Genomic DNA, 107,982 nt, shown 5'->3' with positions numbered 1-107,982 from the left:
GGCCATTCTTCGCCAGCTTCACGACATTCGGCCGCACGTCCTTGCAATGCACATGGCAGATGCGGGCGATATGCTTGTTCAGCACCGCCAGCGCGTCGCCGCCGGCAAAGGTGATGTGGCCCGTGTCGAACAGCAAGCCCACTTCCGGCCCCGTCAAGGCCATCAATTGATCCACGTCGGCCGGCGTTTCCACGTAAGCGCCCATGTGGTGGTGATACGCCAGGCGCACGCCGTGCGCCAGCAAATGCGCGGCAAAGGCCGTCAACTTGTCCGCGTATGCCTGCCATTGCTGCTGCGTCTGGAAGCGCGGGCGCTTATATAAAGGGCGCGCTTCGCCCTGGATGGCGTCCGCCACTTCGCCATACACCATGACGGTGGCGCCGCTGTCGGCCAGCAGGCGCAGATGCGATTGGACTGCTGCAATCTCTTCCTCGACCGACCTGTGCACCAGGCGGCCCGAATACCAGCCGGAGACGCAGGCGAGATGATATTTGCCCAGCACGGCATTCAGGGCTGCGGCATCCTTGGGAAACTTGTTGCCCAGCTCAAAGCCCGCATAGCCGATCTCCGCGCCTTCCTGGAGCGCCGTCGCCAAAGGCGTCTCGCCGCCCAGGCTGGGCAAATCGTCGTTCATCCACGAGATCGGGTTGATGCCGATCTTCACATTCCATGTTGGTGCGTTCATTGTTGTTGTCCTTGGCGGTCAAGTTCATAACGGGCGCGGGCAAGCTGCACGCCGGGCTGGGTGGAGACCTCGGGCACGGCCACTTCCCACCAGCAGCCGCCCTCTTCTGTCGTGCGCGTGGCGTCCGTGTTGATGCAAATCAGATAGGTGCGCGAAGCGTCCCGGGCGCGCAGCATGGCTTGTTCGAGTTCGGCGATGCTGGCCACGTGCTCGGACAGCGCGCCCAGCGATTGCGCATGCAGGGCGAAATCGATGCGCGGGGCGCTGTCGGGCAGCATGTTGTTGAACGACGCGTTGCCGCACGCCTGCTGCAGGCGGTTGATGCAGCCGTAACCCCGGTTGTCCAGCACGACGATGATGAGTTTTTTCTCCAGCATGACGGAAGTGGCGATTTCCGAATTCATCATCAGGTAGCTGCCGTCGCCCACCATGACGATGACTTCCGATTCCGGTTTCGCCATCTTGACGCCCAGGCCGCCCGCGATTTCATAGCCCATGCACGAGTAGCCGTATTCCATGTGGTAGCCGCCCGGCGTGGAGGTACGCCACAGTTTATGCAGTTCGGCCGGCAAGGTGCCCGCCGCGCAGACGACGATGTCGCGGCTGGTGGACGCCGGCGAGGAACGCTGCACGGCGCCGATGACTTCGCCGTCATACGGCAGGCCGGCGACGTCCCGTTTGCCGGTAATCGTGGCCACCGTCGCGCGCCACGCGTGCCCTGCCTGCTGCGCGCGGTCCAGCCACTGGCCGGCGCTGTTCCAGCTGCCCAGGTGCCGCGACAGCCCCTGCAAGCCCAGTGCCGCATCCGCCTGCAGGCCCAGGCCACGGCGTTTCAGGGCATCGAAATGGTTGACGTTCAGGCTGACCAGTTGCGCCTGCGCAAACAGGGAATTCGAGCCCGTCGTGAAATCCTGCAAGCGCGTGCCCACGGCCAGCACCACGTCGGCCTCGGCCGCCAGACTGTTCGCGGCAGGCGAACCGGTGACGCCGATGGCGCCCAGCTGCAGCGGGTGGTCCCACGGCAAGCTGCTCTTGCCCGCCTGCGTTTCCGCCACGGGGATGCCGTGGCGCTCGGCAAAGGCCTGCAAGGCGGCGCTGGCCTGGCCGTACAGCACGCCGCCGCCGGCGACGATCAGCGGCTGTTTCGCATGTTTCAGCAAGGCGGCCGCTTCTTCCAGTTCCTGTTCGACAGCGGGCAAGGCGCGGAAACGCACGGTGCGCGGCGTAAAGAATTCTTCCGGATAGTCATATGCCATCGTCTGCACGTCTTGCGGCAGGGACAAGGTGACGGGACCGCAGGCGGCCGCGTCCGTCAAGGCGGCGATCGCCCGTGGCAAGGCCGTCAGCAACTGCTCCGGATACACGATGCGATCAAAGTAACGCGACAGCGGCTTGAAGGCATCGTTGACGGAGACGCTGCCGTCGGACGCATCTTCCAGCTGCTGCAGCACCGGGTCCGGCGCGCGCGAGACGAACACGTCGCCGGGCAGGAGCAGCACGGGCAGGCGATTGACGTGGGCCAGGGCGGCGGCGGTGAGCAAATTGGTGGCGCCGGGACCGATGGAGCTGGTGACGGCCAGCATGCGCCGGCGCATGTGCGCTTTCGCATAGGCAATGGCCGCATGCGCCATCGCCTGTTCGTTGTGGGCGCGGAACGTGGGAAACTGCTCGCGGTACTGGTACAGCGCCTCGCCCAGGCCCGCCACGTTACCGTGGCCAAAGATGGCAAAGGCGCCGCCGAACAAAGGGACGCCCTCTTCCGTGCGCAAGGCGGCCAGATAGCGGACCAAGGCCTGCGCCATGGTCAGGCGGATGGTGTTGTGCGGGGAAGTCTTCATGCCGCACGCTCCAGGCGGTGGCGCGTGCGCTGCCACAAAACAATCAACTGTTCGAAGTTGGCGCGCACGGCGGCGATCAGGCCCGCGTCGTCGAGTTCGCCCGCCAGCCAGCGCCGGCTCGGTTCCTGGAAGATGGTGCGTCCCACCATGAAGCCGCGGCAGGTGCTGCTGGCACTGGCTTGCTCGAAACTGGCGGCCAGCGCCTCGATGGGGGCGTTCAAGCCCAGCAATACTACGCCACGGCAATACGGATCGCGCTCCTGCACCAGCGCATCGATGGCTTGCCATTGCTGGGCCGACATGCTTTCCAGCTTCCACCATTCCGGGTAGATGCCCAGGTTGTACAGGCGCTTGACGGCGCGCAAGACCGTGTCGTCATGCTGCGGCAGCGCCTTGGCGGGGATGATTTCCAATAGCAGTTCGTGGCCCGTGATCTGCGCGGCCTCGTACAAACCCTTGATCTGCGCTTCCTGTTCCAGGCGGTTTTCCACGGCGTCGTCCGGATGCAGCTGCACCAGGCATTTGATCACGTGTTCCTGCGGCCACTGCGTCAGCCGCGCCGCCAGCGAGCGGCCCCAGTCGAACTGCAGCGGGTTCGACCCCGGCAACTCCACGGGACGGCCGATCCACCAGCCCCGTCCGGTCGCATCGTTGAGGGCATCGACGCCATAGCGGTCATCGATCAGCACACCCGTGCCGCCTTGCAAACCGCGTGCCGCTTCCGTCTGGCCCACGGCTTGCACGAACAGCTGCTTGAGGCGTGCAATTTTTATCTCGTCGGCGCCGCCCTGTTGCGCCAGTTCAAAGAATTGCGTGCGGTGGTCAAAGGCAAACACGCACAGTTCATCCCACTGCTTGCGCGCCACCGTCGTGCGGTGCAGGCGCGCCAGGGTGGCATCCTGGTCCGGTTGCGTGAGCCTGGCCGCGTTGGCCAGGAAATAGTCGAGCTCGACGGGCGACGGCATGGCCGGCGCGCAAGCGTGGCGCGACACGACCAGCGCGCCGCAGGCATTCGCATAGCGGCAGCAGGCTTCGTAGCCTTCGCCGCGCAGCCAGCCTTTTAAAAAGCCGGAAATGAAGGCGTCGCCCGCGCCCAGCACATTGAGCACCTCGACGCGTACGCCACGATAGTTATAGGCATCGTCCAGGCTCTGCGGCACCACGCTGTCGATCACGGCGCAGCCCAGCGGCCCCCGCTTGACGACAAGCGTGGCCGTGCTCACCGCCCGCACGGCGCGCAGGCTGGCCATGATGTCGGCGCCGCCGCCGGCGATCATGAATTCCTCTTCCGTGCCGACCACCAGGTCGAACTGCGGCAGGATGCCTTGCAGATGGCTGGTCACGCCGTCGTTCGAGACGAAACGCGTTTCGCCGTCCGCCTTGCCCGACAAGCCCCACAGCACGGGCCGGTAATCGATGTCGAGCACGGTGCGCACATTGTTGGCACGCGCCAGCTGCAAGGCCTGCGTGCTGACGGCGTGCATGGCGCTGGTCGAGAAATGCGTGCCGGTGATCAAGAGCGCCTTGCTCGACGCGATAAAGGCGGCGTCGACGGTGGACGCTTCGATGGCCATGTCGGCGCAATTGTCGCGGTAAAAAATCAGGGGAAAGGTGTTTTTATCCTTGATGCCCAGCATGACCAGGGCCGTCAAACGGTCGCGGTCGATGCCCACGTGGCTGACGTCGCAGCCCTCCTTCGACAAGGTGTCCGTCAAAAAACGGCCCATGTGGTCGTCGCCCACCTTGGACAGCATGGCCGATTTGAGGCCCAGGCGGGCCGTGCCGAAGGCGATGTTGGCGGACGAGCCGCCCAGGTACTTGGCAAAGCTGCTGACGTCTTCCAGCGGGCTGCCGATCTGCTGTGCGTACAGGTCCACCGCCAGGCGGCCCAGGCAGATCACGTCCAGCGCCCGGCCTGGCGCAAATTCAGTTGTATTCTTCATGGCACTCTTTCCTTATGACAGTTGCACGATGCGCTGCTCGCGCCACGACACGGTGGCCGCTTCCGCCAGTTCCAGCGCCTTCAAGCCATCGTGCACGGTGGTGCGCAAGGGCGCACCATGGGCAAAGGCGTCGAAAAAATGCGCCATCTCGCGGGCATAGGCGGCGCGGTAGCGTTCCAGGAAAAAATCTTCCGGCTTGTCCACGCTGACATTCACGGGACCATACGCAGTTACCTCCGTCGGCTTGTGGTTGCCCGCCTGTAGCATGCCCTTGCTGCCCAGCACTTCAAAGCGCTGGTCGTAGCCGTAGGCGGCGCGGCGCGACGCGTTGATCTGGCACACGCGGCCCTTGGCCGTGCGGATGGTGACGACTGCCGTGTCCAGGTCGCCCGCCTCGCCGATGGCCGGATCGACCAGGCAGCTGCCCGTCGCATGCACGCTGACGGCTTCATCGTCGAGTATCCAGCGGAAGATGTCGAAGTCATGGATCAGCATATCCTTGAAGATGCCGCCCGACACCTTGATGTAGCTGACGGGCGGCGGGCCCGGGTCGCGGCTGGTGACGACCAGCAATTCCGGCGTGCCGATCTCGCCCGCGTCGATACGCTGCCGGACGGCGGCAAACGTGGGGTCGTAGCGGCGCTGGAAGCCGATCATGCACAGCACGCCCGCCTGCTGCACGGCGGCGGCGGCATCGCGCGCCCGTGCCAGGGTCAGGTCGACGGGCTTTTCGCAAAAAATGGCCTTGCCGGCGGCCGCCGCGCGCACGATCAGGTCGGCATGCGTATCCGTGCTCGACGCGATCAGCACGGCCTTGACGTCGGGGTCGGCCAGCGCGGCATCCACGCTGGCGACACTGGCGCCATGCAGGGCGGCCACCTCCGCCGCCGCGCCCGCATGCACGTCGACCACGTATTTCAGGCGCACGCCGGGCTGGCGCACCAGATTGCCGGCGTGGATACGGCCGATGCGGCCGGCGCCGAACAATGCCACTTGAATCATTTCCATCTCCTTGAAGGTCGGTACAGCGCTTGACCGAATTTGCACACGTGTGCAAATCCGGTCAAATAAAAGTTAAAACAAATGAATGACGCCCAGCATCACACCGCTGAGCTTGGCGCCCTGCTTGACGCTGGCAAAACCATTGCCGCCAAACGTGTAGTTGGCACGCTTGTCGTTGTTCGTTTGCGTGTAATACGCATACACGGTGCTGCGCTTGGACATGTAATACTCGTAGCCCAATGTCGCCTGCTTGGCGCCGCTGTCGTCGCCGCGCACCAGCGAGGTGGTCTTGATGGTGACGCTGGCGCCGTCCGGCGCGCTGCCCGAGACGTCGCCGGCGATGCCGAAGCGGCCGATGAAGGAACCGCCGCCCGCCTTGTAGGCAGCCGTGATGGTGAAATAGTCGCGCTGCAAGTCGCCGCTGGCCACGTCATACACCATGCGGTTCCACGCCACGCCCACGTCGCCGCCGCCAAAGTTGTAATTGCCCACGGCACGGTACATTTTTTCGCTGAAGCCGGGACGCAAGTCCTTGTGCTTTTCATAGCCGACGGCGCCCTTGATGGGGCCGTTCACATACTGCACGATGCCCGAATAGATGCGGTCGCCATTCGATGCCTCGTTTTCGCTGGCGCGGTAGATCGTTGCGCTGAAGCCTTGCAGCACGGGCGTGCGGTAGCTGACGGCATTCGCGCTGCGGCGATTGAAACCCTCGCCGCCCAGCTGTGAAATGTTGGCGTCATCCTGGATGCCTTCGCCGACGAAGCGGTTGGTGTAGCCGTTGATCTGGCGGATCGGCGTGGCGAAGCGGCCCAGCGCGATGCGGCCATACGCGGGGTTTTCCAGGCCGACAAAGGTATCCTTGCTGTTGATGGCGCCCGTGCCGTCGTCCAGCTTGGCATTGCCTTCGATCTGGAAAAAGGCCGTGTTGCCGTTGCCCAGGTCTTCTCTGCCCCGAAAACCGATCTTCGAGGAATTGTCCGACACGCGCGACAGCGACTCGCCATGCGGCCACGCGGCCGAGGTGGAACTTTCGATATGGTCGAGGCCCGCATGGATGCGGCCGTACACGACCACGCTCGATTCGGCCAGGACGCAGCCCGGCACGGCCAGCAGCAAGGCCGCGGCAATCTTGTTCAGCTTGCCGGCGTGCTGTACGTTTTTCATCTTGTTTTTCATCCCGTCTCCTGCTTGTTTTTATGGTGGTGGATTACTCATGATGCTCAACAACGTGTTGCCACTGCGCGCCCCGGCGCAGGCCGCCCTGCCCTCCTTTCGACGAAGATGCGCGCTCAGCAGCGCGGCAAGGCCAGCGCCGCCAGTTGCGGATACAGGCGGGGTCCGCCTACCAGGATGGGATTGCCCTTTTCCAGGCCGTTATTGGCCAGGAAATCATTGCAGCGGCCGCCCGCCTCGTTGACCAGCACGATGCCCGCCAGGCAATCCCAGGAATTGATGTGCGGCTCGAAGTAGCCGATCAGGCGCCCGGCCGCCACATAGGCGATCATCAAGGCGCCGGAACCGTTGCGGATGAACATGCCGCCCTCTTCCAGCACGTCGAGCAGGAAGGGCAAAAAAGTACCGGTGCCGACGCGGTGCGAAAAACCCACGCCCAGCACGCCGCCCTGCAGGCTGGCCACGTCGTTGACGTGCAAGCGCGTCTGTCCCTGGCGCGACAGCACATGCGCGCCCTGCCCCAGGCAGGCATGGAACAGCTCGTCGGCATTCGGGTCGTACACGGCGCCGATGGCGGGCTGGCCATCGACCAGCACGCCGATCGACACGCACCAGGCCAGCATGCCGTTGACGAAACAGGCCGTACCGTCGATGGGGTCGATGACCCACACGCAGCGCGCATCGGACGCCCCGCCGCCGCGCTCCTCGCCCACCACGGCATCGCCGGGGAAGCGCGCAGCGATCTGCGCGCGCACATGGTCTTCCACCATGCGGTCGGCGATGCTGACCATGTCCTGCAAGCCTTTTTCCTCGATCACCAATTCCGTGCGGCGGTGAAACATGCCCAGCGCAATCTCCCCCGCCTGGCGGATGATCTGTTGCGCGTAGGCATAGCGCTCCAGGGTGGCCGCGTCGGCCAGTACCGCTGCCGGTGTCATATCTGTCATGCTTGTCCTCCAATGATGGCTGCGCCATGTTCGTGTACGGTCATGGCGACCGATGTGCCTTGCGTGAAAACCTGGCTCAAGTCGTGCGAGACGGCAAACAGTTCGCCCACGGGCGTCTCGAGCGTGTATTGCATTTCGCGTCCCAGGTAGGTGGCGCGCGCCACGCGCACCACCATGGCGCTGTCGGCCTGTGCCGGCGACAGCAGGATGGCTTCCGGGCGCACGGCGAAACTCGCTTCGCCGCTGCGCGGGCTGCGGCATGGCAGGCGCAGGCGCAGCTTGCCCATGGCACAGACGGCCTTGCCGTCGGCCACCGATTCGATCACGCCATCGACGATGTTGGCGTTGCAGATGAAGTCGGCGACGAACTTGTCGGCCGGCGACTCGAACAGCTCGTGCGGCGTGCCCTTTTGCGCGATCACTTGCCGGTTCATCACGATGATCTGGTCGGAAATGGCCAGCGCCTCTTCCTGGTCATGCGTGACATACACGGCCGTGAGACCCAGCTTGACCTGGATGTCGCGGATTTCATCGCGCACGCGGCGGCGCAGTTTCGTGTCCAGGTTCGACAGCGGCTCGTCGAGCAGCAGCACCTTGGGCTGCAGCACCAGCGAGCGGGCCACGGCCACCCGCTGTTGCTGGCCGCCCGACAATTCGTTGGGGAAGCGCGCGGCAAAGTCGGCCAGGCCGACCAGGCGCAGGCTTTCCTGCGCCCGTTCGATGGCGCGCGGCCGGGTTTCGCCAGAGACGACGAGGCCGTAGCACACGTTGTCGAGCACCGTCATGTGCGGAAACAGGGCATACGACTGGAACACCATGCTGACGTCGCGCTCGGCGGCGGACGTCAGGGTGACGTCCTCGCCGGCCAGCAGGATGCGCCCGGCGCTGACGCGCTCCAGCCCGGCGATCAGGCGCAGGGTCGAGGTCTTGCCACAGCCGCTGGGCCCCAGCAGGGTGACCATGGTGCGCGGCGCGATCGTGAACGAGACATTGTTCACGGCCAGCGCCTTGCCGTAGCGCTTGGTAACTTGCTCGAATTCCAGCGCATTCAGTACGCTCGGCGCCGCAGTGGCGAGGGTGGAGAATTGGTTCATGCGTAGCTCTTTTCCAGGTGGGGAACGGCGGCCGGCAAGGTGCTTTCGGCGCTGACGCGGCGAAGGCGGCGCTTGCCGACCAGCAGGTGGATCAATTGAATGCACAGCAGGATGACGACGATCAAGACCGTGGCGTAGGCGATGGCCGTGCCATAGTTGCCGTTCGACACCAGGCCGATGATGTAGGACGTGGCCATGTCGTAATCGGCGCTGACGAGGAAGACGACAGCCGAGATCGACGTGATCGAGCGCACGAAGCCATACACGAGGGCCGAGGCGATGGCCGGACGCAGCAGGGGCAGGATGACCTTGCGCATGGTGGTCCAGCTGCTGGCGCCCAGGGTGATCGACGCTTCATCCAGGCTGCCGTCGAGCTGGCGCATGGCGGCGATGCCGGTGCGCAATCCCATCGGCATGTTGCGGAAGACAAAGCACAGGATCAAAATCGTCGCCGTGCCCGTCAACTCAATGGGCGCCGAGTTGAAGGCGAGGATGTAGCTGATGCCGATGACGGTGCCGGGAATGGCAAAGCTGAGCATGGTGCCGAATTCGAACGCGCCTTTCAGGGCGAATTGCTGGCGCACCAGCAGCCACGCTGAAAGGATGCCGACGAAGGCCGTCAGCGGCGCGGCGATGGCCGAGATCGTCAGGGTCGTGAACAGCGATGGCCAGGCCTGGCCCGTCCAGTGCCAGCCGCCACTGTCCATGGTGATGCCGAAGGCGTCGATGTAGTGGCGCAGGGTGAAGGCATTGTCCTGGCCCCAGTTGTTCACGAAGCCGCCCGCCACCACCGTGCCATATACGAGGGCCGTGAAGGCGAACCATGGCAGGGCGATGCTCCACAAGGTGGTTTTCAGGCGCGGATTGAGCGCGGCGTGGCCGCCGTGGTCGGCCTTGCCCGTCACCGTCACATACGATTTCTTGCCGAGCCACAGGTTCTGGATGAAGAAGGCGCCCACGGCAAAGGTCAGCAGCACGATGGCCAGGGTGGCAGCGCGGCCCTGGTCGTTCGAGGCGCCCACCACGGAAAAGAAGATTTCCGTCGACAGCACGTGGAAATTGCCACCTAACACCATCGGATTGCCGAAGTCGGCCATGCTTTCGATAAAACACAGCAAGAAGGCGTTGGCGATGCCGGGGCGCATCAGGGGCAGCGAGACCTTGACGAAGGTTTGCCAGCTGCTGGCGCCCAGGGTCCCGGATGCCTCTTCCAGCGATGGGCTGACCCCTTCGACCACGCCGATCAGGGTCATGAAGGCGATCGGCGCAAAGGCCAGCATCTGCGACAGCCACACGCCCGTCATGCCATACAGCCAGCGGCTTTGCTCGATACCGAACAGGTCGCCGACCAGGCCCGTGACGGCGCCGTTGCGGCCAAACAGCAGGATCAGCGCCAGGCCCAGCACGAAGGGCGGCGTGACGATGGGCAAGATGGTGATGGCGCGCATGGGGCGCACCCAGCGGCCGTTGGTGCGCGTGACCAGCAGGGCGAACACGAGGCCCAGGAAGGTGGCCGAGACGCCCGTCAGCAAGGCCAGCGCCAGGGTATTCCAGGCCACGCCGCAGCGGCCGGGGCCGGCTACGCAGTTAAGGCTCCAGATGCCGGGGTCCGCCAGGCGCCGCGCCAGGGCGGCGGCGCCCGTGCCGCCATCGTCCATGGGCTGGCCGGCGCTCACGAGGATCAATGCGACGGGGAACAGCACGAACAGGGAAATCAGGCAGATGATGAGGCCGATGGCGCCGGCCACGAAGGCGTCGCCGCGGCACACGCCGCAGGCAGCCGCCCCGGAGGTGAGCAGGAAAAGCAGGCACAGCGCCAGCAGCAGCGCGCCAAAGCCCAGGCCGGTGCTGGCGGCCAGCGGCCCCCAGCCCAGCCATGCCAGCCACAGCATGCCCGCGCCGCCGATGGCGATCTGCCCCAGGCCCAGGGTCTTGCGCGGCACGTTGCCGGCCACCAGCGCGGCGCTGGCCGCCAGCAGGGCGAAGAACACGCCCAGCGGCCAGGCGCCGAACGTCACCAGCTGCAGCAGGGCCGGGGCGCCATGCTGGCCGAAGAACTGGCCGTCGCGCAGCCACTCGCCGGCGAACAGGCCCGCTTCCTGCTGATGCCAGGGCAACAGGCACAACGCTGCCAGGGCGGCCAGCAGCCAGCCGTAGAATATCTTTTTCATGAGTTTCATCCAACGATGAACGTCTGAAATTCTGTTGCGCGGCGCGCCTTGATTTCCAAACGTTTTGAACAATGTATATAGGTTGAACGCCTGCCAAAACTGTAGCGGGCGGCAGTGAGTCGTGGCCGGAACGCGCAGTCAGTTTTGGCGCGCGTTAATTGCCGGCAGAATAAATCTGCGTGGTCCAGCGCTGCAGCAGGCGCTTGCGCGTGTCCGACGCGCCGTACTTGGCGAAGTCGTAGTTGATGGTCTTGATGTTTTCCAGGCGCGGCGAGGCGGCGGGAATGGTGGCGGCCACATTGGACGGGATCTGGAAGGCCAGCGCTTTCACGGCCTCGCTCTGCACGTCGGGACGCAGGGCGAATTCATAGAATTTCCTTGCCTGCTCCATGTTCTTCGCGCCCTTGACGATGCTCATCGAGCCGATCTCGTAGCCCGTGCCTTCGCAGGGCGGCAAGACTTTCACGGGGAAACCGGCCACGGTGAGTTTCATCAGGTCATGCATGAAACCGATGGCCACGCCCGCTTCGCCGCGGCCCACGTCTTCGCCGGGCGCCACGCCCGCATTCGGATACTTGCTGACGTTCTGTCCCATCTTGGCGAGGAAATCGAAGGCTTCCTCTTCCCCCATCAGCTGCACCACGGTGGCCAGCGCGTTGTAGGCGGCGCCCGAGGAATTCGGGTTGGCCATCTCGATCTCGCCCTTGTAGGCGGGCTTGACCAGGTCTTTCCAGCATTGCGGCGGCGGCAGGTTTTTCTTCTTCAGCACGGTTTCGTTGTAGGCCAGGCCCAGGATGCCGATATAGATGCCGACGGTGCGGTACTTCGCCGTTTCGGCTTGCTTGACGGCCCACGGCTGCAGCCGGGCCAGGGTCGGCGACTTGTATTCTTCCGTGTAGCCCTCGGCGGCCGCTTGCAGGTGCGGGTCGCCCGTGCCGCCCCACCAGACATCCGATTTCGGGTTCGATGCTTCGGCGCGGATCTTCGCATACGCCTCGCCGGCGCTCTTGCGTATCATCGATACCTTGATCTTCGTTTCCGCTTCGAAGCGGGTCTTCATCAGCTGGCACCATTCCATGTCGGCCGAACACAGCACGGACAAACGCTCCTCGGCGGCCATGGCCGTCATCGGCAGGGCCAGGCCCATCGCCATCACAACATTGCGCATCTTCATCGTCTCACTCCAAGTTTGTTGTATTGGGGTACTTCAGACGGCACCGCTATCTTGCGGTGTCACTGTCCGTGGATGTGCTTTTTTGCCGCTTGCACTACATTGCACACGTGTGCACACCTTAACACCAGCCGATTTTGACTGTCAACAAGAATCTCGGCGGGGAGGCGGCGTGGTGTTTTACCGACAAAAAAAGCCGCCAGCTGGGCAGCTGGCGGCTCGCGGGGCGGTCGGCGTCAGGCGGGCTGACTGCGGGACCTTACTGCCAGGCTTCCTTGCCCGCCCGTGGCTTGCCCACCAGCAGCAATGCGCCCAGGGTCAGCACGGCGGCCAGCGACAGGTAGTAGCCCACGTATTGCAGGCCATAGTTGGTGGCCAGCCAGGTGGCGATGTACGGCGCCAGCGAGGCGCCCAGGATGCCGGCCAGGTTGAACGTCAGCGAGGCGCCCGTGTAGCGCACTTCGGGTGGGAACAGCTCGGACAGCAGGGTGCCCAGCGGTCCGTAAGTCATGCCCATCAGGCCCAGGCCGACGGCCATGAAGATCGTCACTTCCCACGTCACGCCCGAGCCGAACATGGGCGCGAGCACCAGGCCGAAGATGGCGATGGCGACGGAAACCCAGATCATGGTGGCGCGGCGGCCGCGGCGGTCGGCCAGCACGGCCGAAAACGGGATGGTCAGGGCGAAGAACAGCACGGCAAACAGCTGCACGATGAGGAATTCCTTGCGCGTGAAGCCCAGCTTGGTCGTGCCCCAGCTCAGCGCGAACACCGTCATCAGGTAGAACAGCACGAAGGTGGCCAGGGCGATGATGGTGCCCAGGAACAGCATGCGGCCATGCTGGCGGAACACGGTCGCCACCGGCAGTTTCACCACTTCGTTCTTGTCGATGACTTTCTGGAAGTCCGGCGTTTCCGTGATCTTCAGGCGCACGTACAGGCCGACGATGACCAGCAGCGCGCTGGCGAGGAACGGGATGCGCCAGCCGTAGCTGAAGAACTGTTCATCCGTCATGGTTTCACTGAGCAGCAGGAAGATGCCGCCCGACAGGAAGAAGCCGATCGGCGCGCCCAGCTGCGGGAACATGCCGTACCAGGCGCGCTTGCCCGGTGGCGCGTTCTCGGTTGCCAGCAGCACCGCGCCGCCCCACTCGCCGCCCAGGCCCAGGCCCTGGCCGAAACGGCACAGCGCCAGCAGCAGCGGCGCCAGGGTGCCGATGGCGGCATACGTCGGCAGCAAGCCGATGATGACGGTGGAGATCCCCATGGTCAGCAAGGCGGCCACCAGCGTGGCCTTGCGGCCGATGCGGTCGCCGAAGTGGCCGAACACGGCCGAGCCGATGGGGCGGGCGAAGAAGGCGATGGCAAACGTGGCCAGCGACTGCAGCACGGCGGCCGACGGGTCGCCGGCGGGGAAGAACAGTTTCGGAAACACCAGCACGGCGGCGGTGGCGTAGATATAAAAGTCAAAGAACTCGATCGTGGTGCCGATCAGGCTGGCGAACAGCACCGTGCCGGGGGAATTTTTCTTGGGGGGGGTGCTCATTTACTGCGCTCCTTGGGGAGGGTGTCTAAAGGCCATTCTCTGGATGTTTTTTCAGGCAGCAGCACAGCACGTTGTATAAAGTAACCGCCAGCAAATTATTGTTATTTCTGACTTCCATAAGCGGCGCGCTGCTGCGTTGGCAGCCGCTCGCAGTGCTCGCACTGCATCGCGACAGCCGCCTTGCATCACATCCGCTTCTGTTCCTCATAAATTTACAATAATTTCCCGACGATTACTTAGGCGCATTGTTCACCTATCATATCCGTGCACGGTGAAATTTGCGGCAAATTTGCTATTAAATTCACAAACAAATTCCATGCTGCAACACCCCGTTATTAACGGCAGGCAACGGCAGACAACGGTGAACAAACGCGCGCTAACGCGCCGTGATCAGTGCTGATCAGAGAAACAACGGTCGTGCGCCATCCGGTTACCCGGGGCACGGCAGGAAAGGCGTCAGGGGATGGGCGACGTGTATCAGGCCCGGCGTATCGCCAGGCATTCCGTACCAGACCCGCGCGTCGGCATCGCGGCATCGGTCATTTGTGGTGAATCCTTGCCTGCGGCCCCTCCGGGTGGAGCGGGCCGGCGATGATCGCGCCTGCATCACGAAGGATGCGGTTGATCTTGCTGTAAGCGGCCCATGATACGCGTAGTGCTGCGGTGCGGCAAGAAATTGTGGACAACTGCCGGGGTCAGACCCCGCGGGTCCGACCCCAGGTGATGCGGCAATCGGCGCAAATGTCTTTGAAATGCAAACCCCAACAGCAAGGACCGGGGTCTGCCCCTCAGAGTCCGACCCCGGTATTTGCCGTTGGGTTAATCAGATTGAACGCCTGCGCAATCTCGGCGCTGTCGAGCGGGCGCACGAGGCGCGCCACTTCCTGGCCATCTTTTAAAAAAATCAGGGTCGGCCATAATTTCACCTTGAACGAGCGGCCCAGGGGACGGCCGGGGCCGTCTTCCACGCGCAGGTGCGGCACGGCGCCATGCCGTGCAAACGCGGCCGCCAGCGGCGCCTGGGTGGCGCGGCAATGGCCGCACCAGCCCGTGCCGAATTCCAGCAGGGCCGGGCCCGTCAAGGCATCGATCTCGGCGCGCGTGGGTTGCGCCACAGAATACGTGTCGTTCATCATGAGCATCTCCTTGCTTCCACATAAAAAAACCCGCAAGGCGATTCTGCGCCAGGCGGGCTTGTCGTGCTGTGCGGCAGGCCGCTTTAGACGACCTTGACGCGCAGGGTTTCCAGGCCGGTAATGGCGCCCACCAGCGCGTCGCCGCGCTGCACGGCCGCCACGCCGGCCGGCGTGCCAGTGTAGATCAGGTCGCCAGGCTGCAAGCTAAAGTAGGTGGACAGGTCGGCGATGGTTTCCGCCACGTTCCAGATCAGCATGTCGATCGTGCTGCTCTGGCGCACGGCGCCATTCACGTGCAGGGTGATGGCAGCCCGGCCCATGTCGCCCGCCTGCGCCGCCGGCGTGATGGGGCCGATCGGCGCCGAATGCTCGAACGCCTTGCCCGTGTCCCACGGGCGGCCCAGCTTTTTCGCTTCGCCCTGCAGGTCGCGGCGCGTCATGTCCAGGCCCACGGCATAGCCCCACACGTGGCTCAACGCGTCATCGACGCCGATATCGCTGCCGCCCTTGCCGATGGCCACCACCAGCTCCATCTCGTGCTGGAAATCCTGCGTGCGCGCGGGATACAGCAATGCGCCCGTCGTGCCGGCAGGCACGGGCAGGATGGCGTCGGCAGGCTTCATGAAGAAGAATGGCGCCTCGCGGCCCGTGTGGCCCATTTCCTTGGCGTGGTCGACATAGTTGCGGCCCACGCAATAGATGCGGTGGACGGGAAAGCTGGCGTCGCTGCCGGCGACGGGGACACTGGCTTGCAAGGGTGCGGGAATAACATACGACATGAAAACTCCTGATCGGCACGGTAAAAGGATGGCACTATAAAAAAGGCGGCACCGCAGTGCCGCCCCAATTCTACGGCAACTTTACTTCAGCAGTCCCGAGCGGCTCGGGTCCGGCATGCGGATGGCGACGATGAAGGACACCAGGCACATGATGGTCACGTACCAGTAGAAATACTCTTCCACATGCCAGGCCTTGAACTGCAGCGCCACGTATTCGGCCGAGCCGCCGAAGATGGCGTTGGCCAGCGCGTAGGACAGGCCCACGCCCAGCGCGCGCACTTCGACGGGGAACATTTCCGCCTTGATCAAGCCGCTGATCGACGTATAAAAACTGATCACGGCCAGGGCCACGATGATCAGGCCGAAGGCCGCGTACGGGCTGCTGACGTCTTTCAGCGCATGCATGATGGGCAGCACGCACAGGGTGCCCAGGCCGCCGAAGAACAGCATCGAGGTACGGCGGCCGATGCGGTCGGACAGGGCGCCGAACACAGGCTGCAGGAACATGTAGACGAGCAAGGCGCAGGTCATGACGGCGCTGGCCGTCTTGGTATCCATGCCGGCCGTGTTGACCAGGTATTTCTGCATGTAGGTGGTGAAGGTGTAGAACACCAGCGAGCCGCCCGCCGTGAAACCGAGCACCGTGATGAAGGCGCGCTTGTGCTTGAGCAAGCCGCGCAGGCTGCCCGCGTCCTTGTCCTTGCGCTCGCTGGCAGTCGTCGTTTCCGTCAGCGATTTACGCAGGTTCAGCGACACCAGGGCCGCCAGCGCGCCACAGACGAAGGGAATGCGCCAGCCCCAGGCGCGCAACTCTTCCAGGGTCAGCAGCTGCTGCAGGATCACCAGCACCAGCAGGGCCAGCAGCTGGCCGCCGATCAGGGTGACGTACTGGAACGAAGCAAAGAAGCCGCGCTTGCCCGATTCCGACACTTCGCTCATATAGGTGGCGCTGGTGCCGTATTCGCCGCCCACGGACAGGCCCTGGAACAGGCGCGCGACGAGCAGCAGGAACGGGGCGAAGGCGCCGATGGTGTCATACGTCGGCATGATGGCGATCATCAGCGAGCCGCCGCACATCATCAGCACGGAAATCATCATCGACTGGCGGCGGCCGTACTTGTCGGCGATGCGGCCGAACAGCCAGCCGCCCACGGGACGCATGAGGAAGCCGGCGGCAAAGATGCCGGCCGTTTGCAACAGCTGGGTCGTGGTATTGCCGGATGGGAAGAAGGCGTGCGAAAAATACAGCGCGCAGAAAGAATAAATGTAGAAGTCGAACCACTCGACCAGATTCCCGGAAGACGCGCCTACGATGGCCTTGATGCGCTGCTGGGAAGTGAGTTGGGAGACGTCGTGCGGGGTATCGTGCATGGTCATATCACTCTTCTTGAAATCAAAAAACGGCCCGCAGGCCGGTACCAGGCCAGCCGCTGCGGTGCAGCGGCCAACCTGGTTTTGCATCATACGCGCTTGATCGAGAGCAAAAAGCCATGCGGCATACGGGTTAATACGTAGCGCCTGCAACTTTTTTTATGGCCATCGCCTCCCTGCCTTATGGTTTCTTGAATTTTGCGCAAGGGTCCGGCCGCGGCTGCGCCGGCATGGTTTGCGTCAGGTCGAATTCGCCCGGATACGTGCTGCCGCCCTGTTCGATGTAGCCGATGCTGCGCACGATCAGTTGCGGATCGGCCAGTTTCAGCCAGCGCGGCACGCCGATATCCTTGCGCACGTGATCATTACCCGCCAGCAAGACCACATCGCGCGGCGCCTGGTCGCGGATCAGCTTGGCCATCCAGATATCGCGCGCCAACTGGGCGTTGACGACACCGCCAAGCATCATGTCCGGCAGCATGTTGCAACGGGCGGCCTGGATTTCCTTCTTTTGCTTTTCCACAATATCGCCCGGCACGGGCGCGGCCAGGTAAGTACTCACCATGGCTGGCGGCATCGACCATTTGATGCCGTCGCGCGCGATGCGCGAGGCGTCCGCGGGTGACAGGCTGGCGGCGATCAGGGGCAACTGGTAGCTGATGGCCAGGTCCAGCACGGGCCGGTACAAGCTCCAGTCCCAGCGCGGCTGTTGCATTACGCGGATGATGCAGTCGGGATCGGCGCATTCGCGCGCGGCGCGCGTCAGCAAATCCTGGTTGTCACGGTCGAATTGCTCCATGACAATCACGGGACGCCAGCCGGCAGCCACGCGGCGCTGCAATTCCGCCAGGCGCAGGCGGTGGCCTTGCGCATTGTCATGCACTTCGCCCAGCAGCAGAACTTGTGGATTGGGCAAGGTGTCGGCCACGGGCGCGGGTGGCGGTGGCGCTTCTTTCTTCAGCAGGCTGCCGCAGGCGGCCAGCGCCAGCACGCTGCACAGCATGGCGGCGCGCACGCTGCTGCGTTGAATTACGTTCTTCATGGTCAGGGAGCATCCTCAGTGGCGATGCGCCAGATTGTACCGTCTCAGGCCTTGAGGCGCGCCTTGCGGCGCTCCAGCACTTCAAACACGGCCATGCCGGCCAGCATGGCGCCGGCGAAGATCCACGCCTTGGGCTGCCACGCCAGCAGCGATACGAGCGCGGGGCCGGGACAGAAGCCGGCGATGCCCCAGCCCGTGCCGAAGGCCAGGCTGCCCAGCAGCAGGCGCCGGTCGATGCGGCGCGCCGTTGGCAGTTGCAGGGGGCCGCCCAGGATGGCGTGCTGGCGGCGGCCCGCCAGCCAGAAAGCGGGCATGGCGACGGCGATCGCGCCGCCCATCACCAGCGCCAGCGACGGGTCCCAGGCGCCGGCCAGGTCGAGGAAAGCCAGCACCTTGGCCGGATTGCTCATGCCGGAAATGAGCAGGCCCAAGCCAAAGACGAGACCGCTCAACAAGGAAAGGATCAGCCTGCTCATGCGTGGCGCAGCAGATAGACGTTGAGGAAACCGGCCGCCATGAAGGCGATGGTGGCCGCCAGCGAGCGGTGCGACCAGCGCGACAGGCCGCACACGCCGTGGCCGCTGGTGCAGCCGGCGCCATAGCGCACGCCCGCGCCGACCAGCAAGCCGGCGGCGAGCAGGGCCGGCGTGCCGGCGTCGATCCGCACGCCGGGCAAGGCCTGCCACACCTGGTACAGCAGGGGCGCGCCGAGCAGGCCGGCCAGGAAGGCGATGCGCCAGCCCAGATCACCCCGGCGCGGACGCAGCACGCCGCCGAGGATGCCGCTGATGCCGGCGATGCGGCCATTGAACAGGATCAATAGCGCGGCGGCCAGGCCGATCAGCATGCCGCCGGCCAGCGCCGGCCACGGCGTGAAGTGCTGCCAGTCGATATGCATCGCCGTCTCAGTCCGCTTCGTCGTTGAATGGGGGGCGTGGCGCGCAAAATTGCGCATACAACACTTGCAGCACGGCCAGCACGGGCGCGCTGGCCACCCGGTAATAAATCTGCTTGCCATCGCGGCGCGTGGCCACCAGCATCTCTTCGCGCAGCACACCGAGCTGTTGCGACAGGGTGGGCTGGCCGATGCCCACTTTTTGCTCCAGGTCGCTGACGCAATGTTCGCCCTGCGACAGTTGGCACAGCAGCATCAAGCGGTCGGCATTGCCCATGGCTTTCAGCAGCGAACTGGCTTTGTAGGCCGATCCGCGCATGGCGTCGAGGTTGTAATCAGTCTGCTGCATTGTTGGCGTTTCCATCGTGCCCTCCCACAGGCGGTAGCGTTATTGACGTTGTCGCTGGCAACGTAGATCGTGCGATAAACAATATACTAATCAATATATTGTTTTCCTGCTGGCGATTCGCACAAAAAAACAACAGTGTTTTTTTGCTCGATAGCGTGCTCATGTAATGTCTGCGGCAGTGATCATGCTGACGCTATCAGAATGATAAATATTCGTAATAAAGAGGAAATTAACGTAGCAAAATTGTCACGATCTGTGCTGTAATGAGAAGTCATCAGAAGAACCAGAATGCGCCCCCGTACAGGCGCATGTTCCGTCCAGGCGCAATCCGGTCTCGGCTGCGCCGCGCGGTGAACACAGGGAGAGCAAGATGGGAATACTTCAGCCGCTTTGCGTGGCCATGCTGGCGTTGTCGGCCAGTGCCTGGAGCGTGGCGGCAGTCAGCGACACCACGGCCGGCAAGCAGCAGGAAGCGGGCGAACGGGTAACGATCGATGAAAACATCAACTTGAATAACAATCCCGGCTGGGAAACGCCGGACTTGCCGTATGCGCGCCTGCTGGCCAGCAGCACCACCATCGCGGCGCCGCACTGGAGCAGCAGCGGCGCGCGCCACAGTGCCCTGGCGCCCCCCAAGCCCGTCACGGCGGCACCCGCGCAGCAAGTCAACATCCCCGCACCCGTGCCGGAAGCGAGCATGGTGTCGATGTTATTGGTGGGACTGGGTTTGCTGGCCTTCAGCGTGCACGGTGAAAAACAGGAAAAATTCGACGGTTGACGCCACTTTCGCGGCGCCATGGCGCCAGCGTCAAAAATTCCGCCTGGTGCGGAATTTTTTTTGCTCCCGCTACGACTTGTCCAGCAGGCGGCAGACTCTCTCGATATTTCCCACAGGAATACCCGATTTCAAGGCCCGTGCGATGCAGCCCGCCTTGTCGGGTCCCGACGCGGAGATCAGCACGAAGGCCGTCAGTACCACGCTGAGGGCGACGAGCACGATCAGGACACCCTTGACGATATCCCAGTTCATGGCGCCTCAGAAATGTCGTACGTGAAATCATAATAATGCTTGCCGCCCTCGATGCGGATGGCCAGGCTGCCGGTGAGGCCTTGCAACTGCTGCGTGCCCGTATCAGGCACCACCGTGACCGACAAGGTGGGCGTGCCGCGCGTCATGATGCCGCTGTGCTGCAAATAAAAGCTGCCGTGGCGGCCGTCCAGACTGCCTTCGACCCGCTCCAGGGCCACGTAGCCGGCAGAACCGGCCACGGCGGCGCGCACGCTGAGCATCTCGCCCTGCGCACTGGCGTCGAGGGCGCCGTGGTAGCGCTTGTTCAGCGACAAGCGGCCCAGCCCCGACTGCGCGGCCGTGTCGGACAGGGTCTGTGGCGTCATCGTGACTTCGAATTCCCCGGTAATGTGTGGCATGTCTTCTCCCAGTGTCCTACGCCGTGGCGGCGTTCTCCGTCCCGCCCAGCAGGACGTGCAGTTTTTGCATGGTGGCCCAGTTGCGCGACGTGACGCCATCGCCGAGCAGCACGCCAAGCGTCGCCACCACCTTGCTGGCCAGTACGCCATCGGGACACCAGGCATACGCGGCCCATTGCCCCAGCGCCAGCGCTTCCGGCTGCCATGGCTGCTGCAGCAGCGGCGCCAGGCGCTGCATGTCGGCCGGATTGTTCAGTACCAGCGCCAGCAAGCGGGCCGCATCGGCCGCGGGCGCCAGCGTATTTTGAATGATCAGCTCGTCAAACTGGGTGGCCGACAGCACCGTCACGCGGGCCGCCACGCCCAGCTTCAGCACCAGCGCTTCCTCAATGCGGGCGGCCGCCTCGGCCGGCGCCACCGTACCCCCGTCATACACCACATTGCCACTGTTGAGCACGGTGCGCGCGTCCGCGAAGCCCAGGTCGCCCAGCAGCTTGCGCAGGTCGGCCATGGCCACCCGCTTGGCGCGACCGACATTGATACCCCGCAAGAATGCCACTTGCTGACTGTTTTGCCCATGTGCCATGCGTTTCTCCTCGCCTATGCCAGGCTGCTGGTGCTTTCAGGCAACGGCGTCACCTTGGGCAGGCGCAGCAGGAACGTTGCGCCCTGCCCCAGCGTGCTGCTGACCGAGATGGTGCCGCCAAACTGCTTGGCAATCAAGTTGAACACGATATTCAAGCCCAGTCCCGTGCCGCCCTGCCCGCGCCGCGTGGTGACGAACGGGTCGAACACGCGGTCGAGCATGTCCGGCGCGATGCCCCGGCCATTGTCGCGCACCTGCATCTCGATCCAGTCCTGCTCGCTGCGCACGACTATATGGATGTTGCCGGCCGTGTCCGCATCAAAAGCATGCTCGACACAGTTCAGCACCAGATTGGTGAGCACTTGCGCCAGCGCGCCCGGATAGCTGTCGAGCACGATGTCTGGCGGGCAATCGATGTCGATGACGATGCGCGTCTTTTTCAAGGTCGGCTGCAGGCTGGAGATCACCTCGCCGATATAGTCGCGCAATTCGAATAAACGGCGCGCCTCGCTGACCTGGTCGACGGCGATCTGCTTGAAACTGTGGATCAGATGCGCGGCGCGGTAGGCATTGTTCATGATCAGGCGCGCGCTTTCGCCGGCCGTCTCCAGATAGCGCACGATATCGGTCTTCTTCACGCCGCCGCCGGCCACGGCCGCGCTGATGCTGTCGGTGGCTTCCTTCAGCACCGAGGCGCTGGTCAGCGCGATGCCGACGGGGGTATTGATTTCGTGCGCCACGCCGGCCACCAGGCTGCCCAGCGAGGCCAGCCTTTCCGACTGCAGCAACGATTCCTGCGCGCGGCGTAGCTCATCCATGGCTTGCGCCGTCTCCTGCTGCGAGCGGCGCGCCATCTCTTCGGCCTCGCGGCTGCCCTCGATGATGGACTTGAGCTTGCGCTGCACGGCATTGAAACCGCGGATCACGTCGCCCAGTTCGTCGCGCCGGTTTTCCGGCAGCTCCTCGACTTCATCGCTGCCGCGCGTGGCCAGGTCGAACAAGCCGTCGCGCAACTGCTTCAAGGGGCCAAAGACGATGCGCAGGCTCAAGGCCAGCGCCCCCACGAGAATGATGTCGAGCAGCAACACTTCCACCACCTTGCGCCGCACTTCGCTGCGCAGTGCCGCGTCGATCTGCTCGCGGCTGAAATTGACGATGACCTTGCCCACGATCACGGGTTTGCCACCGGTAGCGGCCGCCACGGCATCGCGGAACACCAGCGGCGCCTCGACGGGCGTGCCGCCGATGGCCACGTCCGTCGTCAGCGGCACCAGGGCGCCCGTGGCGTCGCGCATCTCGCCGGCGAACAGGCCCACGGACGCGTCATAGACGCGGATGCCGACCAGTTCCGGCGGCAGCATTTCCGCGGCGACGATGCTGTCGACCTTGGACTTGTCCAGGTCCCACAGGGCGGAAGGCAAGCTGGTCTGCAAGCGCGTCAGCACGCCGCTGCGCAGGCGCGCGCTGCCTGACTCGAGTTCCTTGCTCAGGGTATATTGGGTGTAGCTGCCGGAAATGCCCAGCACCAGCGTAACGATGACGACAAAAAGCAGAGTCAGCCGGACTTGGATACTCACCATCAATCAACGCTCCCCATGCCAGGCTTGCCGCCGGCCCGCGGCGCGGGCGCATGTGCGTCAGCAAAATCACCGCCTGCAGCAAATGTACGGTATGACATGCTTATTGGCAAGATTTACAGCAGCCCTGCTGGCAACAGGGGCATTGATCCAGGTTGAGACATTGCGTCATGGCAATGGTAATATCCCGCAATCATCAAAGGAGTCGTCATGGCGGTCACGCATCAACATCTACCCCTGGAACAAGTTCGTCCTGGCATGGTCTTGTCGGATGTCTTGCTCGATGCGCATGGACAAGTGCTGCTGCCGCAAGGCGCGGTGCTGACAGAAAACATGCTGGCCCTGATGCCGCGCCACGGCATCGACATGCTGCCGATCCAGGCGCCGCCGCCGTCGCCGGAAGAAGTGGCCGCGCAACAGGCCGCCGACCGCGAGCGGCTCGCTTACCTGTTCCGCAAGCATGACCCGGACAATCCTGACGAGGCTGCGACAACCTTGCTGCGCAGTTATGTCACGACCTATCGCCTGGGCAAGGGAGACGCGGCATGAGCGCCCTGCTGACCCTCGACGACATCGTCGCCCACCTCGACGACCTGCCCTCGCTGCCGGCCGTGGTGATGGAACTGCTCAACAGCATCGACCAGGAAGACGTGGATATTTCCGTGCTGGCGAAAAAAGTCTCGTACGACCAGGCCCTGACGGCCAAGACCCTGCGCCTGGCGAACTCGTCGCAGTACGGCTTGCAGGTGAAAGCCACCACCATCCAGCAAGCGATCACTTACCTGGGCTTCCAGACCACGCGCAGCCTGATCACCTCGGCCGCCATCACGGGCGCGTTTCCGGAAGGCCGCTGCGCCGGTTTCGACGACAAGGCCTTCTGGCGCCATTCCGTGGCGACGGCCGCCTGCGCCAAGGTGCTGGCGCGGCAGATCCGCTTCAACCAGGATTACGCCTTTACGGCCGGCCTGCTGCACAACATAGGCCGGCTGGTGCTGGTCAGCAGCTTTCCCGCGCAATACGCGCAAGCCATCGCCCACCAGGCCGCACACGACTGCAGCCTGCTTGAGGCCGAGCAAGCCGTGCTGGGCGTGGACCATGTGCAGGCGGGCGTGGCACTGGCCGAGCACTGGAATTTCTCCGACACGACGCGCCTGGCGCTGGGCAATTATCTGCAGCCGGAAACACCGGGCGCCGGTTTCCTGGCGTCACTGATCCACGTGGCCAATGCCATCGTCTGCGCGCTCGACCTGGCGCAGGCGGGCGACGACATGGTGCCGCGCGTTTCGCCAGTGGCCTGGGATGCGCTGGGCCTGGGCGAAGAAATCTATCTGCAGCTGTTCCGCGAAACAGAACTGCGCTACGACGAAATCACCACCGCGCTGCTGGGCTAAGCCGTGCTGCCGAGTGCGGCTGTAAACGCAAACGGCCCTCGCGGTGAAGCGAAAGCCGTTAGGGGTACTGCCTTGTTTCCGTCCTCCCCGGTCGACGCCAGCCTGTTACCGCCAGCAGCTACGCAAGCGGTACAGTCAGCGCGCGACCACCACATCAGTGCGCGTAATTCGATTCTTGCGCATCGCCGCGGTCTTCCGCTTTTGGACGGCCCTGGGCGTCGGACAAACGATACTTGGTGCGGCGGTCGCCCATCAGGTCGCGCAGGTCGCGGATGCTCATGCCCGTTACTTCGTGCATGCGGATCAGCAGGGAAGCGCCGACCGGCAAGCGGTGGTGGCGAATCTTGCTGATGACTGGTGGCGCCACTTCAAGCAGGCGCGACAGGGCTGCATCGTTTTTCAGCTGCATCTTACTCAGCAGAATATCGAGCAGGTGGTTAGGGTTGTAACTCTCTTGCGATGCTAATGCATGATGTGCCATGATTTTTCCTCGTCTGGTGAATGTTGAAAATAATGCCGATACGAACTTAAGGCTGGCTTAGAGTGTTTAAAAGTATTTCAAAAACCGTCAGCCTCCCCTCCTCCTATCGCCGCCTGCACAAGACCAGCACAGCCACGTCCAGCCAAGGTGCGCAGCTTGCCGCGTGAGTAAAAGCACGTGCAATCCGCTGAAATGAATTGCATATAAGGCAATATACTAGTCCAAACAGGCAGCATCCGCGCCTGGCGCAACCTTCCCGATTGTTAAATATCAATCAAGGTGCTGGTTGGCTTGGCAACGATGCCATTTCAACACATTAGGATGCCAGCGGGCGCACACAAGGCTTTGCAGCAACTTGTTACAAATCAATGGTGCAGTAAGGCAATAAATGCTTTTCAGCATCACCGAAAACAGCGGCCCGCCGGGGTCAAAACCTTGTCGGCAAGGTAAGCACGGCATTGGCCCCTCCCGGCGATTTACGCTAAACTACGGCCAGCACTTGCAGCGCGCCTGCCATTGGGCAGCCCCGGGGCGCCAGGACGCTCATCGACGCGCTCATGCACGGTACCCCGCCCTGCGCCGCAGCACCCTGCCCAGCCATCTTATTTGCCGCCACATTTACCGATAAGCGCCAGAATCCATGCAGAAAAAAGTATTCATTAAAACCTTCGGCTGCCAGATGAACGAGTACGACTCGGACAAGATGGCCGATGTGCTGGGCGCCTCCGATGGCCTGGTGCGCACCGATACGCCGGAAGACGCCGACGTCATCCTGCTCAATACCTGCTCCGTGCGCGAAAAGGCGCAGGAAAAAGTGTTTTCCGACCTGGGCCGCCTGCGCGAGCTGAAGCTGGCCAAGCCGCACCTCCTGATCGGCGTGGGCGGCTGCGTGGCGTCGCAGGAAGGCGACGCCATCGTCAAGCGCGCGCCGTATGTCGACATGGTCTTCGGCCCGCAAACCCTGCACCGCCTGCCGCAGATGATCGAGCTGCGCCGCGCCAGCGGCGACGCGCAAGTGGACATCAGCTTCCCGGAAATCGAAAAATTCGACCATCTGCCGCCGGCCAAGGTGGACGGCGCCTCGGCCTTCGTCTCCATCATGGAAGGCTGCAGCAAATACTGCAGCTACTGCGTGGTGCCCTACACGCGCGGCGAGGAAGTCTCGCGCCGCTTCGAGGACGTGCTGACGGAAGTGGCGGGCCTGGCCGCCCAGGGCGTCAAGGAAATCACCCTGCTGGGGCAAAACGTGAACGCCTACCGTGGCGCGATGGAAGGCGGCGACATCGCCGACTTCGCCCTGCTGCTCGAATACGTGGCCGACATTCCCGGCATCGAGCGCATGCGCTTCGTCACCAGCCACCCGAAGGAATTCACGCAGCGCCTGATCGACGCCTACGCGAAGATCCCGCAGCTGGTCGACCATCTGTATCTGCCGGCGCAGCACGGTTCCGACAAGGTGCTCGGCGCCATGAAGCGCGGCTACACGGGACTGGAATACAAGTCCATCATCCGCCGCATCCGCGCCGTGCGTCCGAACATGGCCATTTCCTCGGACTTCATCGTGGGATTTCCCGGCGAGACGCAGGCCGATTTCGACGCCATGATGAAGCTGATCGCGGACGTCGGCTTCGACAACAGCTACAGCTTCATCTTCAGCAAGCGCCCCGGCACGCCGGCCGCGAGCCTGGAAGACGACACGCCGCACGAAGTCAAGCTGGCCCGCCTGCAGCAGCTGCAGGCGGCCATCGACGCCAACACGCGCAAGTACAGCCTGGCCATGGTGGGCACGGTGCAAACCATCCTCGTCGAAGGCCGCTCGAAAAAAGACATGATTGACCGCGAACTGCAAGGCCGCACCGAGAACAACCGCGTGGTCAACTTCGACGCCGGCCCGGATGCGCTGCAGCTGGTCGGCCAGCTGGTCGACGTGCGCATCACCGAGAGCCATTCCTACACCCTGCGCGGCGAATTGGTCGCCAGCGCCCCCGCATTGAAAAGAGCCAGTTGAAAACCAAAGCCCCGATACAGCCGCACTATTTCATCCCCGAGCCGCTGGACAACACGCGCCTGGCGCACCTGTGCGGCCCGCTCGATGAAAACCTGCGCCAGATTTCCGCCGCCCTCGACGTGACGATCTTCCGCCGCGGCGAGAAATTCATCGTCGGCGGCAGCAATGCCGAACGCGCCGTGGAAATCCTCGAGCAGTTCTACGCCATCGCCAACAAGGTGGTGCCGCTGGAAGAAGTCCAGCTGGCCCTGGTGGAGCAGCGCGCGGGCCTGTCCGCCGCCTCGGAACACCACGCCAACGCGCCCGTCAGCACCTTCGTCGAACCGGACATCGCCAGCCCCGTGCTGAAGACGCGCCGCTCCGACCTGCGTGGCCGCACGCCGCACCAGATCGCGTACTTGCGCGACATCCTGGAGCACGACATCAGCTTCGGCGTGGGGCCGGCCGGCACGGGCAAGACGTATCTCGCCGTCGCCTGCGCCGTCGATGCGCTCGAGCGCGATGCCGTCAAGCGCATCATCCTCACGCGCCCCGCCGTCGAAGCGGGCGAGCGCCTGGGCTTTTTGCCGGGCGACCTGGCGCAAAAGGTCGACCCCTACCTGCGCCCCCTGTACGACGCGCTGTACGACTTGCTGGGCTTTGACCGCACGCAGAAGCTGTTCGAAAAACAGGTGATCGAGATCGCCCCGCTGGCCTACATGCGCGGGCGCACCCTGAACCACGCCTTCGTCATCCTCGACGAAGCGCAGAACACCACCGTCGAACAGATGAAGATGTTTTTGACGCGCATCGGCTTTGGCAGCAAGGCCGTGGTGACGGGCGACGTCACGCAGGTCGACCTGCACAAGAGCCAGACGAGTGGCCTGATCGACGCCGTGCACGTGCTGAAGGACGTGCGCGGCATCGGCTTCACGCAATTTAACAGCACCGACGTGGTGCGCCATCCGCTCGTCGCGCGCATCGTCGACGCCTATGAAACGGCGCAGGCGGCCAATGCCGACGCCGCCCAGTTACTCCCCTTGTTGAAGCCAGCAGCCGCCAAAAATGTCCGAAAAAAATAAACTCTCGCTGTCCGTGCAATATCCGGACGCCCGCCTGGAAACCCTGATCACGCGTCCGAAAGTGCGCCGCTGGGTCAAGGCGGCCCTGTTCGCCCCCGCCGAATTCACCATCCGCTTCGTCGACGCGCAGGAAGGCCGCAGCCTGAACCGCGACTACCGTGAAAAGGACTACGCCACCAACGTGCTGACCTTCGCCTACAACGAAGGCGAAGAACTCGGCGACGACGAGCCGACGCGCGCCGACATCATCCTGTGCACGGACGTGCTGGAAAAGGAAGCGGCGGAACAAAAGAAGAGCGTGGAAGAGCACACGGCCCACCTGATCGTCCACGGCGTGCTGCATGCGCAGGGCTACGACCACATGGATGACGAGGAAGCCGCCGAGATGGAGGGCCTGGAGACGGAGATCCTGGCAAAACTCGGCATTACCGACCCGTACAAGGAGTAAGCAGATGGGAACCTGGGCACTGGATGCCTTCGGCAACGACTACGCCATGGATTGGGCGCAGGATTTGCACGAATATAAAACCCTGGAACTGGTCGAAACGACGCTCGACAACGTCATCGACAGCACGGAAGCGGAACTGGAAGCGCCGTTCGCCGCCGAGGCGCTGGCCGCGCTGGAAGTGATGGCCCGCCTGCTGGGCAAGCCGGGCGAGGACGACCCGGCCACGGCGGAAGTGGACGAGTGGGTGGCCGCATGCAAGAAGAAAGTCACGCCGCCGCTGCTGGACAAGGCGCGCCTGGCCTTCGAGCGTATTCTGGCGGAATCGTCGGAACTGCGCCAGCTGTGGCAGGACAGCGAACATTTCGCCGACTGGCAGGCCGAGGTGGCCAGCTTGCGCCACCGCGTGCTGGGCCAGGACAGCTGAAACATCGCGCAACGGGACACTTCAGCGTATTAAATTTACATCAAAAGCGGGGAAATCCGGTGCGTGCCCACTTTTGGTGTATCCTATAACCCTTCGCAACAACGGCTCACGCCTCCTATGCCCGAGCACCCTAGTGGCGTCAGAACTGACGTCAAGCCCCACCGGTCACTGTTTGAACGCCTGACCGCACTCATTTCCCCCGAGCCAGAGAACCGTGCAGAATTGCTCGATGTTCTACACGATGCGCATGAACGCAAGCTGATCGACGCCGACGCCCTGTCGATGATCGAAGGCGTGTTCCAGGTATCGGATCTCTGCGCGCGCGACATCATGATTCCCCGTTCGCAGATGGATGTCATCGACATCAGCAAGCCGATCGAGGAATGGATGCCGGAAGTCCTGTCCACCGCCCACTCGCGCTTCCCCGCGATCGAAGGCGAACGCGACAAGGTTATCGGCATCCTGCTGGCGAAAGACTTGCTGCGTTATTACGCTGAAGAAACTTTCGACGTCCGCGACATGCTGCGCCCCGCCATCTTCATCCCCGAATCGAAACGCCTGAATGTGCTGCTGCGCGATTTCCGCGCCAACCACAATCACATGGCCATCGTCGTCGATGAATACAGCGGCGTCGCCGGCCTGATCACCATCGAAGACGTGCTGGAACAGATCGTCGGCGATATCGAGGACGAATACGACTTCGACGAAGCCGAGGACAACATCCTGTCGCTGAAGGAGGGCCAGTTCGGTCCCCGCTGGAGGGTCAAGGCGCTGACCGAGATCGAACAATTCAACGAGGAAGTGGGCAGCCACCTGGTGGACGACGACGTCGACACCATCGGCGGCCTGGTCTCCAAGTACCTGGGCCGCATGGCGCACAAGGGCGATATTTTCGACCTGGGCAATTTGCGCTTCGAGGTGCTGCGCGCCGATGCGCGCCAGGTGCACGTGCTGCTCGTCGAGCGCCTGCCCAACGTGCCGGAACTGGAACTCTGACATGCGCGTGCTGTAGATGCGTTTCAGACGCGCCGACCCCAACGCCCCCGCCAAACCGCCCCGCAGCACGTGGGCGCGCATGCTGACTGCCGCCATCGCCGGCGCCGTCGCGGTGCTGGCGTTCGCCCCTTTCGGCTACTGGCCCCTGCAAATCCTCAGCCTGGGCGTGCTGTTCTACCAGGTGCTGCGTTCGTCCAGCGTCAAGGGCGGCGCGCTGATCGGCTGGGCCTATGGCTTCGGCTGGTGCGCGGCCGGCACGCACTGGCTGTACATCTCCATGCACCGCTATGGCGACATGGCCGCGCCGATCGCGGCCCTCGCCGTGGCCCTGCTGGCCCTCCTGATGGCCATCTACGTGGCCCTGGCCATGGGCGCGGCCGCCTGGCTGCGCCAGCGCTGGGTGCTGTCGCTGCCGGCCATGACCCTGCTGGTCCTGCCGTCCCTGTGGACCCTGTTCGAATGGACGCGCGGCTGGCTGTTTACGGGTTTCCCGTGGCTGGCCACGGGCTACGCCCACAATGCCAGCCCGCTGGCCGGCTATGCGCCCGTCGTCGGCGCGTATGGCCTGGGCTGGCTGGCGGCGCTGTCCGCCGGCGCCCTGCTGCTGCTCACGCACCGCACGCGCTGGCTGGCGCTGGGCGGCGTGATCGCCCTGTACGCGGCCGGCATCGGCTTGCAGTACGTGGCCTGGACGCACCCGGTCGGGCGCCCGATCACGGTGCGCCTGCTGCAGGGGAATGTGCCGCAGCAGCAGAAATTCGATCCCGGCTTCGTGCTGGGCGCCCTGCAGATGTACCAGAGCGCCATCACCAGCGCGCCGGCCGACCTGATCGCCACGCCGGAAACGGCCGTCACCGTGCTGCCGCACCAGCTGCCGCCCGGCTATCTGGATAGCCTGGCCACGTATGCGCGGCAGACGGGCAGCACCATCCTCGTCGGCATGCCCGTGCTCGACGAGCAGCAGCGCTTCTACAATGCGGCGCTGGGCATCACGCCCAACGGTGCGCCAGGTCCGTACTACCAGTACCGCAAGCAGCACCTGGTGCCGTTCGGCGAATTCGTGCCGCCCGGCCTGCACTGGTTCGTTGCCATGATGGCCATCCCGCTGGGCGACATGGGCCGCGGCGCGGCCGTGCAGGCGCCGCTCCAGGTGCGCGACCAGCTGGTGCTGCCGAATATCTGCTACGAAGACCTGTTTGGCGAGGAAATCGCCGGCCAGCTGGCCAGCGCCCACCGCCATGGCAAGCAGTCTGCCTCGGTGCTGCTGAATATCTCCAACCTGGCCTGGTTTGGCGACTCGATCGCCATCCCGCAGCATCTGCAGATTTCGCAGATGCGCAGCCTGGAAACGGGCCGCCCCATGCTGCGCTCGACGAATACGGGCGCCACCGCCGTCATCGACGGCAAGGGCGTGGTGCAAAGTCTGCTGCCGCCGGAACAGCAAGCCACCCTGGCGGCCAAGGTGCAAGGCATGGGCGGCATGACGCCATACATTCTGTACGGCAACAAACTGGTGCTGGCCTTGGCCGCGCTGGCCCTGCTGACGGCCTTCCTGCTGTCGCGCGCCGCCCGCCGTGGCGCCGCCGCGCAGCAATAAGCGGCCGATATTGCCCGAAGAGTCACAGTGGGCCCGTAAAAACCGCTAAAATTAGCAAAACCCCGGCCCGGACGCGCTTGTTGGCAGCGTGCGGGCTTCAAGCAAACCTTAACAAAGCGCAGCCTGTCCGCGCGGCGAACTCATACGATGCTCACATTTCAACAAATTATCCTGACCTTGCAAACCTATTGGGACAAGCAAGGTTGCGCCCTGCTCCAGCCTTACGACATGGAAGTCGGCGCCGGCACCTTCCACACCGGCACCTTCCTGCGCGCGATCGGCCCGGAGCCCTGGCGCGCCGCGTATGTGCAGCCCTCGCGCCGCCCGAAGGATGGCCGCTATGGCGAAAACCCGAACCGCATGCAGCACTACTACCAGTATCAGGTGGTGCTCAAGCCGGCGCCGGAAAACATCCTCGACCTGTATCTGGGTTCGCTGGCCGCGCTGGGCCTGGACTTGAAGCAGAATGACGTGCGCTTCGTCGAGGACGACTGGGAAAGCCCGACTCTGGGCGCCTGGGGCCTGGGCTGGGAAGTCTGGCTGAACGGCATGGAAGTGACGCAATTTACCTACTTCCAGCAAGTGGGCGGCCTCGATTGCAAGCCCGTGCTGGGCGAGATCACCTACGGCATCGAACGCCTGGCCATGTACCTGCAAGGCGTGGAAAACGTGTATGACCTGGTCTGGACGGAGTGGGAAGAGAACGGTGTCACGAAAAAGCTGACCTACGGCGACGTCTTCCACCAGAACGAGGTGGAGCAATCGACCTACAACTTCGAGCACGCGAATACGGACCTGCTGTTCGAACAGTTCAGCAACTACGAAGCGGAAGCCAAGCGCCTGATCGAGCTGCAGCTGACCCTGCCCGCCTACGAGAAAATCATGAAGGCCTCGCACAGCTTCAACATGCTGGACGCGCGCGGCGCCATCTCGGTGACGGAACGCGCCGCCTACATCGGCCGCGTGCGCACCCTGTCGCGCCTGGTGGCGCAAGCGTATTACGACTCGCGCGAGCGCCTCGGTTTCCCGATGCTGCCCGCCGCCGACCAATCCGCCGCCGCCTAATTCGAGCCTCCATACCGCCGTACCAGACAAGAACACCATGAACCAAACACTGCTCATCGAACTGCTGACCGAAGAACTGCCGCCGAAAGCGCTGGCCAAACTGGGCGCCGCCTTCACCGCCGGCATCGTCAACGGCCTGAAATCGCGCGACTTCCTGGAAGCCGACAGCGTCGCCACCAGCTACGCCTCGCCGCGCCGCCTGGCCGTCTCCATCACCAATGTGCGCGAAGTCTCGCCCGACAAATCCATCCGCGAAAAAGTCCTGCCCGTCTCCGTGGCACTGGACGCGAACGGCAACGGCACGCCGCCGCTGGCCAAGAAACTGGCCGCGCTGGGCTTCCCCGACCTGACGGTGGCGGACCTGGAACGCGCCGCCGACGGCAAGGCCGACAGCTTCTTCTACACCTACACGGCGCCGGGCAGCCAGCTCGCCACGGGCGCGCAGGCTGCCCTGAGCGAATCGGCCGCCAAGCTGCCGATTCCAAAACTGATGAGCTATCAGCGCCCGGACGGCACCACCGTGCAATTCGTGCGCCCGGCGCACAGCCTGATCGCCCTGCACGGCATCAATATCCTGCCACTGACCCTGCTGGGGCTGACGGCCGGCCGCAGCACCCTGGGCCACCGCTTCCTCACCGACGGCACGCCGGTCACCATCGCGCACGCGGAAAACTATGCGCCGTCGCTGATCCTCAACGCCAGCGTCATCGCCAGCAACGAAGAACGCAAGGAACGCATCCGCGCCCAGCTGCTGGACAAGGCCGGCGCCGACCAGGTCTTGATGCCCGAAGCGCTGCTCGACGAAGTCACCGCGCTGGTCGAATGGCCGGTCGTGTATGAATGCCACTTCGAGGAAGAATTCCTGGCCGTGCCGCAGGAATGCCTGATCCTCACCATGCAGACGAACCAGAAATACTTCGCGCTGACGGACAGCGAAGGCAAGCTGCGCTCGCGCTTCCTGATCGTCTCGAACATCGAGACGGACACGCCCGAGCACATCATCGGCGGCAATGAGCGCGTCGTGCGCCCGCGCCTGTCCGACGCCAAGTTCTTCTTCGAGCAGGACAAGAAGAAAACGCTGGCATCGCGCCTGCCACTGCTGGCCAACGTCGTCTACCACAACAAGCTGGGCACGCAAGCGGCCCGTACGGAGCGCGTCAAGTCGCTGGCCGGCGCCATCGCCGCCAAGCTGCAATATGACGTCGCGCTGGCTGAACGGGGCGCCCTGCTGGCCAAGGCCGACCTGCTGACCGACATGGTGGGCGAATTCCCCGAGCTGCAAGGCATCATGGGCACGTATTACGCGCGCCATGACGGCGAGCCGGAAGAAGTGGCGCTGGCCGCCTCGGAGCACTACCAGCCGCGCTTTGCCGGCGACAGCCTGCCGTCCACCGCCACCGGCACCGCCGTGGCCCTCGCCGACAAGCTCGAAACCCTGGTCGGCATCTGGTCCATCGGCCTGGCGCCGACGGGCGACAAGGACCCGTTCGCGCTGCGCCGCCACGCCCTGGGCGTGCTGCGCATGCTGCTGGAAAAGCGCCTGCCCCTGTCGATCCAGGGCTTGTTGGCCGATGCCGCCGCGCAGTTCGCAGCCATTCCCGGCTTCAAGGACCCGGTGGCCGACGTGACCATCTTCATGCTCGACCGCCTGCGCGGCATCCTGCGCGAGCGCGGCTTCTCGCCGAATGAAATCGAAGCCGTCGTGGCGCAAAATCCCGACCGCCTGGACGACATCGTGCAGCGCCTGGAAGCCGTGCAGGCCTTTGCCGCCCTGCCGGAAAGCGCCTCGCTGGCTAGCGCCAACAAGCGCATCACGAACATCCTGAAAAAGAACGAGGAAGCCGTGAGCCAGGTGGCAGCCGGCGGCGTGAACGTGGCGCTGCTGCAGGACGAAGCGGAGAAAAAACTCGCCGCCGCCGTCTCGCGCGTGCAGCCGGAAGTCGATGCGGCCTTTGCCAAGGGCGACTTCACCGGCACCCTGCAAACCCTGGCGCAGCTGCGCGACGATGTCGACGGCTTCTTCAACGACGTGATGGTGATGGCCGAGGATGTCGCCCTGCGCAACAACCGCCTTGCCCTGCTGTCCTCGCTGCACGGCATGATGAACCGCGTGGCCGACATTTCCAAGCTGGCGGCATAATGGGGATTCCGGCGCTGAAACTGATTATTCTCGACCGCGACGGCGTCATTAATCATGACTCGCCGGACTTCATCAAGTCGCCGGCCGAATGGCTGCCGATACCCGGCTCGCTCGAAGCGATCGCCCGCCTGAACCAGGCCGGCTACCGCGTCGTCGTCGCCTCGAACCAGTCGGGCATCGCGCGCGAGTACTTCGACATGACGGTGTTGAACGCCATCCACCAGAAGATGCATACCTTGGCGCAGCAAGTGGGCGCCGATATCGATGCCATCTTCTTTTGCCCGCACGCGGGCGCGGATAACTGCGACTGCCGCAAGCCCAAGCCCGGCATGTTCCATGAAATCTCGCAGCGCTACAACACCAGCCTGAAAGGCGTGCCGACGGTCGGCGATTCCCTGCGCGACCTGCAGGCAGGCTTCATCAGCGGCTGCGTGCCCTACCTGGTCTTGACGGGCAAGGGCGAAAAAACCAACGAGACGGGTGGCCTGCCCCCCGGCACCCAGGTCTTTCCCGACCTGGCCGCCGTGGTCAGCCATCTGCTCAAGGCGCCCGCCGCAGCGGCGCCCAGCGTGGCATTGAGTATTTAATCTTCGGAGAACCGCATTGCGTAATATTTCCCTGTTCCTGCGATCCCTGCTGTTCATGATCATCATGGTCGTGGCCACCATCGTCTGGGCCTGCGTGTGCTTTTTTGCCGCGCCATTGAGCTACAACAAGCGCTATTGGGTCACCTCGCGCTGGAACGTGTTTATCCTGTGGTGTGCCAAGGTCATTTGCGGCATCCGCTATGAAGTCAAGGGCGCCGAGAACTTCCCCGATGCGCCGGCCATCGTGCTGTCGAAGCACCAGTCGGCATGGGAAACCATCTTCTTGCTGCCAAGCTTGCCCCGTCCGCTGGTGTATGTGTTCAAGAAGGAGATCCTGTACATCCCGTTCTTCGGCTGGGCCATGGCGCTGCTGCGCATGATCCCGATCGACCGCAAGCAGGGCAAGCATGCGTTCAAGAGCGTGGTGGCGCATGGCAAGCGCCGCCTGGCCGATGGCCAGTGGATTATCATGTTCCCCGAAGGCACGCGCATTCCGGTGGGCCAGACGGGCAAGTACAAGAGCGGCGGCACGCGCCTGGCCATCGCCACGGGCGCCGTGGTGGTGCCGATCGCGCATAATTCAGGCGAGTGCTGGCCCAAGCAGTCATTCCTCAAACGCCCGGGACTGATCACCGTCTCGATCGGCAAACCGATTTCGCCGGAAGGGCAAACCCCGGACAGCATGATGCAACAGGTGGAAAATTGGATAGAATCAGAAATGCGCGTCATTTCGCCTCACGCCTACAACGCTGGCTAGACGGCATCAGCGCGGTCATCCAGGAGCCGACCCTGCGCCAGCAGATGAAGACCATCAAGGTCGGCGACCAGCAACTGGATTTGTTCGCGCATGACGTCTCGACCAGCACGCCCCCGGCGGTGCGCCCCACGGCACCGCCAGCGCCGCCCGTGGAGGCGCAGCCTGCAGTACCTTTGGCGCCGCCGGCGCCTGTCATTCCTCCCGCACGTCCCATTCTTCCCTCCCCGCCACGCACGGCCGACGGCCCGCCGCTGCGCCAGCTGCAGCTGGGCAGCCACCTGGTCGAATTCGCCCTGCGCCGGTCCACGCGCCGCTCCATCGGCTTCATGATCGACGACAATGGCTTGCGCGTCACGGCGCCCAAGCGCGTCACCCTGGCCGAAATCGACAATGCCATCCGCGCCAAGCAAGGCTGGATCGTCTCGAAGCTGCTGGAACGGGGCGAGCGCAAGGTGCAGCGCCAGCAGCGCCCGCCCGTGGCCTGGATCGACGGCGCCACGCTGCCGTATCTTGGCGGCGAGATCACCTTGCGGCTGCACCAGGCGCCGCGCCACCGCGCCAGCTTCCAGCGCGAGACGAATGAATTGCACGTCTGGGTCACGCCCGCAGGCACGGAACAGCAGTTGAAGGAAAAAGTGAAAACCTGGTTCCAGCACGAGGCGCGCCAGCTGTTCGAGGCGCGGCTGGACCTTTACGCTGACAAGCTGGGCGTGCGCTACGATTCGCTGTCGCTATCGTCGGCCGGCACGCGCTGGGGCAGCTGCACCATCGAGCGCAAGATCCGCCTGAACTGGCGCCTGATCCACTTCGCCCTGCCGCTGGTCGACTACGTGGTGGCGCATGAACTGTCGCACCTGCTGGAAATGAACCACAGCCCCCGCTTCTGGGCCACCGTGGAATCGATCTATCCAGATTACGATGGCGCCAAGCAGGCGCTGAGGAAGCGCTCGCAGGAGCTGCCGGTCCTGTTCGCGTAAACAACATTGTTGGCGTCGCCTGTCGGATTACGCGCAAGCGCTAATCCGACCTACCTCGATCACGGCAGTAGGTCGGATTCGGCCGCAGGCCGTAATCCGACAGCATTGTTGGCCGTGCATCCATCACGGCAACAAAGGCTTGATGGCCGCTAGCGTGCGCGGCGTGGCGCCACGGTGCTGCGCCGCGAAGGCCAGCGCTTTTTCTCCCATGGCCGCCAGGCGCGCGCGGTCCTGCAGCAAGGCTGACGCCTGCGCCATCAGCGCATCGGCGTCCGCCACCAGCGCGGCGCCGCCGGCGGCGATCGCCTGTTCCGTGACCAGCGCAAAATTGAAGGTGTGCGGACCGATCAGCACGGGTTTTCCCAGCGCCGCCGGCTCGATCAGGTTTTGCCCGCCCAACGGCAGCAGGCTGCCGCCGACGAAGGCGCAATCGCAGGCCGCGTAGTATGCAAACATCTCGCCCATTGAATCGCCCAGCAGCACCTGCGTGCCCGCAGCAACGGGGGCGTCCTGCGCCAGGCCGGACCTGCGCTGCACGGCCAGGCCGCGCGACGAGATCAGTTGTTCCACGTCGTCGAAGCGCTGCGGATGGCGCGGCACGATCAGCAGCAGCGCGTCAGGTGGCCGGCTGGCGCGCAGCCAGGCGTCGAGGATCAACGGCTCTTCCCCCTCGCGCGTGCTGGCGCACAGCAGCACGGGCCGTGATCCTATCGCCGCGCGCAGCCAGGCGCCCGTCGCCAGTGCCGCGGCGGGCACGACGACGTCGAACTTGATGCTGCCCGTGACGACCACTTCCTGCACGCCCAGCTGGCGCACGCGCTGCGCATCGTCCGGCGTCTGCGCCGCCACCAGGGTGATGCCGCGTGCCGCATCGGCGATCAGGCTGCCCAGCCGCTGCGCCTTGGTCAGCGACCGCTGCGACAAGCGCGCATTGGCCAGCACCACGGGCACTTTGTAGCGATTGCATTGGTGGATCAGGTTCGGCCACACTTCCGTCTCCATCAGGATGCAGATGCGCGGGGCGAAATGGCGGATGAAGCGGGCAGGCATGGCGCCCGTGTCGTACGGCAGGTAGCTTTGCACCAGGCGCGCGCCGTGCCTGGCGAACAGCGCCTTGCCCGTCGCGCGTCCCGTCGGCGTCATGTGCGTGAGGACGATGCGGCAGTCGGGCCATTCGGCCAGCAGCGCATCGATCAGCGGTTCGGCCGCGCGCGTCTCGCCGACGGAGACGGCGTGCAGCCATAGCGTCGGCATCAGGGACCCGGACTGCCGGCCATAAAAGCCCAGGCGCTCGCCCCAGTGCTGGCGGTAGCCGGGTTCCTTGCGTCCGCGCAGCCACAGCCGCGCCAGCACCAGGGGCAAGGCCAGCCACCAGGCGTAGGTATATAGAAGTCGCATGATAGTTTAAGGTTGTGAAGTCAGGCAGGAGGATAATCGGCCAGCAGACGCCGTGCCGCGGCCAGCACTTCGGGCACGCCGGGCGGCGCGCCCTTGTCACCCAGGTTGATGATTTTTGGCGACCAGTTGCCTTCCGTTTTCCACAGCGGCGAATCGGCATAGATTTCCACCGTCGGCCGCACGAAGGCGGCGGCGATATGCGTCAGGCCCGTGTCGACGCCGATCACCAGCGCCGCATGGCGCGCCAGCAGCGTGGCGTCGCTCATCGACAATTTTGGCAGCACGCGCGCGTTGGGCAGGCCGGCCGCCAATTGTTCGGCTTCCGCCTTTTCCTTGGGCGAACCCCAGGGCAGCAGAATCGGCATCGGCGCCAGCGCCTGGCCCAGCGCGATCCAGTTTGCCGGCGCCCATTTCTTGGCGTCGCGCGCGGTGCCATGGAAATACACGCAATACGGCGCCTCCCCCATCCAGTCCGGGCGCGGCTCGCTGCTCGATACTTCCGGCAAGCCAAAATCGGCCGGCGTATCGACCGTGTAGCCCAGCGCGGCCGCAGCCACCAGGCGGCCACGCGCTACCGCATGCGTGCGCGGGTCGAGGGGAATGCTTTTGGTATGGAACAGGCGCGAAATGCCTTCGTAGCCCGAGCCTTCGCTGCCATTCGCCAGGCCGACCTTCTGCCCGCCCGGCGCCAGGCGCGCGGCGCCCATGATGACGCCGGTCTTCAGCAAGCCCTGGGTATCGAATACGTAATCGTAGCGCGTCTGGCGCAGGCTGCGGAAGAAGGCGGCGATTTCCGCACGCGTCTCCTTCTTGCCCAGGCTCTTGCGCCAGCGCCGCAGCGCAAACGGGAAGATGGTATTGACGCGCGGATTCAGGCGCACCAGGCTGGTGTAGCCCTCCTCGACCACCCAGTCGATGCTGGCGTTCGGATAATGGCGGGCGATGTCCGCCACCATGGGCAGGTTATGCAGCACGTCGCCCAGCGACGACACCCGCACCAGCAGGATTTTCAGAGGCGCCTGTGCGCCTGCTTGACCGGCCATGCTGTCAGAACGGCAGGACGGCATCCGGCTTGGCGGCCAGGATCACGCTCTTGAACTGGCCCTGGATGCGCGCCAGGGCTTCCGGCGTTTCCGCTTCGAAGCGCATGACGATCACCGGCGTGGTGTTCGACGAGCGGGCCAGGCCAAAGCCGTCCGCATACTCCACGCGCAGGCCGTCGATGGTGATGATCTGTTCATTGCCCGGGAAAACGGCGTCGCGGCGCAGCATGTCCATCAGCGCGACGTTTTCGCCTTCCTTCAGTTCCAGGTGCAGTTCGGGCGTGCTGTCGGACTGCGGCAGGGAATTGAGCAGCGCCGACGGATCGGCTTCCCGCGTGAGGATTTCCAGCAGGCGCGCACCCGAATACAGGCCGTCGTCGAAACCGTACCAGCGGTCCTTGAAGAAGATATGGCCGCTCATTTCGCCGCCCAGCGGGGCGCCCGTTTCGCGCAGCTTGGCTTTTACCAGCGAGTGGCCGGTCTTGTACATCAGCGGCACGCCGCCATGCTTGGTGATATAAGGCGCCAGATGGCGCGTGCATTTCACGTCGTACAGGATTTGCGCGCCAGGATGGCGGGTCAGCACGTCGGCGGCAAACAGCATCATCTGGCGGTCAGGATAGATGATCTGGCCGTCCTTGGTGACCACGCCCAGGCGGTCGCCGTCGCCATCGAAGGCGATGCCGATTTCGGCATCCGTCTCGGCCAGGCAGCGGATCAGGTCCTGCAGGTTTTCCGGATGCGCGGGATCGGGATGGTGATTGGGGAAGTTGCCATCGACTTCGCAGAACAATTCAATCACTTCGCAGCCCATGCCGCGGAACAGGTCGCCCGCGAACGCGCCGGCCACGCCATTGCCGCAATCGACGGCGATCTTGATCGGGCGCGCCAGCTTGACGTCGTCCAGGATGCGTTCCAGGTAGGCGGCGCGGATATCGTGCGTGGCATAGCTACCCGGCTGGTCGCTGTCGCTGCCGTCGTGGGCGACGATGCTGTGGTACAGCGCCTGGATCGCTTCGCCGTGAATCGCTTCGCCGGCCAGCACCATCTTGAAACCATTGTAGTCGGGCGGATTGTGGCTGCCCGTGACCATGATGCCGGAGCGCGTATCGAGCACGTTGGTGCCGAAGTACACCATCGGCGTGGCGACGACGCCCAGGTCGATCACGTCGACGCCGGCCGCCTGCAGGCCCAGGGCCAGCGCCGCCGTCAATTCAGGTCCCGAGAGGCGGCCATCGCGCCCGATCACGACACTTTTTTCTCCCTTGGCCAGGGCGGCCTGGCCAAATGCCTGTCCAATCTTGCGCGCCACGCTGGCATCGAGGGTTTTGGCGATGATGCCGCGGATATCGTAGGCTTTGAAGATCGTTTTGGACAGTGGGAGCATGGTTATCGACAATTATCTGCAAGTAAAAGGGTAGGATTTTGGCGCGCGCAGCGTGGGAAAATCTTGCCACGGCGCCAAAAGTATACCGAATTATACGCGCAGCAGATCGATGGACTTGCCCGATACCACCCAGTTCTTGACCCACAGCGGCTGACGGCCACGGCCGGTCCATTGTTCTGCGGCGTTGTCGGGATTGCGGAAACGCACGGCAACCTTGCCCGTGCGCGGATGCAAGCCATCGAGAATCAGCTGTTTCAGGGGAATGCCGGCTTGCTGTGCAATGGCCATGATCTGTTCGCGCGCCTTGCTCAAATCCTGGCGCTCGCGCTGGCTGATTTCTTGCTGAACCTTTTCCTGCAGATCGCGCAGTTCAAGCATTGTCATTGTCGATACATTCATGCTTCGCCTTCCGGATAGTAAATGCGGGTTGCTAAAGCCCGTGAATATACACCATTTAAGTCATTTCTTCTTTTTCATAATCATCCAGCGCGGAGATTTGAATCGGATAATGCGGAAATATAACCAGACATAGGCCGCCATGAATAACAGCGAACACAAAATCAATAACCAGCTATGACGCCAGAACAAGGTCGCCGGAATCACTGCCGTCAGTGAAAACAGCCATAAATAGGGTGACGTCATGGAATTACGGCGCATCAATGCCCGCGCCTCCTTGCGGCCCACCGTCCATTGCACGATGCGGCGGAAAATCAGGCTATGGAGGTGAATGCCATCGGGCATAACCGGCGATTTTCCTTGAATAAAGGCACGCCGGTAGGCGGAAAAAATCGTTTCGAATGCAGGATAAATGAGCAACAAAATCGCATACCAGGTCGATATCTGGGGATTGCGCATCACCAGCAGCAACGTCAATTCACCCAGCATGAAGCCGATAAAATAGGCGCCGCCATCGCCAAGAAAAATCAGGCCGACGGGATAATTCCAGATCAGGAAGCCCGTAATCGCGCCCGCCACCAGCAAGGCGGCGACAAGAATGAAGGAATCGTTGACTTGCAGGGCCACGTACGCCAGCGACAACAACATGCAAATGGACACCACGCTGGCCAGGCCATTGAAGCCATCGATAATATTGATGGCGTTGGCAATGCCGGCCACGGCCAGCACCGTAATAGGCAGGCTCAGCCATATAAAGGGAATCGCCCAGCTGGAAAAGACCCAGTCAACGCGGTCGATGCGTGCATCGATCAGAAAATAAGCGAGCAATGCTCCCGCCATGGTCAGCAGCAAGCGCCCCATGGGACTGACTTTGCCGGTAAAATCCTCCGCAATGCCGCCAATAAAGGCAATGCCTGAACACAGCAGCAGCGACAGCATCCAATAGGTCATGGGCGGCAGGCGCCAGATCGAGACAAAGGCGCCCAATACCACCGCCAGGAAAATCGACAGACCGCCAATACGCGCCACCGAATGCGAATGGACTTTTTGCACGCCATGGAAATCCGAGTCAAGCGCGGAGCTATGCAATCTGACCTGTTTTATAATTAACAGCGTCAATAACGCGGAGGCGACAAAGCTCACGATAAAAGAAAACATTTTTTATTATCAATAATAAAATCGGGCTTGCCACAAAAAAGCCATCGACATGGTAAAAATACGAGAAAATAGCAAACAACGGCAGCGCAATGGCATTGTACCAAAACGCCAATAAATGCCAATTTTTAGAGCAACGCGTGGACGGTGCGACGCTGCCGGCATGGCGTCTGCATTTGGCATGCCCCATGCCTGCCGATTCTGCCGTCCAAAAAAATAACCGCAAAACAACATTTATTTTTGGAAAACGCTTGCTACCTACGTGACGGCGTGCCGATGGTAGCAAGCCTGGCCACGATTGCTAACGGCTTTTACCATTTGATACATCGTCAATAGCCGGATGCATAAGATGGCCGGATAAGGGTACGGCTGGCGCCGTGTGCCGCCTCCGTGGTATACATGGCGACACGCCATATCTTCGCGCAACAACAAGAGCCGTCCATGAAAACCTACTTTATCGGTGACCTGCAAGGCTGCCATGCACAAACCGTCGAGCTGATCGAACGCATCCAGGCGGCGGCCAATGGCCCGTACCGGCTGCTGTTTGCGGGCGACCTGATCAATCGTGGCCCCTCTTCGCTGGCCACCCTGCGCCATGTTTACGCACTGGCGCGGCAAGGCCTGGCCGACAGCGTGCTGGGCAACCATGACTTGCACTTGCTGGCCGTGGCCAATGGCATCCGTCCGCAGCACGCTTCCGATACCCTCGCTGAAATCCTCGACGCGCCCGACCGTGAAGAATTGATCGCCTGGCTGCGTGGCCGCCCCCTCGCCCTGCAGCACCAGGGCCATTTGCTCGTGCATGCGGGCTTGCTGCCGCAGTGGAGCGCGCAGCAGGCGCTGGCCCTGGGCGGCGAAGTGGCCGCCATGCTGCGCAGCGATGGCTGGGTGGCATTCCTGCGCACGATGTATGGCAACGAACCGGCCGCCTGGCGCGATGACCTGCAGGGCGCCGACCGGCTGCGCTGCATCATCAACGCCATGACGCGGCTGCGCTTTTGCACGCCCGATGGCGTGATGGACTTCAAGATGAAGGAAAGCGGCAGCGCGCCGCCCGGCTCCGGCCTGCTGCCGTGGTTCGACGTGCCGGGCCGGCAAAGCGCCGGCGACACCGTCGTCTTCGGCCACTGGTCGGCGCTGGGACTGCAGTTGCGCCCCCATTTGATCGGCCTCGATAGCGGCTGCGTCTGGGGCGGCCAGCTATCGGCCGTGTGCCTGGAAGACCGCTCGCTGCTGCAGGTGGAGTGTCCCGCGTTCCAGCAGCACAGCGGCAAGAAGTAGGCGCCATCGTGCGCATATGCTTAGTCGAAATCCGTCGTTGGCCCTGGCGCGCGCGGCCCGTATGATGCAGCTTTTGCCTCTTCGATCCCATGCATCCTGACACCGACAGGCTGGCGCGCTGGCTGCTGGGCAGCCTGCAGCTCGACACGGCCGTACTGCACGTGGGCCAGTACTGCGGCCGCTGGCGCGCCTCCACGGCGGGCCGGGAACTGGGCAGCTTTCACCTGGTGCTCGACGGCCATTGCTATTTGCATCTCGACGGCGCGGCGCCCATCGCCCTCGGTCCGCGCGACGGCGTCTTCCTGCTGCGCGACCTGCCGCATTTCCTCAGTCCCCACAGCGATCCCCTGCAAGCGGCGAGCGCGCAAGCCATGCTGCCGCTGCAGGCGGCCACGGACAGCCCGGCGACGGCGCTGGCCTGCGGCTTCTTTCAATTTCGCGGCGCCCTCGCTGCACTGATCGTCGATTCCTTCCCGCCGTACCTGCTCATACGCGGCGACGCCCCAGCATTCGGCGCCGCCACGGCGCTGTTCGACCTGATCCTGGCGGAAGCCGGCGGTGATCCGGAACAGCCCTCGCCCCTGATCGCGCGCCTGGTCGAACTGCTGTTCTTTTACCTGATCCGCCATGTGGCGCAAGGCGAGCAGGTGGCGGCCGGCCTGCTGTCGCTGCTGCACCAGCCGGCATTTTCGCCGCTGCTCGAACGCATGCTCGATGCGCCCGCCGACGACTGGTCGATCGAGAACATGGCCAAGGCCGCGTGCATGTCGCGCGCCAGTTTCTGCAAGCATTTCGCCAGCGCCAGCGGCCACTCGCCGGCCCAGTTCCTGCTGCTGCTGCGCATGAAGATCGCCGCGCGGCGCCTGCACGATGGCGCCTCCGTCGAGCGCGCGGCCGAACTGGTGGGCTACCGCTCGCACGCCGCCTTTACGCGCGCCTTCAAGCGCGTCACGGGGGAGCAGCCGGGCGCGTATCGCCGCGACCAGCGCCTGCGCCAGCTGGCCAGCTGAAGTCACGCATCACACAATCGCAGACGAACGAGCACAAAAGGGCGACGCTCACGTCTGTTGCGTGCACGATCTGGCCGATATAATGCATGAGTGACTTACTAACTTAGCAAGGTACCCCATGTCCCGTCTGACTCTGCATACTCTCGATACCGCGCCGGCCGACAGCCGCCCCTTCGTGGAAAAAGCCATCGCCAACAATGGCTATCTGCCCAACCTGATCGGCGTGCTGGCCAACGCCCCGCTGGCCCTGGAAACCTACCTGACCGTATCCGGCATCAATGCACGCGCCAGCCTGAGCCTGATGGAGCGCGAAGTGGTGCAGATCACGGCCGCGCGCATCCATGGCTGCGATTTCTGCATCGCCGGCCACAGCGCCATCTCGCTGAAAAAAGCCGGCCAGACGCCGGAGACGGTGCGCGCCCTGCAGCATGGCCAGCCGACGGGCGATGCCAGGCTGGACGCATTCGCCGCCTTCGCCACGGCCGTCATCGCCACGCGTGGCGCCGTCCCGGACGCCGACTATCAAGCCTTCCTGGGCGCCGGCTACAACCAGCAGCAGGCGCTGGAAGTGGTGCTGGGCATCAGCCTGGCCACCCTGTGCAATTTCTCCAACAGCCTGGCCGGCACGCCCGTCAATCCGCAATTGACACCCTACCTGCCCGGCGCCGTCTGACATGGGCCATCTCAATCACTGGCTGCACATGCATGCCGACCAGCTGGACCAGTCGTCGCAGCTGGCTGAAACCGTCCTGCCGGCCCTCGCGGGCGACCACCTGCTGCGCATCGGCGTGCCGCAGGAACACGGCGGCGCGGGCGGCGACGTGCGCGATGCCATCCACGCCATCGCGCGGGTGGCGGAAGAATCCGTGACGGCGGCCTTTGTCTTCTGGGGCCAGCGCTGCTTCATCGAATTCCTGCTGCAAAGCGGGAACCGCGCCCTGGCCGAGCGCCGCTTGCCGGGCCTGCTGGCAGGCACGCAGGCAGGCGCCAGCGGCCTGTCGAACGCCATGAAATTCTTGTCCGGCATCGAGCAGCTGCAAATTACGGGCGCGCGCCGCGCCGACGGGCTGCTGGTCGATGGCGGCCTGGCGTGGGTGACCAACTTGCGCAAGGCGGGCTTTGTCGCGGCGGCCGCCGTGGCGCCGGACGACGGCGCACCGCCCGTCATCGTCGCCTTCGACAGCAGCGCGGCGGGCGTGCAGCGCAGCGAGGACCTGGACCTCGTCGCCCTGCGTGGCAGCAACACGGCCTCCGTCAAGCTGGCGCAGGTGCACATTCCCGCCGCGGACATCATCAGCGACAACGCGCCGGCCTGGCTGCCGCAGGTGCGCCCTTCCTTCCTCGGCATGCAGTGCGGTCTGTCGATCGGCCTGGCGCGCGCCAGCCTGGCGCAGGCGGCGCAGATTTCCGCCGGCTCGCGCAACCAGCTGTCGCCGCGCATCGAAGCGCTGCAAGCGACCCTGGAAGCGGCAGTCGCGACCCTGCTGGACGGCGTGCACGATGGCCGCTTCAAGACGCAGGCGCCGGCCATGTTCCGCCTGCGCATACAGCTGGCGGACGTGCTGCAGCAGGCGCTGATGCTGGAACTGCAAGCCATGGGCGGGCGCGCCTACCTGAACGCGGAGCAGCAGGGCTTTGCCCGCCGCTGGCGCGAATCGTCGTTCATCCCCATCGTCACCCCCAGCCTGACGCAATTGCAGGCCGCCTTGCAGCTGTTCGACAGCCAGCAGGCGGCGAAGGCGGCGGGAGCGCAAGCATGAGCGTTGCTGATTGGGCCTTGCAGGCGCAGGACCTGAGCTATGCCTACCCGGGCAGCGCGCCCGTCTTCCAGCACGTCTCGCTGGGCGTGCGCAAGCGCGAAATCGTCTGCCTGCTGGGCGGCAGCGGCTGCGGCAAATCGAGCCTGCTGCGCGTGCTGGCCGGCCTGCAGCCGCCATCCGCGGGCGCCATTCAATTCCTCGACGCCCCCATGCGCGAGCCGGACCCGCGCAGCGCCCTCGTCTTCCAGCAGGCCAGCCTGCTGCCCTGGCTGAACGTCACGGGCAATGCCGGCTTTGGCCTGGACTTCCAGCATCAGCCCAAGCTGACGCGCGCGGCGCACCAGACGCGCGTGGCGCAAGCCATCGACGCGGTCGGCCTGAAGGGGCGTGAAAAGCTGTATCCGTCCGCGCTGTCGGGCGGCATGGCGCAGCGCGTGGCGCTGGCCCGCGCGCTGGCCCGCGAGCCGGAACTGCTGTTCGCCGATGAGCCGTTTTCCGCCCTCGACGCCATCACGCGCGCCGAGATGCAGTCGCTGCTGGTGGACGTGGTGCACCGCTGGCACACGGCCGTGCTGCTCGTCACCCACGACATCGACGAAGCCATCCTGGTGGCCGACCGCATCTTGCTGATGGGAGGCAAGCCGGGCAACATCGTGCGCGAATGGAGCGTCGCCATTGCCCAGCCGCGCATCGGCCACAGCGCCGACGTCATCGCCCTCAAGATGGACATCCTCGACGCCCTGCAAGCGCTGCAAAAGAAGGATCACGCGCCCGCCTTCGCCCAACTTTAATCGACCGGAACACTCCCATGACATTCCCAGATCAAAACAAACCCCTGCACATCTGCGCCTCGTCCGAATGCGACTGCGGCCTGACGCGGCGCGACTTCCTGCGCATGTCGGCGCTGGCCACGGCCAGCGTCGCCTCGCCCCTGCTGTTCGCCGGCGACGCCATGGCGCAGCAAGGCCCGAAAGGCGACGACCAGCCCGTGAAAATCGGCTACCTGCCCATCACCGACGCCACCCCGCTGCTGGTCGCGCACGCGCGCAAGCTGTTCGAGGCGGAAGGCTTGCAGGCGGAAACGCCGCGCTTGTTCCGCAGCTGGGCGCAGATCATCGAAGCCTTCGTCGCCGGCCAGGTCAACGTCATCCATTTGCTGTCGCCGGCCACCCTGTGGGTGCGCTACGGCGCCAAGTTCCCCGCCAAGGTCGTCGCCTGGAACCACGTCAACGGTTCCGCGCTGACGGTGGCCAACGAGATCAGCAAGGTGTCCGACCTGGGCGGGCGCACGGTCGCCATCCCGTTCTGGTACTCGATCCACAACATCCTGCTGCAGCAGATCCTGTCCGCCAATGGCCTGACGCCGGTCACGCGCGCGCGCAACGCGGCCGTCAAGCCGAATGAGGTCAACCTGGTGGTGCTGGCGCCGGCAGAAATGGTCTCGGCCCTGGCCAGCAAGTCGATCGCCGGCTACATCGTGGCCGAACCCTTCAATGCGGCGGCGGAAAACGCCGGCATCGGCAAGATCCTGCGCTTCTCGGGCGACGTGTGGAAGAACCATGCCTGCTGCGTCACCTTCCTCTCCGAGCGCGACATCAACACGCGTCCGGAATGGGCGCAGAAGGTCACCAACGCCATCGTCAAGGCGCAGCTGTGGACGCGCTCGAACCAGGTCGACACGGCCAAGCTGCTGTCGAACGTGGGCGAGCACCGCTACACGCCGCATCCGCTGCAAGTGCTGACCAAGGTGCTGGCCACCACCGACTACGCCAGCTACGAGAAGCAGGGCCTGATCGTGCACAAGAACTGGCAGCAGCGCCGCATCGACTTCCAGCCGTACCCGTTTGCCTCGTACACGGAAGAACTGGTGCGCGCCATCGGCCGCACCAAGGTGGAAGGCGATACGCGCTTCCTGGCCAACCTCGATCCGAAGTTTGCCGCGCGCGACCTGGTCGATGACCGCTTCGTGCGCAAGGCCATCACGGCAGTCGGCGGCCCTGCCGCCTTCGGCCTGCCGGCCAACCTGCTGCGCAGCGAAACCGTGGCGGTCTGACGATGGCGAGCAAGCTGTTCACGAAGTTCGGCCTGCCCCTGGTGGGGCTGGCCTGTGCCTTGCTGTTGTGGTCCGTGGGCGTGACGGCGCTGGAGAAATCCACGCCCATCGCCACCGCCTTCGCGCCGCTGCCCACGGCGCTGGCGTTCAGAGAGATGCTGGGCGGTTCGGATATCTGGCTGCACGTGGTACTGAGCCTGCAAAGGGTGGCCGTGGGCCTGGGGCTGGCCATCGTCATCGGCGTGCCGCTGGGCGTGCTGGTGGCCATGTCGAAAAGCTTTTCCGGCGCCGCCATGCCGCTGTTCCAGCTGCTGCGCATGATTTCGCCGCTGTCGTGGATGCCGATCGCCGTGATGGTGCTCGGTGTCGGCGACGCCCCCGTATACTTCCTGCTGGCGTTTGCGGCCGTCTGGCCAATTTTGCTCAATACGGCGGCCGGCGTGGCGCGGCTCGATCCGAACTGGCTGCTGCTGGCGCGCAGCCTGTCGGCCACGCGCAGCGAGATCGTCTTCAAGGTGATTTTGCCAGGCATCACGGCCGACATCCTGACGGGAGTGCGCCTGGCCATCGGCATCATCTGGATCGTGCTGGTGCCGGCGGAAATGCTGGGCGTCTCGGCCGGCCTGGGTTACTTCATCCTCGACACGCGCGACCGCCTGGCGTATTCGGAACTGATGGCCGCCATCGTGTTGATCGGGATCCTGGGCTTCCTGCTCGACTACCTGGCCCGCGCCGCGCATGCGCGCTGGCTGCACGTGAAGAACTAGGCAGCCTGCTCCAGCGGCAGCGCGGCGGCCACCGCCGCCTGCGTTGCCGCCGCCAGGTCGCGCCGGTGCGCTCCTGCCGTCGGCACCGGCGCCAAACAGGTCAGGCGCGCCGTGATCGGCGGCCCGCTGAGAATCGCCACCATGCTTTGCGCAAAGCTCATGTCGCCGATGAAATCAACGGCATGGTGCAGCTCCCCCCTGTCATCCACATACACCAGCGCGAACGGCTGCACCGGCACTTGCGCGTCGATGGCCGCCTCGAACAGGTTGGCGTGGAACGGCAGGATCTGCCCTTGCGCGGCGGTGGTCCCTTCCGGGAAAAACGCGATGCGCTCGCCTGCCGTCAATTTATCCACCAGGCCCTGGAAGATCAGGCGCAGGTCACGCTTGCTGCCGCGCGAAATGAAGATGGTGCCGGCGCGTCCGGCCAGCCAGCCCAGGATAGGCCAGGCGCGGATTTCCGCCTTGGCGACGAAACGGCAAGGGTGGACGGCATTGATGACGAAGATGTCGAGCCACGAGACGTGGTTCGCCACCACCATCGCATGCGCCAGCGCCGGCAGGCTGGCGGCCGGCTGCTGCACGCGCACGCCGCAGATATCGAGCAGCTGCGTGGACCAGCGGCGGATGCGCCGGTTGCGCCCCTCCAGGTCCAGCCATGGGAACAGCACGGCGCTCTTGGCCATGCCGCAGCTCAGGTGAATGGCGATGCGCGCGAGGCGGTAGGTAAGCAGAAGTTTCAAATCACACCAACAAATTAAATAAGGCTCTCGCCCCCAAGCAAAATCCGGGGCCAGACCCGGCGGGGGAATCCGCCCCAATGGGGCGAATTCCGCTCCTGAAAGGACTGACCCCGGCTTCGACACCTTCGCTGGTGCACTAGCTGCAATTAGCGCTGGAACGCCACCTGTCCAGCCACGATGGTCGCCTTGACGATGCCGCTCAACTCATAGCCGAGGAAAGGCGTGTGCTTGCCCTGGCTGGCCAGCGAGGCCGACGACACGGTCCAGCGCGCGGCGGGATCGAAGACGCAGATGTCGGCCGCTTCGCCCACGGCCAGGCTGCCGGCCGGGATGCCGGCCACCCGCGCCGCGTCGGAAGTGATCTTCGCCACGGCGCGCGCCAGCGGACGCGCACCCGATTGCGGCTGGTTCAAGGCATAGTCGTCGGCCCATTTCAGGGCCAGCGACAGCAGCAGTTCCAGGCCCGTGGCGCCGGGCGACGCTTCGCCGAACGGCAGCAGTTTTTCATCGTCGTCGACGGGCGTGTGATCCGAGCACATGGCGTCGACGGTGCCGTCGAACAGGCCGGCGCGGATCGCATCGCGGTCGCGCTGGCTGCGGAACGGCGGCGTGACGCGCGCGTTCGGGTCGAAGAAGCCGATGTCGGCGTCCGTCAGGTGCGCATGGTGCACGCCCACGTCGCAGGTGACGGGCAAGCCTTCGGCCTTGGCGGCGCGGATCAGTTCCAGGCCGGCAGCCGACGAAATGCGGCACAGGTGCACGCGCGCGCGGCTGGCGCGCATCAGTTCAAAGATGGTGTGCAGCGCGATGGTTTCGGACATCACGGGCACGCCGGACAGGCCCAGGCGCGACGCGAGCGGACCGCTGTGGGCGATGCCGCCACGGCCGATATGCGGGTCCTGCGGACGCAGCCAGACGGTGTAGCCGAAGGTGTTCGCGTATTGCATGGCGCGCAGCAGCACGGTGGTGTCTTCGATCGGCTCCTCGGCCTGGGCGAAGCCGATGCAGCCCGCTTCCGTCAATTCCGCCATTTCCGTCAGCGACTTGCCCTTCAAGCCCATGGTCAGCGCCCCCAGCGGGTGCACGTGCGCCTTGTTCTGCGTCTTGGCGCGGTATTTCAGCATCTCCACCAGGCCCGGCTCGTCGAGCACGGGATCGGTGTCGGGCGGGCAGACCAGGCTCGTCACGCCGCCTTGCAGGGCCGCCTGCAATTCCGATTCCAGGGTCGCCTTGTATTCGTAGCCCGGCTCGCGCAGGCGCGCGGACAGGTCGACCAGGCCGGGGGAAACCACCAGGCCGGCCGCGTCAAACGTAGCGTCGGCGGTGAAGCCGGCGGGGGCGCTGCCCACGGCCAGCACTTTGCCGTCGGCGATGAACAGGTCCTGCAAGCCATCGATGCCGTTGGCAGGGTCGATCAGGTGGCCGTTCTTGATATGTAGTGTCGTCATGCTTGCTTACTCGTCCTTGGGCTATCAGCCCTGATTACCAGCCAAAATACTCATCACCGCCATGCGGACGGCGATACCGAACGTTACCTGCGGCAGGATCACCGCCTGCGGACCGTCGGCCACGGCCGAATCGATCTCCACGCCGCGGTTCATCGGGCCCGGATGCATGACGATGGCGTCCGGCTTGGCCAGCGCCAGGCGCTCCGGCGTCAGGCCATAGCTCTTGAAGTACTCCTGCGCCGACGGCAGCAGCGCGCCGCTCATGCGCTCGTTTTGCAGGCGCAGCATGATGATCACGTCGACGCCCTTCAAGCCTTCATCCATGTTGGTGAAAGTGCGCACGCCCATCTGCTCCAGGCCGCCCGGCAGCAGGGTATGCGGGCCGATGGCGCGCACTTCCGGCACGCCCAGGGTCGTCAGCGCATGGATGTCGGAACGGGCCACGCGGCTGTGCAGGATGTCGCCCACGATGGCCACCGTCAGGTTCGTGAAATCCTTCTTGTAGTGGCGGATCGTGTACATGTCGAGCAAGCCCTGGGTCGGGTGCGCATGGCGTCCGTCGCCCGCGTTGACCACGTGGACATGCGGCTGCTTCGTGTCGATCAGGTGCTTGGCGATCAGGTAGGGCGCGCCCGACTGCGCGTGGCGCACGACGAACATGTCGGCATGCATGGCCGACAGGTTGTCGATGGTGTCGAGCAGGGACTCGCCCTTGCTGGCCGATGACGCCTGGATGTTCAGGTTGATGACGTCGGCCGACAGGCGCTTCGAGGCGATCTCGAAGGTGGTGCGGGTGCGCGTGGAGTTTTCAAAGAACAGGTTGAAAACGCTTTTGCCGCGCATCAGCGGCACTTTTTTCACGTCGCGGTCGGAGATGCCGACGAACGAGGACGCGGTGTCGAGGATGTGATTGACGATAGACTTCGGCAAGCCTTCGATCGTCAGCAGATGTTGCAGTTCGCCGTGTTTATTCAGTTGCGGATTAAGCATGGTGGGTATCTATGGTGAGCGTGAATTTTCCGTCGTCGGCTTGCTTCAGGACCAGGGCCTGGCCAGGTGGCACGGCAGTGAAGGCGGCCACGAAATCGGCGGCCACCGGCAGCTGGCGCTCGCCGCGGTCGACCAGGGCGGCCAGCATGATCTTCGCCGGGCGGCCATAGTCGAACAGTTCATTGATGGCCGCGCGCGTGGTGCGGCCCGTGTACAGCACGTCGTCGACCAGCAGGATGGTGGCGCCGGCAACGTCAAAGCTGATTTGCGTCGGCTTGACGTCCGCATGCAGGCCTTTTTGCGCGAAGTCGTCGCGGTAGAAGGAGACATCGAGCACGCCCAGGCGGTCGAGCAGGTTCAGGTCGCGCGCCAGGCGTTCGGCCAGCCAGGCACCGCCCGAATGGATGCCGACGATGGCCACGTTGGAGATGCCCGCCAGGCCGCTCTGCACCTGCTGCAGCAAGTCCGCATACAGGGCCTCGGCGTCGAGTTGGGAAGGATTCGTAGGGTGCGGCATAGGGTTCTTGATCATTCAGGAATGGCGTCAAAAGGTCGGATTAATAATTCGCGTCGAAGTACTGCTGCAGGATGACGGCGGCGGCGCGGTCGTCGATGACTTCACCGCGCTTGGCGGCGATGACGGCCGATGAATAGCGCTCGTCGACCAGTTCCACCGGCAGGTTGAAGCGGCCGTGCACCTGGTTGGCGAAACGCCGGCAACGCGCGCTCATCTCGTGCTCCGTGCCATCGGGGTGGCTGGGCAAGCCCACCACGATGCGGCTGGCGCCCCACTCCCTGATCAGGCTATCGATGGCGGCGAACTTCGGCTCATTCGCCGTGGCCGTGATCACGCTGAGCGGCTTGGCCTGGCAAATCATGGTATTGCCGATGGCCACGCCAATGCGTTTCAGGCCGAAATCGAAGGCGAGGATGGTGTCGATGGCGTCACCGCTCATGCGTGGCCAGCCTCGCTCGCCAGCATCAAGGGGTCGATGCCCAGCAGTTTGATGGCCGCCACATAGCGCTGCTCGATGGGGAAGTCAAACAGGATGTCGGCCGAGGCGCCCACCGTCAGCCAGCCGTTGCGGCCGATCTCGTCTTCCAGCTGGCCCGGACTCCAGCCCGAGTAGCCGATCGAGACCAGCATGCGCTCGGGGCCATCGCCCTTGGCGACGGCTTCCAGCACGTCGATCGAGGTGGTAAACGCGATTTCGTCCGTCACCGTCAGCGACGACGAATAGCGCGCGCCCGGCGTGTGCAGCACGAAGCCGCGGTCGTCCTGCACCGGGCCGCCGAACATGATCGGTTCGTTGATGATGGGCGCGTCGCTGCCGGCCGCCAGTTTCAGGTCGATGCGGTCGAACAACACTTCCATCGTCATGTCGGTAGGCTTGTTGATGACGACGCCCAGCACGCCGTTTTCATTGTGTTCGCATACGTACACGACCGTGCCGCCGAAGATCGGGTCTTGCATCGCCGGCATCGCAATCAGGAAATGGTTAGCCAGATTCAGGGTGGAAGAACCGGTGGCGGCCGGCTCGCCGACACCCTGCATCAATCGATGTCCTGGTAGAGTCTGGTCGATTTTACTCTTCTTCATACGCGATGCTCTCTCTGTGGGCTTGCTGGCAAGTCTCGCTTACCCCGCTGTCGTACGCCTGGCGCAATCCGCCGCGAATGCTGGGCGGCGGTCCGTTGTAATGCCAGACGTCATTCTTGTTATATTATAAATTTATTGATACATTCGCTGCTCAATGCACATCTTGCGTCTTGCAAAATATCAAATACCATCTCGATAACGGCTATTTTTTCAGATCAATTGTAAAATTGATTGCAAAATCGCTGTCGCACATAAAGCATTACAAACATACCTGCTAGTTTACACTGAATTGCCGCCACAGCGACGCCAAAGGCACGATGCGCGCGGCCATATCCTCCCCCAGACGGCAAAAAAACGCTTATCTTTGACCCGGAACACGCAATGACCTTCAAGACTTCCCTCGTATGGTTCCGCCGCGACCTGCGCGCCTTTGACCATGCTGCACTGCACCACGCCCTGCGCCAGAGCCAGGCCGTGCACTGCGTGTTTGTGTACGACACGGCCATCCTGGATGCGCTGCCGCGCCGCGACCGGCGCGTCGATTTCATCCATGCCAGCGTGGCGGAACTGGCGGCCGAACTGCGCGCGCTGGGCGGCGACCTGATCGTGCTGCACGCCGTGGCGGCCGAGGCCATCCCGCGCCTGGCGGCCGAATTGAACGCCGATGCCGTCTTCGCCAACCACGACTATGAACCGCAAGCCATCGCCCGCGATGCCTGCGTGGCCGCCGCGCTGACGCGCGACGCGCGCCTGTGGTTCAGCTTCAAGGACCAGGTGATCTTTGAAAAAGACGAGGTACTCACCCTGTCGCAGAAACCCTACACCGTCTACACGCCGTACAAGAATGCGTGGCTGAAGAAAATGCGCGCCGAACCTGCCTGCCTGGCGCCGTTCGACGTGGAACCGCATGCGGCCAGCCTGGCGCCGCCGCGCGGCGGCACGCCGGCGCCGCTGCCCGCGCTGGGCGAACTGGGTTTCGAAGCGAGCAACCTGGCCGAGCTGGCGATTCCGACCGGGATGTCGGGCGCCAGCGCCCTGTTCGAGGATTTCCTGCCGCGCGCGGCCCGCTACGACGTGGCGCGCGACTTTCCCGCGCTGAAGGGGCCGTCCTATCTCTCCATGCACCTGCGCTTCGGCACCGTCTCGCTGCGCTACCTGGTGCGCACCATCGTCGACCTGATGGACCGGGGCGGCGGCGGCGATGGCGCGCCCGTGTGGCTGGCGGAACTGATCTGGCGCGACTTCTATGCCATGATTTTGTACCAGAACCCGCATGTGGAAGGCGGCGCCTTCAAGCCGGCCTACGACGCCATCGCCTGGGAAACGGGCCCCGAGGCCGACGCCGCCTTTGCCGCCTGGTGCGAGGGCCGCACCGGCTATCCGCTGGTCGACGCCGCCATGGCCCAGCTGAACCAGACGGGCTACATGCACAACCGCCTGCGCATGGTCACGGCCTGCTTCTTGATCAAGGATCTGGGCATCGACTGGCGCCGTGGCGAAGCGTACTTCGCGCTGCACCTGAACGACTTCGACCTGGCGTCGAACAACGGCGGCTGGCAATGGGCGTCGTCGTCCGGCTGCGACGCCCAGCCCTATTTCCGCATCTTCAACCCCATCACGCAGTCGGAAAAATTCGATGCAGGCGGTCGTTTCATCCGCCGCTACCTGCCGCAGCTGAAGGCGCTGGGCGACAAGGAAATCCACGCGCCCTGGCTGGTGCCGCGCATGCTGCTCGAACAGAAAAACATCGTGCTGGGACGCGACTATCCCGAACCGCTGGTGCAGCACGACGAGGCGCGCAAGGAAACACTGGAGCGTTATGCCGTGGTCAAAGTGGTGGCGTAATCCGGCAGCCGGCGGCGCGTTACGCGCTTTGCGCTAAGCCGACCTGCCCGACCTGCCCTCGCTACCTCGGCCGACGTCTGACCCAAGCCGTCCTGCTACACCCCGCCGCCCAGCAAGCGCGCCACTTCCGCCAGCAATTCCTCCTCCTGGAACGGCTTGCCGAAATACGCATTCACGCCCAGTTCCAAGGCGTGCGTGCGGTGCTTGTCGGCGCTGCGCGAAGTGATCATGATGACGGGGATGGCGCGCGTCTTGTCGTCGCTGCGCACATTGCGCGTCAAGTCAAAACCGTCCATGCGCGGCATTTCCACGTCCACCAGCAGCAGGGCCGGCATGGCCGGCGCGTCCAGCGCGTGCAGCTGTTCCAGCGCATCGACGCCATCCTTGGCCAGCAGCACAAGGTAGCCTTCGCGCTCGAACAGGCGTTGCATCACGCGGCGCACCGTCAGCGAATCGTCGACCACCATCACGCAGGCGCGCGGCGCGGCCAGCACGCTGGAGGCGGCGCGCTGCCCGGCCGACGCCACCGCGTACTGCGACAGCAGTTCCGGGTGGTGTTCCAGGTGCTGCGCCAGCGCCACCGGGTTCAGGATCAGCACGATGTCGCCCGTACCCAGCACCGTGGCGCCGGCGATGCCCGGCATGCGCGCCAGCTGCGGCCCCACGTGCTTGACCACCACTTCGCGGTTGCCCAGCACGTCATCGACCTGCAGCGCCAGCCTGTCGTTGCCATTGCGTAGCAGCAGCACGGGCGCATGGCGCTGCACGGCCTGCGTCTCCGGCGTCTCGCCCAGCATGGCCGACAGGTGATGCAGCGCCAGCGCCTGGCCGTGTGACTCGATGCAGCCAGCCGCCTGCACCTGCTCCAGCTGCTCGCCCTTCAGGTGCAGCACCTGCTCCACCAGCACGGAAGGCAGGGCATACGTCTTGCCGTTCGCCGCCAGCAGCACCACTTGCGTGACGGCCAGGGTCAGCGGCAGGTGGATGGTGAAGCGCATGCCCAATCCGGCCTGCGTGGCCGTCTCGATCCTGCCGCCCAGGGCCAGCGCCTCGGAGCGCACGATATCCATGCCCACGCCCCGCCCCGCCAGTTCCGTCAGGCTGTCGGCGGTGGAAAAGCCTGCCGCGAAAATCAGCTCGGCCGCCTGCGCATCGCTCAGCTGCGCATCCGGCGCCACCAGGCCGGCGCTGAGCGCCTTGGCGCGGATGCGTTCCAGGTCCAGTCCCGCGCCATCGTCGGAAAAGGCGATCGCCACCTCGTTGCCCTGCTGGCTGACCTGCACCAGCAGTTCGCCCGTCTCGCTCTTGCCCGCTGCCAGGCGCGCGTCGCGCGGCTCGATGCCATGCACGATGGCGTTGCGCAGCAAGTGCTCGAACGGCGCTGCCATGCGTTCGAGCACGCTGCGGTCGATTTCCACGCCACCGCCGCGGATGTCGAGGTTGACGCGCTTGTCGACTTCCTTGGCGCTTTGCCGCGCCACGCGGAACAGGCGTTCGGCGATGCTGGCAAAGGGCACCATGCGGATCTGCATCAGGTCGCGCTGCAACTCGCGCGTCAGGCGCGCCTGCAGCACCAGGTCGTCCGTCACCGCATCGACGCTGTGGCTGAGGTTTTCATGGAAGGAAGCCACGTCATTGACGCTCTCGGCCATCATGCGCGTGAGTTCCTGCAGGCGCGTAAAACGGTCGAACTCGAGCGGATCGAAATCGCGCTCGCTACCGACGGCCATGCGCGAGGCGATCTGCGATTCGGCCTGCATCTCCACTTCGCGCAACTGGCGCCGCAGGCGCTGCAGATTGTCGGAAAACTCGGCCAGCGAGGCACCCAGCACGCCCACCTCGTTTTCCATTTTCGAGCGCGTGATCGACACTTCGCCGGCCTGGTTCACCAGGCGGTCGAGGATATCGGCGCGCACGCGCACCAGGGCCGCCTTCGGCTCGGCGGCGGGCGTGTCTTCCATGCCCGGCAACGGCAGCAGGGGCTGCTGCAGCTGCTCGAACAGGTGCAGCGCATGGTCGTAATGGGCCAGCAATTCCTCGAAGGCTTGCGGCGTGGCGGTGCCCGCGTGCAGCATGTTTTCGATATGCGTCTCGATCTCATGCGCATGCTGGCCCAGGCGCATGGCGCCGGCCATGCGCGCGCTGCCCTTCACCGTGTGCAGGGTGCGCAGCAGCATCTGCGCCTGGCCGCTGTCGTGCGGCTGCTGCTGCCAGCTGCGCAGCGCCTCGCCGATCTGCGGCAGCAGGTCGGCGCCCTCTTCCAGGAAGACGGACAACAGGTCGAGGTCGAGTTCATCGCTGATGCCGGCGCTGGCCGCCAGCAGCGCGGCCGCATCGGCCGGCATGATGGCCGGCACCAGCGCTTCCGGCAGCGCATGCTCCAGTGGCGGCGCATGCTCGAAGCCGGCGTCGAACAGGTCGTCGCCGGCGCCATGGGCCGGCACCGAAGGTTCGGCAGCGGCGGGGCCATCCTGCTGCAGCGCGTCGGCAACGATGCTCGCGTATGTCGCCGCGAACAGGGTGTCGAGCTGCGGCGCGGGCACCTCTGCCAGCTCGCTTGCTGACGCGTCGGCCGATTCGTCGCCCGGCGCTTGCGCAGATTGCGCAGATTGCGCCGGCGTGCCGACGATGCTGGCGTAGGTGGCGGCAAACAGGGCGTCGAGCTGCTCTTCCCTGCTTTCCCCGGGCGGCGCCGTCAAGGCGCGCCACAGGGTGTTGAGCGCTTCGATCATGTCCGGCTGCGCCGGCGCCAGGTCGCCCAGCGCGAATGCCTGCAGCATCTGTCCGATGCGCTGCGTGGCCTGTTCCAGCACGTCGTGCTGCGCATCGCGCAAGCCGGCCAGCGGCGGCACCACCGTTTCTATCGTCGTTTCCAGCGCATGCGCCAGGTCGCGCAGGGACTGGAAGCCCACCGTACCGGAGGTTCCCGCCAGGGTATGCACGGCTTGCAGCGCCTCGCCGCTGACGGCGCGCTGTTCATGGCGCCACTCGCCGAAGTCGCGCGTCAGCACGCGCAGCAATTCATCCGTTTCGGCCAGGTAGATGTTGTACAAGGGCAGGCTGACGCGCAGCTCGCCCACGTGCTTCAGATTGTCGTCGGGCGCCTCGTGCGCGGCAGGCGCCGTGGCGGACGGAAAACCGATCACATTGCCGCTGCTGGCGACGGGCGCCGCCGGGCGCGGCTTGCGCAGCTCGAACGGCCCGCCTTCGCGCACGCGCTCGGCCGCCGCCAGCAGCATGCCCGCCGCGCGCTCGCGCCCCGCGCCGCCTTCCAGCTCGGCCACCCATTCGCTGAGCTGGTACCAGCCGTAATTGAGGAGCGTAAACAAATCGTCGCTGGCGGGGCGCGCCTCGGCCAGCCAGGTATTCATGACGCGCTCGATGGCGCCGGCTGCTTCGGCAAACTGTCCCAGGCCGATCATCCGGCTGCTGCCTTTCAAGGTGTGGAAGGAGCGGCGCAGCATGGCCAGGTGTTCGCTGCTGGCGGCCTGCTCGCGCGGCAAGGCCAGGGTGGTGTCGACAAAGGCCAGCACCTCGCGCGCTTCGGCGATGAAGATGTCGAGCATTTCCGCATCGACGTCTGCCGCTGCCGGCGCGGCATCAGCCGCGGATGGCGCGGCGGGCGCCAGCGCCTGGTCGAGCAGGGGCACGGGCACGGCACCGGCGGCGGCGACTTTTTCAAACGGCAGCGCGCGGAAGGCGCCGGTGGCGGCGTCAAAATGGAAACGCCCCTTGGCCGCTTGCGCATTGCGGCCCAGCATGTCGACAAAGAAGCCCAGCGCGCTGACGTTTTGCGCGATCTCGTCGAGCGCCTCGGCTTGTTCGGCCTGGCCACCGATGGCGGGCAGCTGCAGCACGGCCGCATCGACCTGCGCCACGGCGGCGCCGGCGGCGTCCTGTTCCAGGCTGGCCAGTTGCTGCTGCAATTGCCGCAGCAGGGGCGCCACGCCCTCGAGCGACGCCTGGCGCGCGCCACCCGCATAGTAATCGTTGAGCAGTCTTTCCACCTGCCGCAGGCCCGTCTTCATGTCGTCGGCCAGCGCGGCGACGGTCTGTCCCTGTTCGATCTGGCGCGACAGTTCTCCAGCGGCGGCTGGCGGCGGCGCCTCGCCGGCCAGCAGCGCCTGCAGGCGCGCGGCGATGGTTTCCGCGTTGCCGGCGAAGTCATCGGGCAGGCGGCGCACCTGCTCCAGGCCCGTCTCGGCGAACAGCAGCGCCGTGCCGATTTCCTGTTCCAGCGCCGCACTGCGCCCGCTGGCCACGGCTTGCCGCGCCACGGCGGCGCACTGGCGCAACAGGCCGGCCAGGGCCGGCAGCTTCAGGGCCTCCGCATGCGCCGCCACATCCTCCAGCGCCTGGCCGAAATCCGCGCTCAAGGCGGGATCGAGATCGGCCTGCGCCAGGCGGCTCCAGCCGGCGCGCGCCCGCGCCAGGGCCGCGCGCGCGCCCTGCAAGGCATCCTGGTCGACCTGGCCGTAGCGCCGCGTCTCCACGTCGGCCGGCACCAGGCCATCGAGGGCGAAAGCGGCGCGCAGCTGCTGCGCCGCCGGCGTCGCTTCGGCGGCTGCCGCGATAAAGAACAGGGCGTCGCGCAGCATCGCCTCGGGCAGGCTGGCCGTGCCCTGCGCCAGGCGGCGCAACTGCAGGTTGATCAGGCCAAACAGCTGCTTCACATATAAGGTGCCCATGCCCTCGCCGCTGGCCGCCAGCTCGGCAAACGCCTGCATGGCGAACCAGAAGGTGCGCGCCGGCGCATCCTGCTGCGCGTCGGCCACCAGGGTCAGGGTGTCGTGCAGGGCACCCGCATGCTGGCGCCGCGTGGCGTCATCCTGCGCCTTCAGGAACGGCAGCAAGGACTTTTCAAAGCGCCCGCGCCAGGCCGGATAATCGGCGGCGGGCGGCGCTTCGGCCAGCGCGATGGCATGGCCTTCCAGCAGGGACGATGGCGGAAAAAACAGGTCCGCCGGATGGATGCGTTCCGCGCCCAGCATGGTTTGCAGGGCGCGGTAATACGGGAACAATCGAGTTGGCTGCGGCGGCGTGCCGGCCACCAGGTCTTCCAGGTATTCCACCAGGGCCTGGTACAGCTCGGCCACCACCTGCGCGTGATCCACCGTGTATTCCAGGCTGCCGTCACGAAAGCGCGCCAGCGCCTGTTCCGCGCCCGACGTCAGCAGGCTGGCGCCGGCCACGTCGACCATCACCAGCGCGCCATGCGCCTGGTGCAGGTGCGAGCGCGCATGCTGCAGGGCCGTGGCGCGTTCCTCGCGCTCGCGGCCACCCGCTTCGAACAGCGCCGTTTTCGAACGGCCCAGCGCTTCGCGGATTTCCACCATCACCCACGACAGGGGTTCGCTGTCGAACGGCTTGGACTGCTGCGGACTATCTGGTGTGCTCATGCATGCCTCGGTAAAGAAATCGTAGCGCAAAATCGGTACGCACAACGCGCCGCGCCCTGCACTGGCGCGGCGTTCAGGCGGCGACGCGGAAGCGCGACACCGAGTTTTTCAATTCCTGCGCCAGCATCGACAGCTTATGGATCGACTGCGCCGTCTGCTGCGTGCCATCCTGGGTCTGTTCCGTCACGCTCAGGATATGCTGGATGTTCAGGGCCACGCCGCTGGCGGAACCGGCCTGCGTGCCGGTGGCGAACGAGATGCCCTGAATCAGTTCGGCCAGGTGTTTCGACACCTGGCTGATGTCGTTCAGCGCCGCGCCGGCCGCGTCGGACAGGCGCGCGCCCTCGACCACCCCCTGCGTGGATTTTTCCATCGCCCTGGTGGCATCCTGGGTGTCGGCCTGGATGGTGCGCACCAGCGCGCCGATCTGCTTGGCGGCGGCGGCCGAGCGTTCGGCCAGGCGCTGCACTTCCTCGGCCACGACGGAAAAGCCGCGTCCCGCCTCGCCGGCCGATGCGGCCTGGATGGCGGCGTTCAGCGCCAGCACGTTGGTCTGTTCCGTGATGTCGGAAATGAGCTCGGTGATCTCGCCGATTTCCTGCGACGATTCGCCCAGGCGCTTGATGCGCTTGGAGGTATCCTGGATCTGTTCGCGGATTTCATGCATGCCCTTGATGGCATTTTCCACCGCCGTCGAGCCTTGCAGCGCGGCCGCCACCGACTGGCGCGCCACGTCGGCCGAGACGCTGGCCGATTTCGACACGTCGGTGATCGCATTGGCCATCTTCACCACGGTGGCGCTGGCATCGAGGATTTCGCGCGACTGCTGCTGCGAGGCGATCAGCAGTTTGCTGGAAATGCTTTGCGCCTGCGTCGAGGCGCGGTTCACCTGTTCCGCCGTGGCCGTGACCCTGCCCACCAGGCCGCGCAATTCCTCCACCGTGTAGTTGACGGAATCGGCGATGGCGCCCGTGATGTCTTCCGAAACGGTGGCCTGCACCGTCAGGTCGCCGTCGGCCACCTTCTGCAATTCATTCATCAGGCGCAGGATGGCCGCCTGGTTCTGGTCATTCTTGGCCTTGGCCTGCTCTTCCTTTTCCTGCGACAGCAGGCGCTGGATTTCCGCCTCATGGCGGCGGCGCTCGGCCTCGCGCGTGCGGTTGACGGAATCCTGCAGCAGCACCCTGCCGATGCCGGCCGCCGCGATCAGGGTCAGCAGCACGCCGGCCACCATCAGCCAGAAGGCGATGCCCAGGGTTTCCTGGTTCGCGTGGTACATCTGCTGCAGCAGGGTCAGGCGCTGGCGCAGGTCTTCATTCTCGTTGAAGATCAGCTGCTCGGCGCTCTTCGCCGAACTGAATTTGTCCAGGCGGTCGAGGATGGACGACACCAGCTTCTGGTAATTGTCGAAGCTGGCCTTCAGCGCCACCAGGCGGTCGCGCAGCTCGGCGTCGCGCGTGGGCGCCAGCTGCAGCGAGACGCTGCCATTGAGCAGGCCTTCGACGGCGGCGCGGAAATACGTCGTGTCGCGCCCCAGCGAAAACGCCGTCTCCGAACTGATGCTGCCCGACGAGAGGAATTCGCTGGCGCTGCGGCTCATGCGCTGGCTCAGCATCATCAGCCGGCCGATGACGGCCAGGTCGCGCGCATTGCCGCCGCGCTGCACCTTCAGGGCCGCGATTTCCTCGGTCTGCGCCAGCAGCGCGGGCGACAGCGCGTTCAATTGCTGCAAGGTCTTGTCGAATTCGCCCAGTTCCGGTTTCAGGCGCAGGATGGTGCTGGCCGCGCGGTCGCTGCTGGCCCACTTCTTGCGCGCGTCGGCCACGGCCGCCAGCAGGCTGGCACGCGATTCGCCGATGTCGCGCCCATGATAGGTGCCGCCGCGCAGCATCAGGCGGAAATCCTGGTTCAGCTCATTGCGGCTTTCCTCGAGCTGGCGGAACGCTTCCGGATTGCCCTGCACGGCGTTCGGCGCGGCCTTGCCGATGCGCTGCGAGTGCATCAGCGCGTCGCTGGCCAACTGCGTCTGCGCCGAGGCGATATTGCCGCTGCGCGTGTTGATGCCGACAAACAGCAGGCTGGCGGCCAGACTCAGGGCCATCACCGTCGACAGGATGCTCAATTGTTTTTGCAACGGCAAATGGCCGATCAGCGGCAGCTTCAAGTCGCTGGCCGGCGCGCTGGCCAGCGACTTGCGCCGCCCCAGCGCGTCGCGCAGGCGCAGCGGCAGGTCGGCCGGCAGCGCCGGTTCGCCCGGCGCGTGTTCCGCCTCGGCCATGCCGGATGCCAGGATAGGGGAATGGGCGCCCATCAGTCTTCGCCCTTGCCGCTGGGCGCGCCGGCAAAGCCGGCATCGAGGAAGCGTTCCGCCTGCACCAGCTGCGCCAGGTCCAGGCGCAGCCAGTGCTGCCCTTCGCCGTCGCGCAAGGTCTGCGCTGCCCATGGCAGCGCGCCCGCTGACGCGGCATGCTGCGGCGGCACCGACAGCATGCCGCGCTGCTGGCGCAAGCCCAGCACGCGCTCGACCAGCAGCGCGCAATTCACGCCCAGGCGGGGAGAAAAGGTGATGATGCGGCTGTCGCCGCCGGCCGCGCAGGCCGGTTCGCCCATGTAGCGGGCCAGGTCGATGATGGCGGTCAGGCGTCCGCGCATGGCGGCCAGGCCCAGGTACCAGTCCTGCGCCAGCGGCACGGCCTGGATTTGCACGCCTGCGGGAATGACGATTTCACCGAGCTGCGTCAGGTCGAGCAGGCAATGCCGGCCGCCGAGCAGCACGCCCAGCTCCTTGCGCGCCGCCAGCGCGCCGCTGCGCGCGGCCTGCACCCGTTCGAGCAATTGCAGCTGGTACTGGCGCAAGCGGCCCTGCCGCGCGCCCGTCTCGTGCGGTGGCATGGCCAGCAAGGCCGGAGCAGGCACGCCATTGCCAGGCATCGTGCGCATGCGTCAGGACAGCGCCGCGATCTTCGCCAGCAGGTCGGCTTCGACCACCGGCTTGACCAGGTAATCGCGCGCGCCCTGGCGCAAGCCCCAGATGCGGTCCGTTTCCTGGCTCTTGCTAGAGCAGATAATCACCGGCACGTCCTGCAGTTCCGGATCGCGGGCGATCGCGCGCGTGATCTGGAAGCCATTCGCACCGGGCATCACCACATCCATCAGGATCAGGTCGGGCCTGGCCTGCTTCAGCTGCGCCAGCGCGTCGGCGCCGTCTTGCGCCGTCAGCACGGCGTAACCGGCACGCACCAGCATCTCGCTCAGGTAGTAGCGCTCTGTCGGCGAGTCATCGACGATCAGAATTGTGTGTATGGCCATCTGTGTTTTACTTCCTTGCTGCGGTAATTGAGTCATGCTCGATGAATCATACTAAAAATGGCCGGCCAGGTGCTGCCGCACGGCGGCCAGCAGCGCCTCGGGCGCCAGCGGCTTGGCCAGACAGGCGCTGGCGCCCGCCATGGCGCCGCGCGCGCGGTCAAACAGCCCCTCCTTCGACGACAGCATCAGCACCGGCGTGGCGTGAAACGCCGCACTGGCCTTGATCAGTGCGCACGTGCGGTAGCCATCAAGGCGCGGCATCAGGATATCGCACACGATCAGGGCCGGCCGGCAATCGCCGATCTTGGCCAGCGCATCGAAGCCGTTTTCCGCCACCACCACGCGATAGCCCGCTTCGCTCAGCACCTTGCCGGCCGCGCTGCGCACGGTGGCGCTGTCGTCGATGACCAGGATCGTCACGCCGCCGGACGCCGCCTGGGGCGCTAAAGGATTCGTCATTTGATTATTCGGCAATCTTTCATACCATAGCACAGGCGGCTGCCCTGCCACGGGCGGCAGCGGCATGCTTGTGCGTCATGCTTGATTAAATGGCCACCATTTCGAAATCATCCTTGCGCGCGCCGCATTCAGGGCAAGTCCAGTTCATCGGCACATCGGCCCAACGCGTGCCGGGAGCGATGTCTTCATCGGGCAGGCCAGCCTCTTCATCATAAACCCAGCCGCAAATAAGACACATCCACGTTTGGAATTGCTGCGTTGTTTCGTTGCTACTCACGTTCTGCCACCCTTCAATCAAGTAAAATGCTGAATTAGGTATCTTAATCTACCCGCCGTGCAAAACCAAACTTCTCCCCTCATATTAAGCTTCGGCGTGTCCGATCCCGTCGGCGCGATCGGCATCCAGGCCGATCTGGCCACGTTTTCAGCCTTCGGCTGCCATGGCCTGTCGGTCACCACGGGCCTGCTGATCAGCGATACGGCGCGCGTGGAAGACGTGCAGGCCGTCGACCCGGACTGGGTCTCGGACCAGGCGCGCGTGCTGCTAGAGGACATGTCGGTGGCCGCCATCAAGATCGGCGCGCTGGGCAGCGTGGAAAACGTCACGGCCATCGCCGAAATCGTCTCCGACTATCCGAACGTGCCGCTGATCCTCGATCCCTTCATTTCGGCGCTGCCGGAACAGGGCATGGACGACGAGGACATCCTCACCGCCGTGCGCCAGCTGCTGATCCCGCAAACGACCTTGCTGGTGCTCTCGCCGGTGGAGCTGGAGCGCCTGGCCGAGACCTGGCGCGACGCCGACCCGGACGACACCCTGCAAAACGATGTCGACTACCTGGTGGCGCTGGGCTGCGAATACGTGCTCGTCACCGGCATGCCGGCAGACGCCAGCAAGGCCGGCACGGCCGAAGGCAAGCTGCGCACCAATACCCTGTTCGGCGAAGACGGCGTGGTGCGCCAGGACGAATGGCGCCACCTGCCCGGCATCTTCAACGGCGCCGGCAGCACCCTGTCGGCAGCCGCCACCGCCCTGCTGGCCCTGGCGGAGAATGAAGACGACGTGCCGCAGGCCGTCGTGGCGGCGCAGGAATTTACCACCGGCGCGCTGGCGCACGCGCAGCGCCACGGCATGGGCAAGCTGGTGCCGAACCGGCTGTTCCAGCTGCAGCGCCAGCCCGGCGCCCAATAAAGCACAGACGACACAGACAACGAACCACTTTCAAGGCACGATTATCATGACGACGACTTCACAGAACGACATCCTGTTTACCCGCGCGCAAAAAACCACGCCAGGCGGCGTCAATTCGCCCGTGCGCGCCTTCCGCTCGGTGGGCGGCACGCCGCGCTTCATCACGCGCGCCGAAGGCCCTTACTTCTGGGACGCGGACGGCAAGCGCTATATCGACTATATCGGCTCCTGGGGGCCGGCCATCGTCGGCCACGCCCACCCGGAAGTGGTGAAGGCAGTGCAGGACGCGGCCGCGCTGGGCCTGTCGTTCGGCGCGCCGACCGAAGGCGAAGTGCTGATGGCCGAGGAAATCACGCGCCTGGTGCCGTCGATCGAGCAGGTGCGCCTGGTGTCGTCGGGCACGGAAGCGACCATGAGCGCCCTGCGCCTGGCGCGCGGCGCCACGGGACGCGACAAGATCGTCAAGTTCGAAGGCTGCTACCACGGCCACGCCGATTCGCTGCTGGTGAAAGCGGGCAGCGGCCTGCTCACCTTCGGCAACCCGACGTCGGCCGGCGTGCCGGAAGACTTCGTCAAGCACACCCTGGTGCTCGACTATAACAACGTGGAACAGCTGAAGGACGCCTTCGACAGCTTCGGCGCGGAGATCGCCTGCGTCATCGTCGAACCGGTGGCCGGCAACATGAACCTGGTCAAGGCCACGCCGGAATTCCTGCAAGCGATGCGCGAGCTGTGCACGCAGCATGGCGCCCTGCTCATTTTCGATGAAGTCATGTGCGGCTTGCGCGTGGCCCTGGGCGGCGCGCAGGCGCTGTACGGCATCACGCCGGATCTCACCGCGCTGGGCAAGGTAATCGGTGGCGGCATGCCGGTGGCGGCCTTCGGCGGCAGCGCGGCGCTGATGCACCACATGGCGCCGCTGGGCGCCGTCTACCAGGCCGGCACCCTGTCGGGCAACCCCGTCGCCGTGGCGGCCGGCATGGCCACCTTGAAACTGATCCAGCAGCCGGGCTTCTACGAGCAGCTGGGCGCCACAGCCCGGCGCCTGGCCGAAGGCCTGACGGCCGCCGCGCAGGAAGCGGGCGTGGTCTTCTGCGCCGACTACATCGGCGGCATGTTCGGCATTTATTTCAGCGCCACGCCGCCGACCAGCTATGCGGAAATGATGGCGGGCGACCGCAGCAAGTTCAACGCCTTCTTCCACGCCATGCTCGACGAAGGTGTGTACTTCGCGCCGGCCGCCTTCGAGGCGGGCTTCGTCTCGGCGCAGCACGACGATGCCGTCATCGACGCCACCATCGCCGCCGCGCGCAAGGTGTTCGCCAAGCTGGCGTAAGACAGCGCCCTGACAAGACCTGCTGCGCGGCCGCGCCTTGCGGCCGGCGCGCGGCGGTACTGCCAGCTGCCGCTACACTGTGGCGTCTTGCAGCAGTTTCGCCACCAGCGCCGGCAGCTTGCCCATGTCGTTGAACACGACGTGCGCGCCGGCCGCTTTCAGCCTATCTTCCTGGCCCGGCGCGATATGTCCGCCGCCGATGAATCCCAATACCGTCGTACCTGCCGCCACGGCCGCCGTCACGCCCGTGACGCTGTCTTCCAGCACCAGGCACTGGCCTGGCGGCACGCCGAAGGCGGCCGCCGCCGCCAGATACACGCCCGGATGCGGCTTGGCATGGCCCACCAGGTCCGGCGTGAACACGCGGTTCTCGAACAGGGGCGCCATGCCCGTGCGTTCCAGCGCCGACAGTACGCGCGCGCTGACGCTGTTCGAGGCCACGGCCTTGGGCAGGGGAATCGCGGCCAGCGCCTGCGCCACGCCGGGCACGGCGCGCAACTGCGCGTCGCAGGCCGCGTCGACGGCATTGCCGATGGCCATGATGTCATCGGCCGGCAATTGCGGCAGGCCCAGTTCCTTGTAGATATCCTGCATCAGCGGCACCAGGCGCTGGCCCAGGCGCGGCTCGATCAAGCCTTGCAGGGTGACGCCTTCGGGCAGGTTCGGCAGGCGCGGGCCCAGCAATTCCAGCAGCGCCTGCAGGGCCACGGCCTCGCTGTCGATGAGCACCCCGTCGCAGTCGCTGATCAAGTGGGTAAAGCGCGGTGGGGTGGTGGCGGTATCAGGCATGGATTCTCCAGAAGACAACGGTGACGGGAAATGCGGCAGCCGGCCGGCAATGGCCGGCGCCGCAACAAGCATAGGTGGAACAGGCGGGCTTGGCCACGCCAAAAGCAGGCCGGGAGCGATACTTTTTTGCAAAGCAGGCGGCACACGGCAGCGGGAAGGAAGCGGAAACAGCGCAATACCACTTCAATACCACGCAATACCAGTGATTATCGCCGATTTTTGAAATTGCTGCGTTCGCCAGCGCATGCGGGACGGCCCCGCTGACGGCACTGGAGCGCGGGCGCGCCCCAGTTTCTGGCATTTACTTCAGCCAGCCCCGGTGGCGGAAGTACAGGAAGGGCGCGATGGCGCTGGTGATCATCAGGCCCCAGGCCCACGGATAGCCGAACGACCATTCCAGCTCCGGCATCAGCTTGAAGTTCATGCCGTACACGCTGGCGATCAGGGTCGGCGGCAGGAAGGCCACGCTGGCCACCGAGAAGATCTTGATGATCTTGTTCTGGTTGATGTTGATGAAACCGACGGTGGCATCCATCAGGAAGTTGATCTTGTCGAACAGGAAGGACGTGTGGCCATCGAGCGATTCGATGTCGCGCAAAATCTGCCGCGCCTCCTCGAACTGCTCGGAATTCAATAGCCGGCCGCGCATCAGAAAACTCACGGCGCGGCGCGTATCCATCATGTTGCGGCGGATACGGCCATTCAGATCTTCCTCGTGGGCAATCGCGTTCAGCGCTTCGGCCGCGTGCGCATCGGTAAATTCCTTTTGCAGCACGCGCGTGCTGACTTCTTCCAGGTTCTGGTAGATGCCTTCGAGCACGTCGGCCGAATATTCCGCATCGGTGGCGTACAGGTCGAGCAGCACGTCCATGTAGTCGGCAATCGAGCCGGGCCGCGAGCGAGCGCGCATGCGCACCAGGCGGAACACGGGCAGGTCGTCCGTATGCATGGAAAACAAAATCTTGCGGGCAAGAATGAACGCCACGGTGATGACGCGCGATGGGCCATCGTCCTCTTCGCGCAGGAAATCCGTGCGCAGGTGCAAGTCGCCGTTTTCCGCTTCGTAATAGCGGGCCGACGCTTCAATATCCTTGACTTCGTCTTCGCCCGGCAGGGTGACGTTGTAGATGGCCTTGACCCAGGCCCGTTCGTCATCGGTGGGGTCGGTCAGGTCGACCCACACCGGTTCGGCATTTTCGAGGTCTGCGCGGCTGTCGATCGGCACCTGGTTGAGCCGGCCATTCTGTAATACAAAGACATTGATCATGCGCGCTCTCAGCCGGATGTTAGGTTATCGTGATGTGCTGGCGCTGGCGCCAAAAATGAAAACAGCGCAAGTGTACCCGCAAAGGCCTTTTCACGACCACCCCTCCACCATGCTTTTTCACGGAAAATGTGCAGCAATGCACCATTACGATGCTGCGTCGCAATAATGCCGATTCGACAGTTTTAATGTAATGCAAACAAAGCCGGCCACCATCAAGGCAATTCGGCCGCACCCATGCGCCGCAGGATGACGCTTGTGCGCCGGTTCAGATAGCCCGTGTCGCGGTGGCGGTCGTAAAAGCGGGGATTCGGCAGCATCACGGCCAGCTTCGCCGCCTGCGCCGCGCTCAGGCTGGCTGCGCTGACATGGTAATAGTGGCGCGCCGCCGCTTCGGCGCCGAAGATGCCCGTGCCGAACTCCACCACGTTCAGGTAAATCTCGAAAATGCGCTGCTTGTCCATCAGGCTTTCCAGCATGTAGGTAATGATCAGCTCCTGGCCCTTGCGCACGTAGCTGCGCGAACCGGACAGGAACAGATTCTTCGCCAGCTGCTGCGTGATGGTGGAGCCGCCCGCCACGACCTTCTGCTTCTTGCTGTTTTTTTCATATGCCTTTTGCAAGGCATCCCAGTCCACGCCTTCGTGCTCGGAAAAATTCGCGTCTTCCGAGGCGATGATGGCGCGCTTCAGGTTATTCGAGATGCGGTTGTACGGCACCCACGTCTGCTGGATGGTGGCGTTCGGATTTTTTTCCTGCAAGACGGACAGCTGTTCGCGCATGAAGGCCGTGCTGGATGGATTATGGTCGACCCACCACCAGATTTGCAGGAAGAAATACAGTTGCACGGCGATGAATGCCAGCACGGGAACGATGAACAGCCACTTGATCCAGCCGTAGCGGCTGCCGCTGCCGCCCTTGCGGCTGGCCTTCCTGGCGGCGTTCACAGGGCACCGCGCAGCTGCGCCAGCAAGTCCTGCGTCCGCGGCCGCACGCCGCGCCACACGTAGAATGCTTCGGCCGCCTGCTCGACCAGCATGCCCAGGCCGTCGCGCACTTGCGCGCCATGCTGCGCGGCAAAGTCCATGAACACGGTGGGCTGCGCGCCATACATCATGTCCAGCGCCAGGGTCTGGCTGCCGAAGATGGCGACGGGCACGGGCGGCAGGTCGCCCGCCAGGCTGGCCGAAGTGGCGTTGATGACAATATCAAACTGGCCTTCGGGCTGGTCGAAACCGCCGGCGCGCAGCTGTCCGGGATGGCTTAGCGCATCGGCGAATTGCGCCACCAGCGCGGTGGCCGTGGCCACGGTGCGGTTGGCAATCACAATTTCCTGCGGCCCCTGTTCCAGCAAGGGCAGCACCACGCCGCGCGCGGCGCCGCCCGCGCCCAGCAGCAGGACGCGCTTGCCGGCGATGGCCACGCCCGCATTGCGCACGATATCGGCCACCAGGCCGGCGCCATCGGTGTTGTCGCCAAGAATGACATCGCCATCGAAACGCAGGGTATTCACGGCGCCGGCCGCCCGCGCGCGCGGCGTCAGCTGCGTGGCCAGCGCGCAGGCGTCCAGCTTGAACGGCACCGTCACGTTGGCGCCCTTGCCGCCCTCGGCGGCAAAGCTGCGGGCGGCCAGCGCAAAGCCATCGAGCGGCGCCAAGCGGCGTTCGTAGACGACGGGTTCGCCCGTCTGCAGGGCAAAGGCGGCGTGGATCAGGGGAGACTTGCTGTGGGCAATGGGATTGCCGAAGACGCAATATTGATCAGGATTCATTTCGTTTTTGCTCAATTGCTGCCGCCTGTCAGGTTAGCTTCCATTTTTTCTTCGCGGGTAAATTTGAAGCGGGTAATGACCACCCACAGGTCATCCTTATCGCTCGACAACATATTCGGCGGGAAACGGCCGAATGGCGCAGCGCGGCGCACGATGGCCAGGGCGGCCGCGTCCAGAGCCGGGTTGCCCGAACTGCGCTCCACGCGGGCGCCGCCTTCCTTCTGGTAAATCGTTCCATCCTGGAAGATGGGGATGTACACGACCAGCTCGCCATACATCTTGCGGCCGTTCTTTTGCGGGAAATTCAGGGTGCCAATTTCCTCGATGCGCTTTTGCAGGGTCTTGTAATACATGGCATAGCCGACCTCCTGCGTGCTGGGGGTAATGAAGGTCTTGCGGGGACGCTTGTTCTGGTCTTCCACCGTCTGGCTGATCTCGGCCGCCATGCGGGCGATGGCTTTGCTGCTTTCCATCAAGTCCGAGCCGGAGGCCATGGGGTTGGGCTTGTCTTTTTCCGTGACGGGCGCGGCGCTGTAGGGCGTGGGCTTGGCCGCCTGCGTCAGCAGCTCCTGCTGCTTCTGTTCCAACTCGGCAATGCGGCGGGCGCTGGCCTTGACGCTCTCGCCCTCTTCCACCTTGCGCATGTCGGGCAAGGGCGACTTGGCGCGGCCCTTGTCGGCCTGGCCGCCACCGTCCAGATTGGCTTGCGCCAGAGCCTCGGCCTTCAGCGGTTTGCTGGCATGCTTGGCGTTGACCAGGATGACTTCCAGGCCGGGATCGGTGGCGACGGCCCGCTGCGGCGCCGGGGCGACAAAATGCGTCGCCAGCAAGGCGCCGTGCGCCAGCAGCGATACCGCCACGGCTATCATCAGGAAACGATTCTCTCGGAAAGACTTCACGCGCAACCCAGTTCGCAACAAGCACAAGATACAAGATGGCTGAATTCTACGTCAAAGGGCGGTGCCGGCAACAGTTTTCGGCACCGCCTGCTGTCCTTGCGGAAGCCTTACTTGACCTCTGGCTCGCTGACCACGTCTTCGCTGGCCAGTTCCGCCACTTCCGCATCGGCATCGCTGACCTGGTTGGCCGCTTCCGGCGACGGCTCGGCCGCCACGCCACCCTCTTCCGCCACGTCGTCACCCGTCTCTTCCTCGTAGTCCAGCTCGGCATCGGCCGCCGCATCCGGCACGGCGGCGATTTCCAGCAGGCGCGCTTCGATGCTCAGGTCCACCTCGTCCCAGCGCAGCAGATCCAGCTTGACCTGGGCGCCGCGCGCCACCGATGGCATGCCCGGCAGCTTGATGACGAGTGGAATGTCGACCAGGCGCAGGATTTCATCCTTCAGCACGACGGCGTCGACCTGGCGCGCGTTTTCCTGGTGCAGCCAGCGCAAGCACCAGTAGCGTTCCATGTTCGACTGGAAATCGCCGTATGCGGCATACGCCGCGTCAAACGCCGAGACGATGGCGAACAGGTTCGCGTCGCGCGGCTTGAACGGGGCCACCAGCGGTGCCGTCACGCCGTGCTCGGCGCAGGCGATGATTTGCCACTGGTTTACCAGATCGGTATACCGGCGCAAGGGCGAAGTGCTCCACGCGTACTGGTCCACGCCCAGGCCCTGGTGCGGGGCCGCATGGGTGACCATGCGCACCTGCATCTTTGCCGCCCAGCTATTGCCCGTGCCGCCGCCCTGGCTGCGGTAGATGCCCGGCACGCCATGGTCGTGCAGCATCTTGCCCCAGGTGCTATTGGCAAAGATCATCAGTTCAGCGACGATCTTGTCCAGCGGCGCGCCACGCTTACGGCGCGCCACAGTGACGATGTCGTTTTCCACATAGAAGTTGAAATCGACGCGGTTGTTCTGCTCCGGCTTCAGGCCGAACGCTTCGCGCTTCTTCATGCGGCCCTGCTCCAGCTGCTGCGCCCATTGCCACAGGATGGCAAAGTCGGCCTTGTGGGGATATTCTCCCTCGCCGCTGGCCAGGGTTTCCTCGTTGACCAGGTCATCGAGCTGGTTGTGGCGCAAGTTGCTGGCGATGGGCACCAGCTCGGCGACGGTGTGCGTACTGACGACAGCCCAGTCCGCCTTCGGATCGAGGGTGGCGTACAGCGACAGGGCCGGGCACGTCGTGCCTTCGGCCAGGGTGAAGGCATTGACGACTTCATCGGGCAGCATGGTGATCTTGTCGCCTGGCATGTAGACGGTGGACATGCGCTGGCGCGCCATCTTGTCGATCACGTCTTCCGGGCGGATGCCCAGGCCCGGCGCGGCGATGTGGATGCCGACCTTGATCGTGCCGTCCGGCAATGGCTGCACGGAGAAGGCATCGTCGATCTCGGTGGTGGTCACGTCGTCGATGGAGAAGGCGGCCACGTCGGCCAGCGGCAGCTTGGCCGTCACGGCCGGCACGGGCACGTTCGGGAAGCCGGCACCTTTCGGGAAATTCTCGAAGAGGAATTTCGACAGGTGCAGGTCTTTCGGCGAAGCAATACCACCGACGGCCAGCATCAGGCGCGCCGGCGTCGTGTGCAATTCCGTGCACGCCGCTTCCAGCGCCTTGTATTCGATCGTGTTCTTGTCCGGCTTGAACAGCAGTTGCAGCACCATGGGCTGCATTGCGGCAGGCAGGCGGTTCTGTTTCAGTTCTTCCACGTACGCGGCCTGCACCAGCGCCTGCTGCTTTTTCTTTTCGATGCCGGCCAACGCCGCTTTCAACGACGCTTCCGGCGCCGCCTTGTAGCGGCCACGGCCCTTCTTGTAGAAATACACGGGCGCAGAATGCAGGGCCAGGATCAGGCCGGCCGCTTCCGGCGGCAGGGGGGCATGGCCGAAATATTCGGCGCCCAGTTCGGCAAAGCCGAATTCGTCTTCGCCCGCCACTTCCCACAGGAAATCGAGGTCGATGTCCGCGGCCACGGCCTTGGCTTGCTCCAGCAGTTCGGCCGGAGCCGGCTTTTCATACTGCAGCAGCACGTCCTTGGTCTTGACCTTGGTGCGCTTGCCGCTGGCCATTTCGACCTGGTAAGCCTCACCCGCTTGCGACAGGACCGTGCCGACCTTGAAATCGCCGGATTCTTCAAAAAATAGATTCATTGTTATGCTTTGTTTATTAATGTGTCGGTTGCAACGGCGCGAGTGACGGGACTCAACTCAAACACCGCCGGCAGAAATACTTCGGTTACCAGCAACAATCCCTGGTGACGCTGGTACAGGCAGCGCCGGGCAAAAAAGAGCGACTTGTCATCCGCACGCGCCCCGTCGAGGGCCAGCGCCGCCTGCGCCCGCCGCACCAGCGGATGGCCGGCGCGCAGCCGGGCAAATTCGAGCGGGCCACGCCGCACCATGCGGTCGCCGAACAGGGTCGTGCCCAGCGAGCGCTCGCCCAGCGCGGAAAACAGGGGCCAGTCGGTGGCCGTCGCCTGCATGGGCACGACCGTGTGGCCAAACACGGCCGGCTGCTGATCACAGCGCAACAGCACCTCGCGTTCCCAGACCCGGCCCGCGCGGTGCAGGCCAATGATGCTGGCCTCGTCACTGAGGCAACGCGCTGTTTCTTGATGCAAACATTGCACGCGGAATGCCTGGCTGTGCGCCTTCAGCTTGGCCGTCAGCGAACCACCGCCCGTCAGCCAGTGGCGCAGGGCGGGCGGTGCATTGACGGCATTCACGTGCGCATGCCATTGCGCCTGGCGCAGCGAACCCGGCCTCACCGGCCCGCTTCCGCGTCGATGCCGCAAAAGGCCAGTACGGGCGCCACGTAATCGGCAAATTCGCTGATGCCGTGATCGCTGCCCTCGATGACGATCTGGCGTGCCCCTGGATAATGCGCCAGCATGTCGCGGTAGTCGAGCACTTCATCGCCGGTGGCGGCAATCAGCATATAACGTTGCGGCTCAGTAATTTTCTCTACAGCAAACGCACGCAGCTCCTCAATGTATGCGCGCTTGAACTCGAATGGCTTGTCCGAATGAAACTCGGTCGTCACGCCTACATGTTGCTCCAGGTCGATCAGGGGCACGATCGCGGGATTGAGCAGCACGGCGCGGCAGCCCAGCTGTTCGGCCAGCCAGGTGGCATAGTAGCCGCCCAGCGAGGAGCCGATAATCGTCAGGTCAGCGGGCGCCGCATTGTTAACCAATGACAAGGCCAGCTCGATGGCCAGTTTCGGCGAGGCCGGCAATTGCGGGCACAGCCATTCATCCGCGCGGTCCAGCGCCTGCATCTGCGCGGCCAGCAGGCGCGACTTCATCGACAGCGGCGACGAGCGGAATCCGTGCAGGTACAGAATCATCGGCCCAGCGCCTCCAGCAGTTTCTGGTGCACGCCGCCAAAGCCGCCATTGCTCATGACGACGATCTGGTCGCCGGGACGGGCGCTTGCCGCCACGGCGGCCACCAAGGTGTCGATGTCTTCATACGCGCTGGCGATCTTGCCCAGCGGCGCCAGGGCGTCGCCCAGGCTCCAGCCCAGCGCTTGCTGGCTGCCGAAGCCGAAGACCAGGTCCGCATCCTTCAGGCTGCCTGGCAGCGCATCTTTCATGGCGCCCAGCTTCATGGTGTTCGAACGCGGCTCCAGCACGGCCAGGATGCGGCCGCTGTTGCCGATTTTTTGCCGCAAGCCGCCCACGGTGGTGGCAATCGCCGTCGGATGATGAGCGAAATCGTCATACACGGTAATGTTGTTGACCACGCCGCGCACTTCCATGCGGCGCTTGACGCTCTCGAAGGTGGCCAGCGAGGCGCACGCCTGGGCGATGGGCACGCCCACGTGGCGCGCGGCGGCGATGGCCGCCAGCGCATTGCTGCGGTTATGCTTGCCCGTCAGGGCCCACGCCACATGGCCTTCCTGCCGGCCATTGAAGAACACGTCGAAGCTGCCATCGGCCTGCTCTTGCAGTTGCCAGTTGGCATCTTGGCCGAAACTTTCCTTTTCGCTCCAGCAACCGCGCGCCAGCACGCGCTGCAACGATGCTTCGTCGCCGTTGAAGACGAGGCGGCCAATGCCGGGCACGGTGCGCACCAGGTGGTGGAATTGCGTCTCGATCGCGTGCAGATCGGGGAAGATGTCGGCGTGGTCATATTCCAGGTTGTTCATGACGGCCGTCTTCGCATGGTAATGCACGAATTTGCTGCGCTTGTCGAAGAAGGCCGTGTCATATTCATCCGCTTCGATGACGAAGAAGTCCGAATCGGCGCTCTTGCCGTCGATCTTGCCGCTGAGGCGGGCGGAAATGCCAAAGTTCATCGGCACGCCGCCGATCAAAAAGCCCGGCGCGTAGCCCGCGTCTTCGAGTATCCACGCCAGCATGGCCGACGTGGTGGTCTTGCCATGCGTGCCGGCCACGGCCAGTACCCACTTGTTGCGTAATATATGTTCGCCGATCCACTGCGGGCCCGACACGTACGGCAGGCTGCGGTTGAGGATTTCTTCCACCAGCGGGTTGCCGCGCGAAACCACATTGCCAATCACATACAAATCCGGGTTCAGCCTGGTTTGTTCGGGGGCGAAACCCTGGATCAGTTCGATTCCCTGCGATTCCAGCTGGGTGCTCATCGGCGGATAGACGTTGGCATCGCAACCGGTGACTTTATGGCCGGCTTCCTTGGCCAGGACGGCCAGGCCGCCCATGAAGGTACCGCAAATGCCGAGGATATGAATATGCATGTGATCAGTGCGAAAGGTGCGCGGTTAAGTAATTGGGTGAGAAAAAAACAGCAAGTGTGAGATTTTACCCGACGCCATGGCTTTTTCCGCTTCGGAGTATCATCTCGCTCATGACGACTGATGCATTTGACGATAGCGCGCTCGTGCGCCTGGAAATTGCCGCCGCTGCCGCGCGCCTGGTGGCGCAGGACGGCGCCGACTATGGCAGCGCCAAGCGCAAGGCGGCGCGGCAAGTATTGGGCGATGCACCCAGCCGGCCCAATGTACTGCCCGACAACGACATGATCGAGGAACAGGTGCGCCACTATAACGCCCTGTTCCTGGCCGACAGCCAGCCGGCGCGTTTATTTCAGCTGCGCACCATCGCGCTGCAGGTGATGGAAGCCTTGCAACAATTCCATCCCCTGCTGAGCGGCCCCGTGCTGAATGGCACGGCCGGCCCGCACGACGAGATCTATCTGCAGCTGTTTGCCGACAGCGCCAAGGATATCCACATCTTCCTGCTGAATAAAAATGTGCTGCTCGACATGTCGGAAAGCCCGCATTTCAAGGGAGCGCGTTATGATGCGGTCGAGACCGCCAGTTTCTTGTGGAAAAATGAAGGCGTGCACGCGGCCATGTATGAACTCGACGACATGCGCGGCGCGCTGAAGGCCAAGGACGGCAAGGTGCTGCGCACCGATATTGCGGGACTGCGCAGCCTGCTCGCCGCCAGCCTGGCGGACCGGCAAGCGGATCACCCCGACCACTGACATAGATAGAAGATAGATTAAAGAACCATGACAAAAAAGAACTGGATCGCCTGTGCCATCGTTGCCCTGATGTTCGGCGGCATGGGTGCCTATGTGGGCATGCATAAAGAGAAAGAAAAGGCGGCGCCGGTGACAACCACCATCGCCCCTGGCGCAACGGGTCCCGTAAACGAACTGTATGCACTGTCGCTGCCGGACGCGGCAGGCGCCACGCAAGCATTGTCACAATGGAAAGGCAAGAACCTGCTGGTGAATTTCTGGGCGCCATGGTGCCCGCCGTGCGTGGAGGAAATGCCGGAGTTATCCGAATTGCAAGGCCATTATGCGGCAAAAAACCTGCAAGTGATCGGCATCGGCATCGATTCGGCCAGTAATATTGCCACCTTTGCCAGCAAGTTCAAGATCGCCTATCCTGTGTATGTGTCCGGCATGAGCGGCACCGACCTGTCGCGCCATTTTGGCAATGCCACGGGCGGTTTGCCCTTTACGGTGCTGATCGGCGTCGATGGCGAAGTCAAAAAGACCTATCTGGGGCGCTTGAAATTCGATCAGTTGCGCGCCGATCTGGACAATTTGTAAATTCGGAGCGTGCTTTTTTCTCTTGCCAATGCGTATCTTTGGCGGCAAAATGCGGAACTTTCGCTAAAACGGTCTTCCATACATGGCAAAAAACCTCCTTCTGCTCAACGGCCCCAACCTGAATTTGCTGGGGACGCGCGAGCCTGAGGTCTACGGCGCCAGCACCTTGGCCGATATCGAACAGGCAGCGATGGCGCAAGCCATGGCGGCCGGTGCCGACCTGGTCTGCTTTCAAAGCAACCATGAAGGCGCGCTGATCGACCGTATCCATGCCGCGCGAGCGGAAGGGATCGATGCCATTGTCATCAATCCGGGCGGCCTGACCCATACCAGCGTCGCCTTGCGCGATGCGCTGGCCGGGGTCGCCATCCCGTTTGTGGAAGTCCATATCTCGAATATTTATCAACGCGAGACGTTTCGACATCACTCATTTCTCAGCGCGATCGCGCAGGGGACGATCTGCGGGCTAGGTATCGATGGATATCGGTTTGCCATCGACTTTGCGCTTAAAAAACGTTAATCTACGCGATCTGCACGCATTTAGCGCGGCGATAGGTTCTTGGACATCACCGCATCACTCATAAAACAAACTACATTCCTAGGGGTTTTACATGGATCTACGAAAACTCAAGACCTTGATCGACCTGGTCGCCGAATCGGATATCGCAGAGCTGGAAGTTACCGAAGGCGAAAGCAAGGTTCGCATCGTCAAATCGTCGGCCATGCCGCAAAACCAGATGGTCATGATGCAGCCGCAAGGCATGCAAGCCCAATACCAGCCAGCCGCGCCAGCCGCCGCGCCAGCACCTGCAGCTGCCGCCGTCGTGGTTGCCGCCGAGCCAACCGGCTATGTCGTCAAGTCGCCGATGGTCGGCACCTTCTACCGTTCCTCCGCGCCTGGCAGCGCCGCGTATGTCGAAGTGGGCTCCACCGTCAAGGAAGGTGATACCCTGTGCATCATCGAAGCGATGAAGCTCCTGAATGAAATCGACTCGGACAAAGCCGGCGTCGTGACCCAGATCCTGGTCGAAAACGGCCAACCGGTCGAATTCGGCCAACCCTTGTTTGTGATCGGCTAAAAACCAGTCCACACGGCCGGCAACGGCCGTTTGCAGTTTTAGCCCCTCACACTTGTTGTTTCGCCGGCTCGCCGGCTCTCACAGACATACGCGAACCTATACCATGTTTGAAAAAATCCTGATTGCCAACCGTGGTGAAATTGCCCTCCGTATTCAGCGCGCCTGCCGCGAAATGGGCATTAAGACGGTTGTAGTCCACTCCGAAGCCGACAAGGACGCGAAATACGTCAAGCTGGCCGACGAATCCGTTTGTATCGGGCCGGCACAGTCCGCCCTGAGCTATCTGAACATGCCCGCCATCATCAGCGCCGCTGAAGTGACGGATGCGCAAGCGATTCACCCAGGCTATGGCTTCCTGTCGGAAAACGCCGACTTTGCCGAACGCGTCGAAAAATCGGGCTTCGTCTTCATCGGCCCCCGCTCCGAGTCCATCCGCCTGATGGGCGATAAGGTATCGGCCAAGCAAACCATGATCAAGGCCGGCGTACCGTGCGTACCCGGCTCGGAAGGCGCGTTGCCGGACGATCCGAAAGCGATCGTGCAAATTGCCCGCAAGATCGGCTACCCGGTCATCATCAAGGCCGCCGGTGGCGGTGGCGGTCGCGGCATGCGCGTGGTGCACACGGAAGCTGCCCTGATCAACGCCGTGGCGATGACCAAGACGGAAGCCGGCACGGCCTTCGGCAACCCTGAAGTGTATATGGAGAAGTACCTGGAAAATCCGCGCCACGTGGAAATCCAGATCCTCGCCGACGAACACAAGAACGCCGTCTGGCTGGGCGAGCGCGACTGCTCCATGCAGCGCCGCCACCAGAAGGTGATCGAAGAAGCACCGGCGCCGGGCATCCCGCGCAAGCTCATCGAAAAAATTGGCGACCGCTGCGCCGAAGCCTGCCGCAAGATCGGCTACCGCGGCGCCGGCACGTTTGAATTCCTGTACGAAAACGGCGAGTTCTATTTCATTGAAATGAATACCCGCGTGCAAGTGGAACATCCCGTCACCGAGATGATCACCGGCATCGATATCGTGCAGGAACAGATCCGCATCGCCGCCGGCGAAAAACTGCGTTACCGCCAGCGCGACGTCATGCTGTCGGGCCACGCTGTCGAGTGCCGCATCAATGCGGAAGATCCGTTCAAGTTCACGCCATCGCCAGGCAAGATCGTGTCGTGGCATGCGCCGGGCGGCCCGGGCATCCGCGTCGACTCGCACGCCTATGCCGGCTACTACGTGCCGCCGCACTACGACTCGATGATCGGCAAAGTGATCGCTTACGGCGCCACGCGCGAACAGGCGATTCGCCGCATGCAGATCGCCCTGTCCGAAATGGTGGTCGAAGGCATCAACACGAACATCGCCCTGCACCGCGAACTGATGATCGACGCGCGCTTCATCGAAGGCGGCACGAATATTCACTATCTGGAACAGAAGCTGGCCGACATGCCGGACCTGGGCAAGAACCTGAATAGCGGCAGCCCCAGCATCGCCAAGAAGTCCGAAATCAAGGCGGGCGCATGAGCTGGACTGAAATCGTCATCGAAATCGCCCGCGACAACGCCGAGGCCATGTCCGACGCATTGATGGAAGCGGGCGCCCTGTCGGTGTCGGTGGAAGACGCCGACGAAGGCACGGAAGCCGAGCAACCCCTGTTTGGCGAACCCGGCATGGAACCGAAGGAAGCGGCGTGGGAACGCAGCCGCGTGGTGGCGCTGACGGACGTTGACGCCGACCAGGCCGCCATCGTGGCGACCGCCGCGCAAGCCGTCGGCATGACGGAGGCGCCCGCGTTTTCCGTGCGCCCCGTGGAAGAGCAGGACTGGGTGCGCCTGACCCAGTCGCAATTCGCGCCGATTCACATCGGCAAGAATATCTGGGTCGTGCCCAGCTGGCACGAGGCACCGGACCCTGACGGCCTGATCCTGGAACTGGACCCTGGCCTGGCCTTCGGCACGGGCAGCCACCCGACCACGCGCCTGTGCATGGAATGGCTGGAAGCGCATCCCGCGCCCGGCAAGACCGTGCTCGACTACGGTTGCGGTTCCGGCATCCTGGCCATGGTGGCCAAGAAACTCGGAGCGGCAACGGTCGCCGGCGTGGATATCGACCCGCAGGCGATCGAATCGGCGCGCGACAATGCCGAGCGCAACCAGTGCGAGATCGAATATTTCTTGCCAGACACGTTTGCCACCTCGGCACACGCCACGGCCAAATTTGACATCGTCGTCGCCAACATCCTGTCGAGCCCATTGAAACTGATGGCGCCGATGCTGTCGGGCCGCGTTGCCGATGGCGGCGCCCTGATCCTGTCCGGCGTGCTGGCACGCCAGGCGGAAGAAGTGGCGGCTGCCTACGCGCCGTTCATCGAGCTGGGTGTATGGGCCGAACAAGATGGCTGGGTGGCGCTGCATGGCCGCCTGGGCAGCACGCACGCCCCAGCGCCCCGCGCGGAAGGTGCATAAGCACAGCAATGGCCCTCGCCACCAAATGCCCCCATTGCAACACGATATTTCGGGTCGCTGCTGACCAGTTGAAGTTACGTGGGGGCATCGTGCGCTGTGGCACGTGCAGGGAAGTCTTCGACGGCAATGCCGCACTGGTCGATCCAGCTGCGGCATCGCCGTTTTTAACGTCCGGCCCCGCTGCCGCGCCGTTGTCCACGTCCCTGCCGGCCCCTTACCCGCCGGACGACAGCCTGCCGTCCGCGACGGACGACGAACCCATCTATTCCCTCGACTTCGACACCTCGTTCGACCCGTTCGGCATCCTGCCGGAAACGGCGCAACTGAAGGATGACGAAGACGACGAACACATCGAGCTGGACCTCGACGTGGGCCTGCCCGCCGAGGCGCTGGCCGAGCCGCCTGCCGCCGAACCGCGCAATACGCCTGTCGAGGCCTCAAAAGCGTCCCCTGAAAAAACCCCGGCCGACCTGCCGGAACCGGAACCGCCGCTGCCCCAGCCGATGGCGCCTTTCAGGCGCCGCCAGGCCGACGACGCGCCCGCCTTTGCCACGTATTTGCGCGACAGCCGCCGCGAACCGAGCCTGGACGCCGGCGCCGCGCCCGTACTGCCGGCCGCCGGCAAGGTCAGCCTGGACAAGCCTGTCCCGCCGCCGTCCGTGCGCCAGGAACCGACCCTGGCCGACCGCTCCTTCGAAGCGCTGCCTGCCGCCGTGCTACCTGAAGCCGCCGGGGATCAGGAGGAAACACCCGTGCCGCCCGCCGACGAGGAACCGGCCTTCGTCACCCAGGGCCGGCGCCGCGAACAGAGTGGCAAGGCCCTGCGCGCGGCCATGGCCCTCGGCTCCGTCGCGCTGCTGCTGTTATTGCTGCTGCAAGTGATGACCACCTTCCGCAATCCGCTGGCAGCGCAGTTCCCGCAGTGGAAGCCGGCCCTGGTGGCGCTGTGTGCCATGAGCGGCTGCCAGGTCGACTTGCCGGCGCAGATCGAGGCGCTGTCCATCGAGCAGGGCGAATTGCAGACCTTGAAGGAGCAGACGTTTTCGTATGTCTCGCTGCTGCGCAACCAGAGCCGCAGCGTGCAAGCCTGGCCCAGCATCGAACTGATCCTCAATGATGCCAATGACAAGCCCGTGTTACGCCGCGTCATCGCGCCGCGCGAGTACCTGCCGGCCACCATCGACGTCAGCCAGGGTTTTGCGCCGCGCTCGGAACAAACCATCAAACTGTATTTCGCATTAGACCAGCTCACGGCGTCTGGTTATCATATCGCCATCTTTTACCCTTAACCGACACTATCATGACCAAAACATCGTTGATCTGCGGCTCGCTTGCCACCGACACCATCATGCAATTTCCCGGCCGCTTCGGCGAATCCCTGCTGGCGGACCAGTTGCACAAAGTAAACGTGTCCTTCCTCGTGCCCACCATGCGCACGGAATTCGGTGGTTGCTCGGGCAACATCGCCTACAGCCTGAAAATGCTGGGCGGCGAGCCGCGCATCGTCGGCGTCATGGGACAGGACAGCGCCGCCTACCTGGAGCGCCTGCAAAAGCTGGGCATTTCCACCGCCAACATCCTGATCAAGGCCGACAGCTACAACGCGCAATGCTTCGTCACGGCCGATGCGGACAATAACCAGATCAACGCCTTCCATCCGGGCGCCATGGCGTTCGCGCATGAAAACCCGATCGCCAACGCGGGTCCGGCCAGGGTGGCCATCATTTCGCCGGACGGCGACCTGGGCATGCTCAAGCACGCCGCCGACCTGGCCGAGCTGGGCATCCCCTTCATGTTCGACCCAGGCCAGCAATTACCGCGCTTTGATGGCGCCCAATTGATCGACTTCATCAACAAGGCCACCTATGTGTCCGCCAACGACTATGAAATCGAAATGTTGATGGAACGCACGGGCTTGACCCTGGCGGACATCGCCAGCCGCCTGGACGCGCTGATCATCACGCGTGGTGAAAAGGGTTCGGAGATTTATACGGACGGCAAGCGCATCGACATTCCTGTCGTGGCTGCCAAAGAAGTGCTGGACCCGACGGGCTGCGGCGACGCCTACCGTGCCGGCTTGCTGTTCGGCATCACCAACGACCTGGGCTGGGAAACCAGCGGCCGCCTGGCCAGCCTGCTGGGCGCCATCAAGATCGCCACCCAGGGCGCGCAAAACCATGTGTTTACACAGGAAAGCATCGCCGACCAGTTTGAAGCGGCGTTCGGCTATCGCTATTAACAGATAGCTTGCATCCCGGGGTCAGACCCTCGCCAGCGCTGGCGCAAAGCTCAGCGCGAACCTGCGAGGGGATCTGTCCCCTGCCTTGCCTGCAAGGCCCTATCTCACCACAAAAATCATTCCCACCAGCACTTGCGCGATCTGCAGCAGGATCAGCGCGACCAGCAGCGACAAGTCCAGGCTGCCGACCAGCGGCACGACCTTGCGTATCGGACGCAGCAGCGGCTCGTTCAGGGCCCGCACGAAGGGCGCCAGCGGCGCATGCGGGTTGACCCAGCTGAAGATGGCTTCAATGATCAGCAAGGCCATGAAACCGTAGAGTATCCATTGCAGGAAACGTTGCAGCGACTTGAGCAGCACGGCCTCGAACGGATAGCCGGAAATCAGCAGGACCGTACTGGCCAGCAAGACGATCAGGAACGCGCCAATCAGGCTGGCCCAGTCATACCCGCCCACGCCAGGTACCACGCGGCGCAGGGGGCGCACCAGCCAGTCGGACAATTGAAAGGTGAATTGCGCCACGGACGACGGCGGCCGCACGCGCACAGCCTGCATCCAGAAGCGCAGCAGCAGGACGCCGCCCAGCAAGGTGGCGATGGTATCAACGATCAATGTAAGGATTACGATCAGCACGACTAATTCTCCAAAAAAAAACCGCTGTGTGATTGAGTCACACAGCGGCGTGTTGCCTCATCCAGGCATCCGTATCGTGAAAATTACGATGGGCGGGTGCTGGTTGGGAATGGCCAGGCTGCGGCCGGTGCCAACACGGTTTTTGCTACAGGTGCGATAGGCGCCGATGGCTTGGCGACAGGAGCTGCCTTCTTCGGTGCGGCCTTTTTAGGCGCGGCCTTCTTGGCGGCTGGCTTGGCGGCCACGGCGGCTGGTGCCGCTGGAGCTGCTGCTGGCGCCGGCGCGGCCGGTGCTACTGCCGCGACTGGCGCTGCGGCTGGCTTGGCGGCAGGTTTCGCTGCGGCTTTCGCTGCCGGCTTGGCGGCTGGCTTGGCGGCTGGCTTGGCTGCAGCTTTTGCTGCCGGCTTCGCTGCTACCTTGGCCGCTGGCTTGGCTGCCGGTTTTGCGGCTACCTTGGCGGCAGGTTTCGCTGCAACCTTGGCTGCCGGCTTGGCTGCCGTTTTTGCTGCTGGCTTCGCTACTGGCTTCGCTGCTGCCTTGGCGGCTGGCTTCGCTGCAGCTTTTGCTGCTGGCTTGGCTGCTACCTTAGCCGCTGGCTTGGCTGCCGCCTTGCTTGCTGGCTTGGCTGCCGCTTTTGCTGCAGGCTTGGCCGCTGCCTTGGCCGCTGGCTTCGCTGCCGCCTTGGCTGCTGGCTTCGCTGCTGCCTTGGCGGCCGGCTTGGCTGCTGCCTTGGCGACGACTTTTTTCGCTGCCGGCTTGGCTGCTGCCTTGGCGGCCGGTTTCGCTGCTGCCTTGGCGGCCGGTTTGGCTGCGGCTTTTTTCACCGCTGGCTTCGCTACAGCTTTTGCTGCTGGCTTGGCTGCCGCTTTTGCTGCCGGCTTCGCTGCTGCCTTGGCGACGACTTTTTTCGCTGCCGGCTTGGCTGCTGCCTTGGCGACCGGTTTTGCTGCCGGCTTGGCTGCAGGTTTCGCTGCGGCTTTTTTCACTGCAGGCTTGGCTGCTGCCTTGGCGGCAGGTTTCGCTGCCGCTTTTGCTGCTGGCTTGGCAACGGCTTTTTTCGCCGCTGGCTTGGCTGCTGCCTTGGCGACAGGCTTCGCTGCAACTTTCGCTGCTGGCTTGGCTGCCGGTTTGGCTGCGGCCTTCGCCGCCGGTTTCGCTGCGGCTTTGGCGACTGGTTTTGCGGCTGGCTTGGCAGCCACTTTTGCTGCAGGCTTGGCTGCGGCTTTGGCGACTGGTTTTGCGGCTGGTTTGGCTGCGGCTTTGGCAGCTGGTTTAGCGGCAACCGGCTTGGCTGCGGCTGCCGGCTTCTTCGCGGCAGGAGCAGCCTTGGCGGCTGGTTTCTTTACTTCTGATTTCTTAGCGGCTGTTGCCATTTGTCTCTCCTTCATCTGAGATGAGAAATTTAAGCTACAAGATTTAAACCCGTCCGACCCACCACAGGGATAGGCCAGGCGAATTATTCATCGGCACAAACGGTCGTTTGCGCTAATGAATTCGGCACCAGCTGAACTGCTGCAACTCCTCACGTTTGCAGCACTTCAGCCATCGTCGGTGCCACCCTGCTTTATCTCGCAGCTGGTGGCAAAGTCTGAATTCGGTCATTCGTTTTCGATGCCGTGCGTTTTTTCGCTCCTCGCATCGCGCTCGCTACAACACCTAAGCGTCAAATAAAAAACCGCCATGCCTGAAAAAATTCGGGCACGGCGGCAGACGAAAACGGTGTGGTTTTGTGCATATCCGTGTAAATCTGTATCCCTGTTTTGCGAGGTTTTTTCGTTACCGCGCTGGTTAAAAAACCCCGCATTCTAACGCTCGCATTTGCAATCTCATAAAGTACACGAAAACCTTGTCAATGCGCAACCGGCACGACACGTTTTAGCGGGCTTTTTTGCACGATACGCGCGCTATCGCACAATCGCGCGCCAAATGCCGCCGCCAGCGTGTCCGGAAACGATATTTTCAGACTGCGATGCGGCCGCGCGCGGCCTCTGAAAAAACTGGCGCAAGCCGTGTCGCAGCGGCCGATGCCCGCGCATTTTTGCGCCGTGCCGGCGACGCTTTCCGACGTGCCGCGGCGACGGGATTTTTCTGGCGCCGGGACGAAAAAAAAGCGCCGTCATGTGACGGCGCTTCGGGTGTTGGAGAGCGCTGGCTTATTCCCAGTTCAGCGCGCCGCCGGTCTGGTATTCCGTCACGCGCGTCTCGAAGAAGTTACGTTCCTTCGTCATGTCGATCATCTCGCTCATCCACGGGAACGGGTTTTCTTCCTGGGCGAACAGCGGCTCGATGCCGATCTGCTGCGCGCGGCGGTTGGCGATGAAGCGCAGATAACCCTTGAACATCGGCGCGTTCAGACCCAGCACGCCGCGCGGCATGGTGTCTTCCGCGTAAGCGTATTCCAGTTCCACGGCCTTCATGAACAGATCCTTGATCTCTTCGCGGAAGGCGGCCGTCCACAGCTGCGGGTTTTCCATCTTGATCGTGTTGATCAAGTCGATGCCGAAGTTGCAGTGCATCGATTCGTCGCGCAGGATGTACTGGTACTGTTCCGCCGCGCCCATCATCTTGTTCTGGCGGCCCAGCGCCAGGATCTGCGTGAAGCCGACGTAGAAGAACAGGCCTTCCATCAGGCAGGCGAAGACGATCAGCGATTTGAGCAGCTTCTGGTCGTTTTCCACCGTGCCGGTGACGAACGCCGGATCGGTCAGGGTGTTGATGAACGGGATCAGGAATTCATCCTTGTCGCGGATCGACTTGACTTCGTTGTAGGCGTTGAAGATCTCGCCTTCGTCCAGGCCCAGCGATTCGACGATGTACTGGTAGGCGTGCGTGTGGATCGCTTCCTCGAACGCCTGGCGCAGCAGGTACTGGCGGCATTCCGGCGCCGTGATGTGGCGTCGTAGAGGGAGCTGCTCTGCACGATGTTGTTAGTGGCCAGAGGGTCGGTGGTCACGAAAAGCCCACTCGTTTCCGGACACAGACAATGCAAAAGATAGCTATCACATCATCGTTACCCAAAAAATGCAAAAAAAATGCGCCGTAAAATTTACGGCGCATTGAGCTTATCGAAGTTTATTCGACTGTGATAGTAATGAAGCAGCTAGGGCTTTGGTATCGTCGCTGTACTTACTGCTTTGCAGCACTTGCGACGCCTTTGCCTCCATCGCCTTTCCTGTCTGGTATGCGCCTTGTACCTGTGCCAATGCCGAACCAGCCAAACTCTTAGCCACCGCAGAGGCATTCGGATTTTTCAAGGTCTCTGCGGCTTGGGAGGCAATTCCCGTTGAGGTTTTTTTACTATTAAATGTCATGATAAAACTTTCTAAGTCGATATCAAAAGGTACGTATGAGTGAGTTAAACTCAAAAATTCGTTCTTTACTCCTACAAGGTTCAAGTTGCATTTGCATCATGAAAACTATCCAAATCCCCTAACGAGGACGGCAAAAAACCGTCCTCGTTAATCCACTATCGCGAGCGTGGAGACCGGCAGTGCTCACTCACAATTTCAAGCTTTCCAAAGCGGAAGCGCCAGTATTGCGTCACATGCACGGACTTGGGATAGGCACAGATTTTCATGTGTCGTTCCTTTCATCGCATACCTCGATGATGAACTTGAGCCTTGCCATATCGGCTTTCGAAGTTTAAACTTCGGCTTCTAGTACATAGAAATAGCATCAAGAGAAAGCCAGAGGTTGTTGTTTGGCCTTCTTTTCCCTAAAGTCCCATGAGCTGCAACTCATGGGACTTTTTCATTTCCTTATCTAATTATTCCCAGTTCAGCGCGCCGCCGGTCTGGTATTCCGTCACGCGCGTCTCGAAGAAGTTACGTTCCTTCTTCATGTCGATCATCTCGCTCATCCACGGGAACGGGTTTTCTTCCTGGGCGAACAGCGGCTCGATGCCGATCTGCTGCGCGCGGCGGTTGGCGATGAAGCGCAGATAGCCCTTGAACATCGGCGCGTTCAGACCCAGCACGCCGCGCGGCATGGTGTCTTCCGCGTACGCGTATTCCAGTTCCACGGCCTTCATGAACAGATCCTTGATCTCTTCGCGGAAGGCGGCCGTCCACAGCTGCGGGTTTTCCATCTTGATCGTGTTGATCAAGTCGATGCCGAAGTTGCAGTGCATCGATTCGTCGCGCAGGATGTACTGGTACTGTTCCGCCGCGCCCATCATCTTGTTCTGGCGGCCCAGCGCCAGGATCTGCGTGAAGCCGACGTAGAAGAACAGGCCTTCCATCAGGCAGGCGAAGACGATCAGCGATTTGAGCAGCTTCTGGTCGTTTTCCACCGTGCCGGTGACGAACGCCGGATCGGTCAGGGTGTTGATGAACGGGATCAGGAATTCATCCTTGTCGCGGATCGACTTGACTTCGTTGTAGGCGTTGAAGATCTCGCCTTCGTCCAGGCCCAGCGATTCGACGATGTACTGGTAGGCGTGCGTGTGGATCGCTTCCTCGAACGCCTGGCGCAGCAGGTACTGGCGGCATTCCGGCGCCGTGATGTGGCGGTAGGTGCCCAGCACGATGTTGTTGGCGGCCAGCGAGTCGGCGGTCACGAAGAAGCCCAGGTTGCGCTTGACCAGGCGGCGCTCGTCGTCCGTCAGGCCGTTCGGGTTCTTCCACAGCTCGATGTCGCGCTGCATGTTCACTTCCTGCGGCATCCAGTGGTTGGCGCAGCCGGCCAGGTATTTGTCCCATGCCCACTTGTACTTGAACGGCACCAGCTGGTTGACGTCGGTCTTGCCGTTGATGATGCGCTTGTCGTCGGCATTCACGCGGCGCGCGACTTGTTCGGCGTTCGCTTCGGACGGCTCGGCACCGGCCGGCAGGTTCAAATCGGTATTACCCAGTGGCGCTTGCTGCGCCGGACGCGGCACAGCTGCCGACGTGGTTTCATCATCCCATGACAACGACATAATCTTCTTCCTTTCCATGCCGGCGAGCCGGCGATCCGCAACAGGCCCGTTCAATCGGACAATACGGACATTAACAACATTGAATCAGCCCGACCGTGCCGGGCTGACCACTTTAAATGATTTCAACACCGTCGCGCGCAAGCCCGACAGGGCGTTCCGCGCATCCGGCTGTTACTGGCAGGCTTCGCATTCCTCAAAGCCGTCATCGCCGGGACGCAGGTAGCAAGCTTCGCCATCCGCATCGTCCGCTGCCGCTGCCACCACCGGCGCCGCCGCCGGAGCGGCTGCCACCGCGGCAGCTGCCGCTGCGCTGTGCGCGCTGGCCGACATGCCGCCGTCGACTGCCACGGCGTTCAGCGCGCCCGTCTTGGAGGTCGACTTCTCCATGTGGGTAGCGGCGATGGTGCGCAGGTAGTAGGTGGTTTTCAGGCCACGCAGCCATGCCAGCTTGTAGGTCTCGTCGAGCTTCTTGCCCGACGCGCCAGCCATATAGATGTTCAGCGACTGGGCCTGGTCGATCCACTTCTGGCGACGCGAAGCCGCTTCCACCAGCCAGCTTGGCGACACTTCAAAGGCGGTGGCGTAGATATCGCGCAGGTCTTGCGGGATGCGGTCGATCTTCACCAGCGAGCCGTCGAAGTACTTCAGGTCGGAGATCATGACTTCATCCCACAGGTCGCGCGCCTTCAGGTCGCGCACCAGGTAGCCGTTGATCTCGGTAAATTCGCCCGACAGGTTCGATTTCACGTACAGGTTCTGGAACGTCGGCTCGATACAGGCCGATACGCCAATGATGTTCGAGATCGTCGCCGTCGGGGCGATCGCCACGCAGTTCGAGTTGCGCATGCCGAACTTGGCGATGCGTTCGCGTACCGGGGTCCAGTCCATGGCCGACGAGGAATCGACTTCCAGGTAGCCGCCGCGCTCTTCGGCCAGGAGTTTCACCGAGTCCTGCGGCAGGATGCCACGATCCCACAGCGAACCGGCATACGATTCATAGCGGCCGCGCTCTTCGGCCAGTTCCGTCGACGCCAGGTAGGCGTAGTAGCAGACGGCTTCCATCGAGGTGTCGGCGAACGACACGGCGGCGTCCGAGGCGAACGGGATGCGCATCATGTGCAGGCAGTCCTGGAAGCCCATCACGCCCATGCCGACCGGACGGTGGCGCATGTTCGAATTGCGCGCCTTGTCGACGGCGTAGTAATTGATGTCGATGACGTTGTCGAGCATGCGCATGGCGGTGCGGACGGTCTTGGCCAGCTTGACGTGATCGAGCTTGCCTTCCTTCATGTGCGCCGGCATGTTCACGGAACCCAGGTTGCAGACGGCGATTTCATCGCTGCTGGTGTTCAGGGTGATTTCCGTGCACAGGTTCGAGCTGTGGACGACGCCGACGTGCGACTGCGGGCTGCGGATGTTGCAAGGGTCCTTGAACGTGATCCATGGGTGGCCCGTTTCAAACAGCATCGACAGCATCTTGCGCCACAGGTCCAGTGCGGCGATCTTCTTGAAGACGCGGATTTCGCCGGCGGCGGCCTTGGCTTCGTAGCCCACGTAAGCCTGCTCAAAGGCCTTGCCGACCTTGTCGTGCAGGTCTGGCGTGTCCGACGGCGAGAACAAGGTCCACTCGCCTTTTTCCATGACGCGCTTCATGAACATGTCGGGAATCCAGTTCGCCGTGTTCATGTCGTGCGTGCGGCGGCGGTCATCGCCCGTGTTCTTGCGCAGGTCGAGGAATTCCTCGATGTCCATGTGCCAGGTTTCCAGGTAGGCGCAGACGGCGCCCTTGCGCTTGCCGCCCTGGTTGACTGCCACGGCCGTGTCATTGACGACTTTCAGGAAAGGCACCACGCCTTGCGACTTGCCGTTGGTGCCCTTGATGTGGGCGCCCAGGGCGCGCACTGGCGTCCAGTCGTTACCCAGGCCGCCGGCGAACTTGGCCAGCAGCGCGTTGTCCTTGATGGCGTCGTAGATGCCTTCCAGGTCATCGGAGACGGTGCTCAGGTAGCACGACGACAGCTGCGAGCGCAGGGTGCCCGAGTTGAACAGGGTCGGGGTCGAGCTCATGAAGTCGAACGAGGACAGCAGGCTGTAGAACTCGATGGCGCGCGCTTCGCGGTCCGCCTCGTTCAGCGCCAGGCCCATGGCCACGCGCATGTAGAACGCCTGCGGCATTTCGATGCGCACGTCCTGGATGTGCAGGAAGTAGCGGTCATACAGGGTTTGCAGGCCGATGTAGCCAAATTGCAAGTCGCGGTCGGCAACGATGGCTTTGGCCAGGCGCTCCAGGTCGAAGCTGGCGAGTACCGGGTTCAGCAGCTCGGCGGCGATGCCCTTGGCGATGTATTGCGGGAAATATGTCAGGTATTCGGCGGCAGCGGCCGCTTGCGGCACTTCCTTGCCGAACACTTCCTTGCGCACCGTGTGCAGCAGGATGCGGGCCGTGACCTGGCTGTAGGCCGGGTCTTTTTCCATCAGCGCGCGCGCCGCCAGGATGGCCGACTTGTGCAGTTCTTCCACCGGCACGCCGTCGTACAGGTTTTTCACGGTTTCCGCCAGGATGGCATCGGCATCGACGTGCTTTTCCAGGCCGGCGCAGGCAGCGTTGATCAGGTCGCGCACTTCCTGCATGTCCAGCAGGCGGCGCACGCCGTTGTCGGTCACGTTCAGTTGCGGTGCGGTCACTTGCGCGGAAGCGCCTTGCGCTTCCTTCTGCAGGCGGCGCTCTTCCATGTGCTTGGCACGGTACAGCACGTAGGCACGCGCCACGTCGTGCTCGCCCGAACGCATCAGCGACAATTCCACCTGGTCCTGCACGTCTTCGATATGGAAGGTGCCGCCGCCCGGGTGGCGGCGTACCAGCGCGGCCACGACGCCGTCCGTCAATTGTTCCACCAGTTCGCGGATGCGGGCCGACGCGGCGCCCTGGCCGCCGTTAACGGCCAAAAACGCCTTGGTCATGGCGATGGCGATCTTCGAAGGCTCAAATGCCACCACCGCACCGTTGCGGCGGATGATGCGATAGTCGCCCAAGGCCGCGCCCGTACTCGCCACGCTATTGGCCGCGCCTGGCGCTGGCGATACTGGCGTTGGATGGATGGAAATATCTTGAGGTGATTGCATTGAAGCTCCCGTTGTCAGCTAAAGTCAGCCTGCAGTTTTGCTGCCGCGTGTGTGGTTGAATAGAACGCCCGATGGTCAGGGTTTCTTCAGGTAATAGTGTTGCTAAATAGTAAATTCATAATGCACGAACAGGGTCAGAATCCATATCGCCAAACCGCCCTGCCTGGCTGGCGCGAAACACGATCAAGGGTGGTGAACCGCCAGTTTCCATTGCCATGACAGCAAGTAGAGTGGCTTTGACAATAATTCTGAAAACGTCTGAGGTGGCACTAGATATAGTCTTTAAATCCAATTTCTGTACTAATTGTAGTGCCCATCGAAAGGGGATGCAATAGTTTTCCGGCATCGGCCGGCGTAATTTTTTGTGCTTTCTTCTACGATTTCGGTTGACTTTTCAGGCCGGCGGCGGGAAGCCCAATGCCCGCGTAGTAAGCGCTAACGCAGGCCGTTCCCGCTGGGTTTCCTGCCAGCATTCTTGATAGAAATGCCAGTCAAAAAACGGCCCCGGATCCGTCTTCCTTCCCGGCGCCACATGCTCATGGCCACGCACATGCGCCAGCCCGTAGCGCGCCGCCAGCGCCGCCGTCAGTGCCGCCAGCACGCGGTATTGCCGCGGCTGAAAGGGGACGAAGTCCGAACCTTCCAGTTCGATACCGACGGAATAGCCATTGCACTGCGGGCGTCCCTCGAACGAGGACGTGCCGGCATGCCAGGCGCGCTGGTCAGCCGAAACATATTGCAACAGCGCACCGTCGCGCCGCACAAAAAAGTGCGCCGAGACCTGCAAACCACGCAGGTCGGCAAAAGAAGGATCGGCATTATAATCTACCCGGCCGGTAAACAAGTCCGACACATGCGGCCCGCCAAAGTGGCCGCCAGGCAAGCTGATATTATGGATCACCAGCAAGTCGATCTGCGCCCCTTCCGGGCGCGCATCGCAGTACGGCGAGTCGTAGCGCACGGCGCCATCGCACCAGCCATCGTCATCTATCTTCCATGCCGTCATCAAAGCGGGGCTCCTGTATCGTCAACTTGTGCATCCTGTAACGCAGCTGGCGCACGCTGATGCCCAGCTGCTGCGCCGCCCGCGCGCGGTGATAGCGTTCCCGCACCAGGGCCAGCGTGATCATTTCCCGCTCCGCCTGGCACAAATACCATGCCAGCGGCAACACCGGCGCCATGCTGCGCGGCGCCATGCCGGGCAGCGACAATTGCCGTTCCGGCACTGGCGATGCCGGCCGCAAGGGCGTGATGCTGGCACCGGTGCCGGCGCTCGCCGCCGGCGGCAAGCCCAGGCCATCGGCGACGATCACGCCATCGTCGGCAAAAGCCAGCGCCCGCTCCAGCATGTTCTCCAGTTCGCGCACATTGCCGGGAAACGCATGCGCGGCCAGCGCCGCCAGCACGGACGGCGCCAGGCGCACGCCTTGCCGTGGCGCCAGGCGCGTCAGGATAGCCTCACATAATACCTGCAGATCGGCCAGCCGTTCCCGCAGCGGCGGCACGGCGAGCTCGATGACATTCAGCCGGTAATACAAATCGCGGCGAAACGTGCCGGCCGCCACGCCGCGCGCCAGGCCGTGCTGGCTGGCGCACAGGATGCGCACGTCGACGGCTTCGTCCCGGCTGCCGCCCAGCTTGCGCACGCGGCGCTCCTGCAGGGCGCGCAAGAGCTTCACTTGCATGGCCAGCGGCAAATCGTCCACTTCATCGAGCAGCAGGCTGCCGCCATGCGCCGCCTGGAACAAGCCCTGGCGCTCATGCAGGGCGCCCGTGTAAGCGCCCTGGCGGCAGCCAAAGAATTCCGCCTCCATCAGCGCTTCGGGAATGGCGCCGCAATTGACGGCAATAAACGGCAAGCCCGCGCGCGCGCCCTGCGCATGGATGGCGCGCGCCGCCAGCTCCTTGCCGCTGCCCGATTCGCCACGGATGGCCACCGGTGCGCCGCTGCCGGCAATGCGGCGGATCTGCGCGCGCAGCGCCTGCATGGCGGGCGAGTTGCCGATCAGTTGCGGCGCCGCCGGCATGCCGGCGGCGGCCAGGCCAGGCGAACGGGAGAGGGAGTCAGGCATCAGCGGGCCTTTCTGCGATGACGGCCGGAGCCGCTTCCTGCAGATGCTACGCCTGGCGGACCAGAGGGGACGTTACGATACGGATGAGCAATGCAGGGACGGCGCGCGACCGCTTACAGCGTGGCGTGCGCGTGGCTGCAGTAATCGTGGCCCTTGGCCTGCACGTTTTCGGACGCCGGGTAATAGACGCCGCAATGGGCGCAGCACAGCATCAGCTCGGCATCAGGCAATTCCTGCGGCCGCACCGGCGGCGTAAACGGGTTGGGCCGCTGCTGCTGTTGCGCACGGGCACGCTGCTGCATGCCACGGATCTTGCTGCGGATAGCAAACAGCACCAGAAACACCAGCGCCAGCCAGAATAAAACACGTGTCATGCGAATCCTCGGTGTAAAACCACTTCAAGTACAAAACGGCTGCCGACATAGGCCAGCAGCAAGGTGGCGAAACCGGCCAGGGTAAAGGTCAAGGCCGTCTTGCCGCGCCAGCCGCGAAAACGGCGGCCCGCCAGCAAGGCGGCGAACAGCAGCCACGACAGCATGGTAAACACCGACTTGTGATCCCAGTTCAGGGCCTTGCCAAACAGCTGTTCGGAAAAGACGATGCCAGACAGCACGGTCAGGCTGAGCAAGATGAAGCCCAGGCCGATCATGCGGAACAATAATTTTTCCATCGTCAGCAGGGCCGGCAACTGGTCCAGCGCGCTGCCGATGAAGCCGCGGCTTTCGCTGCGCGTATGCAGGCGCGATTCCTGCAGCGCCATCAGCACGGCGTGGAAAGCGGCGATCGTCAGGGTGCTATAGGCAAGCACGGCCACGGCGATGTGCCAGCCGAAGACGGCCGACTTGCCTTCCATGCTGACCTGGCTGCCGGGAAAGGCCCAGGCCAGGCCGATGGCGATGACGGCGCTGGGCATGACCATGCGGCGCAAGCCATCGAGGCTGAAATTGCGGTTCTCGATCCAGTAAGCGCCCACGGACACCCACAGCGCGGCCGACAGCATGGCGGAAAAACCGAAGCGCAAGGTGCCCGGCGCCATCAGGTCGAACCACAGGGTGGCGGCATGCGCCAGCCAGGCGACGCCTGTCAGCCCGGCAATGAGCCGGGGCCGCGACGGGGGAAGCACCGCACACGCCGCATATAACAGGGCGGCGACGAGAAAGAAGTAAGTCTGCATGTTTTAAGTTTACACCATAGCCGGCAAGCGCGATTCGGGGTAGCGGCACGGCACAGGCACTTGGCCGCCAGCCGATACCGCAAGCCTGCCATGATATCGCGCCTGAGGGGCGGCGGGGTGGCGCACCCTCAAGATTTTGGCAATCTTTCCCCGCACTGGCGCATCTCACGCAGCGGCCATGTTGCCATCATGATTAGCCAGTCCTATAATTATGTCCACAGAGCAACTTCCAACTGCCGCCATCTCCCTTTCGCCACTTTTCCCATCGCCATGCTTTCTTTTAAAAAAATTTCCTGGACTTGCCTCCTGCTGGCCGTTTGCACCGTCCTCAGCGGCTGCATGAAAGATACGCCGTCCCAGTCCACCTATGAAGACTATTTCCGCACCTCGATCCAAAGCTATGACCTGTACAAGGATTACTTTGACATCGCCAAGCTGGAAAAGCTGAATGGCTGGAAAGAAAACGAACAGTATGAAATCAAGGGCTCGGCAATCCTGCGCGCCAAAGTGGGCTACCTGGAGTTGCTGGCCGACATGGCCGACAAACTCGAGGCGCAAGCAAGGGCGGACAGTTCCGCGGGCATGAGTATGGGACTGGGCCTGATGGCGCGCGGCATGGGCGGCGAAAACAAGGCCTTCCGCACATTCTGGGCGCAGGAGCAGGAAAAGAAGGCCATCCCCGCGGCCTTGCTGGCGCGCCAGGCGGCGATGACGGCCGAGCGCTTCGAGAACCTGCTGCAATGGGCGGACCAGATCGTGCTGGACAATTACGGCGCCATCATCAACCGCCAGCTCAAGAAAGGCGATGAACTGACGCGCATCTACACCCTGAGCTTCCGGCAGACGGAAAAAGGCTGGATGGGCTTTAACGCCCGCTAACCGCCCGCCGGCGGCAAGCGCGCAGCATGAAAAAACCTCCGCGGCATCACTGGCGCGGAGGTTTTTTTTCATGACTTCCTGATTTACTTCACATTCAGGCTCTTTTTCGCCTGTTCCAGCAAATCCGTCTTGACCCAGTCCTTGGCCACGGGCGGCTTCGCCATGCGGCCCACGCCCGTTTTCACCATCACATCGGTGGTGATCTGGATATGCTCGGGCGTGATGTCATACGAATACGGCGAGTTGCTGATCGCATCGTCGAAGTCGTCTTTCGTGATCTGCCCGCGGAACACCACTTCGCGCACGTATTTCTCTGCCGTCGCCTTGTTGTCGATAAAGGTCTTGGTGGCCTCGACGAAGCAGCGCATGAATTTTTCCGCCACGGGGCGGCGTTCCTTGTAGAACTTTTCCGTCATCACCATGGTACGCACGGGTTCGCCGATCGGCGTGTCATACGGCTTGATGACTTCAGTGCCGAAACCCTTGTTGATGGCTTGCGACGATTGCGGCTCCGACTGCATCATGGCGTCGATATTCTTGCCCATCAGCGCCTGGTTCAGGTCGGCGTAGGCGAGGAACACCAGCTGCACGTCCTTGCCCTTGGTTTCGGCATACGTCAGGCCCGCCTGCGACAGTTCCGCCAGCAGCAGCACTTCCTGGATGCCGCCGCGCGTCACGCCCACGCGCTTGCCCTTCAAATCTTTTACATTGGCAATTTTTTGCCCCGCCCCCGCCACCAGGCGCGCGCCGCCCTTGGCAAAGCCGGCCACCACGTAGATGGGCGCGCCGCCGGCGCGGCCGGAAATGGCCGCCTCGGACGCCGTCGCGCCCACGTCCAGTTCGCCGGCGATGATGGCCTGCATCACGTCGAGCCCCTTGGCAAAGACATGCTCTTCCACCTTGATGCCGCACTTGGGCGCAATTTCCTTGATATACGACACGGCGCCGTAATGGGCAAATTTCAAGTTGCCCAGGCGCACTACTTCCTGCGCCTGCGCCTGCACGGCGCCCATGCCGAACGCCAGCATGAGGGCGGCGGCAATACCGGTCTTCAAGGTCAATTTCTTTTGCATCGGGTTCTCCTGTGGTGGTTGGTGTGTGCCCGCCAGGGCAAGACTACGCGAAACACTGCTTTTTTATTATGGGGAGATAGTACCGTGTGTTGAACCGAGAGCAATCTTTTTTATGGAAAGCCTGCCCTGGCGTTGTTGCTACAACGCAAAGGCAGGCGAACATGCCAGCAGAATGCCCGGCCGCGCGACAGGATTACTGTCCCGCCAGCGCCACCACGGGATCGAGTCCCGACGCCTTGCGCGCCGGCATGAAGCCAAACACCAGTCCCGTCACCACGGCGCAGCCAAACGCGCCGGCGATGGCGCTCAGCGAAAAGATCACGGGCACGTCCCACGCCAGCAGCAAGCCGGCCACCGTCACGCCGACCACGATGCCGGCCACGCCGCCCACCACCGACACCAGCACGGCTTCGGTGAGGAACTGGCGCAGGATGTCGCGCCGGCGCGCGCCCGTCGCCATGCGGATGCCGATTTCACGCGTGCGCTCGCGCACCGTCATCAGCATCACGTTCATGACGCCGATGCCGCCCACCACCAGGGAGACGGCGGCGATCAGGCTGAGCATGATGGTCATGTTGTCCTGCGTCTTCGCTTCCGCGGCGATCGACGCGGCCGCGTTGCTGATGCCGTAGTCGCGGATGCCGTGGCGCTCGAACATGGTGGCGTCGACGGCCGCCTCCACTTCCGTCACGCGCTTGACGTCGGCCACCGCCATGACGGTGTACGTCGGCTCGCGCTGGCCGAAGACGCGGATGCCGGCCGTGGAAAACGGCAGCAGCAGCACGTCGTCTTCATCCTTTTCGCCCGTCAGGGCGCCCTTCGCGCTCATCACGCCGATCACCTGGAACGGCACGTTGCCGATCAGGATGTTCTGTCCCACGGGATTGGCCACGTCGGGCATCAGCTTTTCCGCCAGGTGCGCGCCCAGCACGGCCACGGTGGCCATCTCGCGCTCGTCTTCCTCGGTAAAGAAGCCGCCCTTGGCCACGGGCCAGGTCTGGATCTGCGGCAGCGCCGGGCCCGTGCCCCGCACGTAGGTCTGCACGTCGAGGTTGCCGTGGCGAATCACCTTGTTGCCCGTGACATTCGGCAGCACGTGGGAAATGCCCGGCACGTCCTTGAGCGCATCGAGGTCGGCCAGGGTGATGCTGCGCCCGGGAATGCGCGAGCTTTCGCCGCGCGACGCCATGTACAGCAAATTCGAGCCGAAGGCGCCCAGTTGCGCCATCACCTGCTGGCGCGTGCCCAGGCCGATGGCCAGCATGACGATCACGGACGCGACGCCGATGATGATGCCCAGCAGGGTCAGGCCCGTGCGGAAGCGGTTGATCCACAGCACGCGCCAGGCGGCGCGCGCCGCGTCGAGCAGTTCCGTGCCCAGCGACGCGCCCGTATCGTGGGCGGCGCGCGACATGTCCAGCGGCGGCAGGGCCGTCGAGGCGGCGGGAATGGCGATGGCGCCCGAGTCTTCAACGATGGCGCCGTCGCTGATCTCGATCACGCGGCGCGCCTGGGCGGCCACCTTGCGGTCATGCGTGATCAGGATGATGGTGTGGCCCGCGTCGGCCAGTTCGCCCAGCAGGGCCATGACTTCGGCGCCGCTGCTGCTGTCGAGCGCCCCCGTCGGTTCATCGGCGAGGATGATGCGCCCGCCGTTCATCAGGGCGCGGGCAATCGACACGCGCTGCTGCTGCCCGCCCGACAACTGGTTCGGACGGTGGTCGAGCCTGTCCTTCAATCCCAGGCGCTTGAGCAGCGCTTCGGAGCGGGCATGGCGGGCGCTGGCGGGCATGCCCGCATACAGGGCCGGCACTTCCACGTTTTCGCGCGCCGATTCCGTGGCGATCAGGTGGTAGCCCTGGAAGACGAAGCCGAACGCTTCGCGCCGCAGCCACGCCAGTTCATCGGGATTCAGGCTGGCCACGTCCTGGCCGGCGAAGCGGTACGTGCCGTCGCTGGGCCGGTCCAGGCAGCCCAGCAGATGCATCAGGGTCGACTTGCCGGAACCGGAGGCGCCGACGATGGCGACGAATTCGCCGGCGCCGATAGACAGGGTCACGCCGCGCAGCACTTCCACGGCCGGCGCGCCGTCATGGCCGCCATAGCGCTTGCGGATGCCGTGCAACTCAATCAGTGGCGTCGGCTGGCCAGCTTCGCCAGGTTGCCCCAGCGAGCCGGCCTCGCTCATGGCGCTCATAGCTGGAACCTGCTGGCGCCGCCGCCGGCCGGCTGCTCGCCCGTCACCAGCAGTTCGCCTTCGCGCAAGCCTTGCAGCACTTCCGCATTCAGGCGGTTGCGCACGCCCACGGTAACGGCGCGCGTCCCCACATTGCCGTCGGCATCCATCACGCGGGCCGTGAACTGCCCGGGCTTCGCGCCTTCCTCCATCGATGGTTTCAGGGCCGGCAGGGGCACGGCCAGCACGTTTTTCGCCGCCGCCGTGACGAACACCACTTGCGCCGTCATCTGCGGCATCAGTTCGCCGTCGGCATTATCCACGTCGAACAGCACGGTATACAGAATCACCTTGCTGGTCGACGGCGCCAGGGGCGTGCCGGCGGCGGAACCGCCGGGCACCGGCGGCGCCGGCAGCACCTGCCGCACCTTGCCGCTCCAGCGCCGCTGGTCGCCGCCCAGGGTGGTGAAGTACACGGGCATGTCCGGACGCACGCGGCGCACGTCCGCTTCCGACACTTCCGTCCACACCGTCATGGCCGACAGGTCGGCGATGCGCAGGATGTTCGGCGTCTGGTAGGTGGCGTTCAGGGTCTGCCCTTCCTTCGCGTCCAGGCCCACCACCTTGCCGGCCATCGGCGCATAGATGCGCGTGTAGCCCAGGCGCGCCTCGTCCGCCTTCAGGCTGGCCTGGGTCTGGTCGATCTGCGCCTTCAGGTGGTCGATCTTGGCGGCGGCCGAAGCCAGGGTGGCTTCCGCCGTTTCCAGGTCGGCCAGCGGGGTGGAGTCGAACTTGGCCATCTGCTTCTGGCGTCCGTGCTGCTGGCCCGCCAGGCGGTGCTGCGCCTGCTGGTCGGCCAGCTGCGCGCGCAAGCCCGCCAGCGCGGCGCGGCCCGCGTCGACCGTGGCTTGCTGCACGCTGGGATCGATCTCGGCCAGCAACTGGCCTTTTTCCACGGCGCTGCCGGGCTGCACGTGCAGGCGCGTGATCTGGCCCGACACCTGGGCGCCCACGTCGACATAGGTCTGCGGCTGCAGGGTGCCGATGGCCGTGACGCTGGCCTCGATGTTGCCGCGCTTGACGGGGGCCGTGTCGAACACGGTTTTCGGGCCACGCGTGGCCCACAGGGCGCCGGCGCCGAACAGCGCCAGCAAGACCACGCCACCGAGGATGCGGGCGCGGCGGGAAGGCAGGCGGGCCGCCATCAGGCATCCGCCTTGTTACGATAACCAACGTCAAACAATGTCGCCAAGCGTGAAAAATGCATCTGTCTATCCTTGAAATATGCAGTCGGAATTACTGCAGGAACGTCACAAGACCTGCCAGCGCGGCGACGGCTGCCAGCAGGGAACTACGAAACAGGACGGTGGGCGCGTAGGGCAGCAGCAGGGCCACCAGCAGCGCACCGGCCGAGAGGAACCCCAGCCAGGCGACCACGCCGACGGTGGCGCTCCAGCCGGCCACGCAGGGCCAGATCGCCAGCGCCAGCAACACGGCGCCGGCCAGCTGCAGCGCGCGCCGCACGTTCGGCGCCGCGTCGCGCCCCCAGACCTGGCCGTGATGGCGGTCCATCGCCAGGGAGAGGCTGGCCATGCCCGCGTACGACAGGCCCAGCGCGCAAAGAATGGCATGCATCATGACTGTCCTTCCGTGTTTATTTGCAGGCTGGCCGATGGCGCCGCGCCATCCTTGACGGCGGCTTTTTTCAGCGGCTTTTCCTTGCGCTTGTGGACCTTCCACGCGCCCCAGGCGGCCAGCAGGCCGAATGCCATGCTGCACAATTCCACGCCGGCGCTTTCCCAGTCGCCACGGGCGATCTGCGCCGCCAGGTTGTCGCCCGTGCTCAGCACATTCAATACGGGCAGCAGCAGGCACAGGGCCGCCAGCAGGCACAATTGCTCGATCCACGCGCGCTTTTCCCCGCGCAGGCAGGCATGCGCCAGCATCACGAACCACACGCCGAAGAAGGCGCGCACTTCCCAGCCGGCGCGCTGCTCGATGCCGACGGGGATCAGGCGGTTGGCCCACAGGTAGCCGGCGCAGGCGACGGCCAGGCCGGCGATCGCCGCCACGTTCAGGCATGCGATGACGCGGTACACGCGCTGCGTATAGGCGCCGAACTCGCCGCCGGACTTCTGGCGCCGCTTGACCATGAACAGGATGGCGCCCGTGCCCATCATGGCCGTGCCGGCCAGGCCGCAGAGGAAATACAGCCAGCGCATCGGCGTGCCGCCGAAACCGGCCATGTGCAGGTTCGACATGACGACGCGCGTCAGGCCCGCGCCGCCCGTGCTCGACTCGCCCGGCTGGCGCACGGCGATCTGTTCGCCCGTGGCCAGCGCGTAGCAAGCCATGCCCGTGTTGGCGCTGATGCGCTCCATCGTCTCCGCCTCTTCATTCCAGCCGTACATGCACACGCGCATGGAAGCGTCGTTCGGATTGTCCAGCACCACGGCGCGGATTTCCTGGCCGATGGCCTGCTCGGCGCGCTGCGCGAACGGTTCCAGCGCGGGGATGGCCAGCGCCTGGCCCGTTTTCACGGGCTTGCCCGCATCGTTCCAGTCGCTCAGGAAGGCTTTCTTGGGATTGTCCATGCCGTATTGCGCCACCACGGGCGCCGGCACGTAATCGTCGCTGAAGAACGACAGGCCCGTATAGGCGATCATGAACTGGAACGGCAGCGTGAGCACGGCCACCGCGTTGTGCGCGTCGAGCCAGGAGCGCTGGCCCTTGGCCGGGCGGAAGGTGAAGAAATCCTTGAAGATGCGCTTGTGCGTGATGACGCCGCTGACCAGCGCCACCAGCATGATCATGGTGGTGATGCCGACGATCCACACGCCGATGCGGCCCGCGTGCAGCTCGTAGTGGAAATCGACGAAATGGTGGCCGCCGATGGTCTCGCGCTCGGTGGCCTCGCGCGCATGCTCGACGACGGCGCCCGTCAGCGGGTCGAGTTCCGCCGAGCCGTAGCCGCCGCCAGGCTGGAACCAGTAGGCGGACAGGCCGTGGCCGGGACGCTGCACGGGCCAGATTTCCCACATGTCCGCCTGCGGGTGCTCCTTCGCCATGAAGTCCAGCGCCAGCTCCAGGCGGTGGCCGCGGTCCGTGACCTTGGGCAGCGGCGGGTCGTTCGCGTGCGCCGCCTCGGCCAAGGCGTGCTCGGGCGTCATCCAGTGGCCGATCGGATCATCGAAGACGGCCAGGGAACCCGTCAGGAAGATGGCGAACAGCAGCCAGGATATCCACAGGCCGCTCCACGTGTGCAGCCAGGCCATGGCCTGGCGCAAGCCGCCCTGCTGGGGCGTTTTGACCACTTTATCGACCTTCACGGCGTTCATGCGGCACCTCGCGACAGCAGCATGCCGATGCCGCCGCACAGGATGGCCGGCAGCAGCATGCCCAGCCAGACGCGGCGCAGGTCCTGCACGGCAAAGACCCAGATGACGGCGCAGGTGTACACGACAAAGGCGCTCAGGGTGGCCGTCAGCACGGCTTCGGCGCGCGACAGCGGCAGCACGGCCGCCAGCAGCACGGCCACGCCGGACGTCAATGCATAGCCGCCAAAGACGGCGGCAAGCACGCGCGAAAACAACAGCATGTTGGCGGATTTCATCATCGCGGCGCCCCTGGGTATGGCTGTTGTGCCGGGCGGCAGACCTTGTACATCAGATGCATCACACTGCGTCCTTCCATCTAGGTTGACCATGGCGGCGGCACGCAGCGGCATGAAACCGGGCCGCGTGGCGCCTTGCATGGGTACGGCATATTGAGTCTCTCAACTACAGGTGCCGCGAGAATCGAAAACGGGCAGGCAGATTGACACTATTTTTTATCGAGGGGCTACGGCGCGGGTTCCACCGTGACCCAATACCGCGTGCGGCTGCGCACCTGCACCGGCAGGGAATTGGGCAGCATGTTCAGGATGCGCTGCGTATCGGCCAGCGGGAACACGCCCGACAGGCGCAGCTGCGCCACTGCCGGCGCGCAATGGATGACGCCGGGGCGGTAGCGGGCCAGGTCGGCCAGGAAGTCGGCCAGGGTCACGTCGTCGACGATCATCTGCCCGCGCGACCAGGCATCCGCATACGCGTCGATGGCGTGCGGCGCGTCCGGCGCCTGGCGCGAAAACGCCACGCCGCGCCCGGCCGCCAGCCGCAACGGATCAGTATCGCCGTCGCGCGGACGGATTTCGACGGCGCTTTCAAACACGTCCACCGTGCTGTAGCCATCCTGCTGGCGCACGGAAAAGCGCGTGCCCAGCGCGCGCACCAGGCCTTCTCGCGTGGCCACTTCCAGCGGCGCGGCGCTGCCAGCGCCGTGGCCGCTGACGACGAGGATTTCGCCGGCCAGCAATTCGATCAGGCGGCGGCTGGCGTCAAAACGCACGTTCACGGCCGATCCCGTATTCAGGCTGAGCACGCTGCCATCGGCCAGCGCCACGTCGCGCCGCTCGCCCGTGGCCGTGCGGTAATCGGCGCGCAGGCTGCGCGCGCCATCCCAGGCAGGCGTCTGCGCGGCCAGCAAGCCGCCGCCGGCCGCCACGCCCAGCCATGCCAGCAGCTGGCGCCGCTTGCCGCTGGCGGGCGGCCCGGCGCTGGCCAATGCCTGCGCGACCGCCGCGCGCTGCGCGCCGTCGCCGTACGCGCCGTGGAAACGCCGGGTGACGGCTTCGATATGCTGCCAGGCCCGTTCATGTTCCGGATCGAGCGCACGCCAGCGCAGCCATGCCGCCTGCCCGGCCTCATCCATCTCGCCCGACATCCGCATCGTCAGCCACTCGGCCGCCTGCTGCTGCACCTCGTCGCGGATGGCCGCCGAGGCCGCCGTTCCACCTGGCGCGCTCATGCCGGCAGGGAGAAAAACACCTGGCGGTTGGCACGCGTCAGGTATTGCTTGACCGAGCTGGCCGACACTTGCAAGCGCGCGGCGATCTCGGCATAGCTGAGCCCTTCCAGTTGCGCCAGCAAAAACGCCGTGCGCACGGGGCCGGGCAAGCCATCGAGGGCCGCGTCGATCTCCTGCAGCGCTTCGAGTGCCAGCAGGCGCGCTTCCGGCGCGGGCGCCACCTCGGGCGGCAGGCAGGACAGCGCATCCAGGTAGGCCTCTTCCAGCACTTGCCGGCGGTAGCGGTGCGCCACCAGGCGGCGCGCGATGGTGGCGAGAAATGGCCGCGCCTCGCGGATCTGCGGCGCCGTGCCATGCGTCAGCACGCTGATGAAGGTATCCTGCGCCAGGTCCGCCGCCTCGCTCGCATTGCCCAGCTTATGCCGCAGCCAGCCCTGCAGCCAGCCATGATGGCTGCTGTAGAGCGCGTGCAAGTCCTGTTGCTGGAGAAAATCGGCGGCCGGCATGGCATCCTCCCTGGTCAGGCGCCGCGCGCCCGAGAATGTAAATAAGAATTATTCTCATTTTAACCGCGTTCGTGCCATTCGTGCAATCGCGGCGTTGCCAGAACTACCAAGTAATTCAAAAGCAGGCCGACCGCCAGGCTGCGCAGCAGGGGAACGCCGGCGCCCCGCGATGGGGTAAAATGGCGCCCACGTCCGGTTTAGCACCTACCCCAGCAGATGAATGCATCTCCTGCCGGGGCAGGCACTTAGCGCCGCCCACTCCCAAGCTTTTCATTGCAGGTTCATCATGCTAGATAATCTCACCCAACGGCTTGCCAAAGTCGTCAAGACCATGCGCGGCGAGGCGCGCCTGACCGAAGCGAACACCGCCGACATGCTGCGCGAAGTGCGCCTGGCGCTGCTCGAGGCCGACGTCGCCCTGCCCGCCGTGCGCGAATTCATCGCCAAAGTCAAAGAAAAAGCCATGGGCGAGGATGTCATTTCCTCGCTCACGCCTGGCCAGGCCCTGGTGGGCGTGGTGCAGCGCGAGCTGGCCGCCCTGATGGGCGCCGACCTGGGACCGGAAGCGTCGCAGATCAGCTTTGCCCAGCAGCCGCCCGCCATCATCCTGATGGCCGGTCTGCAGGGTGTGGGCAAGACCACCACCGTCGGCAAGCTGGCGAAGTACCTGAAAGAAGAAAAGAAGAAGAAAGTGCTGACTGTCTCGGCCGACGTGTACCGTCCCGCCGCGATCGCCCAGCTGCAATCAGTCACCGCCCAGGTGGGCGCCGACTTCTTCCCGTCCAGCAGCACGGACAAGCCCGTCGATATCGCCCTGGCCGCGCTGGACTGGGCGAAAAAGCATTACCACGACGTACTGATCATCGATACGGCGGGCCGCCTGGGTATCGACGAAGAAATGATGCGCGAAATCGCCGCCGTCCATGGCGCCGTGAAACCGATCGAAACCCTGTTTGTCGTCGACGCCATGCTGGGGCAGGATGCCATCAACACGGCCAAGGCCTTCAATGACGCGCTGCCGCTGACGGGTATCGTGCTGACCAAGCTCGACGGTGACGCGCGCGGCGGTGCGGCCCTGTCCGTGCGCCACATCACGGGCAAGCCCATCAAGTTTGCCGGTGTGTCGGAAAAACTCGACGGCCTGGAAGCGTTCGACCCGACCCGCATGGCCAACCGCATCCTGGGCATGGGCGACATCCTGGCCCTGGTGGAAGAGGCGCGCAAGGGCGTCGACAGCAAGGCGGCAGCCGACCTGGCGCAAAAAATCAAGGTCGGCGGCAAGTTCGACATGAACGACTTCAAGGCGCAGCTGGGCCAGATGAAGAAAATGGGCGGCATGGCCAATCTGATGGACAAGCTGCCGGCCCAGTTCCAGCAGGCGGCAGGCGGCAAGAACATGGACCAGGCCGACAAGCAGGTGCGCCGCATGTGCGGCATCATCGACTCGATGACGCCGCAGGAGCGCGCCAAGCCGGAGCTGATCAAGGCCACGCGCAAGCGCCGCATCGCCGCCGGCGCCGGCGTGCAGGTGCAGGAAGTGAACCGCATGCTGACGCAATTCGAGCAAATGCAGACGATGATGAAGAAATTGTCGGGCGGCGGCATGATGAAGATGATGCGCTCCATGAAGGGCATGATGCCCGGCATGAGGTAGTGGAAGGCTTCAAAATCCGCTGCGCGGTGGTCTTTGCGGCCGGCGATGCTCACCGTACTAAAGTACGGTTGCGCTTCTCGGCCGCAAATACCGTCCGCTCGCTGGGATTTTGAAGGCCTTTTTTACGCCGCGCGAGGCGTAGTTCAAATCCAGAAACACCGTTATAAAATAATGCCGGATTGCATTTTCATGTGTCCGGCATCACTCTTCCCTCCCTCCGCAGTCCCCCTCCCCGCATAGCCAGCAACCATGCCATTTACGGGCAAAAACGCGCTGGCGCGCCCCCAAGCGGTGCGCCCGGGAGACAGGCGCGTCATTTCGCTGCTTTTTCCTCGTGAAAACGTGAAAAACACTTGCATACTAGGTAAATCCACACCAATATTAGCCGTGCGATTAATTGCGCAATTTCCCATGTGTTTGTTAAGGAGGCTCGAAGATGGCAACAGCCAAAAAAACCCCAGTAGCAGCGCCAGCCAAAGCAGCAGCAGCCAAGCCTGCAGCCGCCAAGAAAGCAGCACCCGCAGCCAAGGCAGCAGCTAAACCGGCAGCGGCGAAGAAAGCGGCAGCACCGGCAACACCACGCAAGCCAAACGCAGCATTCATGAAAGCAATGACGCCATCGAAAGATCTGGCCGCCGTTGTTGGCGCAGCACCACTGCCGCGCACGGAAGTGACCAAAAAGGTATGGGATTACATCAAAAAACTCGATCTGCAAGATCCGGCCAACCGCCGCATGATCAATGCGGACGACAAGCTGAAAGCAGTTTTCGGCGGCAAAGCCCAAGTCTCCATGTTTGAAATGACGAAACTCATCTCCGATCATTTGAAATAATCAGATACGCGCAGGGCGTTACGCGCCGTGCGAGTGCCCCGCCGCATTACTGCGAGCGGGGCATTTTTTTGCTGTGAGTGTCAACAATGTTGTCGGATTACGGTCTTTCAGACCTAATCCGACCTACATCCTGCCGGCGGTCTGCCCCCAGCCCTCATTTGAATTCCCACTGCTTCCAAGCCGCCCTGACCGCATTCGGATACTCGGCCCGTCCCCGGCTGCCGTTGTAGCGGCCCAGCGCCAGGTACAAATCCCCTCGC

General features: G+C 63.9%; 102 protein-coding genes and 1 pseudogene (1 of these 103 running past the window's edge). 37 read left to right on the top strand and 66 right to left on the bottom strand.

Going from position 1 to position 107,982, the window contains the following annotated elements; translation table 11 throughout:
* From iolE to ACZ92H_RS10175, 17 genes are all read right to left on the bottom strand, one after another.
* A partial coding sequence (gene iolE / locus ACZ92H_RS10255) for a myo-inosose-2 dehydratase (RefSeq protein ID WP_465049234.1) occupies nt 1-685 on the bottom strand: 685 nt, incomplete at its 3' end.
* On the bottom strand, nt 682-2,523 hold the full coding sequence (gene iolD, locus ACZ92H_RS10250; protein WP_465049233.1) for a 3D-(3,5/4)-trihydroxycyclohexane-1,2-dione acylhydrolase (decyclizing): 1,842 nt from the start codon (nt 2,521-2,523) through the stop codon (nt 682-684). The genes iolE and iolD, both read right to left, overlap by 4 nt.
* Nucleotides 2,520-4,466 carry a bifunctional 5-dehydro-2-deoxygluconokinase/5-dehydro-2-deoxyphosphogluconate aldolase gene (locus ACZ92H_RS10245; RefSeq protein ID WP_465049232.1) on the bottom strand — a complete coding sequence of 649 codons (1,947 nt, stop codon included), beginning with the start codon at nt 4,464-4,466 and terminating at the stop codon, nt 2,520-2,522. The genes iolD and ACZ92H_RS10245 overlap by 4 nt, the downstream gene beginning before the upstream one ends.
* 12 nt (nt 4,467-4,478) lie before the next feature.
* The gene (gene iolG, locus ACZ92H_RS10240; RefSeq protein WP_465049231.1) at nt 4,479-5,468 is read right to left on the bottom strand and encodes an inositol 2-dehydrogenase; all 990 of its coding nucleotides are present in this window, start codon (nt 5,466-5,468) and stop codon (nt 4,479-4,481) included.
* Nucleotides 5,469-5,540: 72 nt separating this feature from the next.
* Entirely contained in the window at nt 5,541-6,635 is a 1,095-nt protein-coding gene (locus ACZ92H_RS10235; protein WP_465049230.1) for a porin, read from the bottom strand.
* A 125-nt stretch (nt 6,636-6,760) separates the two neighbouring features.
* Nucleotides 6,761-7,591, bottom strand: coding sequence for an inositol monophosphatase family protein (locus tag ACZ92H_RS10230; RefSeq protein ID WP_131373681.1), 831 nt, complete (start codon nt 7,589-7,591; stop codon nt 6,761-6,763).
* The gene (locus ACZ92H_RS10225) at nt 7,588-8,685 is read right to left on the bottom strand and encodes an ABC transporter ATP-binding protein (RefSeq protein WP_465049229.1); all 1,098 of its coding nucleotides are present in this window, start codon (nt 8,683-8,685) and stop codon (nt 7,588-7,590) included. The genes ACZ92H_RS10230 and ACZ92H_RS10225 overlap by 4 nt, the downstream gene beginning before the upstream one ends.
* A complete protein-coding gene (locus ACZ92H_RS10220; RefSeq protein WP_465049228.1) occupies nt 8,682-10,856 on the bottom strand; it encodes an ABC transporter permease in 2,175 nt (724 codons plus the stop codon). Before ACZ92H_RS10220 ends, ACZ92H_RS10225 begins: the two co-directional genes overlap by 4 nt.
* A 154-nt stretch (nt 10,857-11,010) precedes the next feature.
* On the bottom strand, nt 11,011-12,030 hold the full coding sequence (locus tag ACZ92H_RS10215) for an ABC transporter substrate-binding protein (protein ID WP_465049227.1): 1,020 nt from the start codon (nt 12,028-12,030) through the stop codon (nt 11,011-11,013).
* Between the two features lie 256 nt (nt 12,031-12,286).
* Nucleotides 12,287-13,573 carry an MFS transporter gene (locus ACZ92H_RS10210; RefSeq protein WP_465049226.1) on the bottom strand — a complete coding sequence of 429 codons (1,287 nt, stop codon included), beginning with the start codon at nt 13,571-13,573 and terminating at the stop codon, nt 12,287-12,289.
* A gap of 788 nt (nt 13,574-14,361) precedes the next feature.
* On the bottom strand, nt 14,362-14,706 hold the full coding sequence (locus tag ACZ92H_RS10205; protein ID WP_465049250.1) for a thioredoxin family protein: 345 nt from the start codon (nt 14,704-14,706) through the stop codon (nt 14,362-14,364).
* 86 nt (nt 14,707-14,792) lie between these two features.
* Nucleotides 14,793-15,488 carry a fumarylacetoacetate hydrolase family protein gene (locus tag ACZ92H_RS10200; RefSeq protein ID WP_465049225.1) on the bottom strand — a complete coding sequence of 232 codons (696 nt, stop codon included), beginning with the start codon at nt 15,486-15,488 and terminating at the stop codon, nt 14,793-14,795.
* An 81-nt stretch (nt 15,489-15,569) separates the two neighbouring features.
* The gene (locus tag ACZ92H_RS10195; protein ID WP_465049224.1) at nt 15,570-16,865 is read right to left on the bottom strand and encodes an MFS family transporter; all 1,296 of its coding nucleotides are present in this window, start codon (nt 16,863-16,865) and stop codon (nt 15,570-15,572) included.
* A 175-nt stretch (nt 16,866-17,040) separates the two neighbouring features.
* Nucleotides 17,041-17,901, bottom strand: a complete 861-nt coding sequence (locus tag ACZ92H_RS10190; protein ID WP_131373675.1) for a ChaN family lipoprotein — start codon at nt 17,899-17,901, stop codon at nt 17,041-17,043.
* 44 nt (nt 17,902-17,945) lie between these two features.
* Nucleotides 17,946-18,377 carry a DUF6691 family protein gene (locus tag ACZ92H_RS10185; protein ID WP_465049223.1) on the bottom strand — a complete coding sequence of 144 codons (432 nt, stop codon included), beginning with the start codon at nt 18,375-18,377 and terminating at the stop codon, nt 17,946-17,948.
* Nucleotides 18,374-18,799 (bottom strand): YeeE/YedE family protein, encoded by a 426-nt coding sequence (locus ACZ92H_RS10180; protein WP_465049222.1) that lies wholly within the window; start codon nt 18,797-18,799, stop codon nt 18,374-18,376. Before ACZ92H_RS10180 ends, ACZ92H_RS10185 begins: the two co-directional genes overlap by 4 nt.
* Nucleotides 18,800-18,806: 7 nt before the next feature.
* A complete protein-coding gene (locus tag ACZ92H_RS10175) occupies nt 18,807-19,145 on the bottom strand; it encodes an ArsR/SmtB family transcription factor (RefSeq protein ID WP_465049221.1) in 339 nt (112 codons plus the stop codon).
* Between the two features lie 370 nt (nt 19,146-19,515).
* Between ACZ92H_RS10175 and ACZ92H_RS10170 the strand changes: the two genes are divergently transcribed.
* Nucleotides 19,516-19,923, top strand: a complete 408-nt coding sequence (locus tag ACZ92H_RS10170) for a hypothetical protein (RefSeq protein ID WP_131373671.1) — start codon at nt 19,516-19,518, stop codon at nt 19,921-19,923.
* Nucleotides 19,924-19,992: 69 nt separating this feature from the next.
* Here the strand turns inward: ACZ92H_RS10170 and ACZ92H_RS10165 are convergent, their stop codons facing one another.
* From ACZ92H_RS10165 to ACZ92H_RS10150, 4 genes are read right to left on the bottom strand one after another with little or no spacing between them, the layout of a single operon-like run.
* Nucleotides 19,993-20,175: a hypothetical protein gene (locus ACZ92H_RS10165; RefSeq protein WP_131373670.1), complete on the bottom strand. Its 183-nt coding sequence runs from the start codon at nt 20,173-20,175 to the stop codon at nt 19,993-19,995.
* Complete coding sequence (locus ACZ92H_RS10160; RefSeq protein WP_465049220.1) at nt 20,172-20,573, bottom strand: DUF3224 domain-containing protein; 402 nt, start codon at nt 20,571-20,573, stop codon at nt 20,172-20,174. Before ACZ92H_RS10160 ends, ACZ92H_RS10165 begins: the two co-directional genes overlap by 4 nt.
* A 16-nt stretch (nt 20,574-20,589) precedes the next feature.
* Entirely contained in the window at nt 20,590-21,159 is a 570-nt protein-coding gene (locus ACZ92H_RS10155) for a DUF1697 domain-containing protein (protein WP_131373668.1), read from the bottom strand.
* Between the two features lie 14 nt (nt 21,160-21,173).
* On the bottom strand, nt 21,174-22,739 hold the full coding sequence (locus tag ACZ92H_RS10150) for a sensor histidine kinase (protein ID WP_131373667.1): 1,566 nt from the start codon (nt 22,737-22,739) through the stop codon (nt 21,174-21,176).
* A 207-nt stretch (nt 22,740-22,946) separates the two neighbouring features.
* On the opposite strand from ACZ92H_RS10150, the gene ACZ92H_RS10145 reads away from it, so the two are divergent.
* Together ACZ92H_RS10145 and ACZ92H_RS10140 are read left to right on the top strand one after the other, a co-directional pair.
* Nucleotides 22,947-23,285: a hypothetical protein gene (locus ACZ92H_RS10145; RefSeq protein ID WP_465049219.1), complete on the top strand. Its 339-nt coding sequence runs from the start codon at nt 22,947-22,949 to the stop codon at nt 23,283-23,285.
* A complete protein-coding gene (locus ACZ92H_RS10140) occupies nt 23,282-24,127 on the top strand; it encodes an HDOD domain-containing protein (protein ID WP_131373666.1) in 846 nt (281 codons plus the stop codon). Before ACZ92H_RS10145 ends, ACZ92H_RS10140 begins: the two co-directional genes overlap by 4 nt.
* Nucleotides 24,128-24,281: 154 nt before the next feature.
* Here ACZ92H_RS10140 and ACZ92H_RS10135 read toward each other — a convergent pair whose 3' ends face one another.
* Nucleotides 24,282-24,608, bottom strand: a complete 327-nt coding sequence (locus ACZ92H_RS10135) for a hypothetical protein (RefSeq protein WP_034746769.1) — start codon at nt 24,606-24,608, stop codon at nt 24,282-24,284.
* A gap of 640 nt (nt 24,609-25,248) precedes the next feature.
* Here ACZ92H_RS10135 and miaB point away from each other — a divergent pair.
* The 11 genes from miaB to ACZ92H_RS10080 all read left to right on the top strand — a co-directional run bounded on the left by miaB (nt 25,249) and on the right by ACZ92H_RS10080 (nt 36,668).
* Nucleotides 25,249-26,616: a tRNA (N6-isopentenyl adenosine(37)-C2)-methylthiotransferase MiaB gene (gene miaB, locus ACZ92H_RS10130; protein ID WP_131373665.1), complete on the top strand. Its 1,368-nt coding sequence runs from the start codon at nt 25,249-25,251 to the stop codon at nt 26,614-26,616.
* Entirely contained in the window at nt 26,613-27,677 is a 1,065-nt protein-coding gene (locus tag ACZ92H_RS10125; RefSeq protein ID WP_465049218.1) for a PhoH family protein, read from the top strand. Before miaB ends, ACZ92H_RS10125 begins: the two co-directional genes overlap by 4 nt.
* Entirely contained in the window at nt 27,661-28,125 is a 465-nt protein-coding gene (ybeY, locus tag ACZ92H_RS10120; protein WP_131373663.1) for an rRNA maturation RNase YbeY, read from the top strand. Before ACZ92H_RS10125 ends, ybeY begins: the two co-directional genes overlap by 17 nt.
* Before the next feature lie 4 nt (nt 28,126-28,129).
* Nucleotides 28,130-28,549: a DUF4259 domain-containing protein gene (locus tag ACZ92H_RS10115; protein ID WP_465049217.1), complete on the top strand. Its 420-nt coding sequence runs from the start codon at nt 28,130-28,132 to the stop codon at nt 28,547-28,549.
* Between the two features lie 117 nt (nt 28,550-28,666).
* On the top strand, nt 28,667-29,545 hold the full coding sequence (locus ACZ92H_RS10110; protein WP_071075558.1) for a CorC family transporter: 879 nt from the start codon (nt 28,667-28,669) through the stop codon (nt 29,543-29,545).
* Between the two features lie 16 nt (nt 29,546-29,561).
* On the top strand, nt 29,562-31,142 hold the full coding sequence (gene lnt / locus ACZ92H_RS10105; RefSeq protein WP_465049216.1) for an apolipoprotein N-acyltransferase: 1,581 nt from the start codon (nt 29,562-29,564) through the stop codon (nt 31,140-31,142).
* Between the two features lie 147 nt (nt 31,143-31,289).
* Nucleotides 31,290-32,207 (top strand): glycine--tRNA ligase subunit alpha, encoded by a 918-nt coding sequence (gene glyQ, locus ACZ92H_RS10100; RefSeq protein WP_131373661.1) that lies wholly within the window; start codon nt 31,290-31,292, stop codon nt 32,205-32,207.
* A 37-nt stretch (nt 32,208-32,244) separates the two neighbouring features.
* Entirely contained in the window at nt 32,245-34,347 is a 2,103-nt protein-coding gene (gene glyS, locus ACZ92H_RS10095) for a glycine--tRNA ligase subunit beta (RefSeq protein WP_465049215.1), read from the top strand.
* Nucleotides 34,347-34,934, top strand: coding sequence for a D-glycero-beta-D-manno-heptose 1,7-bisphosphate 7-phosphatase (gmhB, locus tag ACZ92H_RS10090; protein ID WP_131373659.1), 588 nt, complete (start codon nt 34,347-34,349; stop codon nt 34,932-34,934). The genes glyS and gmhB overlap by 1 nt, the downstream gene beginning before the upstream one ends.
* A gap of 16 nt (nt 34,935-34,950) precedes the next feature.
* Nucleotides 34,951-35,691 (top strand): lysophospholipid acyltransferase family protein, encoded by a 741-nt coding sequence (locus tag ACZ92H_RS10085; RefSeq protein WP_131373658.1) that lies wholly within the window; start codon nt 34,951-34,953, stop codon nt 35,689-35,691.
* Nucleotides 35,692-35,735: 44 nt separating this feature from the next.
* Complete coding sequence (locus ACZ92H_RS10080; protein ID WP_465049249.1) at nt 35,736-36,668, top strand: M48 family metallopeptidase; 933 nt, start codon at nt 35,736-35,738, stop codon at nt 36,666-36,668.
* A gap of 123 nt (nt 36,669-36,791) precedes the next feature.
* Here the strand turns inward: ACZ92H_RS10080 and waaA are convergent, their stop codons facing one another.
* From waaA to ACZ92H_RS10055, 5 genes are all read right to left on the bottom strand, one after another.
* Nucleotides 36,792-38,066 (bottom strand): lipid IV(A) 3-deoxy-D-manno-octulosonic acid transferase, encoded by a 1,275-nt coding sequence (gene waaA, locus ACZ92H_RS10075; RefSeq protein WP_465049214.1) that lies wholly within the window; start codon nt 38,064-38,066, stop codon nt 36,792-36,794.
* Nucleotides 38,067-38,086: 20 nt separating this feature from the next.
* Entirely contained in the window at nt 38,087-39,109 is a 1,023-nt protein-coding gene (gene waaC / locus ACZ92H_RS10070; RefSeq protein ID WP_465049213.1) for a lipopolysaccharide heptosyltransferase I, read from the bottom strand.
* Nucleotides 39,110-39,113: 4 nt separating this feature from the next.
* Nucleotides 39,114-40,496 (bottom strand): phosphomannomutase/phosphoglucomutase, encoded by a 1,383-nt coding sequence (locus ACZ92H_RS10065; RefSeq protein ID WP_465049212.1) that lies wholly within the window; start codon nt 40,494-40,496, stop codon nt 39,114-39,116.
* A 90-nt stretch (nt 40,497-40,586) separates the two neighbouring features.
* Nucleotides 40,587-40,880 carry an H-NS histone family protein gene (locus ACZ92H_RS10060; RefSeq protein WP_465049211.1) on the bottom strand — a complete coding sequence of 98 codons (294 nt, stop codon included), beginning with the start codon at nt 40,878-40,880 and terminating at the stop codon, nt 40,587-40,589.
* Nucleotides 40,881-40,955: 75 nt separating this feature from the next.
* Nucleotides 40,956-42,050, bottom strand: a complete 1,095-nt coding sequence (locus ACZ92H_RS10055; RefSeq protein WP_465049210.1) for an MraY family glycosyltransferase — start codon at nt 42,048-42,050, stop codon at nt 40,956-40,958.
* 438 nt (nt 42,051-42,488) lie between these two features.
* Between ACZ92H_RS10055 and ACZ92H_RS10050 the strand changes: the two genes are divergently transcribed.
* From ACZ92H_RS10050 to ACZ92H_RS10020, 7 genes are all read left to right on the top strand, one after another.
* Entirely contained in the window at nt 42,489-43,328 is an 840-nt protein-coding gene (locus tag ACZ92H_RS10050; RefSeq protein ID WP_131373651.1) for a symmetrical bis(5'-nucleosyl)-tetraphosphatase, read from the top strand.
* Nucleotides 43,329-43,417: 89 nt separating this feature from the next.
* Nucleotides 43,418-44,338 carry an AraC family transcriptional regulator gene (locus tag ACZ92H_RS10045; RefSeq protein ID WP_131373650.1) on the top strand — a complete coding sequence of 307 codons (921 nt, stop codon included), beginning with the start codon at nt 43,418-43,420 and terminating at the stop codon, nt 44,336-44,338.
* 118 nt (nt 44,339-44,456) lie between these two features.
* The gene (locus tag ACZ92H_RS10040; protein WP_465049208.1) at nt 44,457-45,011 is read left to right on the top strand and encodes a carboxymuconolactone decarboxylase family protein; all 555 of its coding nucleotides are present in this window, start codon (nt 44,457-44,459) and stop codon (nt 45,009-45,011) included.
* 1 nt (nt 45,012) lies between these two features.
* Nucleotides 45,013-46,098 (top strand): acyl-CoA dehydrogenase family protein, encoded by a 1,086-nt coding sequence (locus ACZ92H_RS10035; RefSeq protein ID WP_465049207.1) that lies wholly within the window; start codon nt 45,013-45,015, stop codon nt 46,096-46,098.
* A complete protein-coding gene (locus tag ACZ92H_RS10030) occupies nt 46,095-46,889 on the top strand; it encodes an ABC transporter ATP-binding protein (RefSeq protein WP_465049205.1) in 795 nt (264 codons plus the stop codon). The genes ACZ92H_RS10035 and ACZ92H_RS10030 overlap by 4 nt, the downstream gene beginning before the upstream one ends.
* A gap of 17 nt (nt 46,890-46,906) precedes the next feature.
* The gene (locus ACZ92H_RS10025) at nt 46,907-48,151 is read left to right on the top strand and encodes an ABC transporter substrate-binding protein (protein ID WP_465049204.1); all 1,245 of its coding nucleotides are present in this window, start codon (nt 46,907-46,909) and stop codon (nt 48,149-48,151) included.
* Between the two features lie 2 nt (nt 48,152-48,153).
* Nucleotides 48,154-48,918 carry an ABC transporter permease gene (locus ACZ92H_RS10020; protein ID WP_465049202.1) on the top strand — a complete coding sequence of 255 codons (765 nt, stop codon included), beginning with the start codon at nt 48,154-48,156 and terminating at the stop codon, nt 48,916-48,918.
* Here ACZ92H_RS10020 and ACZ92H_RS10015 read toward each other — a convergent pair.
* The 6 genes from ACZ92H_RS10015 to ACZ92H_RS09990 all read right to left on the bottom strand — a co-directional run bounded on the left by ACZ92H_RS10015 (nt 48,915) and on the right by ACZ92H_RS09990 (nt 53,654).
* A complete protein-coding gene (locus ACZ92H_RS10015; protein ID WP_465049201.1) occupies nt 48,915-49,661 on the bottom strand; it encodes a lysophospholipid acyltransferase family protein in 747 nt (248 codons plus the stop codon). The two genes, ACZ92H_RS10020 and ACZ92H_RS10015, sit on opposite strands and share 4 nt — an antisense overlap.
* A gap of 146 nt (nt 49,662-49,807) precedes the next feature.
* Nucleotides 49,808-51,109 (bottom strand): dihydroorotase, encoded by a 1,302-nt coding sequence (locus ACZ92H_RS10010; protein WP_465049199.1) that lies wholly within the window; start codon nt 51,107-51,109, stop codon nt 49,808-49,810.
* Nucleotides 51,110-51,133: 24 nt separating this feature from the next.
* The gene (locus ACZ92H_RS10005) at nt 51,134-52,099 is read right to left on the bottom strand and encodes an aspartate carbamoyltransferase catalytic subunit (RefSeq protein WP_034746695.1); all 966 of its coding nucleotides are present in this window, start codon (nt 52,097-52,099) and stop codon (nt 51,134-51,136) included.
* Nucleotides 52,092-52,616, bottom strand: coding sequence for a bifunctional pyr operon transcriptional regulator/uracil phosphoribosyltransferase PyrR (gene pyrR, locus ACZ92H_RS10000; protein WP_131373642.1), 525 nt, complete (start codon nt 52,614-52,616; stop codon nt 52,092-52,094). Before pyrR ends, ACZ92H_RS10005 begins: the two co-directional genes overlap by 8 nt.
* A 40-nt stretch (nt 52,617-52,656) precedes the next feature.
* Nucleotides 52,657-53,055, bottom strand: a complete 399-nt coding sequence (gene ruvX, locus ACZ92H_RS09995; protein ID WP_465049198.1) for a Holliday junction resolvase RuvX — start codon at nt 53,053-53,055, stop codon at nt 52,657-52,659.
* A complete protein-coding gene (locus ACZ92H_RS09990) occupies nt 53,052-53,654 on the bottom strand; it encodes a YqgE/AlgH family protein (RefSeq protein WP_131373731.1) in 603 nt (200 codons plus the stop codon). The genes ruvX and ACZ92H_RS09990 overlap by 4 nt, the downstream gene beginning before the upstream one ends.
* Before the next feature lie 426 nt (nt 53,655-54,080).
* Here ACZ92H_RS09990 and ACZ92H_RS09985 point away from each other — a divergent pair, with 426 nt between their 5' ends.
* The gene (locus tag ACZ92H_RS09985) at nt 54,081-55,544 is read left to right on the top strand and encodes a cryptochrome/photolyase family protein (protein WP_465049197.1); all 1,464 of its coding nucleotides are present in this window, start codon (nt 54,081-54,083) and stop codon (nt 55,542-55,544) included.
* Between the two features lie 95 nt (nt 55,545-55,639).
* Here ACZ92H_RS09985 and ACZ92H_RS09980 read toward each other — a convergent pair whose 3' ends face one another.
* The 6 genes from ACZ92H_RS09980 to ACZ92H_RS09955 all read right to left on the bottom strand — a co-directional run bounded on the left by ACZ92H_RS09980 (nt 55,640) and on the right by ACZ92H_RS09955 (nt 64,949).
* Nucleotides 55,640-60,943: a hybrid sensor histidine kinase/response regulator gene (locus ACZ92H_RS09980; protein ID WP_465049196.1), complete on the bottom strand. Its 5,304-nt coding sequence runs from the start codon at nt 60,941-60,943 to the stop codon at nt 55,640-55,642.
* Between the two features lie 73 nt (nt 60,944-61,016).
* Nucleotides 61,017-63,254 (bottom strand): methyl-accepting chemotaxis protein, encoded by a 2,238-nt coding sequence (locus tag ACZ92H_RS09975; RefSeq protein WP_465049195.1) that lies wholly within the window; start codon nt 63,252-63,254, stop codon nt 61,017-61,019.
* Entirely contained in the window at nt 63,254-63,883 is a 630-nt protein-coding gene (locus ACZ92H_RS09970) for a chemotaxis protein CheW (protein WP_465049194.1), read from the bottom strand. The genes ACZ92H_RS09975 and ACZ92H_RS09970 overlap by 1 nt, the downstream gene beginning before the upstream one ends.
* A 3-nt stretch (nt 63,884-63,886) precedes the next feature.
* Nucleotides 63,887-64,252 carry a response regulator gene (locus ACZ92H_RS09965; RefSeq protein WP_086143773.1) on the bottom strand — a complete coding sequence of 122 codons (366 nt, stop codon included), beginning with the start codon at nt 64,250-64,252 and terminating at the stop codon, nt 63,887-63,889.
* Between the two features lie 51 nt (nt 64,253-64,303).
* Nucleotides 64,304-64,711: a response regulator gene (locus ACZ92H_RS09960; protein WP_131373638.1), complete on the bottom strand. Its 408-nt coding sequence runs from the start codon at nt 64,709-64,711 to the stop codon at nt 64,304-64,306.
* Nucleotides 64,712-64,796: 85 nt separating this feature from the next.
* A complete protein-coding gene (locus ACZ92H_RS09955) occupies nt 64,797-64,949 on the bottom strand; it encodes a rubredoxin (protein WP_131373729.1) in 153 nt (50 codons plus the stop codon).
* Nucleotides 64,950-65,045: 96 nt separating this feature from the next.
* Here ACZ92H_RS09955 and thiD point away from each other — a divergent pair, with 96 nt between their 5' ends.
* Together thiD and hemL are read left to right on the top strand one after the other, a co-directional pair.
* Complete coding sequence (gene thiD, locus ACZ92H_RS09950) at nt 65,046-65,903, top strand: bifunctional hydroxymethylpyrimidine kinase/phosphomethylpyrimidine kinase (RefSeq protein ID WP_465049193.1); 858 nt, start codon at nt 65,046-65,048, stop codon at nt 65,901-65,903.
* Between the two features lie 46 nt (nt 65,904-65,949).
* Nucleotides 65,950-67,239 (top strand): glutamate-1-semialdehyde 2,1-aminomutase, encoded by a 1,290-nt coding sequence (gene hemL / locus ACZ92H_RS09945; RefSeq protein ID WP_131373636.1) that lies wholly within the window; start codon nt 65,950-65,952, stop codon nt 67,237-67,239.
* A gap of 72 nt (nt 67,240-67,311) precedes the next feature.
* Here hemL and ACZ92H_RS09940 read toward each other — a convergent pair whose 3' ends face one another.
* Both ACZ92H_RS09940 and corA read right to left on the bottom strand, forming a co-directional pair.
* The gene (locus tag ACZ92H_RS09940; RefSeq protein WP_465049192.1) at nt 67,312-68,028 is read right to left on the bottom strand and encodes an HAD family hydrolase; all 717 of its coding nucleotides are present in this window, start codon (nt 68,026-68,028) and stop codon (nt 67,312-67,314) included.
* A gap of 301 nt (nt 68,029-68,329) precedes the next feature.
* Nucleotides 68,330-69,295 carry a magnesium/cobalt transporter CorA gene (gene corA, locus ACZ92H_RS09935; RefSeq protein WP_034746658.1) on the bottom strand — a complete coding sequence of 322 codons (966 nt, stop codon included), beginning with the start codon at nt 69,293-69,295 and terminating at the stop codon, nt 68,330-68,332.
* On the opposite strand from corA, the gene ACZ92H_RS09930 reads away from it, so the two are divergent.
* Nucleotides 69,294-69,461 carry a hypothetical protein gene (locus ACZ92H_RS09930; RefSeq protein ID WP_465049191.1) on the top strand — a complete coding sequence of 56 codons (168 nt, stop codon included), beginning with the start codon at nt 69,294-69,296 and terminating at the stop codon, nt 69,459-69,461. The two genes, corA and ACZ92H_RS09930, sit on opposite strands and share 2 nt — an antisense overlap.
* A 46-nt stretch (nt 69,462-69,507) precedes the next feature.
* Here the strand turns inward: ACZ92H_RS09930 and mtgA are convergent, their stop codons facing one another.
* From mtgA to mpl, 7 genes are all read right to left on the bottom strand, one after another.
* The gene (gene mtgA / locus ACZ92H_RS09925) at nt 69,508-70,239 is read right to left on the bottom strand and encodes a monofunctional biosynthetic peptidoglycan transglycosylase (RefSeq protein ID WP_465049190.1); all 732 of its coding nucleotides are present in this window, start codon (nt 70,237-70,239) and stop codon (nt 69,508-69,510) included.
* Entirely contained in the window at nt 70,236-71,063 is an 828-nt protein-coding gene (gene aroE / locus ACZ92H_RS09920) for a shikimate dehydrogenase (protein WP_465049189.1), read from the bottom strand. The genes mtgA and aroE overlap by 4 nt, the downstream gene beginning before the upstream one ends.
* A gap of 11 nt (nt 71,064-71,074) precedes the next feature.
* A complete protein-coding gene (locus ACZ92H_RS09915) occupies nt 71,075-71,932 on the bottom strand; it encodes an energy transducer TonB family protein (protein ID WP_131373728.1) in 858 nt (285 codons plus the stop codon).
* Nucleotides 71,933-72,069: 137 nt separating this feature from the next.
* Nucleotides 72,070-74,157: a ribonuclease catalytic domain-containing protein gene (locus tag ACZ92H_RS09910; protein ID WP_465049188.1), complete on the bottom strand. Its 2,088-nt coding sequence runs from the start codon at nt 74,155-74,157 to the stop codon at nt 72,070-72,072.
* Between the two features lie 2 nt (nt 74,158-74,159).
* A complete protein-coding gene (locus tag ACZ92H_RS09905) occupies nt 74,160-74,774 on the bottom strand; it encodes a chorismate--pyruvate lyase family protein (RefSeq protein ID WP_131373631.1) in 615 nt (204 codons plus the stop codon).
* A complete protein-coding gene (locus ACZ92H_RS09900) occupies nt 74,771-75,355 on the bottom strand; it encodes a YqiA/YcfP family alpha/beta fold hydrolase (protein ID WP_465049186.1) in 585 nt (194 codons plus the stop codon). The genes ACZ92H_RS09905 and ACZ92H_RS09900 overlap by 4 nt, the downstream gene beginning before the upstream one ends.
* On the bottom strand, nt 75,352-76,692 hold the full coding sequence (mpl, locus tag ACZ92H_RS09895) for a UDP-N-acetylmuramate:L-alanyl-gamma-D-glutamyl-meso-diaminopimelate ligase (protein WP_465049247.1): 1,341 nt from the start codon (nt 76,690-76,692) through the stop codon (nt 75,352-75,354). The genes ACZ92H_RS09900 and mpl overlap by 4 nt, the downstream gene beginning before the upstream one ends.
* Before the next feature lie 146 nt (nt 76,693-76,838).
* Between mpl and ACZ92H_RS09890 the strand changes: the two genes are divergently transcribed.
* The 8 genes from ACZ92H_RS09890 to ACZ92H_RS09855 all read left to right on the top strand — a co-directional run bounded on the left by ACZ92H_RS09890 (nt 76,839) and on the right by ACZ92H_RS09855 (nt 83,837).
* Nucleotides 76,839-77,480: a hypothetical protein gene (locus tag ACZ92H_RS09890; protein ID WP_131373628.1), complete on the top strand. Its 642-nt coding sequence runs from the start codon at nt 76,839-76,841 to the stop codon at nt 77,478-77,480.
* A gap of 27 nt (nt 77,481-77,507) precedes the next feature.
* Entirely contained in the window at nt 77,508-78,059 is a 552-nt protein-coding gene (locus tag ACZ92H_RS09885) for a TlpA family protein disulfide reductase (RefSeq protein ID WP_465049184.1), read from the top strand.
* An 82-nt stretch (nt 78,060-78,141) separates the two neighbouring features.
* Nucleotides 78,142-78,579, top strand: coding sequence for a type II 3-dehydroquinate dehydratase (gene aroQ / locus ACZ92H_RS09880; protein ID WP_034746628.1), 438 nt, complete (start codon nt 78,142-78,144; stop codon nt 78,577-78,579).
* Between the two features lie 91 nt (nt 78,580-78,670).
* On the top strand, nt 78,671-79,138 hold the full coding sequence (accB, locus tag ACZ92H_RS09875) for an acetyl-CoA carboxylase biotin carboxyl carrier protein (protein WP_086137068.1): 468 nt from the start codon (nt 78,671-78,673) through the stop codon (nt 79,136-79,138).
* 103 nt (nt 79,139-79,241) lie between these two features.
* The gene (gene accC / locus ACZ92H_RS09870; protein ID WP_131373626.1) at nt 79,242-80,657 is read left to right on the top strand and encodes an acetyl-CoA carboxylase biotin carboxylase subunit; all 1,416 of its coding nucleotides are present in this window, start codon (nt 79,242-79,244) and stop codon (nt 80,655-80,657) included.
* Nucleotides 80,654-81,598 carry a 50S ribosomal protein L11 methyltransferase gene (gene prmA, locus ACZ92H_RS09865; protein ID WP_465049183.1) on the top strand — a complete coding sequence of 315 codons (945 nt, stop codon included), beginning with the start codon at nt 80,654-80,656 and terminating at the stop codon, nt 81,596-81,598. The genes accC and prmA overlap by 4 nt, the downstream gene beginning before the upstream one ends.
* An 8-nt stretch (nt 81,599-81,606) precedes the next feature.
* On the top strand, nt 81,607-82,887 hold the full coding sequence (locus tag ACZ92H_RS09860; protein WP_465049182.1) for a DUF3426 domain-containing protein: 1,281 nt from the start codon (nt 81,607-81,609) through the stop codon (nt 82,885-82,887).
* A gap of 11 nt (nt 82,888-82,898) precedes the next feature.
* Nucleotides 82,899-83,837: a carbohydrate kinase family protein gene (locus ACZ92H_RS09855; RefSeq protein WP_131373623.1), complete on the top strand. Its 939-nt coding sequence runs from the start codon at nt 82,899-82,901 to the stop codon at nt 83,835-83,837.
* A gap of 99 nt (nt 83,838-83,936) precedes the next feature.
* Here the strand turns inward: ACZ92H_RS09855 and ACZ92H_RS09850 are convergent, their stop codons facing one another.
* Nucleotides 83,937-84,470: a YggT family protein gene (locus ACZ92H_RS09850; protein WP_465049181.1), complete on the bottom strand. Its 534-nt coding sequence runs from the start codon at nt 84,468-84,470 to the stop codon at nt 83,937-83,939.
* A 381-nt stretch (nt 84,471-84,851) separates the two neighbouring features.
* Between ACZ92H_RS09850 and ACZ92H_RS09845 the strand changes: the two genes are divergently transcribed.
* On the top strand, nt 84,852-85,862 hold the full coding sequence (locus ACZ92H_RS09845; protein ID WP_465049180.1) for a hypothetical protein: 1,011 nt from the start codon (nt 84,852-84,854) through the stop codon (nt 85,860-85,862).
* A 761-nt stretch (nt 85,863-86,623) separates the two neighbouring features.
* On the opposite strand, the pseudogene ACZ92H_RS09840 reads toward ACZ92H_RS09845, so the two are convergent.
* From ACZ92H_RS09840 to ACZ92H_RS09805, 8 genes and pseudogenes are all read right to left on the bottom strand, one after another.
* Nucleotides 86,624-87,432: pseudogene (locus tag ACZ92H_RS09840) on the bottom strand (ribonucleotide-diphosphate reductase subunit beta); the annotation flags it as partial.
* 100 nt (nt 87,433-87,532) lie between these two features.
* Complete coding sequence (locus tag ACZ92H_RS09835) at nt 87,533-87,865, bottom strand: hypothetical protein (RefSeq protein WP_465049179.1); 333 nt, start codon at nt 87,863-87,865, stop codon at nt 87,533-87,535.
* 371 nt (nt 87,866-88,236) lie between these two features.
* Nucleotides 88,237-89,388 (bottom strand): ribonucleotide-diphosphate reductase subunit beta, encoded by a 1,152-nt coding sequence (locus ACZ92H_RS09830; protein ID WP_070218582.1) that lies wholly within the window; start codon nt 89,386-89,388, stop codon nt 88,237-88,239.
* A gap of 171 nt (nt 89,389-89,559) precedes the next feature.
* The gene (locus ACZ92H_RS09825) at nt 89,560-92,511 is read right to left on the bottom strand and encodes a ribonucleoside-diphosphate reductase subunit alpha (protein WP_465049178.1); all 2,952 of its coding nucleotides are present in this window, start codon (nt 92,509-92,511) and stop codon (nt 89,560-89,562) included.
* Nucleotides 92,512-92,905: 394 nt separating this feature from the next.
* Nucleotides 92,906-93,517 carry a 1,6-anhydro-N-acetylmuramyl-L-alanine amidase AmpD gene (gene ampD, locus ACZ92H_RS09820; protein ID WP_131373726.1) on the bottom strand — a complete coding sequence of 204 codons (612 nt, stop codon included), beginning with the start codon at nt 93,515-93,517 and terminating at the stop codon, nt 92,906-92,908.
* The gene (locus ACZ92H_RS09815) at nt 93,495-94,583 is read right to left on the bottom strand and encodes a sigma-54 interaction domain-containing protein (protein WP_465049177.1); all 1,089 of its coding nucleotides are present in this window, start codon (nt 94,581-94,583) and stop codon (nt 93,495-93,497) included. The genes ampD and ACZ92H_RS09815 overlap by 23 nt, the downstream gene beginning before the upstream one ends.
* Nucleotides 94,584-94,696: 113 nt before the next feature.
* Nucleotides 94,697-94,957, bottom strand: a complete 261-nt coding sequence (locus tag ACZ92H_RS09810; protein WP_077408507.1) for a PP0621 family protein — start codon at nt 94,955-94,957, stop codon at nt 94,697-94,699.
* Nucleotides 94,954-95,757, bottom strand: coding sequence for a cytochrome C assembly family protein (locus tag ACZ92H_RS09805; protein ID WP_131373619.1), 804 nt, complete (start codon nt 95,755-95,757; stop codon nt 94,954-94,956). The genes ACZ92H_RS09810 and ACZ92H_RS09805 overlap by 4 nt, the downstream gene beginning before the upstream one ends.
* A 339-nt stretch (nt 95,758-96,096) precedes the next feature.
* Between ACZ92H_RS09805 and ACZ92H_RS09800 the strand changes: the two genes are divergently transcribed.
* The gene (locus ACZ92H_RS09800; protein ID WP_465049176.1) at nt 96,097-96,636 is read left to right on the top strand and encodes a hypothetical protein; all 540 of its coding nucleotides are present in this window, start codon (nt 96,097-96,099) and stop codon (nt 96,634-96,636) included.
* Nucleotides 96,637-96,719: 83 nt separating this feature from the next.
* Here the strand turns inward: ACZ92H_RS09800 and ACZ92H_RS09795 are convergent, their stop codons facing one another.
* The 8 genes from ACZ92H_RS09795 to ACZ92H_RS09760 all read right to left on the bottom strand — a co-directional run bounded on the left by ACZ92H_RS09795 (nt 96,720) and on the right by ACZ92H_RS09760 (nt 105,236).
* The gene (locus tag ACZ92H_RS09795; RefSeq protein ID WP_465049174.1) at nt 96,720-97,709 is read right to left on the bottom strand and encodes an ABC transporter substrate-binding protein; all 990 of its coding nucleotides are present in this window, start codon (nt 97,707-97,709) and stop codon (nt 96,720-96,722) included.
* Between the two features lie 193 nt (nt 97,710-97,902).
* Nucleotides 97,903-99,897: a MacB family efflux pump subunit gene (locus ACZ92H_RS09790; RefSeq protein ID WP_465049246.1), complete on the bottom strand. Its 1,995-nt coding sequence runs from the start codon at nt 99,895-99,897 to the stop codon at nt 97,903-97,905.
* A gap of 5 nt (nt 99,898-99,902) precedes the next feature.
* The gene (locus tag ACZ92H_RS09785; RefSeq protein WP_465049173.1) at nt 99,903-101,090 is read right to left on the bottom strand and encodes an efflux RND transporter periplasmic adaptor subunit; all 1,188 of its coding nucleotides are present in this window, start codon (nt 101,088-101,090) and stop codon (nt 99,903-99,905) included.
* A gap of 91 nt (nt 101,091-101,181) precedes the next feature.
* Nucleotides 101,182-101,523 carry a DUF3325 domain-containing protein gene (locus ACZ92H_RS09780; RefSeq protein WP_131373615.1) on the bottom strand — a complete coding sequence of 114 codons (342 nt, stop codon included), beginning with the start codon at nt 101,521-101,523 and terminating at the stop codon, nt 101,182-101,184.
* Complete coding sequence (locus ACZ92H_RS09775) at nt 101,520-103,223, bottom strand: PepSY-associated TM helix domain-containing protein (protein ID WP_465049172.1); 1,704 nt, start codon at nt 103,221-103,223, stop codon at nt 101,520-101,522. The genes ACZ92H_RS09780 and ACZ92H_RS09775 overlap by 4 nt, the downstream gene beginning before the upstream one ends.
* Nucleotides 103,220-103,501 (bottom strand): hypothetical protein, encoded by a 282-nt coding sequence (locus tag ACZ92H_RS09770; protein ID WP_131373614.1) that lies wholly within the window; start codon nt 103,499-103,501, stop codon nt 103,220-103,222. The genes ACZ92H_RS09775 and ACZ92H_RS09770 overlap by 4 nt, the downstream gene beginning before the upstream one ends.
* A 224-nt stretch (nt 103,502-103,725) precedes the next feature.
* On the bottom strand, nt 103,726-104,730 hold the full coding sequence (locus ACZ92H_RS09765) for a FecR domain-containing protein (RefSeq protein ID WP_465049170.1): 1,005 nt from the start codon (nt 104,728-104,730) through the stop codon (nt 103,726-103,728).
* Entirely contained in the window at nt 104,727-105,236 is a 510-nt protein-coding gene (locus ACZ92H_RS09760) for a sigma-70 family RNA polymerase sigma factor (protein WP_465049169.1), read from the bottom strand. The genes ACZ92H_RS09765 and ACZ92H_RS09760 overlap by 4 nt, the downstream gene beginning before the upstream one ends.
* A 286-nt stretch (nt 105,237-105,522) precedes the next feature.
* Between ACZ92H_RS09760 and ffh the strand changes: the two genes are divergently transcribed.
* Together ffh and ACZ92H_RS09750 are read left to right on the top strand one after the other, a co-directional pair.
* Nucleotides 105,523-106,890: a signal recognition particle protein gene (gene ffh, locus ACZ92H_RS09755; protein WP_034780269.1), complete on the top strand. Its 1,368-nt coding sequence runs from the start codon at nt 105,523-105,525 to the stop codon at nt 106,888-106,890.
* 436 nt (nt 106,891-107,326) lie between these two features.
* A complete protein-coding gene (locus ACZ92H_RS09750) occupies nt 107,327-107,722 on the top strand; it encodes an SWIB/MDM2 domain-containing protein (protein ID WP_071650146.1) in 396 nt (131 codons plus the stop codon).
* Nucleotides 107,723-107,876: 154 nt separating this feature from the next.
* Here the strand turns inward: ACZ92H_RS09750 and ACZ92H_RS09745 are convergent, their stop codons facing one another.
* A protein-coding gene (locus tag ACZ92H_RS09745; protein ID WP_465049168.1) for a lytic transglycosylase domain-containing protein crosses the window boundary here: on the bottom strand, nt 107,877-107,982 show its final stretch. 512 nt of this gene lie beyond the right edge of the window; the window shows 106 of its 618 coding nt (coding positions 513-618); the start codon falls outside the window, past its right edge; its stop codon occupies nt 107,877-107,879.

This window comes from Janthinobacterium foliorum (assembly GCF_978021625.1).
The sequence above is the reverse complement of the archived record's forward strand: the minus strand, read 5'-3'. Positions and strand labels throughout refer to the sequence as shown.

Bases quoted from the DNA above. Each gene is read 5' to 3' on its own strand.
- hemL (WP_131373636.1), top strand. From the start codon at position 65,950: ATGACGACGACTTCACAGAACGACATCCTGTTTACCCGCGCGCAAAAA.
- iolD (WP_465049233.1), bottom strand. From the start codon at position 2,523: ATGAAGACTTCCCCGCACAACACCATCCGCCTGACCATGGCGCAGGCC.
- ACZ92H_RS09930 (WP_465049191.1), top strand. From the start codon at position 69,294: ATGCGCGCTCTCAGCCGGATGTTAGGTTATCGTGATGTGCTGGCGCTG.
- ACZ92H_RS09970 (WP_465049194.1), bottom strand. From the start codon at position 63,883: ATGCGCACGATGCCTGGCAATGGCGTGCCTGCTCCGGCCTTGCTGGCC.
- ACZ92H_RS09955 (WP_131373729.1), bottom strand. From the start codon at position 64,949: ATGTGTCTTATTTGCGGCTGGGTTTATGATGAAGAGGCTGGCCTGCCC.
- ACZ92H_RS09780 (WP_131373615.1), bottom strand. From the start codon at position 101,523: ATGATGCATGCCATTCTTTGCGCGCTGGGCCTGTCGTACGCGGGCATG.
- ACZ92H_RS10175 (WP_465049221.1), bottom strand. From the start codon at position 19,145: ATGCAGCAGACTGATTACAACCTCGACGCCATGCGCGGATCGGCCTAC.
- ACZ92H_RS09815 (WP_465049177.1), bottom strand. From the start codon at position 94,583: ATGCCTGACTCCCTCTCCCGTTCGCCTGGCCTGGCCGCCGCCGGCATG.
- mpl (WP_465049247.1), bottom strand. From the start codon at position 76,692: ATGGGCGGCCTGGCCGTCCTGGCCAAGGAAGCCGGCCATAAAGTCACC.
- ACZ92H_RS10010 (WP_465049199.1), bottom strand. From the start codon at position 51,109: ATGACGACACTACATATCAAGAACGGCCACCTGATCGACCCTGCCAAC.
- ACZ92H_RS10030 (WP_465049205.1), top strand. From the start codon at position 46,095: ATGAGCGTTGCTGATTGGGCCTTGCAGGCGCAGGACCTGAGCTATGCC.
- aroQ (WP_034746628.1), top strand. From the start codon at position 78,142: ATGGCAAAAAACCTCCTTCTGCTCAACGGCCCCAACCTGAATTTGCTG.
- ACZ92H_RS10215 (WP_465049227.1), bottom strand. From the start codon at position 12,030: ATGAAGATGCGCAATGTTGTGATGGCGATGGGCCTGGCCCTGCCGATG.
- ACZ92H_RS09960 (WP_131373638.1), bottom strand. From the start codon at position 64,711: ATGACGAATCCTTTAGCGCCCCAGGCGGCGTCCGGCGGCGTGACGATC.
- ACZ92H_RS10155 (WP_131373668.1), bottom strand. From the start codon at position 21,159: ATGGCACATGGGCAAAACAGTCAGCAAGTGGCATTCTTGCGGGGTATC.
- ruvX (WP_465049198.1), bottom strand. From the start codon at position 53,055: ATGAGCGGTGACGCCATCGACACCATCCTCGCCTTCGATTTCGGCCTG.
- ACZ92H_RS10025 (WP_465049204.1), top strand. From the start codon at position 46,907: ATGACATTCCCAGATCAAAACAAACCCCTGCACATCTGCGCCTCGTCC.
- accC (WP_131373626.1), top strand. From the start codon at position 79,242: ATGTTTGAAAAAATCCTGATTGCCAACCGTGGTGAAATTGCCCTCCGT.
- ACZ92H_RS09830 (WP_070218582.1), bottom strand. From the start codon at position 89,388: ATGTCGTTGTCATGGGATGATGAAACCACGTCGGCAGCTGTGCCGCGT.
- ACZ92H_RS10210 (WP_465049226.1), bottom strand. From the start codon at position 13,573: ATGAGCACCCCCCCCAAGAAAAATTCCCCCGGCACGGTGCTGTTCGCC.
- ACZ92H_RS10200 (WP_465049225.1), bottom strand. From the start codon at position 15,488: ATGTCGTATGTTATTCCCGCACCCTTGCAAGCCAGTGTCCCCGTCGCC.
- ACZ92H_RS10135 (WP_034746769.1), bottom strand. From the start codon at position 24,608: ATGGCACATCATGCATTAGCATCGCAAGAGAGTTACAACCCTAACCAC.
- ACZ92H_RS10225 (WP_465049229.1), bottom strand. From the start codon at position 8,685: ATGAACCAATTCTCCACCCTCGCCACTGCGGCGCCGAGCGTACTGAAT.
- ACZ92H_RS09790 (WP_465049246.1), bottom strand. From the start codon at position 99,897: ATGAGCGAGGCCGGCTCGCTGGGGCAACCTGGCGAAGCTGGCCAGCCG.
- ACZ92H_RS09900 (WP_465049186.1), bottom strand. From the start codon at position 75,355: ATGATTCTGTACCTGCACGGATTCCGCTCGTCGCCGCTGTCGATGAAG.
- ACZ92H_RS09980 (WP_465049196.1), bottom strand. From the start codon at position 60,943: ATGAGCACACCAGATAGTCCGCAGCAGTCCAAGCCGTTCGACAGCGAA.
- waaC (WP_465049213.1), bottom strand. From the start codon at position 39,109: ATGGCCGGTCAAGCAGGCGCACAGGCGCCTCTGAAAATCCTGCTGGTG.
- ffh (WP_034780269.1), top strand. From the start codon at position 105,523: ATGCTAGATAATCTCACCCAACGGCTTGCCAAAGTCGTCAAGACCATG.
- ACZ92H_RS10035 (WP_465049207.1), top strand. From the start codon at position 45,013: ATGGGCCATCTCAATCACTGGCTGCACATGCATGCCGACCAGCTGGAC.
- ACZ92H_RS10080 (WP_465049249.1), top strand. From the start codon at position 35,736: ATGAAGACCATCAAGGTCGGCGACCAGCAACTGGATTTGTTCGCGCAT.
- ACZ92H_RS10110 (WP_071075558.1), top strand. From the start codon at position 28,667: ATGCCCGAGCACCCTAGTGGCGTCAGAACTGACGTCAAGCCCCACCGG.
- ACZ92H_RS10180 (WP_465049222.1), bottom strand. From the start codon at position 18,799: ATGCATATCGACTGGCAGCACTTCACGCCGTGGCCGGCGCTGGCCGGC.
- ampD (WP_131373726.1), bottom strand. From the start codon at position 93,517: ATGACGGCATGGAAGATAGATGACGATGGCTGGTGCGATGGCGCCGTG.
- ACZ92H_RS09800 (WP_465049176.1), top strand. From the start codon at position 96,097: ATGAAAGATACGCCGTCCCAGTCCACCTATGAAGACTATTTCCGCACC.
- ACZ92H_RS10185 (WP_465049223.1), bottom strand. From the start codon at position 18,377: ATGAGCAGGCTGATCCTTTCCTTGTTGAGCGGTCTCGTCTTTGGCTTG.
- ACZ92H_RS10045 (WP_131373650.1), top strand. From the start codon at position 43,418: ATGCATCCTGACACCGACAGGCTGGCGCGCTGGCTGCTGGGCAGCCTG.
- ACZ92H_RS09860 (WP_465049182.1), top strand. From the start codon at position 81,607: ATGGCCCTCGCCACCAAATGCCCCCATTGCAACACGATATTTCGGGTC.
- ACZ92H_RS09915 (WP_131373728.1), bottom strand. From the start codon at position 71,932: ATGATAGCCGTGGCGGTATCGCTGCTGGCGCACGGCGCCTTGCTGGCG.
- ACZ92H_RS09910 (WP_465049188.1), bottom strand. From the start codon at position 74,157: ATGAATCTATTTTTTGAAGAATCCGGCGATTTCAAGGTCGGCACGGTC.
- ACZ92H_RS09975 (WP_465049195.1), bottom strand. From the start codon at position 63,254: ATGGGCGCCCATTCCCCTATCCTGGCATCCGGCATGGCCGAGGCGGAA.
- ACZ92H_RS09890 (WP_131373628.1), top strand. From the start codon at position 76,839: ATGACGACTGATGCATTTGACGATAGCGCGCTCGTGCGCCTGGAAATT.
- prmA (WP_465049183.1), top strand. From the start codon at position 80,654: ATGAGCTGGACTGAAATCGTCATCGAAATCGCCCGCGACAACGCCGAG.
- ACZ92H_RS09750 (WP_071650146.1), top strand. From the start codon at position 107,327: ATGGCAACAGCCAAAAAAACCCCAGTAGCAGCGCCAGCCAAAGCAGCA.
- ACZ92H_RS09795 (WP_465049174.1), bottom strand. From the start codon at position 97,709: ATGCAAAAGAAATTGACCTTGAAGACCGGTATTGCCGCCGCCCTCATG.
- miaB (WP_131373665.1), top strand. From the start codon at position 25,249: ATGCAGAAAAAAGTATTCATTAAAACCTTCGGCTGCCAGATGAACGAG.
- aroE (WP_465049189.1), bottom strand. From the start codon at position 71,063: ATGAATCCTGATCAATATTGCGTCTTCGGCAATCCCATTGCCCACAGC.
- ACZ92H_RS10050 (WP_131373651.1), top strand. From the start codon at position 42,489: ATGAAAACCTACTTTATCGGTGACCTGCAAGGCTGCCATGCACAAACC.
- ACZ92H_RS09770 (WP_131373614.1), bottom strand. From the start codon at position 103,501: ATGATGAAATCCGCCAACATGCTGTTGTTTTCGCGCGTGCTTGCCGCC.
- ACZ92H_RS09965 (WP_086143773.1), bottom strand. From the start codon at position 64,252: ATGGCCATACACACAATTCTGATCGTCGATGACTCGCCGACAGAGCGC.
- ACZ92H_RS09985 (WP_465049197.1), top strand. From the start codon at position 54,081: ATGACCTTCAAGACTTCCCTCGTATGGTTCCGCCGCGACCTGCGCGCC.
- ACZ92H_RS10165 (WP_131373670.1), bottom strand. From the start codon at position 20,175: ATGAACTGGGATATCGTCAAGGGTGTCCTGATCGTGCTCGTCGCCCTC.
- ACZ92H_RS10005 (WP_034746695.1), bottom strand. From the start codon at position 52,099: ATGCTTAATCCGCAACTGAATAAACACGGCGAACTGCAACATCTGCTG.
- ACZ92H_RS10055 (WP_465049210.1), bottom strand. From the start codon at position 42,050: ATGTTTTCTTTTATCGTGAGCTTTGTCGCCTCCGCGTTATTGACGCTG.
- ACZ92H_RS10020 (WP_465049202.1), top strand. From the start codon at position 48,154: ATGGCGAGCAAGCTGTTCACGAAGTTCGGCCTGCCCCTGGTGGGGCTG.
- ACZ92H_RS10060 (WP_465049211.1), bottom strand. From the start codon at position 40,880: ATGACAATGCTTGAACTGCGCGATCTGCAGGAAAAGGTTCAGCAAGAA.
- iolG (WP_465049231.1), bottom strand. From the start codon at position 5,468: ATGATTCAAGTGGCATTGTTCGGCGCCGGCCGCATCGGCCGTATCCAC.
- ACZ92H_RS10065 (WP_465049212.1), bottom strand. From the start codon at position 40,496: ATGCTCCCACTGTCCAAAACGATCTTCAAAGCCTACGATATCCGCGGC.
- ACZ92H_RS10205 (WP_465049250.1), bottom strand. From the start codon at position 14,706: ATGAACGACACGTATTCTGTGGCGCAACCCACGCGCGCCGAGATCGAT.
- ACZ92H_RS10220 (WP_465049228.1), bottom strand. From the start codon at position 10,856: ATGAAAAAGATATTCTACGGCTGGCTGCTGGCCGCCCTGGCAGCGTTG.
- ACZ92H_RS09785 (WP_465049173.1), bottom strand. From the start codon at position 101,090: ATGGCGGCCCGCCTGCCTTCCCGCCGCGCCCGCATCCTCGGTGGCGTG.
- ACZ92H_RS10190 (WP_131373675.1), bottom strand. From the start codon at position 17,901: ATGAAGAACGTAATTCAACGCAGCAGCGTGCGCGCCGCCATGCTGTGC.
- ACZ92H_RS09990 (WP_131373731.1), bottom strand. From the start codon at position 53,654: ATGCAGGGTGTCGGCGAGCCGGCCGCCACCGGTTCTTCCACCCTGAAT.
- ACZ92H_RS09760 (WP_465049169.1), bottom strand. From the start codon at position 105,236: ATGCCGGCCGCCGATTTTCTCCAGCAACAGGACTTGCACGCGCTCTAC.
- glyQ (WP_131373661.1), top strand. From the start codon at position 31,290: ATGCTCACATTTCAACAAATTATCCTGACCTTGCAAACCTATTGGGAC.
- ACZ92H_RS09765 (WP_465049170.1), bottom strand. From the start codon at position 104,730: ATGAGCGCGCCAGGTGGAACGGCGGCCTCGGCGGCCATCCGCGACGAG.
- ACZ92H_RS09940 (WP_465049192.1), bottom strand. From the start codon at position 68,028: ATGCCTGATACCGCCACCACCCCACCGCGCTTTACCCACTTGATCAGC.
- ACZ92H_RS10150 (WP_131373667.1), bottom strand. From the start codon at position 22,739: ATGGTGAGTATCCAAGTCCGGCTGACTCTGCTTTTTGTCGTCATCGTT.
- ACZ92H_RS10245 (WP_465049232.1), bottom strand. From the start codon at position 4,466: ATGAAGAATACAACTGAATTTGCGCCAGGCCGGGCGCTGGACGTGATC.
- lnt (WP_465049216.1), top strand. From the start codon at position 29,562: ATGCGTTTCAGACGCGCCGACCCCAACGCCCCCGCCAAACCGCCCCGC.
- ACZ92H_RS09805 (WP_131373619.1), bottom strand. From the start codon at position 95,757: ATGCAGACTTACTTCTTTCTCGTCGCCGCCCTGTTATATGCGGCGTGT.
- ACZ92H_RS10170 (WP_131373671.1), top strand. From the start codon at position 19,516: ATGGGAATACTTCAGCCGCTTTGCGTGGCCATGCTGGCGTTGTCGGCC.
- ybeY (WP_131373663.1), top strand. From the start codon at position 27,661: ATGTCCGAAAAAAATAAACTCTCGCTGTCCGTGCAATATCCGGACGCC.
- ACZ92H_RS09855 (WP_131373623.1), top strand. From the start codon at position 82,899: ATGACCAAAACATCGTTGATCTGCGGCTCGCTTGCCACCGACACCATC.
- ACZ92H_RS09775 (WP_465049172.1), bottom strand. From the start codon at position 103,223: ATGAACGCCGTGAAGGTCGATAAAGTGGTCAAAACGCCCCAGCAGGGC.
- ACZ92H_RS10160 (WP_465049220.1), bottom strand. From the start codon at position 20,573: ATGCCACACATTACCGGGGAATTCGAAGTCACGATGACGCCACAGACC.
- glyS (WP_465049215.1), top strand. From the start codon at position 32,245: ATGAACCAAACACTGCTCATCGAACTGCTGACCGAAGAACTGCCGCCG.
- ACZ92H_RS10115 (WP_465049217.1), top strand. From the start codon at position 28,130: ATGGGAACCTGGGCACTGGATGCCTTCGGCAACGACTACGCCATGGAT.
- ACZ92H_RS09810 (WP_077408507.1), bottom strand. From the start codon at position 94,957: ATGACACGTGTTTTATTCTGGCTGGCGCTGGTGTTTCTGGTGCTGTTT.
- ACZ92H_RS09885 (WP_465049184.1), top strand. From the start codon at position 77,508: ATGACAAAAAAGAACTGGATCGCCTGTGCCATCGTTGCCCTGATGTTC.
- ACZ92H_RS10230 (WP_131373681.1), bottom strand. From the start codon at position 7,591: ATGACAGATATGACACCGGCAGCGGTACTGGCCGACGCGGCCACCCTG.
- ACZ92H_RS10140 (WP_131373666.1), top strand. From the start codon at position 23,282: ATGAGCGCCCTGCTGACCCTCGACGACATCGTCGCCCACCTCGACGAC.
- pyrR (WP_131373642.1), bottom strand. From the start codon at position 52,616: ATGCCGCACCCTACGAATCCTTCCCAACTCGACGCCGAGGCCCTGTAT.
- ACZ92H_RS09825 (WP_465049178.1), bottom strand. From the start codon at position 92,511: ATGCAATCACCTCAAGATATTTCCATCCATCCAACGCCAGTATCGCCA.
- ACZ92H_RS10235 (WP_465049230.1), bottom strand. From the start codon at position 6,635: ATGAAAAACGTACAGCACGCCGGCAAGCTGAACAAGATTGCCGCGGCC.
- ACZ92H_RS10145 (WP_465049219.1), top strand. From the start codon at position 22,947: ATGGCGGTCACGCATCAACATCTACCCCTGGAACAAGTTCGTCCTGGC.
- accB (WP_086137068.1), top strand. From the start codon at position 78,671: ATGGATCTACGAAAACTCAAGACCTTGATCGACCTGGTCGCCGAATCG.
- corA (WP_034746658.1), bottom strand. From the start codon at position 69,295: ATGATCAATGTCTTTGTATTACAGAATGGCCGGCTCAACCAGGTGCCG.
- ACZ92H_RS10040 (WP_465049208.1), top strand. From the start codon at position 44,457: ATGTCCCGTCTGACTCTGCATACTCTCGATACCGCGCCGGCCGACAGC.
- waaA (WP_465049214.1), bottom strand. From the start codon at position 38,066: ATGCGACTTCTATATACCTACGCCTGGTGGCTGGCCTTGCCCCTGGTG.
- gmhB (WP_131373659.1), top strand. From the start codon at position 34,347: ATGGGGATTCCGGCGCTGAAACTGATTATTCTCGACCGCGACGGCGTC.
- ACZ92H_RS10195 (WP_465049224.1), bottom strand. From the start codon at position 16,865: ATGACCATGCACGATACCCCGCACGACGTCTCCCAACTCACTTCCCAG.